Here is a 112,455-nt window from a genome sequence, read left to right as displayed (position 1 = left end):
TAACGATCGCAGGCCAAGAAGTCTACATTCGCACAGGATTAGACATTCCTCTAGCGCTTGATCCGAAAGATTGGGACGCGATTGCCATACAGCCGCATCCGCTGATGCGACAGGTTTTTGATGCACTCGATTTACTCGGCTTTCAACTGTACAAATCCGACTGCGAGTATCATCCGCGCCTTGGCAAAGGCTACCCGTTTGTGCAAGAGCTAGAGTTCAAATCCTATGGAAAATATCAGCGACAGCTTGATGAGCTAGAAGTAATTTTTGCACTGGAGGCGCGACAGCTTGTCGTTTATCTAGAGATCGATCGCCGCGCCAATAATTTCGCTGGCTGGCTGAATGAAGCATTTGATATGGATGAATCTTACGATCGCCTTTACGTCAATTTGACCGATTTGAATCAGTCTGTTCGTCACCTGGCGAATGAAATTGAAAGGGTGCTGCAAAAGCATTTACGCTAGATCAATTCGATCGAAAAGCAGGTTCGATCGCCCCCCACTGATTGGCAAATCAGCCCACAATAGATTCAGACGCGATCACAAAAACCGCTGTATGGATCACACTGCGATCGAACCGCTCTTAGAAGATTTGAAACACTCGGATGCCGCCGTGCGCGATCGAGCTACCGGGGAACTGTGGCGCATTTGGTTTCAGCAAAAAGGCGCATACGGTTTGGCCTTGCTAGAGCGCAGTCAAACGCTGCTGCAAGCGGGTCACGTGCAGGCGGCTGAAGCACTGTTGACCGAAATTATTACCGACCAGCCGGATTTTGCGGAAGCCTGGAATCGTCGCGCTGTCCTCCACTATGTGCAGGGCAACTATCGGCGATCGCTGCAAGATTGCGAACGAGTCATCGAGCAGATTCCCTACCACTTCGGCGCACTGCACGGGCTGGGCTTGTGTCATGCGGCTTTAGGTGAATATGGAGAAGCAATTCGCGCCTTTCGTCGCGCCCTAGAGGTACAGCCCTATGCGATCGTCAATCAGCGGTTGATTTTAGAATGTACGGCGAAGTTGAGTTAGGGAATCGCAAATTAGGTGTCGGGTGTGGACGGTTCGATCGCAAGCGGATAAATTTTCCAGTGACCATCTGCAAGCGGACGGGCAAGGCTCCAGGTTTCTTCGTCGGTTTGCTGGAGGTAGAGTTCAAAGGGGTTTTGGCGGCGGGTGATGTGCTGCTGAGGAGAATTGATACCGTTCCGGGAGCGCTTCGCGATCGATAGGCTGTAAGTGCCTTCAATGCGGTAGCCTTTGACAGACTCGATCGCCTGCGACTGCTGCTTTTTCACCTTGACACGCTCGACCGTCGCCACCGAATCCACGCTGCGAAACTGCTGGCGAAGCTGCTGCTGCGTTTGATCCACCTGAAGCTGAAGCGCCTGTTCGATCGCGCTTTGGGGAGGACGATCGCCGCCACAGGCCGTCAGCAGTCCGGCCAGCAGCAGAGCGATGATCATGCCGATCGTTTGCCGCCAAGCCTGCCGCCAAGAAAACGCGATCGCCCGCACCATACCCGATTCCTTTCAGCTACAACTTTTTATCTTCTCACCGATCCCCGACCGTGCAAGGATTTCTCAACCTCAACAAACCCGCTGGCTTTACGTCTCATGACTGCGTGGCGCGAGTGCGGCGACTGCTCAAGCTCAAGCGCGTGGGACATGCGGGCACGCTCGATCCTGCCGCCACTGGCGTATTGCCGATCGCCATTGGCAACGCCACGCGCCTGCTTCAGTTTCTCCAGTCGGACAAGGCATATCGCGCCACGATTCGCTTTGGCATCGTCACGACGACTGACGATCTCGAAGGAGAAGTGCTGCATCAAGCCGCCGTGCCCAATCTCGATCGCGCCAGTGTGGAAGCGCTGATCCCGCAGTTTTCAGGGTCGATCGCGCAAATTCCGCCGCGCTACAGCGCGATTCAGGTGCAGGGTAAGCGGCTGTACGATTTGGCGCGATCGGGCTTGGAAGTTGAAGTTCCGGTTCGGACGGTGCGAATTGATGCGATCGAAATCCAAGCTTGGCGTCCCGGTGATTTTCCGGAACTGGAAGTGGATATTGCCTGTGGTGCCGGAACCTACATTCGATCGATCGCCCGCGATCTCGGTGATTTGCTCGGCACGGGCGGAACCTTAGCCGCTCTGATTCGCACTCGCAGCAGCGGCTTTGATTTAGCTGACAGTTTGACGCTAGAAGAATTGAGCGATCGCATTGCGCGAAATATTTGGCAGCCGATTTCGCCTGATGTTGCACTCAATCATTTACCGATCGTGACGCTAGATGCACAAACAGCGAAGCGCTGGTGTCAAGGTCAAAAAACTCCGTATCGTCAAGCGATCGATTTGTGTCGTGTTGAAGATGAAGCGGGTAAATTGCTGGGAATTGCGAAGACGATCGCCACTGAAAATGGCTGGCTGCTGCGTCAACAGGTCGTTTTGAGTGCAGTAGAATGAACACAGAAATAGAAAAAGCACCAGCAATTCTCAGTGAACTGACTGGTGCTGAAATTACAAATCACTTGAGAACAACTGGGCGCTAGCCGATCGCGATTCCGCAAGCTATGCAACATTTCTCAGCTTGCGGGTATTCTCCACCAAGCTTTGCGCGAACTGGTCAAATCGCTGCGAAAGCTTTTGATCCTTGAGCTTGCCATCAGCTTCAAACGCCTGCCAAGCTTGACCAATCGCCACCTGTTCAGGAATTACCCAGGCGTGAACCCATCGCAAAATCACGCGCAAATCATTGAGTGCATTGCTGTTGGACTGTCCGCCCAAAACGCTAATTGCTCCGGCCACTTTACCCGACAGTTCCTCAAAGCTCATCAGGTCGAGCGCATTTTTGAGGACGCCGCTGATGCTGCCGTGATACTCGGGCGTTGCCAAAATTAGGCCGTCTGCTTCGCGCACCGATCGCTGAAGCCGCTCGACATCCGGGTAATCCGAATAATCATCGCCACCATCGCAAAACGGCAGATTCATCGATCGCAAATCTAAAATTTCAACTTCTGCTCCCAACGCTTCTACCCGCTGCGCGGCGGCCTGCAACGCAAGATAGGTGTAGGAATCAGGTCGTAAGCTGCCACCGATCGCCATAAATCTAACCATTGAACGAGCCTCCCATTGAAGTTGTTTAGCCAAGCTAAATCTAAAGACAATCTTTATTTTTCTTTACTATAGCATAATTCATAATCGTTATGACTTCGTTTTCGGCGCTGTGGGCAATCCATCAGACAGCAGGCGAATTCGGAAGTTAAACTAGTGAAAGCAGGGCGAATCAAAATCGCCGTTTTGTGCAGTCATTGATTGGAAAGCTGGAGCGACGAAATGACCAAGCAGTTGAAGAATCATGCGATCCGCCCTGATGCCAAGCCGCGTCGCTTGCCGTTTGTGCAGGCTGCAACAGGCACGGCCACGATCGCCTGGATGATGCTGCAAACCGTGCTAGTTCCGCCTGCTGCCCTGGCGCAACAGCCCAACCAAAATCAAAATACGCTGAGCTACAGCGACTTGATCGAACGAGTCGAAGCAGGCCAAGTCCGCCGCATTCAAGTAGACCCAACGCGCAACGTCGCTCAAGTCCAGCTTGACAATCAGCCCGAATCCGCTCCGCCTAAAGAAGTAACGCTGTTCACGACGAACAACGACGAACTGATCGAAGTGGCGCGGGAAAACAACGTTGAGCTTGAAGTGCAGCGATCGGCAGACACCAGCATTGTCACCTCGCTGCTCACTCACGCGCTTTTGGCCTTCATCTTGATCATGGGCTTGCTGCTGCTGCTGCGGCGATCGACTGCGGGTTCCGGTCAGGCGATGAGCTTTGGTAAATCCCGCGCTCGCTTTTCAATGGAAGCCAAAACGGGCGTGATGTTCGATGACGTAGCCGGAATCGAAGAAGCCAAAGAAGAACTGCAAGAAGTCGTCACGTTCCTCAAAAAACCCGAACGCTTCACCGCTGTCGGCGCCAAGATTCCCAAAGGTGTGCTGCTAGTTGGCCCGCCGGGAACCGGGAAAACCCTGCTCGCCAAAGCGATCGCCGGAGAAGCCGGAGTTCCGTTCTTCTCGATTAGCGGTTCCGAATTTGTCGAAATGTTCGTCGGCGTGGGTGCATCTCGCGTCCGCGACTTGTTCAAGAAGGCGAAAGAGAACGCGCCCTGCATCATCTTCATCGATGAAATTGATGCGGTGGGTCGTCAACGTGGCGCAGGCATCGGCGGCGGCAACGACGAGCGCGAGCAGACGTTGAACCAGCTCTTGACCGAGATGGACGGCTTCGAGGGCAACACGGGCATCATCATCATCGCGGCGACGAACCGCCCGGACGTGCTCGACTCTGCGCTGTTGCGTCCGGGTCGTTTCGATCGCCAAGTGACGGTAGACCTGCCGAGCTACCGGGGACGGTTGGGTATTCTGCAAGTCCACGCCCGCAACAAAAAGATGGCTCCAGAAGTGTCACTCGAAGCGATCGCCCAGCGCACACCGGGATTTTCAGGGGCGGACTTGGCAAATATGCTGAACGAAGCCGCGATTCTGACGGCTCGTCGTCGCAAAGAAGAAGTGACGCCGCTGGAAATCGACGACGCGATCGATCGGATCACGATCGGCCTGAAGCTGACGCCGCTGCTCGACAGCAAGAAAAAGCGCCTGACGGCCTATCACGAGATCGGCCACGCGCTGCTGATGACCGTTTTGCCGCACAGCGACCCGCTGGACAAGGTGACGATTATTCCGCGATCGGGCGGCGTGGGCGGCTTTGCCAAACCTGTGCCGAGCGATGACGACATCAATATTGAAAGTCGATCGGAGATTTTGGACTTCATCACGATCGCCTTGGGCGGTCGCGCCGCTGAAGAGGAAATCTTCGGCCACGATGAGGTGACGCTGGGCGCAATGAGCGACATTCGCACGGTCGCGGATTTGGCGCGGCGAATGGTGACGCGCTACGGCATGTCCGATTTGGGACCTGTCGCCTTGGAAAGCGGCAACAACGAACTGTTTATCGGACGTGACTTTATGCCGCAGGGAGCCGAATACTCGGAAGAAATGGCGACACAAATCGATCGCCAGATTCGCGAAATCGTCTTCCGCTGCTTTGGCGAAGCTCGCCGCATCATTCGCGAAAATCGGGCACTGGTCGATCGACTGGTCGATCTGCTGATTGACCAAGAAACGATCGAGGGCGACCAGTTCCGCAAAATCGTTGCGGAATACACGCAAATCCCTGAGGATCAGCTTGCCGCCAAATAAGGCGTTTTGTTTGGCCTGATGTAAACAGAGCGATCGCCTTTTCTTAAGGGGCGATCGCTCAAACGTAAATGTAAGAATCTTTGGGCGTGTTCGGCAAAACTCGCAACCGCTGATTTTGCAAATCCGGCTCCAATCCAAGCTGCTCCTGCGGAATCACGCCCAACAATGCTTCGACTCCATCCGGCAGTTCAATACAGTCAAACGTACCTTCTCGTCCTTCAACCCGCAAGGTGACACCCTTAAAAATTCGCGCTGTCCCTTTCCCAATGGCTGTCTTTGTTCCAATCACGCCCAACTGCTTCAACCCCAACTGACTGATCACGCTGGCAGGCAAACAAAGCATCGTTGCACCCGTATCCACAATCACGTCTGTCAACGTGAGCGATCGCACTTCTTCCGGCTGAATAAAACCCCGCTCCGCCAGCGTTTCATCCACCAAATTTGTCACCGTAATCGTCGTTACAACTTTGCCCATTTTGTCTCGATCGCGCTTCAACATCGCCAGTATTCCCTCAAGCTCGCTGTTTCTATTGTCGTCTTTGTGAGGAAGGGCGATCGAGTTTTGAAGTGAGGCAATCGAATCAGAAAAGCATTGCTCGTTCTAAATTTAGTTAAAACTAATTATATTTGCCAGAATGAAGATAATGATCCATCACTAATTCATATTCAAGTTCACTAGTATTTGTGTTGTGAGCATTAAGAATTACTGTCTCTGCCAAGTTGTATGCTTCGTCCAATGATATTAGTAGTTCCTTAGACCCGCCCGAAGGATTCTCAACGTTTTCTTCAAAGATTCGCCAAAGCTGATACCAGTGTTTTTTCTCTAATGCTGTTACTTCTAACCGTAAATCTAAATGTCCATATCGTCCTTTGATCTGGCTGAAAACAGACTTAAGCCAATTATCAAACGCCTCTTTTTTACCAGTTGCCATACTCACCTATTTTGGTTGATACGAAATTATACTTGCTCTTAATTGAATTTAACAAGTTCAGTTGATCGAGTCAACTGAGAATAATTCATTAATTATTCTTTAAGTTTATTAGTCAGCAAAAACCCCAGCGAAATCCGATCGATCGCGCTGGGGTTTTGAGTGGGTTCGATCGCTTTATTTAGTACGTTTCCACGTGCCAGCGTTCGCGAATCGATTTCTGGAAGTCTTTCCACACGACGCCATCTTTGGCGGCGGCTTCGGTCATGGCGGCGTCGATGCCGTCTTCCATACCTTTGAGACCGCAGATGTAGGTGTGGGTTTTCTCGTTTTGGACGAGCTTCCAGAGTTCATCAGCGTGTTCGGCCACACGGTCTTGAATGTACATCCGTCCGCCCTTGGCGTTTTGCTGTTCGCGGCTGATCGCATACGTGAGGCGGAAGTTGTCCGGGTATTTGGCCTGGATTTCTTCAAGTTCTTCTTTGTAGAGGATGTTCGGACTGGTTGGGATGCCGAAGATCAGCCACGAGAAGCCTTTGAACTGGTAGTCCGGGTTGGCGGCTCTTTCATTGTCTTTGAACTGCCGCCACAGGTAGGCTCGCATCGGGGCGATTCCGGTTCCAGTTGCCATCATGATCACGTTGGCTTCGGGATCGGCGGGCAGAAGCATTTCCTTACCAACGGGACCCGTGATTTTCACGTCTGCGCCCGGTTCGAGGTGGCAGAGATAGGTGGAGCAAACGCCGTAGACGATTTCTCCGGTTTGCGGATGCTTGTATTCAAGCTGGCGGACGCAGAGCGAAACGGTTTTGTCATCGACGCGATCGCCATGTCGAGTCGAAGCGATCGAATACAATCTCAGCTTGTGCGGCTTGCCTTTGTCGTCGGTTCCTTCGGGAATGATGCCGATACTTTGACCTTCAACGTATGTAAGGTTGCTGCCTTCCAGGTCAAAAATCAAGTGGCGAACCGTTCCGATTCCGCCTTCACCCACGAGTTCCTCGTTGGATAGGCATTTGCCAATAAACGGTGCATTTGGACGGTAAGTATTGACGGGAACGTCAGCTTTTTCTTTCTTTTTCTTCTCAGGCGCGGGGGCTTGAGCTGGCGTTTGTGCTTGTGCGTCTTGTGCTTGAGTCATGGGTGCTGCTGGCTTCGCTTGCTCTGGTTGGGCAGTCGCTGAGCCGTTTCCGTTGGCAATGCTATCAGCCGTCACAGGGCGAATACTGACAATGCGACCGCCCATGCGCGTGATTCGCTGCATTTCCTGATTCATGCGCGAATAAGGCACCGTAATAAACACGCTGCCGCTGCGCCGAATCGAGTAGTCCATTTTGTCGGTTTCTTCGTTTTGCCGGAGACCTTCGATCTCGTAGACGAAAAGCCGACTTTCTGAAATTGGGCTAGCAGCGCCGCCCACAACGCTTGGATTGTCCATTGCTCGTTAATACTTCCTAAACCAATTCACCACTGTCATTGAAGCTTTTTGCTGCGATCGCCCCACCTGCACGAAGGCAAATGATGATGTGCAGCGCAAACTTGTCTGTATTAGCGTAGCATTGCCACGTGATTGATAGCTCATGCGACCAGTGAGGATGGTAAAATCCAGCCTCTTCCTATCACCCTAGCGAGCAATTCCCAAAACGAATGTGCTAAATCCTGCAATTTTCAGGATCTTTTTGATCCCCGATCGCTTTACATTATTAAATACAGACCGCAAATTCACAGGAGACAAGGCTTGTAGAGTCGATCGGCTTCTGGTAGGATGAGCGGATAGTACTAAATACTTACTCGATTCGATCGCAGCGGATCGGGTGTTGACCTTGGTTGGGTTGTTCGAGCAGTTTGCGAGGCGACCTTGTGAAGGTAACTTGTTTGTTTACATCCTTGGGTTAAATCGGTTTATTTCGCAAAAGGAAGCCTTATGACCAGTAAGCCAGATCGTGTGGTTGTGATCGGTGTCGCCGGAGATTCCGGCTGCGGCAAATCAACGTTTTTGCGCCGCCTAGCGGATCTGTTCGGTGAAGAGTTCATGACAGTGATTTGCCTGGACGACTACCACACCCTGGATCGCAAGCAGCGCAAGGAAGTGGGCGTGACTGCCCTCAATCCCAAGGCGAACAATTTTGATTTGATGTACGAGCAAATCAAAGCGCTCAAAGAAGGCAACGTCATCGACAAGCCGATCTACAACCACGAAACGGGCATGATCGACCCACCCGAAAAAGTGTATCCCAATCGCGTGGTCGTGATCGAAGGGCTGCACCCGATGTATGACGAACGAGTGCGATCGCTGCTCGACTTTAGCGTCTATCTCGACATTGACGACGAAGTGAAAATCGCCTGGAAAGTGCAGCGCGACATGGCCGAACGCGGCCACACCTACGAAGACGTTCTCGCCTCGATCAACTCGCGCCGTCCCGACTTTGAGGCGTTCATCGACCCGCAAAAGCAATACGCCGATGTGGTCATTCAAATTCTGCCGACGCAACTGATCCCCGACGACAAAGAGCGCAAAATCCTCCGCGTCCGACTGGTGCAAAAAGACGGCGTGGAAGGCTTCGATCCGGTCTATCTGTTTGATGAAGGCTCGACGATCGATTGGCGTCCCTGTGGCCGCAAGCTCACCTGTTCCTATCCTGGCATCCGCCTGTACTACGGCCCCGACACCTACTACGGCAACAGCGTCTCGATCTTGGAAGTGGACGGACAGTTCGATCGCCTCGAAGAAATGATCTACGTTGAAAGCCATCTGAGCAACACGTCTGCCCGCTATCACGGCGAAATGACCGAACTGCTGCTCAAACACCGCGACTATCCCGGTTCCACGAATGGCAGCGGCTTGTTCCAAGTGCTGGTCGGCCTGAAAATGCGAGCGACTTACGAGCGTTTGGTGGCAAGCGGTGCGAAGCAGGTTGCGAAGGCTGCAAGCAACTAAGGTTCAATTCAACTTGTGAAAAGCGCGATCGCCCAAAGAGCGATCGCGCTTTTTTCGTAGCTAATTGGTTCCTCGCTAAACTGTTGACATCAAGCAGAATCTAGGTGAACAAATGAGCCTCAATTTAGGCAAATCAACCAACAAAGGCACGGCTTTGATGAAGCTTGCTCATCAGTTTCAGCCGGAAATAATTTTGCAAGATGAATTTGTGGGCTGGTTTTTTGATGATGCAGTTGTACAGGCGCTAAAAGAAGATTGCTTGAATCTCAGCGTCGAGCCAACGAACGATGCTGAACGATTTCAGCAGATTGCTTATTGGTACACGATTTTAAGAGAAAAGTATGTTGATGAAGTAATTGAACGAGCGCTCGAATCAAACTGCAAACAGCTTCTTCTGTTGGGATCAGGCTACGATACAAGATTCTTTCGGATTGGTGCTATACGAGAAAAGATCGCGACATTTGAAGTAGATCTGCCAGAAACGATCGCTGATAAACAAAAACATTTACTTGAAAAACTAGGAAATCTTCCTCCACGATTGACGCTCATTCCGCTTGATTTTAATCACGATAATCTTAGCAATTTGTCTAACTTTGGGTTTGATAAAGCGATCGCGACTGCATATGTTTGGCAAGGTGTTAGTTATTATCTTCCAAAAGAAAGTGTTTCCCAAGTTTTGGATTTTATTAGATCCTGCATGACACCTGATTCAGTCTTGGTATTTGACTGCTGTTCGCCTCTGATGACCTTCAAGAATGACCAAGTTCCGGGTATTGCGACGAGCATCGATCGACTGACTGAGATTGGCGAGCCGTTTTTATTTGGGATGTATGCCGATGAAATGCAGGAATGGCTAGAAGCAAAAGGATTTCAAGACATCAGAATTCTGCAACAAAACGATTTGGAAGAAAAATTTTTGCACAGGCGCACGTTGCCCAGCAACATGTGGTACGTGGTGACAGCGAGAGCATTGCCAGAAGACAGCGAAACTGCGGGGAACTCTATCTTTGGCTAGGGGATTGCACTCGATGGGTTCTCGAACATGAAAGCAGGCTGCACAAAAATTAACGATCGCAGCATTAAAACTTTGCTGGAGAATTCATGGAACCAAGTCAACTGAGTCGTGAACTGCGCGAAGGTGAATCGCCCGACCTCGATCGCCGTCGTTGGATTATTGGCCTGTCGATGTTGGGCGCAACGATGGGACAAATCGTCTCGCTCTACCAAACTGGGATCATCAAGGAACTGCCGGATCTGCCGATTCCGTTTGTGGACAGCGATCGCGTCGATGCCTCGGATTACGCTTACAGTCGGTTGAATACGCCGGATGGTCCTCTGATGGCGATCAACTATGGGATTACGGCGTGGTTGGCCTCAACGGGCGGACAAAATCGGGCGCGGGAAAATCCGCTTGTGCCGATCGCAATGGGCGCAAAAATTGCGTTTGATGTCGTCACGGCGCTGGAACTGGCGCGTGAAGAATGGAGCGAAAACAAAGCGCTCTGTGAATATTGTCAGGTGGCAACGCTGGCCTCGATCGTGTCTTTAGGGTTGGCTGTGCCCGAAGTGACAACCGCCGTGAAGACGCTGCTAGGTCAAAAGGATGAGGCCTCGATCGCGCAGGGTTCCATCGATCGACGCAGCGATCGCGCTGCTTGAATACCATCCGCAGATAGATTATCCTTTTGCAAACTCTTTTTAAATGGAAGATGTAACGCTTGATAAAGCAGTTTTCAAGCGCTTGTCAGAAACGCAATCAAATTTTTCAAAACAGGACGATAAAATGCAAACTTTCCAGATGAAGAGACTCTATGAAGTCGAGCGCATTGTGGCATTTGCGCTTGGTGCTTCTTTCCTGCTCGTTGGCATTGCCGGATTCCTTCCCGGATTTGTTTCTCCGATTTCGGCTGATGCGCCTTCGCTCGCTTTCAATGATGGTTATGGTAACGTTTTGGGCTTGTTTCCAACCAACTTTTTGCACAACGCGATTCACATTGTCGTGGGTCTGTTAGGGTTGGCTGCTGCGACGAGTGTTGGTGGTTCGCTGGTGTATAACCAACTGTTTGCGATCGCCTACATTGGCATCGCGCTGATGGGCTTGCTTCCCGGAGCAAACACGACGTTTGGCGTCATGCCGATTTTTGGCAACAACGTTTGGTTCAACGCTTTGACCGGATTAATTGCAGGCTATTACGGCTTTGTTAAGCCTGCGAAAGCGATCGAAGCTTCCAATCCCTAATCTCTCAAGTTGAGTCAATCCTGAGCGGATGCTGTACTCGTGTGGTGCGGCATCCGCTGCGCGATCGAGGCAAAGGTGGAAAAATGAAGGCGGAGTGTCCGAATCGAGAAGCCAGCGTCTAGAATATTGGCAACACCTACCCTCGCAACGTGATATGCCGAGTGAATATCATGCTCACCTGCTAATCATTGAGGACGACAAGGGAAAAACGGAATTTGTTTTAACCGAGCCTGTCTATCGAATCGGGCGCGATCCAGATTCTGATATTCGTTTGGTGTCGCAGTTTGTATCGAAGCAGCACGCTACGTTGGTTTGGCGATCGAATTCGGATGGAGGCGGCAACTATCAAATTGTCGATGGCAACCTCAACGGTGAAGCTAGCACAAATGGAGTCATGATTAACGGCGTGAAGTACAAAAGACGAGACCTTCAGCATGAAGACGAAATTATTTTTGGCCCCTGCGTGAAAGCGGTTTATTTAGTGTTAGCGCGGGAGGCATTTCCGACCGCACCTCCTGATTTACTGGATAACACGGTGAAGATTTCAGTTGACAATCGAAATCAAACTTAAACTTTGGTATAAGTTAGCGCCCCAATTAAACTTGTGGTTTGTCCGAATCGAAATTAATTGCTAAGTTGCAATAAGTTTTTCATCAGTTGATAAAGCGATCGCCCTTCAAATTCAACATTCGGTTTAAGAATATTCACGATTTTCGGACTGTTTCTCATCCTTAAGTTCCACATCGACCCTAAAGCGCAATTCCTACAATCGAAGTAGAGGATTGGAGGGTAGGAAGATGCAAGAACTGCTGCATACAGAAACGCGATCGCAGCGAGAACAAGCGTTTATTTTGTGGTTTGAAGAAGTGGGGATCGCGGATGTTCCCCTGGTTGGCGGCAAAAATGCCTCGCTGGGCGAAATGATTGGGCAGCTTGCGGACAAAGGCGTCAACGTGCCGACAGGCTTCGCCACCACGTCTTATGCCTACCGCTATTTTGTCGAGAAAGCCGGATTAGAAACGAAGCTGCGTCGTTTATTTGCCGACCTGGACGTGAACGACGTGAACAATTTGCGGGAGCGCGGCAGACAGGCTCGATCGCTGATCCTCAACACGCCATTTCCCCCCGAACTGCAAAGCGCGATCGCCTCTGCCTACGAACGCTTGAGCGCTCGCTACAGCTATGACCCCAAACACTGCGACGAAACGCCAAATCCCGAAGAGTGCGAACGCTACAGCCAAGAAACCGATGTCGCCGTGCGATCGAGTGCCACTGCGGAAGATTTGCCCGATGCCAGTTTTGCGGGACAGCAGGAAACCTATCTGAATGTGTCGGGCGTGCGTGGCGTTTTGGAAGCTTGTCATAAATGCTTTGCGTCGCTGTTTACCGATCGAGCCATTTCGTATCGAACGACCAAAGATTTCGATCATTTTGAGGTGGCTTTGTCGGTTGGCGTACAAAAAATGGTGCGATCGGATCTCGCTTCCGCAGGCGTGATGTTTTCGATTCACACCGAAACCGGATTCAAAGATGCCGTTCTCGTTACGGGTGCTTATGGACTCGGTGAAACGGTCGTTCAAGGTGCAGTGAATCCTGATGAATATGTGGTTTTCAAACCGACTTTGAAGCAGGGATTTCGATCGATTCTCTCGAAGCGATTGGGCAGCAAAGAAATCAAAATGGTCTACGACTTGGAAGGCTCCAAGCTGACGAAAAATATGGCCGTTCCCAGGCGCGATCGCAACAAATTTATTCTCTCCGACGACGAAATTCTTAAACTGGCAAACTGGGCTTGCATCATCGAAGATCACTACTCGCAAGTTCACGGCAGCTATGCCCCAATGGATATGGAATGGGCAAAAGATGGCTTGACCGGAGAACTATTCATCGTTCAAGCTCGCCCGGAAACCGTTCAGTCGCAAAAGTCGCGCAACGTCCTCAAAAGCTATCACTTGAAAGAGAAAAGTGAGGTGGTTGCGATCGGTCGCGCCGTCGGTGAAATGATCGGGCAGGGCAACGCCAAAATCATTCTCGATGTCGGTCAGATGGAAGCGTTCCAGGACGGCGAAGTGCTTGTCACCGATCGCACCGATCCCGATTGGGAACCGATTATGAAAAAAGCGAGTGCGATCGTCACGAATCAAGGCGGACGTACTTGTCACGCTGCGATCATCGCTCGCGAACTCGGCATTCCTGCCGTTTTGGGCTGCGGCAACGCCACCGAACTGATTCAGTCCAACCAGCCAATTACTGTTTCTTGCTCGGAAGGCGAAACGGGTCACGTCTATGCCGGACTGCTGCCGTTTGAAGTCGAAGAAATCGTTCTTGACCAGCTACCCCCGACCCAAACCAAAGTGCTGATGAATGTGGGCAATCCGCAAGAGGCGTTTGCGCTGGCGGCGATTCCCAGTGATGGCGTGGGTTTGGCGAGATCGGAATTCATCATCGCCAATCACATTCAGGCACACCCGCTCGCCCTGCTGCACTACGATCAGCTTAAAGACGAGTCGGTGAAAGATCAAGTGGCTCGGCTGACCAGCCAGTATCCTTACAAGCCCGATTTCTTTGTGGACAAACTGGCGCAGGGCATTGGCACGATCGCCGCCGCCTTCTACCCGAATCCCGTCATCGTCCGTATGTCCGACCTTAAGAGCAACGAATACGCCAATCTGCTTGGCGGACGCCAGTTTGAGCCGCACGAAGAAAACCCGATGATCGGCTGGCGCGGTGCCTCTCGCTACTACGATTCCAAATACCGCGAAGCGTTTGGCCTCGAATGCCAAGCCTTCCGGCGTGTCCGCGACGAAATGGGCTTAACGAATGTGATTCCGATGATTCCGTTCTGCCGCACTCCGGACGAAGGCCGCAAGGTGATCGCGGAAATGGCAAAACACGGTCTAGTCCGAGGCGAAAATGGCCTGCAAGTGTACGTGATGTGCGAAGTGCCGAGCAACGTGATTTTGGCAGACGAATTTAGCGAAGTGTTCGACGGATTTTCGATCGGCTCCAACGATCTGACGCAGCTAACTTTGGGACTCGATCGCGACTCCGCCCTCGTCGCCCATCTCTTCGATGAACGCAACGAAGCGATCCGCAAAATGGTCAAGCTCGTGATCGAAAAAGCCAAACGCAACAATAGAAAGATTGGCATCTGCGGCCAAGCCCCCAGCGACTATCCGGATTTCGCTCGCTTCCTCGTTGAAATGGGCATCGATTCAATTAGTTTGAACCCAGATTCAATTGTCAAAACGCGATTGGTGATTGCGGAAGCAGAAAAAGCAGCCTCCAGCGGTAGAAAGTGAGGAGGCTTGATTTGCGGCGATCTCCACTGCGGGCACTGGCATATTTCACTCCAACACCCACAGCGACTTAGGCAGCAGACAGTGTAGGCTGCTTGCTCCTGCCTCCGGTCGTCCGATGCGCGTATCCATCGCCAAACTTGCCAGCGAATAGGCATCAAGGGCGCTGAGTCCTTTCATTTCCTGCAAGCGCTCAATCATGCCGATCGCCGCCAGGTTCATCGCCTGCATCGCATCGGCGTTCACCGAATGCGTCACAAAGCTTTCCATCGTGTCGATAACGGGATTGGGCGCAAGCACGGGACTGGCCTGCTTCGGCAGCATACAGTACACACCCTTGAGCTGATTCACCACTTCGGCCACGCGACAATCGCCATAAGCTGCCATATAGCGCCGCGCTTGGGTGCTGCTCAAGCCTCTGGTGTCTGCCAGGAATTTGAGCGTTTCTTCTTCGAGAATGTCCATTGCAATGTTGAGGTCGCGATCGTACCCCACCGTAATCCAGTGCGTGTCTGACTCGATGCGCGGCCAAGTGAGCGACTGCCCTTTGAGGACTTCGATCGTTAAGTTGAGTTCGTTAAAAGCCGATTCGATCGCCGTCAGGTTAATCTCGCCATTGCCCTGAACGGCATGAGAATCACCAGACCACAGCAACGCCCCTTCGACAAAAACGGGCAAATAGATCGTCGTGCCCTCGACCAGTTCGCGACAGTCCAGGTTGCCGCCAAACGGTCCCGGTGGAACCGTGCTGTATTGTCCACTTTCGGCTCGTGCCACGCCGATGATGCCGGGAAACGGACGCACAGGCAGTTCAATTCCCGGTAAAAACTCGGTGACGCCGCGCTTGAGGTCAAGATAAAAGTGCTTCACCTGCGGTTCAGGGAAGAGGGTCGGAAACTGCCCCAGGTTGAGGCTTCCGGGCAAATTCCAGTTCGCGCCATAGCTGCGCGGCACAATGCGATTGATGCGAACTTTCAGCACGTCACCGGGTTCTGCCCCTTCCACAAAAATTGGGCCTGTAACTGAGTGCGGGCCACGACCGGGGTTATCAACACGCAAGCGGGTGATTTCTTCGATCGACACGCCTGGCAACACCTGATTGAGCGAGGCCATCATTGTTTCCATCACGACCGTATCGCCCGATCGAATGCGAGCGCGAGGCGGTTCGGCATTGTTAAACCAGCCCCACTGCACGGTTTCATCGGTTGCAGGCAAAAGATACACGCCGCCCTGATACTGCCCGACATAGCCTTCTTGCAAAGCAGCCATTTCAGGGCGGGTGGGGGGTGCTTCTTGGGCGATCGCTTTGGGCAACAAAGCAGCAGTCGCAGCAGTGGCCGCACTACCCAGCAGGAAATCACGACGTTTGGGCATAGATATATATTGATGGTGAGCGCTGATAGACGCCGAATGAGTTTAGGTAAAGATGAGCTTTATTATTCAGACTTGGCAAGCCAAGGACTGTAGTTTGCGATACAGGCATTCGTTACAGCGATCGCGCCAACTGCACAGCCGCACATCACTCCTGGAAAGTTGAGGCGCTACCGTGTTTCTAATACGGTTGAATCCGCTCTACCCAGGCTTCAGGAGAATTCAAAATGCAGCCACACCTGGCTCCATTCCAAGCGTTACGCCGCAGCCTGCTGATGGTGATGCAGGCCGCACCGATCGAACTGCGCCATCTCGCCTTGCTTAACTTCCTGACCGGAACAGGCCCCTCCGTCTCGCTGTTTCTCAGCAAGATTGTGATTGATGAAACGGCGCGTCTGATTGGACAAGGCGCAATTTCCAGCGCGATCTCCGTTTTGCTGGCTGAACCGAAACTGCTGTGGAGTTTGGGCGGCGCGATTTTGCTGAATTTGATTGTGGACTCGGTAGACTCGATCGGCACGACGCTGTTTGCTGCCTTGCGCGATCGCGTCCAGGGTCACGTCCAAGGTCAAGTCCTCCACAAAGTTGCCCACTTCGACGACATTGCTCTGTTTGAAACGCCGGAACTGCTGAACCTGCTGGAGCTAAGCGACAAAGGAATGCAGCGACTTCAGCGACTTTCGTTCATCGTGGCGGCGACGCTGGTCGGTGTGTTTATTTTTGTGCCCTCGGTGTTGCTGTCGGCCTCGATCGCCTGGTGGGTTCCGCTCGTTCTGCTGGCCGCTTCGATTCCCTCGATCGTGGTGGAGATGAAGCACCACAAGAAAAGCTGGCGGGTCGAAGAAACGCAGGCGGGCTTGACTCGCGAAATGGACATCTACGCCAAAGTCGTGACGGGAGAAGCTTATGCCAAAGAAGTCCGCTTATTTTCACTGCAAACTGTGCTGCTCGATCGCTGGCGCAATTTGTTCGATCGCATGTTTGGCAGCATGGAGCAGGTACGGCGTGAGGGAGCCGCTGCCGTTGTGATTTGGGCGCTGATCGGCGGCGTGGGCGCAGCGATTCCCTATGTTTACGTCGTACTGGGCGTCTTGCAGGGCAGCTATACGCTGGGCGATCTCGCTTTGTACACAGGCATCATCCTTCAGGTGCGCCGCAGCCTCTACATCCTGATTGGCAACACAGGCGACATTTACGATGTGGCGCTGGCAACCAGCCCGGTCTTTCAGCTTCTCGACCTTCAGCCGCAACTGATCAGCGGTCAGGCGGCGATCAAATCGATCGAGTCGATCGCCCCGCTCGATCGCGGCATCCAGCTTCAAGACCTGACCTTTGCCTATCCGGGCAGCGACAAACCAACGCTCAAGCAAATCAATCTCACCGTTCGCCCCGGTGAAATGGTCGCCCTGGTTGGCGAGAATGGCGCAGGCAAAACCACACTGGCGAAGCTGCTCTGTCGGCTGTATGACCCGACACAAGGATCGATCTATTGGAACGATCAGGACTTGCGATCGCTTGACTTGACCGAGTTGCGATCGCGCATCGGCGTCGTCATGCAGGACTACGCTCGCTTTCCGGCCACGCTGCGCGAAAACGTTGGCTGGGGCTTTTTGCCAAAGCTGACCGAAGGCCAAGCGATTCAAGCGGTTTTGCAGGATGCCGGAATTGACTACGTGGTGGGTGAACTGAGTCAGGGACTCGAAACGCCGCTGGGCAAACAGCTTGAGCAGGGCGTGGATCTGTCGGGCGGACAGTGGCAGCGGTTGGCGATCGCCCGCGCCCTGATCCGTCTTTCACAAGTCGAACTGCTCGTCTTCGATGAGCCGACTGCTGCGCTCGATCCCAAAAATGAACATGAAATCTATCGCATCTTCAAGACGATCGCCCAAGGCCGCATGACGGTTGTGGTCAGCCATCGGCTCGCGCTGGCAAAACTGGCCGATCGCATTGTCGTTTTGGAACACGGCAAAATTGTCGAGCAGGGCAGCCACGAGCAACTGATGGCACAGGGCGATCGCTATCACACCATGTTCACCCGTCAGGCCAGCAGCTATCTTTAAGCGGTGTGAGTGGCGTACTGAGGTGCGATTTGCGTCACTCCACCAAGCTTTATAAAAGGCGCGATCGATTCAGTTAAAAAATGGAGCTGACGGGAGTCGAACCCGTGTCCGCTTTAGGTATTAGCATCTCACTCATTCACAGGCGTAGCTTCTCTAACCCTCGAAGCGGGAACCGTTCCTTATCCCGAACGGTGGGATGCTCTGGTAATGTCTTAGCTAGCAAGCGACCAGAGGCAGATTGCTAAAGCATCCGTTGAGGGTTATCCACAGCTTTTAACGGAGTCAAACTGTGAATGCTCGAACCTGTTAGAGGTGTTTAGGCAACCGCAGCTGCTTTACGAGCGAAAGGTACGATGTTGTTCGCATGTACTGTTTTTTGAGCCTTGATTTACGAGAGTTGACTCACTCTCGGCCTGCATCACAAGATGGCGTTCGCTAAAACGTCGAAACCGTTACAGCCCCGCGTTTGATATTCCCATTATAGCGATCGAATCCTCACAGCAACCACTCCAAAGCAATACCCCAGCGATCGTCTTTGCGCTCTGGCGTGTTTTGCCGCTGATAGTCAGTGGAAAGGCGCAGTCGATCGCTCACCGCATATCCAAACACGACGCGGGTTAATCCAGCTTCCTGACTTGATCCCGGAGCCACCCAGCTTTGCGTCACGGAAATATCCGCCGCGCCACTGCGCGAGAGTGAGAGCATCAGCCGCGCCCCCACGTTGACGCCGTCTGTTTCGTCCAAATGCCGATAGCCGACAACCGGAGCCAGATTCACCGCACTGCCCAAAGGCCGCACGTAGTAATGTAAATCTGCGCCATAGCTCGATCGATCGCCCCCCTGATAGTCGCCGCTGATCGTGAAGTTCGATCGCCCCAAAAATACATCTTCCACGCCCACGCTGACACTTCCTTCTCCAGAATCCCCATATCCAACGCGAATTCGAGTGCGAAAACTCGGATCGTTTTGAATGTCCTGTCGCACATCGGGAATTTCTTCTTGCCAGCGCTGAAGAACCGGACTTTGTTCGATGATTTCGGGTGCAAGATCGATCGAATCAGTAGAAGGGGGCGTCTGGGCAATGGCTGCCCCACCTTCAAACGTGGGCGGGGCGATCGAAGTGATCAGCGCTAGAAAAAACGTCATATCAAAGAGAGGTTTTGCGGATTAGCGGGCATACTGCTGAATGTATTTACACTACTGGCGATCGCAGGAAGGACAAAACGATGGAAGCTGTCACCAATATTGAAGAAGTCATTTTTGAAGAAAGAGACACTCAAATCTTTAGCATACCTGACGTTAAAACCAAACTTTCAACGCTGCAAAACTACTTCTTTCCACGCCTAGAAATTTTGCTTCGCCACACTCTTGACATTGTGGCAGAAGTCTACAACGTCAACCCCTACGATCGAATGACATTTGTGTACTGTCCAAGTCACAGAGAAAAGGCGAAGGAAAACACGGATTACGGCATGGCTCATATTGGTGTTTCTGCTAAAAGAGGGAAGCAACCTCTCGAAATTTTTAGAAGAGACGGACAACCGTTTTTTCATCATCCAACTTATCTAACCTTCAAGGTTTTTCCTTCAGGCACAATTCACGTTGAGCTTTTGCCATTTCGACAAGGCGTGGACGATGCTTACGTGGAAAAAATCTCATCGCTAGTCGAGGCAAACAGCGAGGTATTGATGCCTTTGCTGTCATCGCTCCACATTGGACACAAATCAGATGTTAGCTATTGCGAATTCTTACCTCTACATGAAGCGATTTCGCCTGATGAAATAGGAACCTTGGGGATCAAGCTTGTGTCGCCAATGTACTACTTTCCTGTTGACTCTCAGCGAGGTCTTAGCGAGTTAATCCTTTCATTCGTTCTTTTGTACGCTTTAGCGGAATCATTCATCTGCATTGGAGAAGGCCAAAAACCTGAGCTAGAAAAAATGCTTGAGCAATATAAGGAATGGTACATTAGCTTTGATGATGCTGAAGAACTTGAAGAAGAAATAATAGAAGAGGAAGATTTTCAGCCTGTAGAAATTCCGGAGTTAGACAGCTACTCGTTTGTGAGAGCGGGCAAATGGTGGGCGGTGCTTGCTAGAGATGGTTGGAAATGTTTAGGTTGTGGTAGATCGCCAAGAATTCACGGTATTACATTGGAAGTTGATCACGTTGTTCCGCGATCGAAAGGTGGCTCTGACGATATGAGCAACCTACAAAGCTTATGCAAGAAATGCAATGTTGGCAAAAGCAATAAGGATGATACGAAATTGTTTGTAGAATCTGATGCTTTGCTGTATCGATCGATTAATACCTAACACAAATCGAAACAGCGACTCCGCTTGGAAGCAAAAATTTGAATCAACCAGATGACGCGCAGAAAAGCGCGATCGATCCTCAAAAAATCGATCGCGCCTTCTGCTTATTCAGCCGAATCAATCACAATTCGCTTGGTCAGCATTCGCATGAATTCGCCTTCGTTTGGCGTTCGCAAAAGCGGTGTCCAGTCGGTGTAGTGCGCGACGTTTAGCTGATGCAGTTGATAGACGAATCGATTCACGATCGCACGTCTGCCCACTGCAATCAAACGCAAAATCTCAGGATCATCAAGCGGCGGCAAAAAATCGATCGATTCCTGGGATTCTTTAGATTCAGACGGATCGATCGAATGGTCTTCGGGATTTTCTTGAGACATGATTGACTCCTAATTTGTGGATGAGAAACGCAGAGAACCAGCCGGACAGGACTGGATTCTCTGCAACACACCTCAAACACGAAACCGCCTCGCATGAAACAGCAAGACGGCCAGCAGAGTACAATCAGGCTAGCCTTCTAAGCTGCGGTATCAGTTTGGGAGGTTAGTTCCAAGGGGGTGGTTGCGACACTCCCTTGGAACGTCTAGCTTCGTGAACTGAAAAGTGATATCTGAGGCTACAACGTCTGACGGAATTTTGCAAGAGGGTGGAGCGATCGAGTTTTTTTGTTCTGTGCCATCGTTTTATATTCAAGGAGAATGATTATGGAAACATTGACCATCAAAAAAACCGTGTCGATCCATACTCCGCCAAGCGTTGTGTTTGATGCGCTGACCACTTCAGAAAAGATCGTTCAATATTATCCGCTCAAAGAAGTTACATCAACTTGGAAAGTTGGCGATGAAATTTTTCTGAAAGGAGCGATCGAAGATTTAGATTTCACTGATTATGGCAGAATTGAAATTTTATTGCCGAACGAGAAATTTCAATACAGCTATTGGAGCGATAATCACGGCACAGAAAGAACACCAAAGAATTATTCAACAATTTGCTATACGCTCCATGAGACAGACAGCGGAACAAAGCTAGAAATGGAACACCAAAACTTAAAGACAGAGGAAATGTACCTTAAAATGCTTGATGTTTGGGATTTCTTATTGTCAAGCTTGAAGGATTTTGTTGAGAAGAAGTGACGGGTTTCTGTTGTAGAGCGAGATAAAAAAGGCGCGACCGACCTTCAAGAGAATCGATCGCGCCTTTAATTGAAGCAGCTTGCAAATTACTTGACAGTAACTTTGCCGCCTGCTTCTTCGAGTTCTTTCTTAGCCGCTTCAGCCGCTTCCTTGGCGATACCTTCCTTCACAGGCTTGGGCGTGGCTTCCACCAAATCTTTGGCTTCTTTCAGACCCAATCCGGTCAGGCCGCGCACGACCTTGAGAACGGCGATCTTCTTGTCAGCAGGTACATCTTCGAGAATCACGTCGAATTCGGTCTTCTCTTCGACTTCTTCAGCCGGAGCCGCAGCGCCGCCGCCGCCCGCAGGCATCATCATCATGCCGCCAGCCGGAGCAGCCGCCGTGACGCCAAAGGCTTCTTCGATTTGCTTAACGAGTTCGGCGGCTTCAAGCAGGGTGAGCGATTTGAGTTGTTCGAGAATTTGATCGGTTGTTGCAGACATGGAATTTCTCCGTTAAATAAGTTGAAACAGTTGGACTTAGGCCGCTTCGTCTTGCGGCTTGTCTTTGTCGGCGACGGCTTGCAGGCTGCGAGCCAGCGATGCCGGGACTTCGTTGATGCCAGTGGCGATCTTGGCGGTGACGGCATTGATCGCTCCGGCGATTTGGGCGATAAGCTGCTCTTTCGAGGGCAAATCTCCGATCGCCTTCACGTCCGCCTCAGTCAGTGCCCGACCTTCCATGCAGCCGCCGCGAATCACGGTTTTCTTCGAGACGCGCTGGAATTCTTGATAGGCTTTGATCGCGCCACCGATGTCGTCTTTCATCAGCAAAAAGGCCGAAGACTCTTTGCAAAATTCGGTGATCGGCTGCCAGTTGTCCTGACCGTCAACCGCGATTCGCATCAGCGTGTTTTTGGTGACTTTGCACTCGGTTCCGCTGGGGCGCAGCCGATTTCGCAAGTCGGTGAGTTCGGCCACCGTCAAGCCTTTGTAGTCAATGACGACGGCGAGTTGCGAAGCGTCGAGGGTTTCTTTGAGTTCCGCGACGATCGCCTGTTTATCTTCGAGCGTTCTACCCATTCATTTTCACCTCCTGACAAGTTTGATAACTAACCGCAAAGCAAAACCCCGATCGATTCACAGACCGGGGTTTCACACACATTCGATCGCACCTCAGATGAGGGCGGAAAGTGCATCACCTCGGCAGGCTGTTTAAGCTTTCGCCCCTGCTGTCTGCGGCTTTGCGATTCAGTTGTAGCGGTTGGGCAATCTCAGATTTTGCGTTTGTTGCGACGATCGCCCTGAAATAAATTTCGGGCTAATAGCGCAAGTCCGTTGAAACGGACTCAAACCCCGGTCGATCGCCCTAACCCATTTCAATGGGTTTTCGCTTTGAGCCAGGAAATTGATTTCCTGGCATTCCTGGCATCGATCCCTCGATCGACTCTGATCGAACGTTAAGCAGCGGCATCCGCCTTGAGATCGCGCAGGGCGTTCACATCGACTTCGATCGCAGGCCCCATTGTGGCAGAAACGTAAATGCTGCGCCAGTAGCGGCCTTTCGCGCCCGAAGGACGGTTGCGATCGACGGTTTCTTGCAGCGCTTTGAGGTTGGTGAGCAAGTCTTCGGCTGAGAAGGATGCTTTGCCAAACAAAACGTGAACGATTCCGGTGCGATCGGCACGAAATTCTAGTTTACCAGCTTTAAACTCGTTGATCGCCTGTCCCACGTCAAAAGTCACCGTTCCGCCTTTCGGAGACGGCATCAAACCACGCGGACCCAAAAGGCGACCCAAGCGGGCAACCTGCGGCATCACGTCCGGCGTGGCGATCAAAACATCGAAATCCATCATGCCTTTTTGGATTTCTTCGATCAGTTCTTCTGACCCGACGATATCGGCTCCGCCTGCATTGGCTTCCGCGACTTTTTCACCGCGAGTAATCACGGCCACGCGGATCACCTGACCTGTGCCTTTGGGTAGCGCAACTGTTGTTCTTAGCTGCTGGTCGGTGTACTTGGGATCGATGCCCAGTCGCAGATGTGCTTCTGCGGATTCTGGAAATTTGGCCGTTGCGGTTTCCTTGAGCAGTTGCAGCGCTTCGAGCGGTGCATAGGCGCGGTCTTCAACTTTGGCTTGCAGTTCTCTCAAACGGCGCGAAACTTTTTTAACCATTGGTTTCTCCTTGGGGTGCGATCGAAGCTCTACTTCTCCCCCGAATCACTTCAAATTAACTCGTCACCGTAACGCCCATGTTGCGGGCGGTTCCTTCCACGATCTTCATGGCCGCATCGATGTCGTTGGCGTTGAGGTCGGGAAGTTTGGTTTGCGCGATCTCTTGCAGTTGAGCGCGAGTGATCGAGCCGACTTTCTTCTTGTTCGGTTCGCCTGAACCCTTGTCAATTCCGGCTGCTTTTTGAATCAGCACGGATGCGGGCGGGGTTTTGAGAACGAACGTGAAGCTGCGGTCTTCAAAGACGGAGATTTCAACGGGAATCACCAGTCCTGCTTGATCGGCAGTCCGGGCGTTGTATTCCTTGCAGAACATCATGATGTTGACCCCGTGCTGACCCAACGCGGGGCCGATCGGGGGTGCGGGGTTTGCTTTTCCTGCCGTAATCGCCAGTTTGATGATGGCGACAACTTTCTTTGCCATGTGCTTAGCCTTGTTTTTGAACCTGATTAAACTCCAATTCCACCGGAGTATCGCGTCCGAAGATCGACAGCAGTGCCTTCAGCTTCGATCGCTCTGGGCTAACTTCGATCACTTCGCCTTCAAAGTCCTTAAAGGGACCCGAAAGCACCACGATCTTGTCGCCAGCGGCCATGTCGATTTTGACAACGGCCTTTTGCTCTTGCGCCTGCTTGAAGATGCGATCGACTTCGCCCGCGCCCAGCGGCATTGGCTTGACGTGGCCGCGACCGCGACCATAGCGGCGCTTTTGTTCTGCCCCCACGAAGTTGATCACGTTAGGGGTATTCTTGACGACCTGCCAAGCATCATCATCCATGACCATGCGAATCAGTACATAGCCAGGAAATACTTTTTCGTCGGCATTTTGCCGCGACCCGTCCTTACGCAGCTTCACAGCCGGAGTTTGCGGAATCTCGATCTGAAGGATGCGATTTGCCACATCGAGCGTTTGAATCCGCTGCTCCAAGTTCATCTTGACGCGCTTTTCACAGCCCGACGCGACCTGAACGGCATACCAGCGTGGCGATCCTGTCGGCACATCGTCGGCTGGCTGCGGCTGCGCGGCATCTTCAGATAAAGCAATATTTTCTTCGTCGGATGCAAATGTCATCGAATCTACCTGCCCTGCGGCCTAACTAAATCGGTTGGTCACGAAATATCGTTGCCAAGAGGATTGAAAGCGATCGAACCGATTCGCTGACATGCGAAAACCGCGAGACCTCGCCTCCAAAGTTCTAGCTTACTGCAAATTCGCGCCTTTGGCAGCAGCACGATCATTGGCGCTTCTGGGTGAACAGATTGCATAAAAAAGCCAAACTCGACTGAAGAAACAGCAAAAGCATTCCATAACTTATGAACTAGAAGGGAGGCGAACATGGCCGATTCTCAAATCAACACTTTCACCAATGATGACCAGCGCGATGTCGCGATCGCCCACGATCCGGCGGGTAACTTTGTGGCGGTTTGGCAAAGCCAAGGACAAGACGGCAGCGCCACTGGCATTTATGCTCAGCGATTCAACAGCAGTGGTAATCGCATTGGCGGCGAAATTTTGGTCAACACGTTTACGAATAGCTTTCAGCGCGATCCCGATGTGGCGATCGACGCAGCCGGAAACTTTGTCGTCACCTGGTACGGATCTGGACCCGGAATCGGTACACCTGTTCCAGATTCAGACGGCGTCTATGCTCAGCGCTTTGATAGTAGCGGGGCAAGACTGGGGGCGACGATTTTGGTGGAGTCATTTCCTGATGCAACCAATTTTGGCCCGTCGATCGCAATGGACACCGATGGCGATTTTGTAATTACCTGGAGCGGCTTCAGGACACAAACTGGAGCGCAAACAGGCGTATTTGCTCGTCGGTTTAATTCAGCAGGCACAGCGCAGGGCAGCACCTTTGCGGTCAGCAGCGGCAATTCTTCTAATCCCGATGTGGCAATGGATGCCGATGGCGACTTTGTGATTGCCTGGACGGGCGACGATGGCGGCAGCAACGGCATTAAAGCGCAACGCTTTAGCGCGGCTGGCATCGCCCAAGGCGGCGAGTTTTTGGTCAACACCAAAACGACAAATTCTCAAAATCGAGCGGCGATCGCAATGGATGCGACAGGCAATTTTGCGATCGTCTGGGAAGATTCTGACGCGGGCATTCAGCTTCAGCGCTACAGTCCAGACGGAACGCGGCAGGGCAGCGAATTTCAGGTGCAGTCGATCGATCGCAACTTTGAAACCAGCCCTGACATCGCCATGAGTCCTAGCGGCGAGTTTGTCGTCACCTGGCAAGTGTTTCTCGATGCGATTTACGGTCGCGCCTTTACCGCTGATGGCACTTTCAAAGACTACGATTTCCAGGTCAACACCAATTTAGCGGGCGATCAGTTTACGCCTGCGATCGCGCTCGACGGCAGCGGCAGCTTTGTCACGGCCTGGAGCAGTACGGAACAAGATGGCAGCGGCAGCGGCGTCTTTTTTCGCCAATTTGCCCGCCCCGAACTCAATTTGTCTCTGGTGGGTACGCCAGAGCGCGATCGACTGGCCGGACGCGAAATCGCGGAAAGCATCAGCGGTCTGGCAGGTGACGATCGAATTTTGGGATTGGGCGGCAACGACACCCTGATCGGCGGCAGCGGCAACGACGAACTAGACGGCGGCGCTGGTCGAGACACGCTGAACGGCGGTGCGGGCAGCGACGCGCTGCGCGGTGGAGAAGGCAACGATATTTTGATTGGCGGCGGTGGAAATGATCTGCTCGATGGCGGACAAGGGCGCGATCGACTCCGGGGCAATGGCGGCAGCGATCGATTTGTGCTGACGCGCCGACAGGGGCGCGACATCATCGAGGACTTTCAGAACGGTCGAGACAGTCTGCTGCTGACGGGTGATCTTCAGTTTCGTGACGTAACGATTCGCCAATCGGGTCGCAATACGCTAATTCGCAGCGGCGCAGATCCATTAGCACTGCTCACAGGCGTTTCCGCAAGTCAAATTTCGGCCAGCGACTTCATCACCCTCTAGCCGCACCTGCTGGAGGGGCAACTACTGCGTCTCCAGCGGAACTCACCTGAACTTGTCGCTTGAGCGTGCTATCGAAATACCTGTCCTGCTGCCCAGTTGAACAAGTTATCCACGAAATAAACGGTCGTTGCCGAAAGTGTCACCATCAAAAGCACGGCCAGTGACTCGCTAATTAACTGCTGGCGACTCGGCCACACGACTTTATCCAGTTCTTCTCTGGTTCCCTTGAGAAATTCGCCTGCACCAGAACCGACTTTTTTGTCTTCAGTCGTCTGCTTTTGCTCTTTTTTCTGCTCTTTCGGTTGCTCTTTTTGCTCGTCTTTTGCCACGATCGCCCACCTCCACTAGATTCCACTGCCCGCACGAAAAGCCGCAAGCTTCCGCAGGACATGACCTCCAATCCACTAGCTTACTGCAAACTCTGCCCCGACAGCAGCAAGATCGGCCAGTGACAGAACCAATCCGATCGAGCAAAAAGCTAGTAATCCAGCGCTCTCTTGCAAAATGAAGCAGCGCCACTGCAACGATTTTAGCTGACAATCTGATAAATTGCAGGCCGATATTGTGGTTCAGGAATTGGCTTTCCTTGAGCTTTCGCTGCTTCGATCCAGGCGGCTTTTGCGATCGCCACTTCCCGCACCGCTTCCTCTGGCGTTTCACCAAACGCAGAACAATACTTCAAATCAGGAATATCAGCAATATACCCCTCATCCTCTTTGCTGTAGAAAACATTAATGTGATGATCTTTCATGATTCTTCTCTATTTTCCATTAGAAGGACATGTTGTTCAATTAGCGCTAGAAAATGAGGAGCCAATCGATTGAATCAGCTTCGTTATAATTCTCAGTTCCTCCATCATTGATCTCATCGCTAGTAAATAAGATGAGAAAGATAAGTCGAGTTGAGACTTATAATTTTGTCCTCAAGGCTTGACCAAGGTTCAAGGCTAAGTTCTTGATTCAAAATTTCTATTAGATTAATTTGTTGCTGGTCGAGATAGTCCGCATATTGGTTCGATCGAATCGGTTCAAGTTGTCCATTCGACCATGAAAACTCTTCTAAAACAGAATAACCTGCTCGACAGCCAAGACATAAAAAGTCGTAAAGATTTTCACCAATAATTACATTTTGTTGTCCATGAAAGTTTGTTGGAACAGTCATGATGACGGGTGAATTTGATAGCGGGCGATCATCCATTTCTAAAAAGCTGAAGTGGACACCATCGCAGCCAGTACCTGCAAATGTTTTCACATTCAGCGGTGTGCAGTAATATCCCTTGGGTTTTGTTGGAATCTCAAGTCTTAAGCCAATTGACACAAATGCTTCATTGAATGTTTCGCTAATTGGTTGGGCTTCCCGATTGGCGATCGCCCAAAGCTGCTCAAAATTTACCTTCATACTCATTCTTTTCCTTTGGGTAAACTTGCTCTTTAGCAATCCGAATCTTTTCTCCGATCGGTATTTTTTCTGCATTGGATGCTTGCAGCAGCGGATATTCCTGAACTTCTACAGGCGATAAAACTCTAAATCGAAAATCTCCCACATAAACCCGATCGCCTCCCTCTTCATAAACATCTCCCAAAACGCTCGATCGCGCCGTCAGCCAGTCGCAAAATTCGATCGCATCACTGGCACGAACACCTGTAATAGGTTTGTTGGCATCTCCGGGTGCAAATCGAGCGCTTGTCCAGTGATCGGGCTGGCGATTTTGGCCGATCGATCGCTTTTCATCAATAAACAGTTGATATTCGGCACAGGTGATGTAGCTAGTATCAATTTCGGTTTTGTCATCGATGCGGAGTAGATTTTTGAGACGGCGTGAAAGTTTGACTTCGGCAGCGAGTTTGAAGATTGCCGGATTGGTGGATTCAAGACCTTCTTCGATCGCCACTTCCAAACTTTTGCGAACATTTGAATCGACGCGCAAACCTTCTTCGAGGCAGTCATAAGCGATCGCCAAAGATTGAACCGTATTGCGATCGATCGCAGTTTGAATTAGATAGCTGGCATCCGCTTGAGCGGCGTAAAGACGAATCGTTTCTTCCCACCAGGGATCATCGATGTGGCGAGCTAGCAGCATTTCCTGATTGATGTCTTTAATTTGCTTGGCGGCGAGATATTCCTGTAGGCTTTTGTGGGCGAACTCGTAAACATCTTGTTCGCGCTGAACGAGAAGACCGCTGACCCGTTCGATCGACTGCAAAAACTCGATCGGATCGGCTTCTGCGCCTGCGACTGTTGCTAATCTTTGACGAATTAATAAACAAGCTGTAACCAGTTTGAATTCGCGAGTGTTGCGCTGCATTCCCTTAAGCGCGAGGACTTGCAAAACCGTTTGCTTTTGGGCGGCAGAGAGGCGATCGCTCAAGCCTTTTGCTTCTTGTCGGCGTCCCAACAGCACATCACAAATTTCGGCATACAGTTCGACTCTTCGTCTCGGCAGTGCGCCCCGGTAGCAGTGAACCGTCGCAATCATCGTTAGCAGCAGCGGATTGACGGCCATTGCTGCCAGCGGTGGACTGTTTTGGATGCGGCGCAGGAGATCGGCGGCACTGGAGCGGGCGGCTTGCTCAATGCCCGGATCGATCGCCCGCGCCTGTCGTTTCGATTCGTTTTCGCGATACCAGCGCGTAATGAACTGCTCAACTTCACGCCAGTGAAACGGCTGCACGCCCAGCACCAAATCGATTTGCGGCAGATGCGTTTTTACGCTGTCGTAGCCGAACGGACGTGATGTAAGGATGAATGGCGATCGCCCATAGCGCTGCATCTGCTGATTCACCCACTGTGCCGCCTTCTGCCGCTGAGCCGGATCAGCCACTTCATCGAGTCCATCTAGCATCACGAGGCATTGGCCTTGCGCGAGTCGGGTCACGAACCAATCTGCCGTTCCTTCCAGTGGGCGATCGCTCGGCTGCCTTTGTACCTGCTGTTCGATGAGCTGCACCAAGGTCGGCGGCGAATCAGCGGCGATCGCGTCCCGCCAATCGCGCAGGTAGAGCAAAACGGGGATGCGATCGGGCGCTTTGGGATGCTGTTGGGGATGTCGCCTGCGGGCATAAGTCAGCGCCAGATGCTCTAGTAGCGTACTTTTACCTGATCCCGGTGGCCCAATCAGGGCAATTCGTGCAGCCGGAGCCGCCACGAGAAACGGCCAGATACTCAGCGCATCGATCGATCGCTCCGGCTGAATTAGTGCCCCAGATAGCTGCGGCAAACTGCTGGCCTGAACGCGCAGCGGCACATACACCTGCTCCAAATCCGGCTTGAACGGGGCGAGATCAAAGCCTTGCGTGCGCGTAGTGCGGTAGGCGTAGATCAAGCTTTGACGGTAGCGATCGCCAAATCCCATTCCGCCGACTTGACCCACAATCCAGCGGGCATCTCGTTCGCCGCGCTGCTCAACTGCTTGCTTGAGGATGGCCGTGAATTTGTCGGAATAAGCGGTCAAGAGTGAGAGAAGGGCGGTTCCCGTGAAGGCGATCGCGCCCTGCGTCCACTGTTGCTGCCAAAGCGCGTGCAGCGTAATTGCCGCGCCTGCACTCGAAGGCGACCACTTGAGTAAAGCCTGGAGGATTCTTTGCATGGTGGACGGGACGCCAGTGTGATTCGAGTTTAGCCTGTTGCAACTGAGGCGATCGAATTCAGCAGCGTTGCCGACTCCAGCAGATCTCCATCGCGATCTGACAATTGCCGTGCCCTATTAATCAGTGCACGATCGGCCTAGGATTGCGGTGCGGCCTGTCCTTCCTGCATCGGACTAATTGGAATTCCATCAGAAAGGTTCAGGACGCCTGACGTGACAATGCGATCGCCCGGCTGCAAGCCTTCGAGTACCTGATAGTTGTTGCCTTGAATGCTGCCCAATTCGACGAGGCGCTGACGGGCGACTAGCTGCGGCGGTTGGCCGGGTTGCAGCGGTTGCGATTCCGCCAGGAAGACAAAAGTTTCGCCGCCTAAGCGAGAAATTGCTGCACTGGGAACGAGCAGGCCGCTGCGATCGTCCCAAATGAGGCGAGCGCGGACAAACTGATTGTTGAGCAGTCGCCCGCCAGGATTGGGAAATTGGGTTTTGACCAAGACGGTTTGGGCGGTGGGATTGGCCTGTGGCGAAATGAAGCTGACTTGCCCAACGCCAAGCGCTTTGCCTTGAGCATCGGACAGTTCAACGCGCTGCCCCGTCCGCAAATCCGCTGAGCGCTCGATCGGCACAGCGATCTCTAGCTCCAGTCTGTCATTTTCGGTAATGCTGGTGAGCGTGTCGCTTGAGCTGACAACTTGTCCGACTCGCACCGGAATGTCGCCGACCACACCCGCAAACGGAGCGCGGACGATCGTATCTTGCAGCTCGACGTTTGCGGCACTGGCATTTGCTTGTGCTTGAGCCAGTCCAGCCTGCGCTTCGGCAAGGTTGGCACGAGCCGCTTCGATGCGCTGATCGATCGCCGCCAAAGCCGAAAGTGCCGTGCGGCGATCGCGCTCCACAATGTCAAGCTGCTCTCGCGCCAGCGCACCTGCGGCAACCAGATTGGCAATGCGATTGCGCTGCGTGGTTTGCAGTTCAACTTCGGCAAGGCTAGCGACTCGTTCGGCCTGGAGCGCTTCAATTTGCGAAGCGGCATTGGCGCGAATCGCCCGGGCAGAGTTGACGCTGGCTAAAACGCCCGCCAGTTCTGCCTGTCGTCGATCTGGGCTGAGCAGTACGATCGGTGTTCCCTGCGCGACGCGATCGCCCGCTTGCACAAAAATTCGCGTCACCCGCCCTTCAATTTCTGGACTGAGTTCGACGGCATTGCGCGATGTGAGGTTGCCGACAAATTCCGTCGCCTCTTGCACTCTTCCGGTCTGCACAGCGGCAACTTCAACCGGAGCGGCTCGCCCCTGCATTGCGTTTTCTGGGGGCTGCGATCGCGCTTGCCACCAGCGCCACAGGCCAAAGCTTCCCAACAGCAGCAGCAAAGCGCCGATCACCCAGGGCAACCAGCGGCGCGGGGTGGGCGAAGCGGTAGGTCGATGCGGCTCGACGATCGCCAACTCAGACTCGGAAGAAGGTTCCATTGCTTGCAACTTTGCAGGGCTAGACTTTAATAGTTAGCGCACTCCGTTTTTTTCGTCAATCTGCTGTCATTTTTTGCAATCGCGATTTGGGCGATGTGTAGATTGATGCAGGACATTCTACAAAAACTTCTCTTACAGACGATGCAATGAAAGTGTTATTTATTTGCAGCCGAAATCGCTTGCGGAGTCCAACAGCGGAAGCAATTTTTTCAGCATATGAAGGTTTAGAAGTTGAATCAGCCGGACTCGATCGAGATGCAGAAATGCCGCTTGAAAGTGAAGCGATCGAGCGGGCAGATATCATTTTTGTGATGGAAAAATCACATCGCAAAAAGCTGATGCAACAGTTTCAACCTTGGCTCAAAAGCAAGCGTGTCATCTGCCTGGATATTCCAGACGAATATGATTACATGGAGCCAGCTTTGATTGATCGGCTCAAGAAAAAGGTGTTACCGCTGTTGAAAACCTTTTAGAAGAATTAGCAGAAACGCAGGCGATCGCCGTCAAAACATCGTCTACAACAATTCGCGTCCCAAATAAGGCCGCAGCACATCCGGAATTTTCACCTTGCCGTCTTCTTGCTGATAGTTTTCCAGAATTGCGGCCATCGTCCGACCGATCGCCAATCCCGATCCGTTCAGCGTGTGCAAAAACTGGGTTCCTTTTTTGCCTGCTTCTTTAAAGCGCAAATTTCCCCGTCTCGCCTGAAAATCGTTGCAGTTTGAGCAGCTTGAAATTTCGCGATATTTGCCCGACGAGGGCAGCCAAACTTCGAGATCATAAGTTTTTGCAGCGGAAAATCCCATATCGCCCGTGCAAAGCTGCAAGACGCGATAGGGCAATTTCAACGCCTGCAACACGCCCTCGGCGTCCTGCGTCAGCGATTGCAGTTCCGCTTCCGACTGGTCAGGATGCACGAACTTGAACATCTCCACCTTGTTGAACTGGTGCAGGCGAATCAATCCGCGTGTGTCGCGTCCGTAGCTGCCCGCCTCCCGTCGAAAACACGGCGTATAGGCGCAGTGGTGAATCGGTAGGGCTTCCGCATCGAGGACTTCATCACGGTACAAGCTGGCGATCGGCACTTCCGCCGTTGGCGTCAGCCACAGGTCATCGCGATCGCACTTAAAGCTTTCCTCGGCAAATTTAGGCAGTTGTCCTGAAGCCGTCAGCGACGCGCTGTTCACCAAAATCGGCGGCAGCACTTCCACATAGCCCGCCTGAACGTGGCGATCGAGCATGAACTGAATCAAGGCTCGCTCTAAGGCTGCACCCGCTCCAACCAAGGTTACAAAGCGGCTTTGGGCGATTTTGGTCGATCGCTCGAAGTTGAGAATCCCCAATTTTTCGCCGATTTCCCAGTGCGGCAAAATGTTCGGATTCAGCGGCAAATATTCGTCGCCCCAGCGCCGCACTTCGATATTTTCTGTTTCATCTTTGCCGATCGGCGTGGACGGATCGGGCAAATTCGGCAGCGTCAGCATCACGGCTTCAAGCTGGAATTTCAAGTCGCGCTCTTGCGGTTCCAGTTCGCCAAGCTGCGCGTTGACCTGATTGCCTTCTTCGCGCAGCGCCTTGACAACTGCATCATCCGGCTTTGCGCCACCGCGCATTTTCTCGCCAACGAGTTTGCCAATTTCGTTGCGGCGTGCTTGCAACTGCGATCGCTTCACTTCCAAATCGCGCTGTTGGCGATCGAGGTCGATCACGATTTGCAGGTCATAGTTTCCGCGTGTGTTCAGGCGTTCTTGCACCTGTTCGGGATTTTCGCGAATCAATTTGAGGTCAAGCACGGCGGTTCATGCGAAGAAATTCCATCTACACCAGCATAGCCGTTTGGCGATTCGGAAGAACTGCCGAAACCGCTTTGAACGGACTGCGGACGGCGCAACTACAATTAAATTAGGCGATCGAGGGCAAATCAGGTGATCGAGGGCAACTTCATGAGCGCAACCGTTGAATTTGTTCCGCAACAGCAAATCGTGATCAAGCTTGATCCGATCGTGAAGCTGACGGACGATCAGTTTTTTGAGTTTTGCCAAATCAATTCTGAGCAGCGGTTTGAACGTAGCGCCAGCGGGGAGCTAATTGTTTTGTCACCCACCGGAGCAGAGTCGGGAAATCGCAATGCCAGTTTGATTGTACAAATCGGCGTGTGGGCAGAGCGAGATGGGACAGGATTGATTTTCGACTCTAGCACTGGGTTCACGCTGCCAAATGGCGCAGTTCGATCGCCCGATGTTGCCTGGATTGCTCGATCGCGCTGGAATACCATTCCGCTCGCGCAGCGCAAGAAGTTCGCTCCGATTTGCCCGGAATTTGTGGTGGAGTTGCGATCGGAAACCGACGATCTCTCCACGCTGCAAGCCAAGATGCAGGAATATCTCGATAATGGCGCACGGTTGGGCTGGCTGATTGATGCGATCGAAAAGCAGGTTTACATCTACCAGCCCAATGCTCTAGTCCAACAGCTTAACAATCCAGCCATCCTCAGCGGCGATCCAACGCTTTCCGGCTTTGTGCTGGATTTAAGCAAAATTTGGTAGCGAATCAATTGGGCGTTGTTGCGATCGGCAGTCGTACCGTAAATGTCGTTCCTTGATTGGCTTCACTCTCCACCGCGATCGATCCGCCGTGCAGTTCAACGGCTTGCTTGGCGATCGCCAGTCCCAATCCGGTTCCCGGAGTTGTGCCGACATTTTGCGCTCGAAAGAATGCTTCAAATAAACGTGGCTGGTCTTCGATCGGAATGCCAATGCCGCTGTCGCGGATGCGAAACGCGATCGCTTCGGGTTGTCCCATCAGTTCCAGCGTCACCGTGCTGCCGATCGGCGAATATTTAATCGCGTTGGCGATTAGGTTACTCAAAATCAGACGCAGTAATTTTTCATCCAGTGCAGGCTGGCCGCACTCGCCCTGCACGGTGAAAATCAAGCGGTGTTCGCGGCCTGATCCCAGCTTGAATTCTTCAACAAGCTGATCGCAAAACGCCTCGATCGCTACTGGTGCAGGCGCAAAGTTCAGCTTGCCTGCTTCGGCTCGACTAATCAGCAGCACATCGTCGAGCAGTTCCAGCATCCGAGCGATCGCTGCTTGAATGCGGCGAAAGCAATCCGCTCGTCGTTCCGCTGACCAGTCTGGATATCGCTCTAGCAGTTGCGTCGTTCCCGAAATCACATTGAGCGGATTGCGAAACTCGTGCGTGACCAGCGACACAAACCGCGATCGCAGTGAATTGACTTCCTGGGCTTGCTGAAGCGCTTGCTGGCGCTCGTCCTCGATCCGCTTGCGATCGCTTACGTCTAGAACAAAGCAAATCACAGTTTCCTCAGCCTCACTCAGCAGCGCTCCGCCCGTTTGGATGACGACGCGATCGCCGTTTTTGTGCAGCATTTCTTTTTCATACTCGCGAAAAATGCTGGTCTCGCGCAGTTCTTCAATAATTTGACGATCGCGCTCTTGATATTCTGGCGGTGTCAGCACATCCCAACGGACTTGACCCGATCGCAGTTCCGAGCGTGTGTAGCCAAGCAGGGCGAGAAATGCATCATTGGCATCGAGAATCTGCCCTTGAAAGTTGGCGATCACAAATCCGATCACGCTCGACTCGACCAATCGCTGCAATCCCAAATGATTGCCTTGTAGCGCAGCAAAGACCGATTCATATTCGGCATCCACCCGATCGCGCTCCACTGCTTGAAACGCCTGCAAATACTGCCGCGATTGCAGCAAATTCGTCAGCCGCACCTGTAATTCCAGCCAGTCGATCGGCAGCTTGATCACGTCGTCTACGCCCTGCAAATCGATCGACTCAAGCTGATCACACACTAGCAGCACAGGTAAAAGCTCGAATGCCGACCGCTTCCGATCTAAAATCAAGACACGATCGCGATCGAGGCTGGGGCGATCAATCAGGCACAAATCGAACGAGGCAGAATCGATCGTGCCTTCGACTAATCGATACTCGTGGTTTTGCAGCCATTGGGCGATCGCCTGCCGCAGGTTTGAAGGTTCTAGGCATAGCAGAATTTGCTTCATAAGCTGCCTTCGATCGCCAAGACCATTCGCAAGATAGATGCGAATTGGGTCTCTTCATCCTATCAGGTTAGCGGTAATGGAAGTCAGTTGGCAGCAAAAAACGGGCTGATCTGTGAGATCAGCCCGTCAATTGGGAACGCTTGTAGACGTGGATTACTGAACCACGAGTTTGACGTTGGCGTTTTGCAGGCCAGGACGCTTGACTTCAGCCAAGGTCTTGTTGACTGCATACTTCTGGTTGATCGAGTTGATCAGTTCGGTTTGGTTGTGCTTCTTGGCAACACCCCAAAGGTCTGCGATCAAGTCAAACGAACCATCGGCATTGCGCGACCAGCCCAAATCATATTCGCCTTCCAACACTGCCACGATATCCGAGCGGACGCGCTGACCGTTGTAGCCACGAACATCAGCTTCGGTCTTCACATTGATACCCAGGTCGCGCAGCGAAGCCTTGAGGATTTCGGCATCGGTGATTTTGGTGCGAAGAGTGCTAAAGTGAGACATTTTGGATTTCCTCCGATAGAAGAGATTGAGAGAGACAACGTGTTTACATTTGAACACCGATCGGTTTAGCGGTTGGAAGGCAAACCTGATACGGCCTATTTTGTCAAACTGCTAGCAACTTGCTAGCCTTTCCTCCTGTTGGGAAGCAGGAGTGAAAGCCTGTTAGAACTCCATCCGCTGATACTCAGCGACGGAGGCGGCGGCAGGTCTCGCTCGCTGATTCGCCCAGTCCCGCAGGGCAGTGACCTGTTCGCTCATTGTCTTCGACAGCGGCAAGGTGGCTCGAATTGCGGCGATGATGTCTAGCTGCGTAAATTCGCGGTCTTGCGCGAAAGCCTCATACATCGCGGCCACGAGTGCCTGCTCGATTTCTGCGCCCGAAAAGCCATCGCAGACTTTCACAAGCTGATCGAGGTCAAATCGAGCAATGTCGCGCCGTCGTTTCGACAAATGAATTCTGAAAATCTCTTTGCGCTCTTCCGGGTTCGGCAAATCGACGAAGAACAATTCGTCAAAGCGACCCTTCCGCAAAAACTCACCGGGCAACCGTTCGACTCGGTTCGCCGTTGCCATCACGAAGACCGGAGAAGTTTTCTCCTGCATCCAGGTGAGGAACGACCCGAAGATCCGGCTGGACGTGCCGCCGTCGGAATCGGCTGATCCGCTGCTGCCTGCAAACGCCTTGTCAATTTCGTCAATAAATAGAATCGTCGGTGAAATTGATTCTGCGGTTTTGAGCGCGTTTCGCAGGTTGGCTTCCGATCGACCCACCATCGAGCCGTCATAGACGCGACCCATATCCAGCCGCAAGAGAGGCAGTCCCCACAGGCGCGAAGTCGTCTTGGCAATTAGCGACTTTCCACAACCGGGAACGCCAAGAATCAGCATTCCTTTGGGCTGGGGCAGACCATATTCGCGGGCACGTTCGGTGAAAGCGCCCGATCGCTGCTTCAGCCAGTGCTTGAGTTCTTCCAAGCCGCCGACCGAATCGATCGTTTCATCTTCCTCGATGTATTCGAGGATGCCGTTGCGCCGAATCAGTTGCTTCTTTTCCGAAAGCACCACATCCACTTCAGCTTCGGTCAAACGTCCGGCTGTCACCTGTGCCTTGCGGTAGACTTTTTCCGCTTCATCGCGGGTCAAACCAAGCGCAGCCTTAAGCAGTTTTTCTCGCGTCTCGGTTGCCATGCGGCGATTCGTGCGCGACGCATCAAGTTGATTGGTCAAAACTTGATTGAGTTCGCTCATGTCCGGCAGGGGAAAGTCAAGAACGGCGACTTCCTTTTCGAGTTCGATCGGAACCTGCTGGACAGGCGACATCAGAATAATGGTTTTCTCCGTGCCTTTGAAGCTGGCGATCGCATCTCTGAGCCAGCGGGTGACAGCGGGAGAATCTGCGAACGGATGTAAATCTTTGAAGACAAAAATCGACGGCTCGCGCTGCCGGATTGCCCACTCGATCGCCGCTTCGGGCGAAACGGTGTTGTGCTGTGTTTGAGTGCGGGCTTGGCCGTATTCGACAATGCCGTGCGTCATCGTCCAGATGTAGACGCGGCGCTTGGATTTGGTTTGAGCGATCGTGGCGATCGTCTGCTCTGCTCGTTCTTCCTCGGAAGTGACGAGGTAGATCAGCGGATATTGAGCTTGAACTAGAACGCTGAGTTCTTCTTTCATTGCCATTGACCTACATCAAGAACAGACAGCCGAAGCAGTGAGGAACGAAAACCGAGACTAAACCGAGACGAGAGCTTGCTCGCCGGATTGATCGCCAGCGTGATCAACAGGCAAATCATCATCAAGCAGGCCAGGTTGCTGACCGAGGGCGATCGCTTCTCCGTCGCGAACCACAAGAGAGGTAGAACACTCAGGGCAACTATAGACCTGGTGGGCGCGACCGTGAGCGGCTTCCACTTCGTCCACAATCTCAGAATGATTGAGGTAGAAAATGATGGCTCGCTGGGCGATCGCTGACATCGCCTCCGCATCAACCGCAGCTCGAATTTTTAGCTGACGGTGCAGGTTTGGCGGCAGGTATAGAGTGACTTTGTGCTTCTCTTGCATAACGGATTACATGGTGAATACCCGGGTATGCAGACAAGAGTAATTGGAAGGTTAAGGGGCTGTCAAGACCGTATGCTGCTATGACAGCATTATTGTTACATTACTTTACACAAAGAGTTCAAATGCTTGATTTTTCGTGAGAACAACTGGCCGCACTCAGGCTCGCGCTGTCTTGAGTGCGGCCAAAATGGGCTAGAGGCTGTCTGAAGCGAGGGGAACCAGTTCGCCCGTTGTCGTAAAGCCAAGCAGCATCTTTTCTTGCGATCGAATGGCTTTGCCTGTGAGGGCGCAACGTTCCTCTCGCTGGGCGATCGCTTCCAGGCTGGCTCGAATCTGCTCGCGGGCAATCTGTGGCTGATAGTCGCTCGATCGCTGCTGCACATAGTTCCACAGCACATCTCGAATCAATGCCTGATAGCCCTGATTGCCGGATAACTCTTTCAGCTTTTCCTTTAGCTCGCGTTCCAGCCGGATGCTGGTAACTTCCATTTCGGTTGTGGCGGTGCGACTGAGTGTGTACATCCTGTTTCTCCTTTAGTAATCAAGTGGCAAATGCTGCCATTGCCGTAATACAAGTGTAGTATGTGAACGAGCGATTGCCTATAGCAATGCGTGCGGGCAGCCGAGGCGCTGGATCATCCACGCTTGCTAGTATTAGGCCGTTTCACCAAATGTATTGACCGAATTGCGACTGAGCTGCTCAGGTTTGCCACCGTTTTGCTGACCTTTCCAACGCTGCCTTCAGTGGGCGATCGCATCCGCTTAAGTGCACCATCTTATGAATCCGTTGAGATATCAAGTTCCAGGACTGACGCAACGCTGCTATTCAGAGTGACTTCCATTTGGAGGTTGCTGCAACTGCTGCATGATTAGCGCTTCAAGCTGAGGGGAATTCAGGGAACTCGATCGCAAATGTAGATCGCGCTGGGGAAACGGAATTTGAATGTCTCGCTCTTTCAGCACTTCAAAAATGCGGAAGTACAAATCGCTTTTGAGAATAAATTGTCGATTGGGTTTTGTTGTCCAAACCAGCAAATCGAAATTGAGCGCACTTTCACCAAAGCCTGTAAAAAAAACTTGCGGTGCTGGATTTTTCAGCACCTCAGGATGACTTTGAGCTGCTTCAATTAGGGCAGAGCGAACCGTTTGCGGATCGGCACTGAAGGCAACGCCAACAGGCAAATGCAGCCGTGAAATCGGATTGCGATGGCTCCAGTTAATCACTTCTTCTTCTAAGAAGCGAGAGTTTGGAACGATAATTGAGACATGGTCGAGGGTGCGGATTTCAGTGCTGCGTCCGCCAATTCGCTCTACGGTTCCTTTGAAGTTAGCAATTTCAATAAAATCTCCAATTTGGATTGGACGCTCCACAATGAGCACCAAACCGCTGCCGAAGTTTTTGGCAATATCTTGAAAGCCAAAGCCAATTCCTACACCTAACGCACTCGCTAAGATGGTCAGCGAACTAATATCAAGTCCCCAAATTTGCAGAACAATCAGCGTGCCGATCGTAATTAAACTGTACTTAGTTAAAATTGCAATTACTTCCTGTCCGCCTCGGCTGAGTCCGGCCAGATGCAGCACTCGCGATCGCAACAAGTTCGTCAGCGTTCCGGCTAGTGCGATCAGTCCAGACAATAAACCTGCAAGCAGCAGCAGATCAATGATGGAATAGGCGTTTCTGCCCAAGCTGATGATGGGCGAAGTGAAGCTTGATTTCAGCGCATCCGTCACCTGATAGCTCCAAGCGCGAGTGACGGGAAACAAATTTGTGATGTAGAGTGCGGCGATCGTCCACAGTCCCACGCGGGCGATCGCGACCAGCAGCCTCAACAGTTCTTCGAGCGGACGTGAAGACGACTCTAATTGCGTTTCTGCGGCAGTCGTAAACCGCTGTCGGAGCGATCGCAGCGCTTGATTTCGCATTCTGCCCAGCAGCCAGTGGAGAAACGCAGCAGCAACGACAACTCCAACCGTGAGCAGCGTCATTTGCCGCAAATAAACTGGACTGCGCTCTGCTTGCGCCTGTCGAACCGCATTTTGAATTTGCTGTGCCCAAGTTGCCGCTTGCTCATCCGGCGTGCTGCCAGGAATTGCGTCCTGCTGGGTGACTGTGAGCAAGTAGCGATCGTTAAGCAGCAGAGTTGGCGATTGGTTGCGCTGTTCAATTCGGACGCGAATCGGACGAGCAGATTGGATAGCATCTTGCAGTTGCAGGTTGATCAAATTCGCTCGATCTTGAGCGCTGTACTGTCCAGAACCGCTGACTTCAAAGAGGACTTGTCCGTCCAGAGCAACGGTAGCCTGAGCAGATTGCGCGATCGCAGGAGCCAATCCCAAAGTCAAAATCAGCAAGACCACGATCGCCACCTTGCTAATCGATCGAATCATCCACCGCAAAGATATTAAATTTCGCATTGCGTTTGTTAAAAGACGAGATATCCAAGTTATCAATTGCCGATTCCAACTGCTGATTTCAACAGGCTTAAGGTGGAATTTATCCGATTAATCAAATTTACAGGCAGTATCGATCGAGTTGCGGTCAAACTGCTTGTGGAAGCAATGCGTGACATGCCGCGACCATTCATCTGAAATTCGTCAGTCGGTTTGGTTAAACAAAAAAATGGAGCGATCGCCAGACCGCTCCAAAATTCACCTGTTCTCTCAATTTCTCAATCTCATGGAGGCGAAATCGATCGCCTCCGTCCATGAAACCTACTTGGTTTCGGTGAAGTCAGCGTCGATCACATCATCGCCACCGCTGCTGGTTGTGCCTGCGTCGCCGCCGCCTGCGAAGTCATCGCCTGTGGGGGCTTGGCCGCCGCTTTGCTGATAGAGGTTGCTGCTGATGCTGTAGAAGGCTTGCTGTAGCTCGTTCATGCCGGACTTCATGCGATCGAAGTCTTCTTGAGCGACTGCATCTTTCAGATCTTTGATCAAGCCTTCCACCTTGGTCTTGTCAGCATCGGGAACCTTGTCGCCCAGTTCGCTAAGCTGCTTCTCGGTTTGGTAGGCCAGCGAGTCGGCTTGGTTCTTCAGGTCGATGCGTTCGCGGCGTTCTTTGTCGGCGGAAGCGTTTTGCTCGGCTTCGCGCACCATCCGCTCCACATCGTCCTTCGGCAAAGTCGAAGCACCCGTGATGCTGATCGACTGCTCCTTGCCCGTACCTTTATCCTTGGCGCGGACATTCAAGATACCGTTGGCATCGATGTCAAAGGTGACTTCGATCTGCGGAATACCGCGCGGCGCGGGAGGAATACCGTCGAGGCGGAAGGTTCCCAGGCTCTTGTTGTCGCTCGCCATTTCACGCTCACCTTGCAGGACGTGAATTTCCACGTTCGACTGACCATCGGCAGCGGTCGAGAAGGTTTCCGACTTCTTGGTCGGGATCGTCGTGTTGCGCGGAATGATCTTGGTCATCACACCGCCCAGAGTTTCGACGCCCAGCGAGAGCGGCGACACGTCAAGCAGCAGGATGTCTTTGACTTCGCCTGCCAGCACGCCCGCTTGGATGGCTGCACCGACCGCAACCACTTCATCCGGGTTGACGGTTTGGTTGGGGTCTTTGCCCAAGGTGCGCTTGACGAGTTCTTGCACGGCAGGAATCCGGGTGGAACCACCGACGAGAACGACTTCATCGATCGCACTCTTGTCGAGTTTCGAGTCGCGCAGCGCGGCTTCAACGGGGACGCGGCAGCGATCGATCAAGTCAGCACAAAGCTCTTCAAACTTGGCGCGGGTCAAGGTCGTGTCGAGGTGCTTCGGCCCGTCTTGCGTTGCCGTAATGAAGGGCAAGTTGATTTCCGCTTGCGTCACGCTCGACAGTTCGATTTTGGCTTTTTCAGCCGCTTCCGTCAGACGTTGCAGCGCTTGCTTGTCCTTGCGGAGGTCGATGCCTTCACTGCGGCGGAATTCTTCGGCCAGGAAGTCCACGATTTTCTTGTCGAAGTCGTCACCGCCTAGGTGCGTGTCACCCGACGTTGCCAGCACTTCAAACACGCCGTCACCGACTTCCAGAATCGATACGTCAAACGTACCGCCACCCAAGTCAAATACGAGTACGGTTTCGTTTGTTTTCTTGTCCAAACCGTATGCGAGCGAAGCTGCGGTCGGTTCGTTAATGATCCGCTTGACTTCAATACCCGCGATCTTGCCTGCGTCCTTGGTGGCTTGCCGCTGCGAGTCGTTGAAGTAGGCGGGAACCGTGATCACGGCTTCCGTGACGGTTTCACCCAAATACTTACTGGCATCTTCAACCAGCTTACGCAGCACTTGCGCGGAGATTTCTTCCGGGGCGAACTGCTTGCCCGCTGCCGGACAGTCGATCTTGACGTTGCCGTTGACGTTGAGGACTTTGTAGGAAACTTCCGTTAGCTCGTTGCTGACTTCATCAAAGCGACGACCGATGAACCGCTTCACCGAGTAAAAGGTGTTGTCGGGGTTCATCACGGCTTGACGCTTGGCAATTTGTCCGACCAGTCGATCGCCATTTTTTGCATAAGCAACAACCGAGGGCGTTGTGCGAAAACCCTCAGCGTTGGCGATCACAGTCGGCTTGCCGCCTTCCATTACTGCCACGCATGAATTGGTTGTTCCCAAGTCAATTCCAACTACTTTAGCCATGTTTCTAATTTTGCTCCAGTTCTTTCAGACAAATCTGGCTTCGATGACCGTTAGGCGCACGTCCCTCGGCAAAGACCGAAAAGTGTTGCTGATCGATTTTGTGAATGCAGCACCACTCTATATACTGCTGATTTCCGCTCCACCGCATAAGTGGGATTTACCGAACCAGCGGTAGGACGGTTGCAGCGATCGGCACTGGCATTCAGGGAGGTACATCTCTGCTACCAATGTCCTCAGTGTAAAAATCAGTTCGCTTTTGCACATTGGGGCGAACCGTAAATGCTGGGGCGGGTTGCCGTCTGGCTGTTGTTTTTCCGAGCATCTGCCTGGGAAAGTCGATCGCTTCAGCAACTGATGCATCTTTCAAGCGCGAAAGGAACGATCGTCTTTAATTTCCTTTGAGTAGTGAGGATCGATCGAATCACGAGAAACTCAAATCAAGCTATCTGTTCTGTACTTTTTTGACATCAGATTACCATCCAAACCCAGTATAGGCACAAATAATTAGAACCAATCCTTGCAACTGGTTCTAATTACAGAAAAATTTGAGTTAATTCAGTCATCATCCAGAAATTGTAGATTTAATCTTGGACAGCGCGATCGCGTGAAACCCTTGTGACAGTGAGCGTTTTAGGAATTTTCAGTTTTGCTTTTCAAATCAGAAATATCAAGCTAGAACAGCACCAAATATTTGACACCTGCAATTTGGGTGAGTATAGTGAGGTTCAAGCGAGCGATTTTTCCATTAATTAGAACATGCAGTGATTGAGGCAACGCATTCGTTGACCGATCTTCCGTTTGTGCGATTTCAGTTAGACCTGCATCACAATCACTTGGCGCTCAAATTCATTGCCTGATTGCAATTGCTCTACCCGTTTTCCCCTTAACTTCCTAAGCTGCATCAGCGCCAATTGAAGCCAGATTTGTTCGCCGCATCTATCTTCTACCACTGCTCAAATTCAGACAGAAAACGGCGAATGAGCCGCGCGAAATGCTGTCTTAATGCGCCAAACCAGTGCTGCATTCATGTTCTACAAATTGGAATCGATCGCTTGCCTTACTCAAGACAACGACTGTCAACCGTTGATTGAATTGTCACTCAAGGAGACTTATGGAATTCGATCGCAAAGACCAAACTCAGACCCAAACTACTGCTGCTGATTTGGGAACTGCTAGCACCCCCAATGCCAATTCGCCGCTGTCTGAATCGCAAGGTGCAGCCATTTTAGCCACCGATTTGAACAGCAACCTGAATCAAGCGGTGACGAATTCGCCTGCCAAAGCAGTCGCCTCGCAAAACTCCGGAGTAGACGATTCTAAGCCGATGGGAACTTGCCAGAACGCAGGCACAGCCTTGTGTACTTGCAGTGCCAATCGTCAGAGCGTCGCGCCGCCTAGCGGATCTAATCCGCTTGACGAACACGACCACACGGCCAAGAATTTCGGTCAAATCACGCATGTCTCGATGGAAGCAGCGCAGACAGGTCGCGGTTTGGATGGCAAACAAGTCGGCAAAACTTCGGCGCTCAAGCTTGGTACGCGAGCGATCGCCAGTCGCGGTGACATCCTCGATCCGGGTGGTGGCACGAACACGGTGATTTCCGGTCGCGGCAGCGATGTGATTATGGGTACAGGTCGCGGCTTCAACACGATCACAACCGGAACCGGAAAAGACGCGATCGTGCTGGGGCAAGAAACGACCAACCGCATTTTCGACTTTGATGCTGCCAATGACTTCCTGGTTTTGGGTGAAGGCATCTCCGTCAACGATATCTCGATCCAGCAGGGCACAAACGCCAACCGTGCAGGCGTGAATCAGCCGACCGACAACGTTGCCAACACGCTGATCATCGACAAGCGCAACGGCCACGTCCTCGCCTCGCTGACCTTCACCAAAGCTGACACAATCAGCGAGAAGAACTTCCGTGCGCTCGATCCCGGTCAGTTGCAAGCGCTCAACTCCGACAGTCGAATCACAAATCGCTTCTTTGCCACTCAAAGGGGTGATGGACAATTGAACGGGTCGCGCCGCAGCGATCGCCTGATTAGTGGTGGCGGCAACGACTTCCTCTTCTTGGGCAACGATGGCTTCCGGTTTGAAAAAGCGACGGGCGGCGGCGGAACAGAGTTTCCCTTTGCCACCGACAGTCCGGGAACCAGCGAAGTGCAAACGGAACTGAAGGACGGCGTGATGAAGCTGACAGGTTCTTACAAGAACTTCGACGGTGCTCCGCTGTTTAGCCAGGGCGAAACGACGATCGATCCCAAAGCCCGCATCTTGAACGGTGCCAATCCGCAAGCCCTGGTGAATGGCTTCTTGGCCGTATCTCAAGATTCTGAGGGCAACGCTCGGACGGGAACGCATTTGCACTTTAGTCCAGCAGGCGACGATCGCGGCAACTTTGCGGATGCCACTGTCGTTCGCTTTATCAACAACACCGCGACAGATGCCAAATCGGGCACAATTTCCGGTCAGTTTAAGCTGACGCCCGAAGAACAAGCCGCCTTGCTCTCTGGCAACATGTACGTCAACATTCACAGCAACATGGATGTGGATGGTGATGGTCGAGCAGGCTTCCCGACCGGAGAAAACCGAATCAATCTCAACAAGAACGTGGTGAAGTTCGTTTAAGTCGATCGCGCTGCGTTGAGAGCTTTGCCCTCATCCCCTAACCCCTTCTCCCTTGGGGAGAAGGGGAACCGGATGGAAGTCCCTCTCCCAATGGGAGAGGGATTTAGGGTGAGGGGAAAAACCTATCGGGGAAGCGATCGAATTTCAAATTACGCAGATTCTAAGGCGTGACGTTGAGCCATTAATAATTCGGAAATTCCCGTTTCAGCCAGATCCAGCATTTGATTAAGCTGCTGACGGCTAAAGCTTTCGGCTTCGGCTGTGCCTTGAATTTCAATCAGTTTGAGGTCTTGATTCATCACCACATTCAAGTCCACATCGGCGGCGACATCTTCTAGATAATTCAGGTCGAGAAACGCTTCATTTTCCAGCAGTCCCACCGAGACCGCCGCGATCGAATGGCGAATCGGCGATCGCGCCAGTTCTCCCTGCTCAATCAGCTTGGCGATCGCATCGCTGAGGGCAACAAAGCCTCCGGTAATTGACGTGGTGCGCGTTCCAGCGTCGGCTTGCAGCACATCCGCATCCACCAGCAAGGTGCGTTCGCCCAGCAGCTCGAAATCAAGCGTCGATCGCAAACTGCGGCCAATCAACCGCTGAATTTCCTGAGTGCGGCCAGAAAGCTTCATAAATTCGCGCTCTTGTCGCTGCGGCGTGGCTCCGGGCAGCATTCGATATTCCGCTGTCAGCCAGCCTTTGCCGCTGCCCACCAGAAATCGCGGCACAGAGGGCTGCACCGTCACGGTACACAACACCTGCGTATCGCCGCAGTGCGTCAACACTGATCCTGCCGCAAAGCGCGTGAACTGCCGCTCAAACCGAATCGATCGCAACTGATCGGCGCGACGACGATCGGGACGTGACCAAGCCATGATTTTTGCCTCAATGCCCTTTTCAGAATACAAGGGTGTCGGCAGTCGAGGATCGGGGATCGGCTAAAACGGGTGCAGCACGATCGACGCTGAGGCTGACCCTTGATCTTCATACTGCTTCTAAACGCAAGGCGTTTTCAACGATTTCATCCAATTCTTGTACAGTAGGAAGGATGGCTGATGCGCCAAGGCTGCGATGCTCCGTATTCTTTTGCTCGATGACAATCCGAACGATCGCCTCTTGGTCATTCGCGAACTGCAACAGGCCTTTTCCGACCTTGAAATTTTGGCAGCGATCGATTCCGATTCTTTCTTCGCGCAACTGGCAACCGATCAACTTGATTTAGTCATCACAGACTATCAGTTGCGCTGGAGCAACGGCCTGGAAGTTTTAACAGTGGTCAAAACGCGCTATCCCGATTGTCCGGTGATTATGTTCACCGACAGCGGCAACGAAGAAGTCGCCGTTTTGGGCATGAAGCAAGGCTTGAGCGACTATTTGCCGAAGCGCCAGCCGTTTCACCGTTTGGCGATCGCCGTGCGCGAAGCCATCTTGAAGCAGCAGATGCAGCGCGACTATGCAGCGGCAATGCTGGCGCTGAAAGCATCGGAAGAACAGTTTCGCTTGGCAATGGAAGCCGCCGAACTTGGCTTTTGGGATTGGGATGTTGCGGGCGATCGTGTCACCTGGTCTTACAATCAGGTCGGCTTATTTGGCGCTGAACCCACGCGCGATCGAACCTACGCTGATTTCTTAGCGCAGGTGCATCCGGACGATCAAGCGATGGTGCAATACGCGATCGATCGGGCGATCGAGCAAAACAGCGATTATGACGTGGAATTTCGCGTGGTTTGGCCGGATGACAGCGTTCACTGGCTGGCTAGCAAAGGTCGCGTCTACCGCAACGATCGCGGTGAAGCAATCAGGATGATCGGTGTGGTGCGCGACACGACCGATCGCCGTTTGGCCGAAGAAGCCTTGCGGCATCAAACAAGAGAACTCAGCCGACTCAACCGCATCAAAGATGAATTTCTGGCGGTTTTGTCGCACGAATTGCGATCGCCGCTCAACCCGATTTTGGGCTGGGCAAAACTCTTGCAAACCCGCAAATACGACGAAGTTTCGACCCTCCGCGCCCTCAAAACAATCGAGCGCAACGCCCGCCTGCAAACGCAACTGGTCGAGGATCTGCTGGATGTCTCGCGCATCATGCAGGGCAAACTGTCACTCAACGTTGAATCGGTCAATTTGATCGACTGCATCGCAGCGGCGATCGACACGATGCGCTTTGCTGCCGAAGCCAAATCGATCGTAATTGAAACGAGTTTCGATCGATCGATTCCCGCAATCCCCGGCGATCCCAATCGGCTACAGCAAGTCATGTGGAATCTGCTTTCCAATGCGATCAAGTTCACGCCGAACCGAGGACGAGTGGAAATTCGGCTGGAGGCGATCGAAGATCCTCAAGGCTCGACTCCTCAAGCTCAAATTATCGTTTCTGACACAGGCATCGGCATTCCTGCCGCTTTTCTGCCGCATGTGTTTGAGTATTTTTGTCAGGAAGATGCATCAATCAGTCGATCGCACGGGGGCTTAGGGTTGGGACTGGCGATCGTCCGTCACTTGGTCGAACTGCACGGCGGCACAATTTCCGCTGCCAGTTTGGGAGCAGGCCAGGGCGCAACCTTCACCATTACTCTGTCGCTCAAGTCCAACTTAATTCCGCTGACCTTCCACTCCCAAGCCGAATCTCCGAACCTCCAATTTCTCGCTGGCCGCCGCATCCTGATTGTGGACGACGAACTCGATTCACGAGATTTTCTGCAACTGCTGCTCAAAGGGCATGGAGCCAAAGTGATCGCTGCCGATTCTGCTGCCGCTGCGATCGCCGCACTTGGCGAGTTTCAGCCGGATCTGCTGATTAGCGATGTGGGAATGCCCGAAACTGATGGCTATGCTTTGATGAGGCAAATTCGCGCTCTGCCGAATCGCGATCGGTTGTCTGCGATCGCGCTGACGGCATACGCTCGCGAGGAGGATGCCCAGAAAGCAGTGCAGGCCGGATTTCAGCAGCATTTGCCGAAACCTGTTGATCCCGATCGCCTGATCGCCGCGATCGCGCAGCTTCTCAAGTTGCAGTGAACCCGAATCGCTCGAAGGCGGCGAAGCCATCGCCCCCCTACAATAATTGAGTGTGAAGTGTAGGAGATAGCAATCGTGGCGTTTAAGGTCGGCCTGCTTGGATTGGGAACGGTTGGAACCGGAACCGCACAAATTTTGCTCAATCCCAGCCAGCGTCATCCGCTGCTGCAAGACATCGAACTGCATCGTGTCGGCGTGCAATCGATCGACAAACCCCGCGCGGTTGACTTGCCCGCTGATCGAATCACGACTGACTTGGAATCGATCGTCACCGATCCCGCAGTCGATATTGTCGTTGAGGTGATGGGCGGCTTAGAGCCTGCGAGAACTCTGATGCTTCAGGCGATCGCGCAGGGCAAACATGTTGTGACGGCGAACAAAGCGGCGATCGCTCGATTTGGCGATGAAATTTTCGAGGCCGCGCGTCAGGCAGGCGTTTATGTGCTGCTCGAAGCGGCTGTTGGTGGTGGCATTCCGGTCATTGAGCCGCTGAAGCGATCGCTTTGCGCGAACCGCATCCACACCGTCACAGGCATCATCAACGGCACAACCAACTACATCTTGAGCCGAATGCAGCACGAGGGCGGCGACTTTGCCGAGATTCTTGCAGATGCTCAGCGCTTGGGTTACGCCGAGGCCGATCCAACTGCGGATGTGGATGGACTCGACGCTGCCGATAAAATATCGATTTTGGCTGCGCTGGCGTTTAGCGGGCGGATCAAGCGATCGGAAGTGCACTGCGAAGGCATCCGCCAAGTGACGGCAACGGACATCACGTATGCTGACAAGCTCGGATTTGTGATCAAGCTGCTCGCGATCGCCAAGCGCGACCTGACTAATTCTGCAATGCAGCTTCAGGTTCGCGTTCACCCGACGCTAGTTGATAAAATCCATCCCCTTGCCAGCGTCAACGAAGTCTACAACGCGATTTTGATCGAAGGCGACCCGATCGGACAGGTGATGTTTTTTGGCCCCGGAGCCGGAGCAGGTCCCACCGCCAGCGCGGTTGTCTCGGATATTCTCAACATCGCCGCCATTTTGAAAGTCGATACCGTTCCGGGACACCACGATCGCGGTTCGGCAACTCAACTGGAAAACACGCCAATTCTCGATCCTTTGATGGCGCGATCGCACTCGTCTGCCTACTCGATCGCTCCCTTAACCGAACTTGAAACCCGCTTTTATGCTCGCGTTCTGACGCAAGATTCTCCGGGCGTAATTGGCAAACTGGGAACCTGCTTTGGTCAGCATGACGTGAGCCTTGAATCGATCGTGCAAACCGGAATGCGCGATAATCTAGCAGAAATCGTCGTCGTCACGCACACCGTCCGCGAAGGCAACTTCCGACAGGCGTTAAAAGAAATTGAAGACTTTGAGGCGATCGACAGCATTCCCAGCGTCTTGCGCGTTTTGTAGCAAGGTAACACAAACTGCTAGGTTATCAGGACGATTGATATCAGCAGCCTGACAGTTTGAGAAAATTTCAAATAGGCTATGGAACCAAAGTAAGATGTTAAACTTCATACCGATAGTGACACTAATTAGGACTGTTTGAGAAGTCACGATCGCTTAGTAAAGTCCTCGTTTCTGCTTTGCATAGAGGCTTCTGGCGATCGATTCTGCGCTTTTCAAATCGGTTTTTAACCGTAGCAATCTTGCTAGGTGTCAATCTACTTGAGGAAATTTCAAATGATTAAACGTCAGTCTCGACTACTGCTCGTTCTCAGCGTGTTAGTTGCTGGGCTAATTGGCTGCACTCAATCTGTCAGCCCAACTTCTAACAATACCGTCGCTCAATCCACCACTTCACCTACTCCAACCACCGCTCAAACCACTCCGTCTCAAACTGCTGCTGACGCTGATTTAACGATTCTGTTCAGCAAAATTTGGCGTGTCACGGATGCGTCCTCCAATCCGGCATCCAACACAATTTATGTCTTCTTGCCAAACGGCACACTGCTACAAACTTCTTGTACAGAAACTTATGGCATCTATGGCTGGACAGTGGATAAAGAAACGCCTAGAGTGCTGCAAGTCAGCGAGAATGGCAGCCCTGCTTACACCGCAGAAATTGTAGAACTGACCAACACCTCGCTGCGTTTAAACAGGCGTTTGCTACGCACGAACGAGTCAGAAGAAGTTACGCTGACTCCAGTGGAAGAAGAATTTGTTTGCCCGGATCTGCCCCGATAACTGTGTCAGGTTCGGCTGGCGATCGCTTTTGACAGGCGATCGTGCGAGCAGACAAAAGGATCATTCTAGGATGCGTTTGAAAACTTTCTAATCGTTAGATTGGCTTGGGGAGATCCCCCTGTCCCCTTGAGAAGGGGGACTTTGAGGGGTGGTTTGGTACCCTCCTTATGAAGGAGGGTGGGGAGGATCAATGTCTTTCAAGACACACTTTAGGGCTGCTGGCGATCGCTGACGTAAGTCCACTGATTGCGGAACGAGTGCCCCATCACCTCCATCAGTTCGGTGAGCGATCGTCTGTCGTCGGCCAATCGCAGGAAGCGGATTTCTGCCCAGTCGAGCGGCGTTTGCAGTTCAAGCTGTATCCAGTCGCCTTGAACGGCAGTAATGGCGTAGGCGAGTTTTTGCTTGTGCTGAACGATCGAATTGTCGCGCCGCCGCAGTTCGTTGACGATGATGACTTCATCTTGACCGAAGTAATAGTGTGTGGAGCCGTTGTTGGCAACCCAGTGACCGAGGAGTTGAGCATTATCTTCGGTGGCAGGGCGATCGGGCAAGCTGGCGGCACTCAGTTGGGAACTGGTTTCTTGAGCCAATGCAGGCAGACACAAAACGGACAACAGCGACAGCGCGACAAGGCAGCAGGTTCTTTTCATGCAGGTGACTCCCGATCGTCTCAACAAGCGCGTCGATCGACGTTAACATATCGATTCCGTCGATCGGCTCTTTCAGGTTGAAGCTTTAGACAAGCTTCACAGGCGATCGTTCCACGTCCGGGTAAATCGCCTGTGAAGCTTTTTAAGGACGTAATACCGTACCGGGAGCGCTTAGCGATCGACTCATTGCCAATCCGGTGATTAGCACGATCGCGTAGCTCCACAGCAGCCACGCTGCAAACGCACCAACAGCAGCAGGTGACAGATTCGGAAAAGCCTGAGCGAAGAAATATGTCGTGTCCACATCGAGCAGCATCGAGGGAATGGATAGCCAAAGCAGTGCTTCAAGTTGCTGTTGAGGCTGTACTTTTTGCAGGAAGAAATAAATCAGCGGCGGCAAAAAAGCGATCGAAAACAGAAACATTCCACCCATGCTCAGGCGGCTTTCGGGAATGAAAAAATATTGTCCCCACAAGCGCAGCACCAGCGTTGCACTGAGCCAAACCAAAACGCCCATTGCACAAAAGAATCCGTAGCGGATTTGCTTGGGGCGGCTGATCGCGTCATGCGTTACAGTTGCAGTTTCCATCAGATATGCTCCTGAATGTTCCATCAATTTGAAACGCGAGGTTTACCTCGCATCTTCAAAATACGAGAAAATTCTCGCTTTTGTCAAGCGCTATGACTAAAGCACTGCCGCATCCGCGCTGGCGAATTCCAAAACAGGCCAGAAGTCGCGATCGCTTCGATCGCATCCTTGACGCTGCCGCCGAACTCTTTGCCGATCGCGGTTTCGACTCAGTGACAGCCGACGAGATTGCGGCACAAGCCGATACGTCAGTCGGCGGACTGTATCGCTTTTTTCCAGACAAGCTGGCGGTTTTTGAAGCGCTGGTCGATCGCTACCAAAATCAGCTTCGCGATCTGTTTACCGCGCTGCATTCTGAGGAAATGATGCAGATGTCGATCGAAGCGTATATCGGTGAACTGGTGGACGGGTTCGATCGATTTGTCAGCGCAAATCCGGCCTTTCGCGTTGTCTTTGTGCAGTCGCGCCTTGTTTCACCAGAAGTTTTGGCAATGGAAAATGCCTTTAATCAGGAGATTGCTCAGCAGCTATCGGCGATTTTTGCTGTCAGAAATTCAACGCTCGATCGCGCTCAAGTCGATCTGCTTGCAACCGTCAGCGTTGAAGTGGCAAGTGCGCTGGAAATTCTCTCACTGACTCGCGATCGCCCTTTTCAGCAGCAAGTCCTCAACGCGACCAAAGAACTTTTAGCGGCCTACTTAAAGCCATACTTTCCATAACTTATGGCTGAACTAAATCGTCGGGCGTGTTGCAGTTGAACAGCATGTCTGATTCAGCAAGCGGCAGGGCAAGAACGGTTTGCGTTGTCAGCCAGCCTTGAAACGATCGCCTCCCTTCTGCAATGTACTTTTCGAGCGCAGGAAGGCACGATCGCCTGTAGAATCCGCACAGCGGCTCCCAACCTTTCTTGCTGTGGTGCAGAACGGCAGCGATCGATCGATCTTCCGGTAGGTGAGCCATCCACCCTTGAATCACGTCGGCTTGAAGGCGCGGCAGATCGCAAGCTAGCAGCAGCACCCAATCGGTTTCAACTTGTGCCAGTCCTTGCGCGAAGCCGACGAGGGGACCATGCGGCGTGGTTTCATGCGGCAGCGGCGTTTCGGTCAGCCAGATGCAGCCCAGAGCAAGCGATCGATAGCGCTCCGGCCAAGGCGTAACCACGTAAACGATCGGAGCGCATTTTGCCGCCACCTCGTACACGCGCCGTAAGAGCGGAACGCCGTCCACGTCCAGCAGCGCTTTGTCTTGCCCCATGCGCGAACTTTGGCCGCCTGCCAGCACGATCGCCGCAATTTCTACCTTTGACATTTGCCTTCGGTTCAGTCAATATCAACAGCCAGTCAATATCAACAGCTTAGGGCAAGCGGGAAGAGGCGAAATGGAAATTAATTTGCCGGATGTGGTGGCGGAAGTGCAAGCAGCGTTCGATCGCTACGAGCAGGCTTTAATTCGCAACGATGTTGCCGTTTTGGATGAACTGTTCTGGCAGTCTCCGCACACGATTCGCTATGGCGCAACCGAGAATCTGTATGGCTATGACGAAATCAAGGCGTTTCGGCAGGGACGATTGCCCGTCCATCTCGATCGCACCCTCAAAAACACCGTGATCACCACTTACGGACGAGATTTTGCGACGGCGAATACTGAATTCGATCGCGCTGGAAAACAAGGACGACAAAGCCAAACCTGGATGCGAACTTTGCAAGGTTGGCGGGTCGTGAGCGCTCATGTTTCGCTGCTATTGGAAAAATAATTCGCGGATGCCGCCGCTGCCAATTTCGATCGCCAGTGCCGCCAGCAAAAAGCCGAGTAGCTGCGTAGCAATAATTGCGCCTTCTGCCCCAATTAGCTTATCCACCCGTGAAGACTGCCGCACAATGAACCACGTCACAATCATCGCTGCCACAATGCCGCCTACAACGCTGATGCGAGCCGTTGGTGTGTCAGACATCAGCAGCATCACGGTCGTGAGCGTTCCGGGGCCAGCCAACAGCGGCAGGGCAAGCGGCGTAATCGCCACATCGCGCTCTTGCTCAACGATCGGCGCGTCAAGCTCGCCATTGAGCATATCCAGCGCAATCAGCAGCAGCAGCAAACCGCCTGCAACTTCCAGCGATGCCGTGCTGATGTGCAAATAGTTGAGCAGCGTTTGGCCTGCGAACGCAAAGACGAGCAAAACGCTGGTGGCAACGATCGAGGCGCGATCGACCACGTTGTTGCGCTGATCCTGCTCCATGCCTTTCGTCAGGACAAGAAAGATCGGCGCGTTGCCGAGCGGGTCGGCCAGCACAAACACAGCAATAAACGTTTGAATGAAAACAGAAGTATTCACAGCAAGTTCGGCAAGCTTTCTTCATACAGTAATCGAAAAGCTTGGTTCATGGCGTTGCTGATGCGACCGAAACGCGATCGATTCTGCATTTAAGCGAGGATGAATGGCTGCGATCGGGTGGAGAAACGATCGAGATGATGCTGGCGATCGCCGAGTTTCTGTTAGCAGGCGATCGATTTTGACAAATTAAGCGACTGCAAAGACGCAAATTAAGCTGCACAAAATTGAGCTTAAGGAAAAACAACTTGTTCTTGCAAAGCAGGCTGAACTGGAGCAGGTGAATTTGATTCTGAAGCAGAAGAAACGACCAGCAGCAAAAAGATGAAAAATGCAATGATTGTAACGGCAGAAATCGCTCCGCCTGAATCGGAAACATCGCGATTGAAGTGACACCACAGGCAGTAGAATTTGTCTGCATCTCGCTGAACTAAAGCATATTTCGAGCAGCGCGGGCACTGGTGGAGTGTGTCTTTGGTGTGCTCAAGATCAAGTCTCATCGGTTCGTCTCCAAATCTTCTTGCTAACTAGTGAAACTGGCTGGACAAACGTGACAAAAACGGATCTGAAATATCAAGAACTGCACAAGATTTCGCCCGCAGAGTTTGCAGAAGTTCTGTATGCTGAAGGGGTGAAATGCGATCGCCCTCATGCAGATTCAAGCCGAACCATTCACCGTTCACAAACGCTTTGCCCTCACGATCAGTCGCGGCACAACTGCCGAATCGACAAACATTTGGGTGCGGCTGCGGCATGACGGCATCGAAGGCTGGGGCGAAGCGTCCCCGTTTAGCGTTCGTGACCGCCAAACCCCCGAAATTTTGATTGCCGCGATCGATTCGATCGCCGCCAAACTCACCGACTACACGCCCGACGATCGCCAAGCGATCGAGCCAATTTTGGCAGATTTTCCGTCTGCGGCTCGCTGTGCGATCGATCTCGCTCTGCACGACTGGGTCGGCAAACGGGCAAATCTTCCGCTGTGGAAACTGTGGGGACTCGATCGATCGCGCATTGTGCCAACTTCCGCGACGATCGGAATTAGCACTCCCGAAGCGGCGGTCGATCGACTGCGACACTGGATGGAAATTGCGCCGTTTGCAGCGATCAAGGTAAAGCTTGGCAGTCCTGATGGCGTGGAGGCCGATCGCGCCATGCTCAAGGCAGTGCTGGCCGAAGCGTCTCCAAACGCAAAAATTAGCATCGATGCAAATGGCGGCTGGAGTTTGACAAATGCGATCGCGATGTCGCACTGGCTGGCCGAGGTGGGCGTGACCTATGTTGAGCAGCCGATCGCAGTGGGTCAAGAAGCCGATTTGCTGGAGCTTTATCGCCAGTCGCCTTTGCCAATTTTTGTGGATGAAAGCTGCTTTACCAGCGCAGATATTCCGAAATTGAGCGATCGCGTTCACGGCATCAACATCAAGCTGATGAAGTCGGGTGGCCTGAGCGAGGCTTTGCGAATGGTGCATACGGCTCAGGCTTGCGGGCTGCAAATTATGTTTGGCTGCTATTCGGACAGCGCGATCGCCAACACCGCAGCGGCTCAGCTTGCTCCGTATGCCGACCATCTCGACCTCGACAGCCACCTGAATTTGATTGACGATCCGTTTATCGGTGCAGAATTGGTCGGGGGTTGCTTGCGTCCAATCGATCGCCCCGGTTTGGGCGTGCGTCAAGGAGAAACGAAGTGCTAAAGGCTGAAGATCGAGTGGCGATTTTGCTGCATGACGGCTTGCAAAGTTCCAAAGGTAAAACCGGATTGTCGCTTTTGCGCTACAGCGAACTGGCGATCGTCGCGGTGGTCGATCGCCAGTTTGCCGGACAAGATTTGGAGCAGATAACGGGAATTGCCAGACAAGCTCCGATCGTGGCCTCGGTGGAAGAGGCGATCGCCTATCAGCCAACGGTTTTGAGCATCGGGATTGCTCCTTCTGGAGGCGCACTGCCGGATGAATGGATGCTGGAAATTCGGCAGGCGATCGCATCTGGACTGTCGATCGTCAACGGTCTGCACACCGCCATGTCAACCGATCCCGAACTCGCCAATCTGCTACACGCAGACCGCTGGATTTGGGACGTTCGCCGCGAACCGCAAGGCTTGAGCGTTGGCACAGGTGCGGCTGGCAAGCTGAGCAATCGGCGCGTCCTCACAGTCGGAACAGACATGAGCGTCGGCAAAATGTCGGCCAGTCTGGAACTCAATCAGGCGGCGAAAGCGCGGGGAATGCGATCGACCTTTCTGGCAACGGGACAAACCGGATTGATGCTTGGGCATGACGGCGTTCCCCTAGATGCGGTGCGGGTCGATTTTGCGGCAGGGGCGATCGAACAGCTTGTCATGCGCCACGCCGATGCGGAAATTGTCTGGGTCGAAGGCCAAGGCTCGTTGATGAATCCGGCTTCGACCGCAACCCTGCCTTTGCTGCGGGGCACACAGCCGACTCACCTCGTTTTGGTGCATCGTGCCGGACAGTCACATATTTACAATGTGCCCGACGTGCCGATTCCGCCGCTGCCAAAGGTAATTCAGGTTTATGAAACCATTGCGGCAGCAGGTGGCGCGTTTGCCGAAACGAAAGTCGCAGCGATCGCTCTCAACACGCATCACCTCGATTTGACCGCAGCCAAAGCTGCGATCGAACAAGCCCAAGCTGAAACCGGATTGCCCTGTACCGACGTGATTCGATTTGGAGCAGAAAGCTTGCTCGATGCGATCGTCTCTTAGGATCATGGCTCGATTACAATCAAGTTTCTAATTTTGCAAGAGCAGCCGCCTTTGCAAAATTAAGCCTTGGTGATTGAATCCACAGTCAGAAGAAGTCGGGCATCCAGGGCGGAGCAGCGGTAAAGATGCGATCGGCCTGCATCAGCGTGTCGCGATCGCCTTCCAAAACTCCCATCTGCTGAAGCTGACTGGCGCAAAACAAATTCGTGTAGAGCGGAGCAAGTCCACGAATGTCAAGCTTCAGGTCGCCTCTGCCGCCGCGAGTCACATGGGCACGACCGTTCGAGACGGTGAGACAGAAGCGATCGCAGTTTGCCGTAATCAGATCGTCTTGCACCTCGAAATGAAGTTCAGCGCTGATATCAGACGGATAGCCGCGCAGTTCCAACGCCGACACAACATCCACAATTCGCAGCATCCAGCGATCGACAAATCGCGGATTGGCCGTTTGTTCCGGTAGCCAGAAGGAGAGCGGATCGATCGCCGCACTTGTCCAGCGGATTTTGTCAATTTGCGATCGATGGTCGCTCAAAAAGCTCCAGAAAGTTTGTCCGGCGGCGGCTGTCAGCACCGCCCAGTCCACGATCTTCAGCAGGCTTTGGTCGGCCTCTTGCCGAAAAACGATGTAGCCTTCACCGTCACCAAACTCGTAAGCATACAGCGGTGCATCGGTTTCGGTCAGCAGCAGCTTCCACATGGCCGGATGGCGATCGAGATGACCGTTGTTGACGATCGCCTGCTGGTGCTGCATTTTCATCAGCAAATCGGCTTCAAGCGCAATCGATCGCACCGAAAGCGGACGATGGCGGAGGGCGATCGATCCCGTCTCGATTTCCCAACCGCAGACTGATCCCGCTTGTTCGTATCCAGCACGGCGATACAGCCGTTGGGCAGCAGCATAGAGCGTCGTCAGCGGCACATTTTGCTGGTGCAGTTCGAGGAGCATTTGCTGCATCATCGCCAGCGCGACGCCTGATCCCCGATGCTCTGGGGCAATTCCGACTGAAGCGATCCCGGTCATGGGGACGCGCTGATGGTTCCACCACTGACCCATCGGCAGCAACGCTAATGCGCCTGCAAACCGATCGCCAACCCAAAATCCGCGATACCTGTCGCGTCCCATCAGGTCAAAATACAAGCTCTCGCGATCGCGGGGTGCGTTGAAACACTGCGCTAACAGTGACTTAACCTGCTGGTCTTCTCCAGCCTCGGACAGCGGACGGTAGGTGAACGATCGATCGAGCATCAGCATAAAAGAGGGCAGAATGCGTCCTACAATCATACTACATTTGCGCTACAAGTCGTCAAGCGGAAGTTAGCGTCTTGGGTACCCTGCACCTTGTAGTCACCTTCACCTTGTAGTTAAATGACTCATTGACTTGCAAAATTGAGCAATGAGCGATCGCGTCGTGCATCGATCGACAAGGACAAACCATGAAACTATCGTTCGAGAAGTTCCTGAAAGGAACTTTTGCCCTACTCATTATTTTAGGAATTGCGATCGCTTTGTTGTTCAAGCTGCTTCCAATTTGGCCTGCGATCGCGCTCAGAAATATCCAAGAAACTCAAGTTGGGGCACTGCTTAACAGCACCTTTTTTGCAACACTTGTTGTTGAAAGAAGTCTCGAAGTTTTGCTTACGATTTGGCGTGGCGAAGGCAAAAGCATCTGGGAGAATGAACTGGCTCGATATGAACCTGGAACGCCTGCCTTTCAACGAGTGCAAGATGAACTGAATCGCTATGGTCACGAAACAAAATCGATCGCACTGCGAGCTGGATTTGTGTTGGGAATTGTCGTCAGTTTAGTGGGATTTCGCATTCTTGAACCGCTGATTGTGCTTGAAGCAATTGATTCCAATCAGCGAATTGCGTTTCAAACGCTTGACATTATTTTAACGGGTTTAACCATTTCAGCAGGCAGCAATGTGTTTCACGATGTCATCTCAGTCTTCACCGACTTTTTGAGAGCGACAAGGGGAAGAATTGGCAATCAATCCGCTGATAGTTCACCAGTCAGCAATCCTGGCGTTACCGCACAGTACCGCCCGCCCTTTGATCCCTAAACGTTGTCGCCCTTACTCTCGCACTCGCAAGGGATTCAACCACAGCAAGATTGTTTTCTTCAGTTCGTTGAAGTCGCGCAAAACTTCCTGGCGAAATAGCTGCCCGATCGCATCAAACGGCGTAAAATCTTGACCGCTTTTCCAGTTCACATCTTGCCCCAATGGTGTTAGATGATTGCCCTTCAGCAAGCAAGTTGTTGTCATTTTGGGGAAGCGATCGATCAGCACATCATTGAGCGGACGAGTCTGATCGATATCATCATTTCTAAACTTAATCAGCAGATTTCGCTCGACAGAATATTTCTTTTCGATCAAATCGATCGTTTCTTCTGGTGAAGGCGTGAATTCGGCGGCGAAATTCGGTGCAAACTGATAAAACTGCTCGATAAACGGAATCGATCGTCGCGCCGGATAGTTATTAAACGACATGAAGATATTGCCCGATCGCTCGATCGGATACATACTTCCAATCAGCAAATGCACCTTGCAGCCCATACTGTGACCCATGCCGTAGATCGGCAAATATCGCCGCCCCGCCTGCCGATGCACAAAATCGATCGTCCGCTCAAACGTTTTATGTACGTCTACCGCAATGCCAGAATGATCGAACGTATTCACGAACGGCGTTGCCACGATCGCGTAATTTTCTGCTGCTAAAAATTCCAGCAGGCTGCGGTAAGTCAATTGCGGAGCTGTCGCCACAAATGCCCCGCCTAAAAAGTGAATGATCGCGATCGGGCGCGGCGGAATCAACACCCAGTTGCCAGAAATTTCCTGCCAATTCATGCCAAAGTACAAGCGTTTTTCTCGATCGTAGTCGATTTGCGATCGCTCGGTTTCTACCACAAGGTTTGCTGCGCTCGACTTTCCCAAGCGCGATCGTACTCCGCCCCGCCAACGCGATCGCTCAACGCAGCCAGAATCTGTCCAGGAGTCGGCAGATTTTGAGGATCAACATGAGTTTCAGGATTCCACAAATTCGATCGCACGATCGCCCGCGCACACTGAAAGTAAACCGCCTCTACGTGAATCACAATCACCGATCGCGGCGCTTTCTCCTCAACGGCAAATGAATCGAGCAGGGCGCGATCGATGCTGACCTGAGCGCGACCATTCACCCGCAGCGTATTTCCCAGACCCGGAATCAAAAACAGCAGGGCGACGCGCGGATCGCGAACAATATTTCGCAGCGAATCAATGCGATTGTTGCCCAGTCGATCGGGCAGCAGCAGCGTTTGGTCATCGTGGACGCGAACGAACCCAGGTCGATCGCCACGCGGCGAACAGTCCAGTCCGTCCGGGCTGCCAGTGGCAAGAACAGCAAACGGAGAAGCGGCAATCAAAGCGCGATAGTGCGGCGTCAGGCGATCGATTTCTTTGACGATCGCGGCTTCACCCGGCTGACCGTAGAGAGCTTCGAGTTCTTCAAGCGTAGTAACGATCGACATAAAAATTGATGAACTAGGAATTGATGAAAAAGAGTGCTGAGGGAAAGCGAGTCAGACGAGGACGTGGCGGGAAAGCCAATGTGTCGCACATCAACACCCATGAGTATGCCTCGCGTAGGAGTGTAGGGGGAAGTATCAGGCCAATCAAATCGCAGCGATAGAATAGTCGCATAGCGCGGAACCTCCGCAAAGCGCCGTTTGCGCCATTTCGATCGCTGTCATTGGGAGAAGAAATCATGGTACAAGAACTCACCCCACCCGCAACTACCAGCACCCGTCTGGAACTCGAAGCCTTTTGGATGCCCTTCACGGCCAATCGGCAATTCAAGGCCAAACCCCGCATCATGGTGGCGGCCAAAGACATGTACTACACCACCGAAGACGATCGCCAAGTCCTCGACGGCACAGCCGGATTGTGGTGCGTCAACGCCGGACATTCGCGGACGCGCATTGTCGAAGCCGTGCAAAAGCAAGTGGCGACGCTGGATTTTTCCCCGACCTTTCAGATGGGACATCCGGGGCCGTTTCAGGTGGCCGATCGCCTCGCCAAAACGCTTCCCGGCGACCTGAACCATATTTTCTTCACCAATTCCGGTTCGGAAGCGGTTGATACGGCTTTGAAAATTGCGATCGCCTACCACCGCGCCAAAGGGGACGGCACTCGGCAACGCTTGATCGGACGCGAGCGCGGCTATCATGGCGTCGGCTTTGGCGGCATCTCGGTCGGCGGCATCGGTGCGAACCGCAAATTCTACGGTAGCTTGATTCCCGGCGTCGATCACCTGCCGCACACGCACAACCTGGAACACAACGCCTTTACCAAAGGTCAGCCCCAGTGGGGCGCACACTTAGCCGACGAGCTAGAGCGGATCGTTGCCCTGCATGACGCTTCCAACATCGCCGCCGTGATCGTTGAACCTGTAGCCGGATCGACAGGCGTGTTGATTCCTCCACAGGGCTATTTGCAGCGGTTGCGCCAAATTTGCGACAAGCACGGCATTCTGTTGATTTTTGATGAAGTGATTACGGGATTCGGTCGGCTGGGTGCGCCGTTTGCCGCCGACTATTTTGGCGTTTTGCCGGACATGATCTGCGTCGCCAAAGGCATCACAAACGGAACCGTGCCGATGGGAGCCGTCTTCGTGCGTGACCACATTTTCGACGCCTTTATGCACGGCAGCGAAAGCGCGATCGAACTGTTTCACGGATACACCTACTCCGGCCACCCGCTCGCCTGCGCTGCCGCCCTCGCCACCTTGGATGTTTACGAGGAAGAAGGCTTGTTCGATCGCGCCCGCGACCTGTCAAGCTATTGGGAAAGCGCCGTCCACTCGCTCAAGGATGCGCCCCACGTCATCGACATTCGCAACCTCGGCCTCGTAGCCGGAATCGAACTTGCCCCGATTCCCGGCAAGCCAGGCGCTCGCGCCTACGATCTGTTTGTCCGCTGCTATGAACAAGGCTTGCTGACGCGCACGACGGGAGACATCATTGCCCTGTCCCCGCCGCTGATCATCGAGAAGCACCAGATTGATCGAATTGTGGAGACGATCGCCTCTGTCCTCAAGCAAGTCAATTAGGGGTTAGAGATTGGGAGTTAGGGCGTCCTGCTAATCCCTAACCCCAATTCCCTCACTCTGGATACCAAAACATCCCCTTGATGCCTTCTGGATCAGCCATGAAGCCCAAGCCGCGATAGAAGTTGACGACTTGCGGATCGGCAAACAGGGTAATGTTGCTGATATCTTCGCTGCGGAGCTTTTTGATCATGTGGCGCATCAGCGCTTTCCCCAAGCCTTTGCCCTGAAAATCCGGGTGAACCACGACATCCCAAATCGTGGCGTTGAAGGCGTGGTCAGACGTGGCGCGGGCAAATCCGACCAGTCGGCGCGTGGCTCCACGCTGTTCCCACATCGAGACGACCAAAAAGCTGTGCTGAATCGCCTTCTTGACTTTGCGTAAGGGACGGCGCGACCAGCCCACCGCATCGCAAAGTTCTTCGAGTTCATAGAGATCGATTTCGCGATCGGTGCTGAAGAAGACCCGCGAGTTTTCACTCGCCGCTTCTGACATGCCAAACTCCGACGGGGCTGGCTTGGATGTGGCAGCAGCATCAGAAGCACTAAACAAGCTTTTCCAGAAACCCATGCAGCCGTCGTGGAGGTAGTGAAAATGAAAAGATGGTACTAGTTAGTATATCTCTCCCCTGCTTGCTTCACCCGTGCTTTGCAGGAAAATCCATCGTCTGATGCGTTTGGTAGGGCGATCGCTGTGCAAAGGGTGAAAGATTACCGTAAAGTTAGGGTTTCCTAGAACAGTACGGCGGGCAACCCGTTTCGATCGCGGCGGCACAGTAGCGATCGCCCCGACTCGTCGCCACTGCCTGTTCCCTGCATCGTTCCCTGCAAGGCTGACTCTTTGCACTATGGCTCCGGGTCTCAAGTCCACTACTCTCGAACTGCTCAAGCGCTTCAATCGGGCGTTTCCGCAGTTCTATGAGCAATTTGTCAGCAGCGAAATTCAGCTTCAAAATTTGCGACTGGCCTACCAGCTTTACAAAACTAAACAGGCGGTCATCGAACTCAAGCCCGAAGGCAGCAAAAGCGCACTGCATTTCGCCTACCGCAACCAGTCTTTCTTGCTGAGCGACATTTTTGGCGTCCTAGCCGCCTTTGGCCTGACGATTCACAGCCTCAGTCTGTACGGCCAAATCGAGCCGCCGATGCTCGTATTTATCAAGCTGGTCGTGTCGCGAGGCGGCAAAGCGCTGACGGACAAAACGGCGGAAAACGTTTGCCGAGCGGTGCGCGAAGCTTTGGCGGGACGCTTTGAAGTCGAAGAAATGCTGGCCGTCGAGTTTAATTTGGATGCCGGATTGGAACAGGTCGAAACAGAATTTTATGTCGATCCGGTTTTTCACTTGCCTGCCTTGCTGATCGAAGCGGACAACCAGCCCGGATTGTTTTACAAGGTGATGTACGCGATTTGGCAGGAAGATTTGCTGGTTGTGAATGCAAATTTGCTCGTCTGGCGCGGTCGAACCCGCTTGATTTTGTATTTGTTAGGTCCCAACGAAAATTTGATTCCCGAATATCTGGGTCAAAAAATTGCCGAAGGGGTGCGGCAGCGATTGCTGGGACGACGATTTTAAGTGCCGATCGATTACAGTTCGGCTAGAGCGCATCCGGATCGATGTTGAGTTCGCGCAGTTTGTCGGCCAGTCGATCGACTTTTGCTTGAGCAGCGATCGCAGCTTCAGCAGGAGTGGGCAGCAGTTCGCCTGCGGACGTAAAAAAGCGCAGTTTGCGATCGCGAACGCCCAAAAATAATTCAAGCTGCTGACTCCAAAGCCAGCCATTTTGATTGGGTGAAATCGGCTGATATTGACCGTTCACGAGATAGAAACCTGCGAATTCAAGCGTGTCTGGATCAAACCAGAAATAGTCATAAACCTTGAGCGTATCTTGATAGATCTGCTTCTTCACAGTGCGATCGATCTCTGCCGTACTGTCTGACAAAATCTCAACAATCACATTTGGAGTTTTACCATCTTCACCCCAAACAACCCAGCTTTTGCGAAGTTTTCTCTCGACACCCAGCACCACAAAAAAATCAGGACCGCGAAAATCTCGCGACTTGAGTTGCTTTTCGCTGTAGTAGATCGTGGTGTTGGCACTTGCGTAGAAATCATTGCGATCGCGCCACCACCAGTTTAAGCATTCCAGAAACAAAATGATTTGCTGAAGATGCAGGTCATCCAAGGGCGGTTCGTCACTGTTGAGATCGATTGGAGGTGCGACGATTTCTGCGCTGACTTGATCGATTGAATTTTGGGCGATCGTCATAGCCACGCATCCGTTTCAAGGTTTCTTTCATTGTAGAATTCAAACAAAAAGCCTGTCGCGAGACAGGCTTCCAAATTTATTCAAAGGGTGCGATCGTCTATTCGCCTGCTGTGTTACCAACTAGCTTAACTTTTCGCGCCAGACCGATCGCCTGCAAAAACTGAATCGTCATCCAGGTCATATCAAATTCCCACCATTTCATGCCGTGTCGAGCCGAGTATTGAAAAGCATGGTGATTGTTGTGCCAGCCTTCTCCGTAAGTCAATAAAGCGACCCACCAGCAGTTTGTGGAGCGATCGCCACTGTCATACGTGCGGTAGCCAAATTTGTGCGTGGCGCTATTCACAAACCAAGTGCAGTGATAAACCAAAACGAGGCGGAGGAAGACGCCCCAAACGACAAACGACCAGCCGCCAATTAGATAAAGCAGGACGGCAAAAGCAACTTGAATGTGGAAAAAGTATTTATCTAAAAATCGGTAGACCGGATCGCTGGAAATGTCCTTTGTGAGGCGAGGAACATCATCTTTTGCCTGAATATCATAGAACATCCAAAGCATATGGCTCCACCAAAAGCCTTTGTTGGAATCGTGCTGATCGAGTTCTTGATCCGAATGAGCGTGGTGATTGCGATGTAGGCCAATCCATTCGATCGGGCTGCCTTCCAGTGACAATGTGCCGCAGAAAACAAAGAAATATTCGAGCCACTTGGGAGTTTGAAAGCTGCGGTGCGTGACGAGACGATGCCAGCCCAACGTGATTCCTAATCCGCCCGTAATCCAGTGGAGAAACAGCATCAAACCTACTGCGCTCCAGCTAAAGTTGCTGGGAAGAAGAACAAAGAGTGCCCCAACGTGAATACTAATCACGTAGAGCAGGATTACCCATTTAATGGAGGATTTGGTCGAAGTTGCAATAGTCATTCAGTGGTCTCAATGGTGTTTGTAGCAGTTCGGATGTCAAGACATTGCATATCAAGACAGTGCGGGTTCAAACAGTGCAAATTTCACGGACGAAAATCGCACTATGTTGGGAGATAAGATGCCATGTCTGCAAGACAAAACGAATCAAAAAGGAACGTGCAGAAATCGAGATTGAAGGTGTGTTTCAGTTCAAACTCGTTTGTGCATCAAGATCGATCGCCAGTATAGAAACAGATTTGCAAAGCAAAAACGTCATTTCAAATTTTTTCTGGAATTGACGCCAAGGTCAAGAAATTAAAGTTCAAGTAATTGCTGTATTACGACATAACTAAATGAGGATTAATCAGTTGACGAATTGCGATCGAGTCAGCCAAGAAAAAGGGCGAAACATGCAACCGGTAACTATCACATTCGCGACAATTGCAACTGAAATGCTTCACCCTTTTGGATGAATTTATTTTTGTTCAACCAGCTTGACTTTTTGGGCAAGACCGATCGCCTGTAAGAAGCGAATCGTCAGCCAAGTCATATCAAATTCCCACCATTTCATGCCGTGACGCGCCGAGTATTGAAAAGCGTGATGATTGTTGTGCCAGCCTTCACCATAGGTCAAAAGGGCGACCCACCAGCAGTTTGTCGATCGATCGCCTGTGTCCTCATACGTGCGATAGCCGAATTTGTGTGTGGCGCTGTTGACCAGCCAAGTCGTGTGATAGACAAAAACGAGACGCACGAAGACGCCCCAGAAGACAAACGGCCAGCCGCCCAGAAAGTAGAGCAGGACGGCAAAAACGACCTGAATCGGAAAGAAATATTTGTCGAGGAACTGGTAGAAGCGATCGTCAGCAATGTCTTTGGTGAAGCGATCGATTTCTGCTTCTGCCGGAACTTCGTGGAACATCCACTGCATGTGGCTCCACCAAAAGCCTTTGCCCGAATCATGGTGATCAACAGCTTGATCCGAGTAGAGATGGTGGTGACGGTGCAGGCCAACCCACCAAATCGGGCCACCCTGAACGGCCAGCGTCCCGCAAAAGACAAGGAAATATTCGAGCCACTTAGGAGTTTGAAAGCTGCGGTGCGTCAGCATTCGATGCCATCCCAACGTGATCCCCAAGCCGCCTGTGACCCAGTGGAGGAACAGGGCAAGGCCGACCGCGCTCCAGCTAAAGTTGCCAGGGAGAAAGGCGAAGATTGCGCCGACGTGGATCACGAGCATAAAACCGATGACGATCCAGTCGTAACCGAGTTTTTGCGAAGATGCGATTGTCATGCAGTAGTCTCAGAAAGTAAATTTTGCGGACTGTTTTGAGAGCGTCGAATCTAGGCGACAATAGACTCCGCCATCGATGACGCTGCGAGGTGAACAGAGGTTCGGGTGAACATAAAGTTCGGGTGAACAAACGTTCGATCGCCCGTCGGATGAAACGGAGTCCTTAAGTCTCCAATCTTAGGAGAAAGATTACAGAAATGAGCAGCTTTGAGCCGCTTCAGCGAGCAGAACAGGCGCTTTCGCAAATTTTTGTTGCGATCGACACCCAAACTAAGCATAACCTGCGGCGCGTCTTGGCGGCGTTTCAGCAGCATCAGGTTGGGGTTCAGCATTTTGCGAGCGTAACGGGCTATGGACACGACGATCTGGGTCGGGAAACGCTCGATCGCGTCTTTGCCAATGTGATGCAAGCAGAAGCGGCGATCGTCCGAGTCCAGTTCACGTCGGGCACACACGCGATCGCCTCTGCCCTGTATGGCGTGTTGCGTCCGGGCGACGAACTGCTGGCCGTTGCGGGTGCGCCCTACGACACATTAGAAGAAGTCATCGGAGTGCGCGGCACAAATCAAGGATCTTTAAAGGAATGGGGCATTTCTTATCGTCAGGTGGATTTGACGCCAGAGGGAGCGCCGGACTGGAATGCGATCGCCCAATCAATCAGACCAGAAACGCGGCTGGTGACAATTCAGCGATCGTGCGGCTATTCGTGGCGTCTGAGTTTGTCGATCGCGGATATCGAGAAAATCATTCGACTGGTGAAGCAGCAAAATCCCGATGTGGTGTGCTTTGTCGATAACTGCTACGGCGAATTCGTCGAGAGCCGCGAACCAACCGCAGTCGGGGCGGATTTGATCGCGGGATCGCTGATCAAAAATCCGGGCGGAACGATCGTGCCCGCAGGTGGCTATGTGGCGGGTCGAGCCGATCTGGTCGAGATGGCAGCTTGTCGCCTGACCGCACCGGGAATCGGCAGCTTTGGCGGCGCGACGTTCGATCAAAATCGCCTGTTGTTTCAAGGCTTGTTTCTGGCTCCGCAAATGGTCGGGGAAGCGCTGAAGGGCAATCATCTGACGGCGCATGTGTTTGAGCAGTTGGGCTATCGAGTGAATCCGCGTCCCGGTGCAGCCCGAACCGATGTGATTCAGGCGATCGAACTCGGTTCCCCGGAAAAAATCATCGCCTTTTGCACCGCGATTCAGCAGCATTCCCCGATCGGGTCGTATCTTAGTCCGGTTCCTGCCGAAATGCACGGCTATGAAAGTCAGCTTGTGATGGCGGGCGGCACGTTCATCGACGGCAGCACGTCAGAATTCTCCGCTGATGGCCCGCTGCGTGCGCCCTATGTCGTGTTTTGTCAGGGCGGGACGCACTGGACACACGTGGCGATCGCACTGGAGGCGGCGATCGAGGCGATCGGCGCAAAAAGTTAGGAGTTTTGGCGCAAGGGAATCCTAAAGGCATGTACTGATTTCGGAGTTTCTGAAATGTCAATTTCCCCAATTAGTGCGACGTTGAGCCATGCTGACCGACTGGCCGTCATGGATGCGATCGCCACGATTAAACAAAAGCTGCCGTTTTTGATCGATTTGAGTGCAGAGGAGCGAAAAGCACTGCCGAAGATGGGCGATAAGAGTCGGGCGTTTGTCAGCAAGGCGATGGAGGTGGCGATACAGAATCCCGATTTCTTACCTCGATCGTTCGACGTGGAAGAAATGCGGAAAGACGTGCAGCTAGCCGAAGCCCTGTATCCGATCGTGGTGGCGCTCAGTCAGCTACAGGAATTGCTGGACGATACAACTTTGGCAGTGGGCAGTGAAGCGATGGCGGCGGCGTTGCAGGTGTATAGCTACGCAAAGGTGAGCGGACAGGGCGCAGGATTAGAAGGACTGGTGGAGGAAATGGGTCAGCGCTTCGCCCGCAAACCGCGCAAGAAGCCGTCTTCTGCTGCGTCAACCGAGCCTAAAGTGGGATAGTTGCACCTTTAAGGTTCGATATTCAAGCTCTGGACTCGATCGATGCACTAAAAAGCTCGACAATTTGAGTTCAGAGCTTTGTTTTTGGAGTAAAAAACTTGGCGTTTCGAGTTCAAAGGTCAAAATGTCGAGTAAAAGGGTACATATTTCGAGGTTAAAGCTTGACGTTCCGAGTTCCGAGGTCGAAGTGTCGAGTAAAAAGGTGGAAACTCCCGATCGATCCTGTGAAAAGCGAAGATGTAAGCGGGAATACTGGCGTCAATTCTGACAGCCGCCCATTTTTTTGCCTGACCCATGCCCTCCACACCCGATCGCCTCCAGAAATTTGTTCAGTATTGCCAGCAGCACATTAAAGGCGACGAGAAAGGAGAGTCGCAAAACTTTCTCGATCGCTTTTTTCAGGCATTTGGGCATGAAGGGGCGATCGAGGCGGGTGCAACTTTTGAGCAGCGAGTGAAGAAGGGCAGCAAAAAAGGCAATCTGGGCTATGCCGATCTTGCCTGGAAGCCGCATTTGCTGATTGAGATGAAGAAGCGCGGCGAAGACCTCAATAAGCACTATGCTCAGGCGGTGACTTATTGGATGCAGTTGCAGTGTCCGAGCTATGTAATGCTATGCAACTTTGATGAGTTTTGGATTTATGACTTTCGCAAACAGTCGGAAGAACCAATCGAAAAAATTCCTCTAGAGCGCCTACCCGATCGAGCGGGAGCGTTCAACTTCATGAATCCGGAGCAGGATCGTCCGCCTGTCTTTAACAACAATTTGGTTTCGGTGACGGAAAAGGCGGCGGGGCGGATGGGTGAATTGCTGACAATGCTGATCGATCGCAAGCGGAATCCGGTTGATCCCACAATTGCTCAGCGGTTTGTGTTGCAGTGTGTGCTGGCGATGTTTGCAGAAGACCGAAAATTATTGCCGGACGATTTGTTTATTAGCTTGGTACGCGAATGTCTCGATCGCACTCGGCAGGGAAAACCGTCGAACACCTACGATATATTGGGGAATTTGTTTCAGGAGATGAATCGACCGGGGACGACTCCTGCGGGACGCTATCAGGGCGTGGAATATTTCAACGGCGGTTTGTTTCGTGAAGTGCATCCGCTGGAACTAACCGAGAAGGAACTGGAACTGCTGGAAGCCGCAGCCGCGCAAGACTGGAAAGCAGTGCGACCGTCAATTTTTGGAAACATCTTCGAGTCGGCAATTGGCAAAAGCAACAAGCGCGATCGCCATGCACACGGCATTCATTTCACCTCTGAAGAAGACATTCTCAAGATTGTTCGCCCCACGATCACGCGCTATTGGGAAGAAAAAATCGCCAATGCCACAACGCTCTTGGAACTTTCTGCGCTACAGGCGGAACTGCGCGAATATAGAGTGCTTGATCCGGCTTGCGGATCGGGCAATTTCCTTTACATGGCCTATCTTGAGCTAAAGCGACTGGAGCGGGTGCTGCAAGACAAGATCGATGCGCGGCGGCGATCGGAATCTGCCCGCGATCAGATGAGCATCGGCTTTGTGACCCCGCAGCAGTTCTATGGCATGGACACGAATGCGTTTGCGGTTGAGCTTGCCCGCGTGACGCTAATGATTGCTCGCAAGGTGGCGATCGACATTTGCAACATCCACGACCAGCCCGCTCTCCCGCTTGACACGCTCGATGAAAATATCGTCTGCAAAGATGCCCTGTTCACCGACTGGGTAAAAGCCGACGCAATCATCGGCAATCCCCCTTTCTTGGGTGGAAAACATTTGCGGCTGAATTTGGGGGATGAGTATATCAATCGTGTTTTCGATCGGTTTCCTGACGTTAAAGATTCGGTTGATTTCTGTGCATATTGGTTTCGATTAGCTCATAACCAAATTCGAGAAACAAACGGTCGGGCTGGTTTGGTTGGAACCAATTCAATTAGTCAAGGCAAAAGCAGAATCGCCGCATTGGACTATGTAATTCAGAATGATGGATTGATTTATGATGCTGTTTCTACTCAGGTTTGGTCAGGCGAGGCAAATGTTCACGTTAGTCTTGTGAATTGGCTGTGTTTGCCCTCACCCCTAGCCCCTCTCCCTCAGGGAGAGGGGGACAAGAAGGTTGGCGATGCTTCCTCACGAGTAGCCAATCAAGACAAGGATTTGCCCCCTTCTCCCCCAGGGAGAAGGGCTGGGGATGAGGGCAAGCCAATCGCAAACTCCACATGACGAAATCTCTGCTGTCACAGGTCGATCGCGCCAAGTTCCAACCGCACTTCTACAACGCGCAAAAGAACTGCGAAAACAACAGACGAGCGCTGAAAAAATTTTATGGGAATGTGTGCGCGATCGACGCTTGCTAAATGCAAAATTTCGCAGACAGCATAACTTGGGACAGTTTATTGCTGACTTTTACTGTCATGCTGCGCGTTTAGTGATTGAGCTAGATGGTGAAATTCATCAGTCTCGCAAGATGGAAGATGGCGATCGCGATCAGTGGATGCAGTCGCATGGATTAACCGTTTTGCGATTCACAAACGATCGAGTTTTTGAGGATTTGGAGGGGGTTTTGGGTGAGGTTGCGCGGGTTCTTTTGCCCTCACCCCTAGCCCCTCTCCCTCAGGGAGAGGGGGACAAGAAGGTTGAGCAAGTTAATTCATTGGAGGCAGAGGAAGACGCACCACTCCGGCTCCCTTCTCCATCAGGGAGAAGGGCTGGGGATGAGGGCAAAGGCATGAACAACACACCCAAAATCATCTGCTACCTCGACAATCAAATCGTCCCGCAAATTAACTCCTCCCTCAAATCAGAAATCGATGTTTCTCAAGCTGTTCGCCTCAAAGCAAACCTCAACAAATGCTTTCAAGGCGTAATTCCAGTTGGCAAAGGATTTATCGTTACTGAACAACAAGTTAATCAATGGATCAAAGCCGATCCTAAAAATATAGATGTTCTAAAACTCTTCTCAATGGGAGCAAATCTTGCAGGTAATCCAAATGGGTTGCCCGATCGATGGATTATCGACTTCAATGATATGCCGATCGAAGACGCAAGCGAATACAAACTTCCTTTTGCTCATGTCAAAGCTAACGTTAAACCAGAGCGGGATACAAATCGTCGGGATGTTAGAAGAATAAATTGGTGGAAGTTTGGCGAAAATGCTCCCAAGATGAAAAGAGCATTGGCTTTGTTGTCTTGTTACTTTGCAGTTCCAGAGGTTTCAAAATGGGCGATCTTTGTTCCTTGTCCTCCTGAATGGTTGCCAGGGAATAAAACAAAGGCAGTTGCATCAAACGACTTCTACGTTTTCGGTGTTCTAACATCAAATGTTCATCGAACCTGGATGCACGCGCAAAAATCCACTCTTGAAGATCGAACAGCCTACACTCACAACACCTGTTTTGAAACCTTTCCTTTTCCGCAAATCTTGCCCTCACCCCTAGCCCCTCTCCCTCAGGGAGAGGGGGACAAGAGGATGGTTCGGCTCCCTTCTCCCTGAGGGAGAAGGATTGGGGATGAGGGCATTGTTGACGCTATCCGCTCGATCGCCCTCGACCTCCATCACTACCGCAGCGAACAGATGGAGAAAAAACAGTGGGGCATCACCAAACTGTATAACGAATACTTTGCCGAATCGACCAGCCAGCTATTTAAGCTACACGCTCGGCTCGATCGCCTCGTCCTGCAAGCCTACGGCTTCAGCGCCAGCGACGACATTCTCGAAAAGCTGCTGACGCTAAACTTAGAGTTAGCTGAAAAGGAAAAAGCTGGAGAAGCGATCGTGGGTTGCCGAGATCCTTATCGGAAATGAAGTGCCATTAAGCGATCGCACTGGAGGCGGCGCTCGAGGCGATCGGACAGGCTACGAAATCAGACGCTTGAGTTTCGGCAAGCGGGCAATCACCAGAAAGTCGAGCATCAACACAATCACCAGCGAAAAGCCGACAAGAGGAAACAGCAAGCCCATCACAGCGACGATCGCCAAAGGAACCTTCCACGCGGCTTGATGCGGAGGCAAACTTGGAGCGCCCAAACGTCCTTTCGGTCGGCGCATCCACCACAGCACGATCCCCGTGAAGCTGAGCAACACGATCGCGATGCAGGTTGTCAGCATAATCAGTTGATTGGCAAGGCCATATTTGCCCATGTGAATCGCCACGCCCATCTCGACCGACTTGGAAACTAAGTTGTAATCCGCCCAGCCGACATCGGCCAGCACTTCGCCGCTGTACTGGTCGAGGTGAATTGTGCGCTCTCGGTAGACGTTGTTGGGAACGGATGCGATCGTGTAAACGCCTCTGAGATCAGTCGGCAAACTGACGCTGTATTCGGCAGACAATTCCGATTGGGCAAACGCGATTACTCTGTCGAGATCGATCGCAGGCTGCGCGGGTGCATCGGCGGGCGCAGCTTCGTGCGAATGCTGAACCAGAATCGATCGGGGCATGGGCATTTGCTCGACTGCCCAAGGCACTGATTGAGAGCCTTTTTGATTCAGCGAACCTGTCAGCGGCGTGGATTCGGGCGCACCGTCGTAAACATACTGCGGAAAGTGGTTCCACGCCTTGGCAAACTGCTCGCCCCAAAAGCCCGACCAGGGTAGACCTGTGAGAATCAAAAAGCCGATCAGCAGCAGAGCATAAAAGCCGGGAACCGAATGCAGATCGCGCCAAAATGTCCGGCGACCACTGTTGAAGCGCGGCAGCAGCGTTCCCCAGATCGAATTTCGATCGCGAGGCCACCACAAATACAGCCCCGACAACAGCAGCACCAACGCCCAACAGGATGCCAGTTCAACCAGTCGATCGCCCACCGTTCCGAGCATCAGTTCGCCGTGAATTTTGCGGACGATCGCCTGAAAATTGTTATCCTCGTCGCGATTTCCCAACACTTGCGCCGTATAGGGATTGACGAAAACGGTGAGGGTGCGATCATCCTCAGTGGTAACTTCGACTTCCGCAGAGCGATCGGGCGCAACAGCGGGCGTAAATTTGCTCGCAATTGCATCGGGAAAAGCTTGCTGGGCGGCGGCCAATTGCTGATTGTAAGACAAGGCGGCAGTTTCAGGCGGCACAAACATCAAGTCGCGATACATCACCGCATCAAGCTGAGGCTTGAACAGGTAAATGCTGCCCGTAATCGCCAACATCACCATGAAGGGAATCACAAACAGTCCGGCATAAAAATGCCAGCGCCAAATTGATCGATAGAAGCGGCTACTCGATTCGGTATTTGCAGGATTGATCGTTGTCATGAAGCAAAAAAGGTTCGATGGCGCTTCACTTTCGATCGAATTTTTGGGAAAGTCAAAAGACAGCTTGTCGTAGAAAGCTAGCTAGTTGACAGCGATTCCCCGTTCCGCTTGACGAGTGCGAATTCGATCGATCGATCCTGACGGAATTGCCGCGATCAAATGCTGCGTGTAGGACTGTTTGGGATGGCGATAAATTTGTTCGGCGGCTCCAAGTTCTTCGATTTTGCCTTTGTTCATCACCATAATGCGATCGCTCATGAATTTCACCACGCCCAAATCATGCGAAATGAAAATATAGGTGAGGTTAAATTCTTCTTGCAGCGCTTTCAACAAGTTCAGAACTTGTGCTTGAACCGAGACATCCAAAGCCGAAACCGATTCATCGCAAATGATAAATTTCGGGTTCAAAGCTAGAGCGCGGGCGATGCAAATTCGCTGTCGCTGACCGCCAGAAAATTCATGGGGAAAGCGATCGATCCACTTCGGATCAAGGCCGACGCGATCGAGCAAATAAGAGACGCGATCGCGCTGCTGCTTGCGGTTGCCGCTAACTTTGTGGATACGGAGCGGTTCAAGAATCGCTTCCCCAATGCTGATGCGGGGATCAAGCGAACCGTAGGGATCTTGAAAGATAATTTGCATGTCGCGGCGCAGTTGCCGCAGTTGGCGCGAACCGAGTTTGAAAATATCTTGACCTTCAAATAATGCCTGTCCGCCTGTGGGTTTGACCAGTCGCAACAGCGATCGCGCCAGCGTAGTTTTGCCGCAGCCGGATTCACCGACCAAGCCTAATGTTTCACCCGGATAAACATCAAATGAAACATTATTGACGGCCATGATGTAGCGATCGGTTGCCCCAAATACGCCGCGAATCGGAAAGCCAACTTGCAGATTTTGCACGGACAACAGAGGCGATCGCGTTTGCAGTTGAACAAGTCGCTGATGCAGTTCCGCGTCGCTGACTTCGCTGTTGGCGCGGAGGGCTTGATTGACATCGAGCGCTTTTTCACGAATCACGGGTTCGCCGCGATCGTTCCGCGTCACTTCCATAAAATCAGCCACAGTCGGCAAAAAGCGCAGGCGGCGATTCGGCGTGGGGCGACAGGTGATCAAACCTTTGGTGTAGGGATGTTGGGGATTCGAGAAGATTTCGAGAACCGAATTGTATTCGACAATTTTGCCTTGATACATCACGGCTACGCTGTCGGCAATTTCGGCCACGAGTCCCAAATCGTGCGTGATGAAAATGATCGACATGCCGCGTCGATCGCGCAGTTCGCGCAGCAAATCGAGAATCGTCGCCTGCACCGTCACATCGAGCGCGGTTGTCGGCTCGTCCGCAATCAGCAGCGAAGGATTGCACGAAATCGCCATCGCGATCATGACGCGCTGAATCTGCCCGCCCGACAGTTCGTGCGGATAGCGATCGAGCATCGCGTGTTTTTGGCGGTTGACTTCTTCGCGAATGTCGCGATCGGATGGCTGAGCAACTCCGCTTAGCTCTTCGCGGACGCGCTGTTCCAGTTCTTCATCGCTGGGCAGCAATCGCACTTCTTGCAGCAGATTGATCGCTCGTCGTCTCGCCTCAGGCTGCGGAATATCTTGATGCAGCCGAATTGCCTCGGTCAGTTGAAAGCCGCAGGTGTAGACCGGGTTGAGCGAACTCATCGGCTCTTGGAAAATCATCGAGATTTCGCCACCGCGAAAGCGCTGCATCTGCGTTTCTGACAGCGAAAGCAGATTGACGGGTTCGGCGGCTTCTCCTTCCTCGTTCACACTTTGAAACCAAATTTCACCTGCGCTAATCCGTCCCGGTAGCGGAACCAAGCCCATCGTCGCCAGTGCCGTCACGGATTTTCCTGACCCTGATTCGCCCACAATTCCCAAGGTTTGGCCGCGCTGGAGGCGAAACGAAATGCCGTCTACGGCTTTGACGGGGCGATCGCCCGCTTGAAATTCAACTTGAAGGTTGCGGACATCGAGAACGGTGTTCATTGCGGCGGAGTCAAGCTAAACACACTAGGTAGAAGCATCTTAGCAGCGGATGTTCGGAATCTGCTGTTAGCGGTGGGCAGTTTTGCAATTTGCAGGGTTGATCAAATTTGATTAAAGATGAGGCGATCGCTTCACAAACCTGACAATTTTTTGCCGGACAGACGGAGATTCAGGAACATCGATCGCCTTGTTTGAAGTCGAATTGACCGAGGTTTGTTAGGAGTGTGAGATGATGCAGCGTTGGATTAGTGCGTTGACCTTAACGATGATGCTCGCAGGTGTTGCCGTCGCACAAACACCCGCTCAAAATCCGATCGATCGTGTCGTCGAAGCGGGCTACATGAGCCGCACGACGGGCGGTGATTTTCGCGAAAGTGAATTTCTCAGTCGCGCAGAACTGGCAAGTATTTTGGTGCGATCGTTTCAACTGAGCGATCGGACGCCACCCAATCCCAACAGGATTCAAGTCCGTGATGTGCCGTCGAATCATTGGGCATACAGCGACATTCAAACCGTGCTGCGAACTGGAGTGATGACGGGCTATCGCGACAATTTGTTTTTCCCAGAACAGCGCGTTTCTCGTGCCGAAGCCTTTTCGATTTTCGCGCAAGCGTATGGCGTGTTTCAGTTTCCCGAACAGACGATCGCGGAAGTCCTCAGCCAGTACCCCGACTCCGCCCAAATCCCGACTTGGGCACAAAAGTCAATGGCAACCGCGCTCTATGAAGGCTTTGTCAATACCGATGCCGAAAACCGCATTAACCCTAGCCTGCCGATGACGCGAGGCGATATGGCGTTTGCGCTCAGTCGCTATCTCGATCGCCTGGAACAACCCCGCTAAACCAGATGGCAGAAGGCGGTTTGCCGACATCCGACACCCGACACCTTTCTGCCATCAACCGTTACAGTTTCGCGCTTCCAGCTTCGGTAGAATACGAGCGTGAGTCGAGGTGCATCATGCACAGCTTTATTCCGCCCGATCGATTTTTTCCGTATCTGAGTTGGACTGACGTGGAGGCGATGCCCGACAAGGCGAACGTCGTGGTCATTCAGCCTGTCGGCGCGATCGAGCAGCACGGCCCCCACCTGCCAATTGTGGTGGATGCCGCGATCGCCACCGCCGTCCTCGGTCAAGCTTTGGAGAAACTGGAAGCCGACATTCCCGCCTTTGCGCTGCCAACTCTGTGCTACGGCAAATCAAACGAACACTGGCACTTTCCCGGCACGATCACGCTGTCTGCCACGACGCTGATGACCACGCTGATCGAAGTGGCGGAAAGCTTATATCGATCGGGCTTTCGCAAGCTGGTTTTGATGAACGCACATGGCGGTCAGCCGCAGGTGATGGAAATTGTCGCCCGCGATCTACATCAGAAATATGAGGATTTTTGCGTGTTTCCGCTGTTTACCTGGCGTGTGCCGCACAATGCAGGTGAATTGCTGACGGACAAAGAAAAGGAACTGGGCATTCATGCCGGAGATGCAGAAACCAGCGTTTTGCTGTCGATTTTGCCAGATCAGGTGAATATGGACGCGGCGGTGTGCGAATATCCGCAGCAGCTACCGGAAGCCAGCTTGCTGAGCATGGAGGACAAGTTGCCGTTTGCCTGGACGACTCGCGATCTATCTCGCAGCGGCGTGATGGGCGATGCCACTGTTGCGACCCGCGAAAAAGGCGATCGCATCATGGCCTCAGTTTCCGATGGCTGGGTGAAGGTGATTCGCGATATTTATCGTTTTCAGCAGCCGCAGGTGTGGCGATCGAGGGGTGAATCATGGAACGGCTAATTTCGCTGTTGGGACTGTTGGTGTTCACAGGAATTGCTTATCTGCTGTCGATCGATCGGCGGGCGATTCGCTGGCGTCCCGTCTTGTGGGGGATTGCCATTCAGCTTGTGTTTGCGCTGTTGATTTTGCGGACGCCGTTTGGCTTTGCCGTGTTTAGCTGGCTGGGCGGTCTGGTCGGGCGGTTTTTGGACTTCACGGATGCAGGCGCGTCCTTTGTGTTTGGCGAAAACTTCAGAGATTTCTTTTTCGCCTTCAAAGTGCTGCCAACGATCATCTTTTTCTCGTCATTCATCACCGTGCTGTATCACTACGGGATTTTGCAGCGCATCGTCGGCGCGATCGCTTTTGTGATGATTCGCACCCTCAGAACGTCCGGATCAGAATCGCTTTCGGCGGCAGGCAACATCTTTGTGGGACAAACGGAAGCTCCGCTGCTGATCAAGCCGTATGTACCGACAATGACGCAATCCGAGCTTCATGCCGTCATGACCGGAGGCTTTGCCACGATTTCCGGCGGCGTCATGGCGGCTTACATTTCGTTTGGCATTCCGGCTGAACACCTGATCGCCGCCTCGGTGATGTCCGCTCCGGCAGCTTTGGCGATCTCCAAGCTGATGTATCCCGAAACCGAAGCGTCTCCCACCGCAGGCGAAGTCACGATCAAAGTGGAGCGGACTTCGGCCAATGCGATCGATGCTGCCGCCAGTGGTGCGCTAGACGGGCTGCGCTTGGCGCTGAATGTCGGCGCGATCATCATTGCGTTTTTGGCACTGCTGGCGATGTTTAACGCGCTCTTGGGCTGGATTGGCGGTCTGTTTGGCTTGCCCACCCTGTCGCTGGAGTTGATCTTGTCGTTTCTGCTTGCGCCCCTCGCGTGGCTAATGGGCATTCCCTGGGCGGATGCGGGCGAAGTCGGAACGCTGCTGGGGACGCGCACCATTCTCAACGAGTTCATCGCCTACACGCAACTCCAAGGACTGATCGAAAGTCGCGCCATCTCAGAACGAGCGATCGTAATCGCCACCTATGCCCTGTGTGGCTTTGCGAACCTCGGCTCGATTGGTATTCAAATCGGCGGCATCGGTGGTCTTGCGCCCAATCGCCAATCAGACTTGGCAAGACTGGGTGTGCGAGCGATGATCGGCGGAACGCTGGCCTGCTTCATGACGGCAACGATCGCTGGAATGTTGCTGTAGCGTAATCTTCCTTTGCGTCAACATTGCAAAAAATTACAGCTTGCCTGTCTTGGCGATAAATCCAGTGCAATAGGCAATAGAGAATTCCAATTGCACCATGTCACTTGAAAACCTCACGCTGAATTTTACGCCGATCGCCACAGATCTAACGCAGCCCGTCGCCATTGCCCAGACGGGCAGTGACGATCGCCTGTTTGTTGTGGAGCAGACAGGCCAAATTCAGATTTTGCAAAACGGCCAAAAGCTCAGTCAGCCGTTTCTCGACATCAGCAGTCGAGTCCGCAACAATGGCGAACAGGGCTTGCTGGGTTTGGCCTTCTCGCCCGACTATGCCAATGATGGCGAATTCTACGTCAACTACATTAATCGATCGGGCGACACGGTGATCGCTCGCTATCGCCGCAACGCAACCAATTCCAATTTGGCCGATGCCAGCAGCGAAGAAATTGTCCTGACGATCGATCAGCCCAATAACCTCACCAATCACAAAGGCGGTCAGTTGGCCTTTGGGCGCGATGGCTTTCTCTACATTGCGACGGGCGACGGTGGCGGCAGCGGCGACCCGAACAACAACGCCCAAAATCCCAATTCGCTGCTGGGAAAAATTCTTCGCATCGATGTTTCTGGGCAAACCTATACAAATCCGCAATCCAATCCGTTTGTTGGCAGTCGCGACCCGAACGATCAAACTCGCGATGAAATTTGGGCGTCTGGCCTGCGTAATCCCTGGCGATTTTCGTTCGATCGCCTCACCGGAGATTTGTACATTGGTGATGTCGGCCAGGGCGCACGGGAAGAAATCAACTTTCAGCCCGCCAACAGTCCGGGTGGCGAAAATTACGGCTGGCGCTTGTTTGAAGGCACGCAGGAGTTCAACAATCCCACTGATCAAACCGCAGGTCTGACGCTGCCGATCACCGAATATCCCCGCACTGTGGGCCAATCGGTCACGGGTGGATATGTCTATCGCGGTGCGTCTCGCGCCATGCAAGGCATTTACATTTACGGCGATTTCCTCACAGGAGCCATTCTCGGCTTGCAGCGCAATGGCTCCGCTGCACAAACTCGTCTGATCACCAACACGGATTTCAACATCTCGACGTTTGGGGAAGACCGCGCAGGCAACCTCTACCTCGCCGACTACAACAATGGTACGATCTATCGAATTTCTACACCGATTCCTGATCCGCCACCCGACCCGGAACCGAATCCAGACCCCAACCCGGAACCCAACCCGGAACCGAATCCGCAACCCAATCGCATCGTGGGAACGGCAAGACGCGATCGCCTGATTGGAACAGTGGGCGATGACATTTTGACTGGACTGGGCAACAGCGATCGCTTGCTTGGCAAGGCAGGCAGCGATCAACTGTTTGGCAATGGAGGGGGCGACACTTTGCAGGGCGATGAAGGGCGCGATCTGCTAGTGGGCGGCGGCGGCAGCGATCGCCTGATCGGAGGAAAAGGCCGCGACCTGTTTCGCTTTGAGCAGATTGCCGGACGCGATCGAATCACAGATTTTCAGGTCAATCAAGACCAGATTCAACTGGGGAGCGGCGTGCGCTTCCAAGATCTCGATATCCTTCAGCAGAGAAATGGCACACTGATTCGATCAGGCAACTTTTCACTGCTGCTCGATCGCGTCAGAGCTTCGACACTCGATCGCAAAAACTTCACCACTTGAAGCAACGTCTTTCCTGATTGCGGAAGAGGGCACAATGAGCGCAGCCGAGCTTCAATAAAGATGGTGCTGCTTCTCGGTTTTGGGATGCGTATCGCTGGACGTTGGGCGTGAGGAGCATTCTTTGTGTTCCGCTTTTTTGGCAATACTGCGATCGCGGCGGTTGGGCTGGTGGGTGTGGCTCTGGGGCTAAAGCTGCTGCTTGGCTCACTGATTGCCGTTGCGCCTTTTCTGTGCCTGATTCCTGCGATCGCCCTGAGTGCTTGGTATGGCAACATCAAAACGGGCTTGCTCAGTACCGCGCTGGCAGGCGCAATTGTCTTCTACAGCTTGTTCGATCTTCATTCGATCGAAGCGGTGCAAAACGGCGCTATCAGCAATTCCGGCTGGCTGCTTCCGCCTGCCGATGCGGTAAACCTCAGTTTATTTTTGCTCGAAGGCAGCTTGCTCAGTGCGCTGATCGGGCGGGTCCCGTTTCCAGGGCGATCGTGGCCTCCCGACACACAATCGCCCGCTGCCACAGCAGAAATTCTCCAGACGATCGCCAACAGCAATGATGGATTCTACCTGCTCGATCGCCAGTGGCAGATTTGCTATGTGAATTCGCGGGGTACAGAGCTGCTGCATACTACGTCTGCCGAATTGATTGGGCAGTCGATTTGGAACTGGCTGTCAAAAATGGAAGGCTCGGATTTTGAGCAGGCGTTGCATCGCTCGATCGAAACGGGTCAGACCGCTCAGCTTGAAGCGTTTTGCCCCCAGTACAATGCCTGGCTAGAAATTCAAGCTTATCCAACAGCGCAAGGACTAGCCGTTCTTGCCCATGACATCACGAGTCGCAAGCAGATTGAAGCCGAACGCGACCAGCTTTTGCGACGCGAACAGGCGGTGCGCTCAACCGCAGAACTTGCAGAACAGCGATCAGCTTTTTTGGCCGAGGTGAGCAAAATTCTTCATGCCTCTCTGGAAGAGAGCAGCATCACGCAGGCCGCAGGATCGATCGTGCCGTTTCTCGCCGATGGCTGTTTGATTTTTGCGCTGGAAGCTGGCTGTCTCACGCCGATCGCGATCGCCGCTGCCGATCCTGTCTCTCAGTTGCAGCTTGAAGCCTTGGCCGACCACTATCGGCAGCACAGCTTGCGAACCGATTTGATGCAACTGCTGCCCGCCCGCTTGCTGGAAGAAGGCATTTGTGAAACGCTGTTTGATACAAACGCCGATGCGATCGCCGCCTGTCGATCGATGGCGGCTCAAGCTTGTCTGTTGCTGCCGCTAATCGCTCACGATCGCGCTCTTGGCCTCATGCAGCTTGTGCGATCGGCGGCCTATACGCCCGCAGAAGTCGCCTTGGCCGAAGAACTGGCACGTCGGACGGCGATCGCGATCGACAACGCCCAGCTTTATCGACAGGCGCAAACGCTCAACCGCCTCAAAGACGAATTTCTTTCGACTCTGTCGCACGAACTGCGAACGCCGCTCAACGTCATTTCCGGCTGGGCACAAATTCTGCAAACGCGAGCCTTCGACGACATGACCAACCACGCGATCGAGATGATCGGACGCAACGCCGATCTTCAGGCGCAGATCATCAACGAACTGCTGGATGCTTCTTATGTCATCACCGGACGCATTCAGCTTCAGCCTGCTGCCGCTGATCTCGGTGCGATCGCCTGCGAAGTGATTGCCTCGCTCAAGTTTGCTGCGGATGCCAAATCGGTCGAACTGCACTATGAGGGCGAAGCGATCGAACCGCTGTGGCTTGATGCCCGCTATGTGCATCAGGCAATCTGGAACCTGATTGGCAATGCGATTAAGTTCACGCCATCTGGCGGGCGCGTTGATGTGCGATTGGCAAGGAGGAAGGATGAGGGAGGAAAGATGGAAGCCACTTCGCCTCCTGCATCCCGCATCCTGCGTCCCTTCATTTGTCTTACCATCTCCGACACGGGCATTGGCATTGCTCCCGAATTTCTGCCCTATGTGTTCGATCGCTTCCGACAAGAAGACGGCTCGACGACGCGGACGTATGGCGGTATGGGCTTGGGACTGGCGATCGTGCGACATATCGTTGAACTGCACGGCGGCACAATTCACGCTGAAAGTGCAGGTGTCGGCAAGGGTGCAACGTTTACGATGCTGCTGCCGTGTCGCTAAAGGATTGATTCGATCGGGCTGCTTGCCGCAGTCAACCCCACTGTCCTAACCCACGCAAAACTGCCCATCCAAATGCAAGCGTTCTAACACAGGTCAAATCAACTCAGCGAGTAGAATGCTTGCGAATGCGCCTGAAAATTCTTCACAAACATTCTGTCTGACTCTGGCAGTTGTGTGTGGTCTGGAAACGCTGGAACGGACTCGCATCAGCGCTGGAATAGACTGGCGTTAGTTGCGGTATGCTTCGTCCAAAGCGATACACTGCTAGAAGCGTTTTGGGCGAATGGGAATGATTACGGTTGCGTTGCCGAAGGGTGGATTGTTAGAGGAGAGTATTCGGCTGTTTCAGGCGATCGGTTGGGATTTCAGCGCGTTTCTCGATTCGGCGAACCGTCAGCTTGAGATTTGGGATGCGTCGCACACGGCCAAGGCGATCTTGGTGCGAAATTACGATGTGCCTGTGTATGTTGAGTATGGGCAGGCGCAACTTGGTATTGTCGGATATGACATTTTGCGCGAGAAGCAGCCGCAGGTGGCGCATCTGGTGGATTTGGGGTTTGGTGGCTGTCGGCTGTCGGTGGCGGTGAAGCAGGAAAGCGGGTATAAGTCGGCTTTGGAACTGCCGCCGCACTGCCGCATCGCATCGAAGTTTGTCAATTGCGCTCGCGAATACTTTGACAGTCTCGATCTGCCTGTGGAGATTGTGCCGCTGTATGGCTCGGTGGAGTTGGGGCCAATTACCGGAATGTCTGAGGCGATCGTCGATTTGGTGGCAACGGGACGCACCCTCAAGGAAAACAATCTGGTGGAAATCGATCGCCTGTTCGACAGCACGGCTCGCCTGATTGCCCATCCGCTCAGCTATCGCATCAATCGAGATGATGTGAAGCAGGCGATCGAGCAGATTCGCGATTTGGCGACTGTCGCAAGTTGAGGGGCGATATCGTTTTGGGCGCTAACGCGATCGCTTCATCAAATTTCTATATTCGGCTGTCATTCCTCTACAAACAGGACTGGGGCAAAAGCCGTGAAATCAATTTCCGGCTGAAAGCGCAAACTCATTTCAGTGGGTTGGATTGACAGGCTTAATTCGTTTTGGGACTTGAGCTTCCATTCAGCGCGGTGAAATGTGCTCGATATCATACCTGCACCTGAATCGATCGCGACCTGCGTTTGCAGTAGCAGGATCTTCGCAATTTATGCGTTGCTTGAATTTGAGTCGGAAGCGCTTCGATCGTTGCCAGGTGCGGTGTTCGCTCAAATCCATATTCTCTTGCTGAATTTTGCAATTATTCGGCTAAAGAATGCTGACGCTTGTGGCCTCGCCATGAAGCGAACTGTTGAACCAATTGGAAGAACGAGGCCGCTTTACTAGATTCAAATTACGTTCTGTTAATTTCAGATGGAGGAGTTGATGGGTTGACTTGATAAGAAACAAGTTCAGCTTTATCATCCTTCACCAGCCAAACGAATATTTCTTGAGCAGATGCGTTTGAAAACCGTGTATTGTATCGAGTCAGAATATACTGATCAGCTTGTTGATTGGCAGGTTGTCCCCACCAATCAATTTGCTCAGTTGATTCCACAGATCCAAATTCGCGTTGTACTGTTGCACAGAAACGAACCAATTCTGCTTGACTTTGGCTGCTTTTGAGAATTTCATTGGCTTGTTCATAAATCTCTTCGCATTGTCCTTGACCGAGCTGATTGTGAAACCTTTGAACAGCATTCGCTGCTATTTTTTGCTTGGCTTCTAAATCACTCATATAGTTCATCATGAACCGTTGCTGGTCAACTGGATTGCCCAGAACAAACTGAAACCCAGCAACCCGCATAAGAACTCCACCACCAAAGAAAATTGAACCAAAAAAAGTTAAAATAACCAAGCTTCCTAAACAGCCAAGACAACCCGAACTCCGATTTGCCATAAGAATCTCCACTTGATCCACTTGATTTTATTCGCAATCAATCATCTTGCTTTGGATTGAATTTCAAGCATTAATCTAATCATCGATCGCTGCTTGCAAGGTTATGCCGTTTCCAGTTTGAACTGCTGTCTTTTTGTTAAGACGATCGCGATCTTTTTCTCGTAATAAGCCGCTTCATTGATAAAGACTGGGTAAACTAAATCTTCCCCTTGATATGGAATAGTTTCTCCCGTGAAACTGAGAAACATTGGTGCGCCATTGTGCAGCGGCTCATAGTCTTTGAACTGGAGTTGAGGATGAATCATTGCTTGCAGTTCACCTGCTGAATTGCGAGGATAATCCACCGATGCGATCGCCTGATACAAAGTTAAATCGGAGGGTGCAGGCAATGGCGTTCCCTGATTAATCACATCAAGATAATCCAAAATTGCGTGAATTAATATCTCCGTTTGCTGAAGTGACTGAGCATCCAAAACGCCTTGAGCGATCGCGCCCACTTCAATCGTGCAACCGAAAGGCGAGAGCGATCGCAGCATGGGCGAATCTTGACTGCACTGCACGCCGCAGCACACGCGAACGTCGGGATGCAGGTGACTTAAATAGGCCGCGAGTCGCAAATTGAAGGGATGCTTTGTTGTTGGTAAAATCGTTAATCCCATATTGGCAGTGGTGCTATGCAGGTCAATGATGAAATCAACCTTGGGATGATCTTTTGGTCCCAGTTGGGTCGCAATTTCTTTAGCACGTTGATCTTCATAACTGGTCAGCTTTGCATTCGACAAGTCCGCACTGCCAAAGCAACGATTCAAATCTCGATCGATATAGCGTCGGTTGGCCGCAATTGCTTTTGGATTGGCAAGCAGCGTGATGCACTCAAGCGTTGGCCGTTCGATTGAAGCGGGAAACTGCTCCAACTTCTTGACTAGATAAACTCCCGTCCATTCATTTCCATGCGTTCCACCCACGATCGCCACTCGTCGAATCGATCTAGGCACCATCTCCGAAGGACGCTGATTCATATCGAGTCTTCAATTATTTTCACTGGTTGGTTTCACTCTAGAGAAGCAAATACTATATGTCAAATACTTATTTAATTGCAGTATCATACTCAAAAGATATTATGAACTCATGGAACTTCGCCATTTGCGCTATTTTATTGCGGTTGCTGATGAACTCAGCTTCAGTCGTGCCGCAGCGCGATTGCAGATGGCTCAACCACCTTTGAGTCAGCAAATTCAAGCGTTAGAAGCAGAACTTGGCGTGCAGCTATTCGATCGCAAAAAACGTCCACTCCAATTAACGCTTGCTGGAATAGCATTTCTAGAAGAAGCCAGAGCCATGCTGATTCAGTTAGAACAAGCAGTCCAAAAAACGCAGCGTATTTATCAGGGAGAGTTAGGCTATCTCACGGTTGGCTTTACCAGTTCGATCGCCAATGGTGTCCTGCCAAATATTTTGCGATCGTTTCGCCAGCACTATCCACAAGTGAAGCTGATTTTGCGCGAAGACAATAGCGCGTTTCAGATTCAGGGCTTACGCGATCAGCAGACCGATGTTATTTTCGTCTATCAAGATTCTGTCCTTACAGAAGCGTCTGACCTAATCGTCATGCCGCTCACACAGGAACCACTCATTGTGGTACTTCCCCAAGAACATCGCTTGTCCGGCCAACTCAACATTGCGCTGACTGATTTAGTCAGTGAAGAGTTCATCATGCCATTACGTCAAGCTGTATCGGGTTTATCTGACCAAATTCACTATCTTTGTGCCCAAGCTGGCTTTGTGCCAAAAGTTGCTCAAGAGGCAACATTTATGGTCACTATTTTGGGATTGGTGGCGGGTGAAATGGGCATTAGTCTACTGCCGCTCAGCGTTCAAAATTTGCAGCGCAAAGGAGTCGTTTATCGTCCAATTCAGGAACAAACAGCGATGAAGCAATTAAGCGCAGTTTGGCGGCGGAACGATTCATCCGCCATCTTGCAGCGATTTCTGAATATTGCTCAAGTAATTTCCCTCAACGAATGCCATGATTAAGCATTTGTTGTGCAACTCAAAGCGATCGCTCTGCCATCTGCCCCTTCGAGAGTGATGACCGCAATTCGATCGACATTGAACTGCGCTGAAAGCAGCTAAGTCGGCAACCAAGATGAGTTGTCAGATGCAAAATCCCCTCATCCCCTACTCAACTTCCTGGAGGAGAACAGGAACCAGAAGGGCTGTTGTCCCCCTCTCCCTGAGGGCGAGGGGTGAGGGCAAAGCCAGCATTTTGAATTTAATTGCATCCACCTACTTAGCCGCAGAGAAACGATCAAAAAACCTCCCCATGATTGAAGAGGTTTTGCTTGTTAAAGCCGCGATCGAAACTTGAACTACGGCTTCACAGTCCAGGCTGAAAACAGATCCTCTGCAATTTCGTGATTGTCTTCAAGCTGAACTTTCAAAGTCGTTTCGTAAACGTTATTCAAAATTTGATGACCATAGCCGATTACTCTACCCAAACGCCCCGTTTTTTGGTTTTGAACGAAATCACCGATTGAAATCATGTTGTTATCCTGCGATCGAAAAGCGCGTTTAACACATTTGATTATCAGATTGACCGAGGCAATCACTCATCTTCCCAATGGTGCAGATTTACTACTGTAGATTTTAGTTACAAAAGATACTTAGCAACAACGGAAGAATAATCAACCTGCGTTCACTGCAACCTCATAAATGGGCAAATTTCGTCATTTTTGTTACAAATTTCGGATTCTTCTCGCAGCAGATTCAGAGTTTGTGTAATGGTTGGTAAAGTTTGGAACTGTTTGCACAAAGATTGATGGCTTATCGCATTCTTTCGATCGATGGCGGCGGCGTGCGCGGCTTGGTTGCAGCGATCTGGCTCAATCGGCTGGAAATGCTGCTGCAAGCTCCGCTGCGTGAGCATTTTGATTTGATTGCCGGAACTTCAACGGGCAGTATTATTGCTTGTGCTTTGTCAATGGGCATGTCGGCTGAGGCAATTGTCAATTTTTATCTGACGCAAAGCCGCGAAGTGTTTCCCGGCGGGCCAAGTCAATTTTGGAGTCGGATCGGGCGATCGCTAACCCAAGGACTAGACGCGCCCCGTTACGACGGCAAAGGGTTGGAGCGCGTCCTCAAGCGCGTGTTTGGCACGACTCAGTTTGGCGACTTGTCCACGCGCACGCTCGTGACCAGCTACGACACCCTGAATCGGGAAGCATTGGTGCTGAAGAACGATCGACCCGTTTATCTTCGCCTTCCGGTTTGGGAAGTGTGCAAGGCGTCGTCGTCGGCTCCGGTTTACTTCCCCGCTCATCCGCTGACGCTGGACGGACAAACGATCCCTGTCATTGATGGCGGCGTGGTGGCGAATAATCCGACGGCCTGTGCGATCGCAGAAGCGGTGCGGATCAATCAGGCGCGGGCGATCGACACGCGATCGGGAATTGATCAGTTCCTCGTCGCCTCATTTGGCACAGGCGAAACGATTCGACCGATTACGGCCAAGCAAACGCAGGAATGGGGCGCACTGGAATGGGCAATTCCCCTCATTGACGTGTTGTTTGACGGCTCAGCCGATGCAACCGACTACATTGCCCAGTATTTGCTGACTCCGGGCAATTACTTTCGCTTTCAAACGCCGCTCGACACAGCCTACGATGATCTCGACAATGCTGATGCGACCAATCTCAATGCGCTCGTTGGTGTGGCAGAAACCTATCTGCGGCAGGCAGGAGAAGCACGGCTGAATGAACTGGCAATCCGCTTAAAATCCTAGAAAGGCAGTCGCCTCTCCTTTCGTTTTCGTTCATCCGCAGACGCATCATGGCTGGCTCGAATTCATACGCGATCGACTTTGGTACCACCAACACCGTCATCACCCGCTGGAACGCCGTCACGGGACAGCCCGAAACCGTTTTCCTCCCCAATCTCTCCCAGCAAATCGGCCAAAATCCGCCGCTGATTCCTAGTTTGGTGTACGTGGAAGATGCGGACAGCGGCAAGATTGTCGCAGGTCAAGCGGTGCGCGATCGCGGTTTGGATTTGGCAACCGACGCTCGATTTTTTCGCAACTTTAAGCGCGGCATTGGCGCCAGCGTCCAAGGCTTCATGCCGGAATTGGACGGGCAAGACGTGAGCTTTGAGCAGGTCGGCGCATGGTTTCTCGATACGGTTTTGCGGCAACTGCTGACCCAAGATCCGGAGGTGGGGGCGATCGCCTTTACGGTTCCCGTAGACAGCTTTGAAGCCTATCGCTACTGGCTGGGACGAGTTTGCGACACATTGGCGATCGAGCAAATCCGCATGATCGACGAGCCGACCGCCGCCGCCTTGGGCTATGGACTCGACGCGACCGAAACTCTTTTAGTCATCGACTTTGGCGGCGGCACGCTGGATTTCTCGCTCGTTCGCTTGGACGGCGCATCTGCCAGCCAGCCCAAAAGCAAACCGTTGGGATTTCTGCTCAAGTGGGGACAGCAAAACCTCGCGGAAACCTCGACCCAGCGACCCAAACTGGCACGAGTTTTAGCCAAAGCCGGACAAAACTTAGGCGGAGCCGACATCGACAACTGGCTGATCGATCACTTTGCCACCGCCCAAAATCTTCCGATTTCCCCGATCACACTGCGGCTAGCAGAAAGGCTGAAAGTGCAGCTATCCACCCAAACGGAAGCCAGCGAAGTTTTCTTCAACGACGAAACGTTCGAGAGCTACGAGCTGCAACTCGATCGCTCTGCCTTCGAGCAGATTTTGCAGCAGCACGAGTTTTTCGATCGCCTAGCCGACTCGCTTGCCCAAGTTGAACGCCAAGCCCAGCGGCAAGGATTAGACATCAGCGACGTGAATGCCGTTTTGCTGGTGGGCGGCACGGCGCAAATTCCGAGTGTCCGTGCTTGGGTTGAGCAGCGCTTTGGAGCCGACAAACTCAGAGCCGATCGCCCCTTTGAAGCGATCGCGCAGGGCGCACTGCAACTCAACCAGGGACTCGAAGTCAAAGACTTTCTCTATCACGGCTACGGCATTCGCTACTGGAACCGCCGCCAAAACCGCCACGACTGGCATCCCCTCATTCCCGAAGGCCAACCCTACCCGATGTCCGCTCCGGTCGAACTTGTCCTCGGCGCATCGATGCCCGATCAGCCCAGCATCGAACTGATCATCGGCGAAATGGGCACAGCCAGCAGCGGCACAGAAGTTTACTTTGAGGGCGATCGCCTCGTCACCCGCACAACCGGAGGTCAAACCCAAGTCCAACCCCTCAACGACACTCCGCAAGCCCACAGCCTCGCCACCCTCAACCCCTTGGGATCTCCTGGCAGCGATCGCATCAAAGTTCTATTTTGGGTTGATAGCGATCGCTTCTTGCGCGTCACAGTAGAAGACCTACTGACCCTAGAAACGCTATTAGAAAATCAAGCAGTCGTGCAGCTTCGCTGAGAGAAAAGGAGGCCAGAGGCCAGAGGGCCAGAGGGAAAGCGAGCCACACGAGGGACGCGGCGGGTAAGCAGATGCGAAGCGCCACATTGACACCCACGAGTAAGCCCTTTGGGAGTCCAGAGGGTGGCCTTTGGTCGGGGTTGGAGGTGTGGAGGAGGGGTGGCCCTAGCCTCCACAGGCTCGGAACCCACAAGCAGTTCAACCCTAGCAGAATCCATTTATGTCGATCGATCTCGATCGCCCCGTCCGCATCACGGATTCGCGATCGAGAGCTTAAGAGATAATCAAATTTCTGCCCTCATGCAAAACTGCCCCCCATAATCAAGAAACTGAATGCGTAACCCCAAAATGATCTACCTTTCGGAGCTAGAAGCCAGCAAAACTCCGCTCTAGCTTTGAAGTATGTCAGAGAGATTACAAAATCAGTTTCGCAGCTTTGCTACTGTCCTAGCGTCTGGTTGAGATATCATCTACTAGCAAACGCTATTTCAGGTTGTCGCATTAAGGAAGATTTATGAATCCTGAAGTAAAACCCGCTGAAAGCATCAACGACGCATCCCCTGTGGAAGAAGTCAAAGTTCAAGTCAACAACGACACGATCGCCTCGTTCTCAACAGATGCTGAGACAAACGAGCAATGGCGACAGATTGGCGAGCGCGTCTCCGCCTTTCTGTCTGACCTGCCCGACTACATTGGCGCATTCTTTAGCCAATACAAGCGCCCGCTGACCGTGATCGGGTTGTTCTTCGGTGCAGTCATCTCCGTGAAATTGCTGCTGGCAATCCTCGACTCCATCAACGACATCCCCCTACTGGCTCCCACCTTTGAACTGATCGGCATTGGCTACTCGGCCTGGTTTGTCTACCGCTATTTGTGGCAAGCCTCCAACCGCAAAGAACTCGCCGACAGCTTCAACACCTTTAAAAATCGCGTCCTAGGCAGCACAGGCGTCGATCTCTAAATCCAATCTGCAACACAAAAGCCGGAAGCCAACGCCTCCGGCTTTTTGCATTGAAACATCCACTGCAACTCGATCGCTAAACGCCCACCGCCACCCGCTCATCGACCACTCGTTTTTCAGCCTTCGGCTCGATCGACTCGATCGACTCCGGAAAATGCTTATCCATGATGGCGGCCACCTCTTGCGATCGAATTTGCGTGTAGCGCGTTTTGTCCGGCATGACAAGGTTGGGGCCAGCTTTGCAGCGCTTCATGCAGCCCGTTCCCTTCACCGTTGCGTTCAAGCCGCGATCGCGAATTTCCGCTTCGATCGCGCTGGCAACTTGTTTCGCGCCCTTCTTGCAGCAGTCAGACTTTTGGCAAAACAAAATGCACGCTGGCTTGCCGCTGTCAGCAGGTTTCTCAGGCACAGGCAAATCGGCAGAAGTCGGCAGCGTCGCCGTGCTGCTGGCCGTGCGATAGATGACCTCGGCTTTCCACTTGGTCTTGCTGCCCGATCGCTTCTGATAGCCGCTCACTTGCAGCCAGTCACCCGGAATCAACTGTCGATAAAGCGATTGCCGCTGGTCTTTCGGCATTTTGATCAAATGCGCTCCGATCGGCGTCTCAACGCGCACGTACTTCAGCTTCGCGCCATCGGCAGCAAAGCCAAGAAACCGACCTTCAAAGGCAAACGGCGATCGCTCATCGTGCTGATACATTGACAATTTCTCCTAGATGTGACGTAAAGGTTGGCGGTTTAATTTAGGCGGAGGCTGACCACGATCGCTCCAACAGGCGCACAAGCTGCGATCGCGTTGCACTCAGTTGATGCAGCACGCTCCAAACTTGCAGTTGATCAGTAAAGCTGTGAGTGGCAATTTCTAGACGGCCATCGGCAAGGCAGCGACAGGAAATTTCAAGCTCTTTTAGGCGGTGGAAAATTTGCCAGCGATCGCAGCGCGGCACGGCGATCAGTTGAGAAGCGGGCGAATCAGTATCCGAAGAATTAAACTGCGCGTCCATTTAGAGATTTTGCGAACAGAAGGGTTAGCCGTTGCCATGCTGCAAAGCAGTTGACTCAACAACACCAGCTATTGAGAATCATATGCAACAGTGTTTATAGCGTAAGCGAAAAAATGAATATTTGCAAATCATTTTCAGTAAGCAGGAATTCATGCGAATCGATTTTCGCTCAGTTGTGCAGCACGATCGACCACCGATCGCGCTTTCCAGTGGCCGTGCGACAATCTGTCAGTTGCTTGAGCCTGTCCATTCAACTGTCGCTGCTCACGCCCTAGGCCGTGCTCTAAAACCACATGATCCTCCCCAACCCTCCTTGGCAAGGAGGGAGCCGAACCACTCCTCAAAGTCTTCCTTTCTAAGGGAACAGGGGGATCTCAGTAGAAAAATCCAATCACCAGGAGGTTTGAAAACACACCCTAGCCTCCACTGATTCGGAGACCAGCAGCAATCCCAATTAGAGAAGCATTCTTACTTCAGAAAAATCAGCCCTATAAGCCGCTTTCAGCAAGCCAGAAGATAGAGGCTATTTGTTACAGAAATTTTTAATTTGGAAACACGTCATTTAACAAAAGTTGAACTATGAGCGAATTTAAGAAAGGCGATCGCGTCCGCTGGAACTATTCCGGCAACAAGGTAGAAGGCGTGATCAAAAAGAAACTGACGGAGCCAACTGAGATCAACGGCCACCACGTTGCTGCCTCCAAGGAAAACCCAGAATATCTCGTTGAAAGCAGCAAAACCGGAAAGGAAGCCGCACATAAGCCTGACTCGCTAGAGAAAATTGAGGACTAGGACATCGGAGGACTAAGACGAGGACTCAGACAATGGCTGAAGTGAAAGACGACACCGTTAAGGAATTCAAGCGGGCGGTGAACATGAGCCGCAAGCAGCTCGAAGACTGGCTGAAAACTGAAGAATCACAGTCGGTCGGGCAGAAGAAAGACGGAGATGAAGCGATCGGGCATCAGTCCGGTCGGCACATTGTCGAACTGCTCGATAAAAAAGACTACAGCGAAGACGACATCCACGAAATGAAGCGCGTGATTAGCTACATTCATCGCCATTCTGCCCAGCGACCCGATGGCGATATTGAGCATACCCGCTGGCGATATTCGTTGAAAAACTGGGGTCACGACCCGCTCAAAGATTAAGCATGGCGAGTGAACTTGCAGAGAAATTCATGTCTACCTTGCAGGCGATCGAGTCTTCCAAAGAGGTCGAGCCGCTAGTTGCCCTATTTGCCCCGGATGCGGAAGTCAGCAATTTGATCATGGCTGAGCCGCTGACCGGTCACGAAGGCGCAAGGCAATTCTGGCAAAAGTATCTCTCGGTATTCGACCAAATTCACTCGGAGTTTACCCATGTTGCCGAAGGGGGGCACTCGATCGCCCTCGAATGGACTTCAACCGGAACGCTCACATCCGGCGAACCGATCAAATATCGCGGCGTCAGCCTGATCGAACGCCACTTGGGACAAGTTCAGCGCTTCCGCACCTATTACGACTCAGCCGCCTTTTTGCCTGAAGGATCGAAACACTCATGACCACTACTGCGATCGCTAAACCCTTACCTATCCTGGGACTCGTCTGTATTTCCTCGACCGATCGAGTCCGCTTTAAAGCACTCACCCGCAAGCGACTTCTCTCATTTGAGCCAGAAAAACAGGCTGAAACGCTGCGGACGCTCTACGCCGAAAATACGCGACGGTTGGCACTGGCGATCGACTTTTGCCACGAACAAAATATTCGCCTCTATCGCCTCAGTTCCAATTTGTTTCCGTTTGCGGACGACACGTTAGGCGCGGCGATTCTGCCAGAATTTGCCAGTGAACTGAAGCTGATTGGCGATCGCGCCACTGCTTTAGGAATTCGTCTGGTGATTCACCCAGATCAGTTCGTGGTTTTGAGCAGCGATCGCCCGGATGTCATTCAAAACAGCATCAAGATTTTACAAACTCATGCGTGGATTCTCGATCTGATCGGTCTGCCGCAGTCATCCTGGACGGTGATGAACATTCACGGCGGGAAGGGCGATCGACCCCAAAAGCTAATCGAAACGATTCGATCGCTGCCGTTTAATGTGCGATCGCGCCTGACGTTGGAGAACGACGAACACGCCTACAGTTCAGCGGAAATCCTGGAAGTTTGTCGAGCCGCAGAAGTACCGTTTGTGTTTGACGCGCATCACCACATCGTCCATGAGCAGCTAGACAGCTACGACGATCCGAGCGTGACCGCAATGTTTGAGGCGGCGCGATCGACCTGGCCGCATCCCGAATGGCAGCTTGTCCACATCTCGAACGGTCAAATGGCGTTCAAAGACCCGAAGCACAGCGATTTCATCTACGACATGCCTGCTTCTTATCGTCATGCACCCTGGATTGAGATTGAAGCGAAATTGAAAGAAGAAGCGATCGCCCGCCTTCAGCAAGAATGGATTCCGACTTTAGTTGAGCCTGCGGATCAGCCTGCCGTTGTGCAACTGGTGGAGCAGGCATAATGCCCGAAGGTCCCGAAGTTCGCCGCTATGCCGATTCGATCGCCACCGTCCTAGAAGGTGAAGCGATCGACTCGATCACCGCCCGCACCAAACAGGCGAAAGCTTGGCTGCAAGCAAATCCTGGCGCGCTGATTGGACGGCGAATCGAATCGGTGAAAACGATCGGTAAGCATCTGTTCATCCCGATCGAAGGCGGCTACTATTTCTATTCGCATCTGATGATGTGGGGTCGCTGGTTTGTGCATGAGGTTTCGCCCGATGAAGTCGATCGCCGCGAACGCGCCCGCATCGTCACGGCAAAAGGCGCGGCGATTTTGCATTCCGCACCTGTGTTTGAAATCGGCACGGGCGACCCAATGCAGCATCCGCAACTCAGTTTGCTGGGGGCAGATGTTTTGGCGGTGCCGTTTGATGCGATCGAATTTCAACGCCGCTTGCTGCTGCATCCGACTCGCGAAATTGGGGCGGCTTTGCTGGAGCAGTCGATCGCGGCTGGAATCGGAAACTATTTACGAGCGGAAATTCTATTTCTTTGCAAACTTGATCCCTGGAAACTCGTCAGCGAATTGACGGAAGCGGAACTTACGGATCTGTCTGACAAGATTTCATCAATCTCGCAGCGGGCTTACGCAACAGGTGGCGTGACGGTAACTGAGGTCGATCGTGCCCGGATGCGCGAAGACCCGGACTTAGTTTATCGTGCAGGCAGTGAGTGGGGCGATCGCCACTACGTCTTTCGCCGCACCAATCTTCCCTGCTTGATTTGCGCCACGCCGATTCGCCAAAAGCGCCAGGTGACGCGCCAGCTTGAGGACGAGGAGAAGACGCGAATTATCTATTTCTGTCCGGTCTGTCAGCAGGTGGCGATCGATCTTAAGCCTGCCCGCAAGAAGTCAATCGCTAGGCAAACTGTTCCTTCCTGAAAAATCGCTCATGACTCACGCAGCAGCTACTTCGATCGCCACGATTCCCGGAGCCTTTCAGCAGTTCGCCCATGTTGCAGAACAAGTCGGCGCAACCACCAAACGCCTCGAAAAAGCCGCCATTCTCGGAGATTACTTCACATCCTTGAGCGACGACGATTTGCTGTACGCCGCTCGGTATTTTGCCGGATATGCTTTTCCCTTGCGCGATCAGCGAACGACAAACGTTGGGGGAGCAGGACTACTGGCCGCGCTTGCGGTAATTACCCAAATTGAGCCGAACGATCTGAAAGTTCAGCTTGTCAAACTCGGTGATTTGGGCGATGTGTCGGCACAGGTGTTTCCCGATCGCACCCCCCAACCGCCGCTTACCCTGAGCGATGTGGCGATCGCGCTCGAACAGCTTGCCAATACAAAAGGCTCCAAGCGTAAAGTCGAATGGGTGATTACCCTGCTCAAAAAAGCGACGCGCCTCGAATCGAAATACATCATCAAATTGCTGTCTGGAGATTTACGGATTGGGCTGAAGGAAGGTGCAGTGGAAGATGCGATCGCCCGCCTCGCAGGGGAAACCGTTGGTCGAATCCAGTGGGTGAATATGCTGACGGGCGACATCGGCGAAACGGCTCTGCTTGCCCGCCATCAGCAGCTTGATCAGGCAAAAATGCGCTTGTTTCACCCGATTCGCTTTATGCTGGCGAGTCCGGCAGAAGATTTGGAGGCGATCGCGAAACAGATGCCGAACGAGTTTGCCGTTGAAGACAAATTTGATGGAATTCGCGCTCAGGTTCACGTTGCTCCGGCTGTTGAGGGCGAGGGGAAAATGCACGGGGCGATCGTCCACCACACTCGCGTCGCTCTCTTCTCCCGCACACTCGATGAAATCACGGGCAGCTTTCCCGATTTGGTTGAACCTTTGGCAAACGTCTTCGGTAATTCTGGCGAATTCATTCTTGACGGCGAAATTGTGCCGATGCAGGACGGAAAAATTTTGCCGTTTCAAGAACTGCAAAAGCGATTGGGTCGAAAAACGCTGCCGCCCGAACTGCTGGCCGCCGTGCCGATCGGCTTCATCGCCTATGACATTTTGTATGCAAATGGCGAAGTGCTGATCGAGCTTCCGTATCGTGTCCGTCAGGCAAAACTCGCACAATTGCCGCTTGATACGACTTTTATTCGCCGCGCCGTTTCCCAAGTTTTCACCGATACGGCAGCTTTGGATGCGGAATTTACCGCTGCCCGCGATCGCGGCAATGAAGGCTTGATGGTGAAAAACCTCGATTCCACCTACAAGCCCGGACGACGCGGACGCGACTGGCTCAAAGTCAAACGCGCCCTCGCGACTCTGGATGTCGTGATTACAGCGGCAGAAGTCGGCAGCGGCAGACGCAGCAAATTCCTCTCCGACTACACGTTTGCCGTCCGCACCAGTGAAACCGACCCGACTTTACTCAACGTCGGCAAAGCCTACTCCGGCCTGACGGATGCCGAAATTCAAGAACTTTCCGATTGGTGTCGCGCTCACACTTTGCAGGAATTCGCGCACGGGAAAGTGCGGACGGTCGAGCCAAAAATCGTGCTGGAAGTGACGTTCGATCGCGTCCAAGCCTCGAAGCGACACAAAGGCGGCTATGCGCTGCGTTTCCCGCGCATTCTCCGCATTCGCACCGACAAACCCGTTGAAGAAATTGACACGATCGAAACTGTCCGCCAGCTTGCAGTGGGAGAACCCGAAAGTGAATAAAGCGTCGAGTTAATAAACCGCTGCTTCGATCGACAGCAGTTGATCGATCGAAGCAACGAGCAAATCGTAATCGATCGGTTTTGGAAAAAAAGCTTGCGCTCCTGCTTGGATTGCTCGTTCTTGCGTAGAAAGCCGCGCATCAGCCGACAAAACAATAAACAGCAAAGACGCATCAACGGCTCGAATTGTATTCAATAATTCAAACCCTGTCCCGTCCGGTAGCGAGAGGTCAGACAGACAGAGGTTAAATATGCTGTTTTCTAGGAACACTAGAGCGCTGGAGACTGACTGCGCGATTTCGATTTCATAGCCTGCCTCACTCAAGATGAAGCGGTACAACTCACAATCGTCCCCTGAATCGTCTACGCATAAGATTTTCTTATTAGAGGGTGTAGGCATCGCACTTTTGATGTCAATTCTGCTTCACGAATAAAATCAGCTTAATAAAATCGAGCAGCGATCGTCTGTTCGATGGCGAACTGACGCATCTTAAGAAATTCCAAAAATGGAATCATGCGGCTCTAGAAAGCTTTATTTCTAATTAGATAAAATGCCCTCGCAAAACTTTATTCTCGACGCACTATCGCCAGCAGATTATGAATGGCTTCGCCCCCTGCTCACAGAAGTTCAGCTTCAACAAAGCGAGGTTATTTATGAGTTCGACGAACAAATTACTGCCGTCTATTTTCCAACGACCTGCTTATTCTCTTTAATCACTTTGACCGCACAAGGCGATCGGGTGGAAGTCGGCGTGACAAGTTATGAAGGAATGGTTGGCTTACCGCTATCGCAAGGCGAAGACCGTTCCCCCTTGCGAGTTGAAGTGCAGTTGAGCGGCAAAGCATTGAAGCTTTCATCTAAAGATTTCTTGGCGGCGATCGATCGATCGTCCACGCTGCGGCAGCGAATCGCAAATTTCACGCATCTGAGAATCGTGCAGCTTGCTCAATCTGCCTTGTGCAATCGCTTTCATACGGTCGAAGAAAGGCTTTGTCGCTGGTTGTTGGCCGCCCAAGATCGCGCTGAAACTTCGGAATTCTCGCTCACGCGAGAGATTTTAGCCGAGATGATTGGGGCAGGACGACCCAGCGTCAGCATCGTCAGCGGAACCCTACAAACCGCTGGACTGATTCAGTCCGATCGAGGCAAAATCACCATCTTAAATCGTGAAGAAATGGAAGAAGCGGCGTGTGAATGCTATCGAATTGCAAAAACAGCATTCGATCGATATTTAGCAAAGCAAATTCAACCCTAGCGGGGGCGATCGAATCTTTTCCAAACGCTAATCTCTACTGTTAGAGATGTTTTCATAAGAACCCGATGCAGACGCTTGATACCGTAAATCCCACACCCACCCTCGAAATTGCCCGGAAAGCGTTTCAAGAATTTGTCAACCGCATCCCCAAAACTGCCCGCATCGTTGCCCTTCACGACTCGGATGCGGATGGCGTCACATCCGGCGTTCTGTGGCAAAGAGCCTTTGAGCGGATGGGCTTTACCAACATTTTGCGACTTGCACCCGATCGCGAACGCAACGCTTGGACGGCAGGAAATCGCGCCCGCCTCGAAGCCGCAAATCCCGAATTTCTCTTCGTCATGGACTTGGGCAGTCAGTCCGAATCGGTAATTTCCGGCGTTCCGACCTGCTTCATCGACCACCACCACCCGGAAGGCGTCCCGACGGGCGACACCTTGATCAGCGCGTACTCGTGGGAACCGATTCCGAATACCTCGCTGATCATCTGGGAACTGTGTTCACCCTTAGTCGACATCTCGGATCTCGATTGGATTGCGGCGATCGGTACGGTCAGCGATTTGGGCGATCGCGCCCCCTTCGATCTGCTGACAACGGCCAAGCGCAAATACACGGCCAAGTATCTCAAAGAAGCGACCGCGATGATTAACGCCGTTCGTCGTGCCTCGCACTACGACCCGGAAGCCGCCGCCCAAGCTCTCCTCAATCATACGGACGCAAAATCACTGGTGAACTCGACCGCGTCCGCTGTGGAGCAGTTGCGATCGTCCCGCCTCGAAGTCAAACGCGAACTTGAAGAAGCCCGCAAAGCCGCCCCCGTATTTTCCGGTCAGGTCGCCCTCGTGCGGATGCATTCACCCTGCCAAATTCACCCGCTGATCGCGCAAAGCTGGCGCACTCGTTTACCGAAATATATTGTGATTGCGGCGAATACGGGATATTTACCGAATCGGGTGAATTTTTCGGCGCGATCGAACAGTGCAAACGTCCTCGAATTTCTCCGCGCTCAAGAAATCTCGGAAGGCGAAGGCAATTTTGGGCATGGACATGATCAGGCTTCTGGCGGCAGTTTGCCCATCGATCGATGGAATGAACTATTAGCAAAACTCGGTTTTTCCGAAGACGTGTTTGCGAAGTGAGTAGGCAAGTGCCAAAGTAGGCTGAACTGACTGCTTGTAAAAAACGATAAGCTGAGCGTAGTTCTTCAGTAGATAGGCTTACTCAATCTGTGATATAACCTAGCTTCTAGTGCATTCGTCTTCCGTTCTTAGGAATTTTTTGGGTTGAAATGGATCAAACAGGAACAAGTAGCGATTGGCAAAATCAGATTGTCTTAGGTGATTGCCAAGAAGTTTTGCAGCAAATGCCTTCTAATTCGATCGACCTGATTGTGACATCACCCCCCTATGCCGATAGCAGAAAGAACACATATGGCGGCGTTCATCCCGATCATTACGTTGAGTGGTTTTTACCCTTGTCTCAAGAATTGAAGCGAGTTCTTAAAGATGAGGGAACATTCATCTTAAATATTAAAGAAAAGGTTGTTGAGGGTGAACGCCACACTTATGTTATGGAACTGATTATTGAACTGCGTAAACAAGGATGGCTTTGGACGGAAGAATTTATCTGGCACAAAAAAAACTGCTATCCCGGTAAATGGTCAACTCGATTTCGGGATGCTTGGGAGCGGTGCTTGCAGTTTAACAAGCAAAAAAAATTCAATATGTATCAGGAGAGCGTCATGGTTCCAATGGGTGATTGGGCTAAGTCGCGCTTGAAAAAGTTGAGCGAAACAGACAAAAGGCGAGATGATTCAAAAGTAGAAAGTGGATTTGGCAAGAAAATATCAAATTGGATTGGCAGGGAAATGGCTTATCCAACGAACGTTCTTCACTTTGCGACCGAGTGTTCCAATCGGCAGCATAGTGCAGTCTTTCCGAAAGAGTTACCGTCTTGGTTTATCCGACTCTTCACGCAAGAAGGCGACCTAGTGCTTGATCCCTTCTTGGGATCGGGTACAACAGCGATCGCCGCCAAGGAGCTAGGCAGAAACTACATTGGCATTGAAATTAAAGAGGAGTATTACAATCTAGCTGCCTCAAACATTAAGTTGGACATCACTGAATCAAAACAAAAACAACTGCTGGCATCCGATGCAATCCAGCTAGATTTGCTATGATCGATTCGCCCTACCAAAACTACTACGACTATCTCGCCGAAAATGTTATTACTCTCTTCTACAACAAGCGACTAGAAGGACTAAGAAGCCTTAAACTGGCTGATATTCTTAAGCGTAAAAATCCGTACCTATTTAAGGCTAAGAATATCGAGCTTGCTGGAGATTTGGTGAGAACGATCGTTGATGCGTTTCTTTCTTCACAGGAAGAAACAATGTTCGGCAATCTACTAGAAGAATTTGCAATATTCGTATCTGAAACAAGATATGGTGGATTTAAGTCTAAATTTAAGAGCGTGGATTTAGAGTTTCAAAGAAATGGTATCTACTATATCGTAGGCATCAAATCTGGTACAAACTGGGGAAACGCTGACCAGATTAACCAGATGAAAGAAAACTTCAAGCTCGCAAAACAAGCTTTGCGAAGGCAAGGGATTTCAAGCCAAATTACTGCTGTCAATGGGTGTATGTATGGCAAAGATCGTAATCCATTGAAAGACAAAACGAAGGTTGGAAATAAGCAGATTGTAGACGAGGAGCCTGATAAAGTTTACTACAAGTATGCTGGTCAAGATTTTTGGTATTTCATCTCTGAAGATGACAATTTTTACCAAGAAATAATAGTGCTGATCGATCAAAAAGCTAGGGAGAGAAACGAAGCTTTTAAGGCGATCTACGCGGCTAAGGTGAATGAGATGACTCAAGATTTTATGCACCACTTCATGATAAACAATCAAATTGATTGGATTCGACTGATTGATTATGTTTCTAAACGGGATGAAATCTAGCCTATAGCTACGACTGAGCAAATCAGAGCTTTTTGCGATCGAACAGTGCCAACGTCCTCGAACCTCTCCGCGCTCAAAATATTTCGGAAGGCGAAGGCAATTTTGGACATGGACACGATCAGGCATCTGTTGGCAGTTTACCCGTTGAGCGGTGGAATGAACTGCTGGCAAAACTTGGGTTTTTGGAGGAAGTGTTTGCTCGTTGAAGGATGCTTGATCTTTCTGAACTGCATCTTTCACACCTACTGCAATGCGATCGAACTGAACGCGCTTGTGATATCTGGCAGAGCATGAAGCGCTCGATCGCGCTGCCGAATGCACTTGCTAAGTAAAAAGACCTATCGCCGCAGACAACGAACTGTGCTTTGTGTGACAAAAAGAAAACACAAACCATTGGACTGTTAAAAAAGTCTAATGTAGAAAACTGAGGCATATATCTGGAGGCTGATTGTTCAGCTTTGCAGGACAAGTTTTACATCTGGTTAAAGCTCAGCCTCAACTGCATCAGATTCAGATTATTCTGCTTTCTGAACTGCTGGAGTCATTCAAACTCCGGTCAACAAGTCACACTTTAGAACCTCTTTTCTTGAGCGGAGTGAGTGCAAGCATGTTACGTAAATTTCTTTATCTGCTGCTGGCAGTGTCGATCGCCTTGGGGACGGTCACAGCCTGTAGCGGTTCCGACACAGGCGCGACTGGCGGCGGCGGTGAGCAAACGGCTCAAGCCGAAAGCCGAGTCGATACGATCAAGAGTCGCGGCAATTTGATTTGCGGCGTGGAGGGAACCATTCCCGGCTTCAGCTTTGTCGATCCGAGCGGCAACTATTCCGGTCTGGATGTGGACGTTTGCCGAGCAGTGGCATCAGCCATTTTTGACACCTCCGAAGACATCGACAGCAAGATTGAATATCGCAACCTCGATTCTTCTGCTCGCTTTCCTGCCTTGCAAAACGGCGAAGTCGATATGCTCTCGCGCAACACCACTTGGACAATTAGCCGCGATTCTCCGGGCGGCAACGCCTTCAACTTTGCACCCGTCACGTTTTACGACGGTCAAGGTCTGCTCGCTTCTAGAGCCAGCGGTGTCCAAAACCTGGAAGGCATGAATGGCAAGTCGGTTTGCGTGGAAACCGGAACCACGACCGAGCTAAACTTGGCGAGCCGCACCAAGGAAGCAGGCATTACGGTGAACGAAGTCAAATTCCAAGACTCGAACGCCGGATTTGCGGCGTTTGGTGAAGGTCGCTGCGAAGTGATCACCTCCGATCGATCGCAGTTGGCCGCTAAGAAAACAGGTCTGCAAAATCCCGACAACTTCGTGTTGCTCGAAGATGTGCTGTCGAAGGAACCCTTGGCTCCGGTTGTCAACAACAACGATCCGCGTCTGTATGACATCGTGAAGTGGACGGTCTTCGGCTTAATCCAGGCTGAAGAATTCGGCATTACCCAGGGCAATGTCGCACAAAGAACTCAAGACCCTAACCCGGATATTCAGAACTTCCTGGGCACAACGGGCGAATTGGGTTCGCAGCTAGGCGTCGCCAACGACTTCATGCAGAAAGTGATTACGACGGTGGGCAACTATGGCGAAATCTACGAGCGCAACGTGGGTTCAGGTTCGCCGCTGAACATCGATCGCGGTCTGAACAATCTGTGGACAAATGGTGGGCTGATGTATTCGCCGCCGTTCCGCTAAGGGTCGATCGATTCTGAGTGAGTAAAGACTTTCCCGGCCTGGGAAGGTCTTTACTCGCATTTTGTGACTCCACAACCGCGAAATTTATGGCTGTATCGAGCTATGACTGTATCTAGCGAAGAAAAAATTCCTTTTTGGCGAGACGATCGATTTTGGCGCATCGCCATTCAAGTCATTGTGATTGCCGTTGTGGTGATCATTGCCTTGATTGCGTATGGCAACATGAACCGCAACATGGGGCGCGGACTCAACTTTAATTTCTTGCGCCAGTCGGCAGGGTTCAACATCGGGGAAACGATCGTGCCCTACACCACGAACGATCGCTATGCTTGGGCGCTGACGGTTGGCTTCTTCAACACGCTGCGCTTGGTCTTGGTTGGCTTTGTTGTCGCGACTGTTGTGGGCTTGATTGCAGGCATCGCCAGCTTCTCCGATAACTGGCTCGTCCGCAACATCAGCCGTGTCTATGTCGAAATTATTCGCAACACGCCGCTGCTGCTGCAACTGTTCTTTTGGTATTTCGCCGTTTTCTTTGGACTGGCGGGCAGTGCAGGCTTAGCTCGGCTTCCCGGCTCGATTTTTATTAGTAAAAAAGGCATCTACATTCCGTTTCCGGGCAATACGCTGGCGGCGTGGCTCTCTGCTGCCGTCCTGGTCGCAGGGGGAGTCGTGGCCTATCTCGTTTGGCAGCGACGCACCAAAGTTATGTCCGAAGAAGGCTCGGACGGCAAACGCGAACTGATGATTTTGAGTGCGATCGGTCTGGTCAGTCTCTTGGTCTTCCTGTTCGGCTTGGGCTGGAACTTTCCCCGCCTGACTGCTCCGCCCGACACGATTTCCGGTGGATTGCGGATGTCGCTCGAATACGGCGCGATGCTGTTTGGCTTAGCGTTCTACACGGGTGCATTCATCGCGGAAATTGTCCGAGCGGGAATTCAATCGGTTTCCAAAGGTCAATGGGAAGCGGCGAAAGCGCTCGGTTTGCACAACGGTCTGGCAATGCGGCTGGTTGTGTTTCCGCAAGCGCTGCGCGTCATCATTCCTTCGCTCAACAGTCAGTACATGAACCTGGCGAAAAACTCTAGTTTGGCCTTGGCGATCGGCTATCCCGACATCTTTTCCACTGCCCAAACCACGCTCAACCAAACCGGACGAGCGGTTGAGGTGATTTTGCTCGTCATGAGTACCTATTTGGTGGTGAATTTGATCATTTCGATCGTGATGAACCAGCTTAATCGCGCTGTGCAACTGAAGGAACGGTAAATTGCGATGACCACAACTTTTCCGCCTGCTTCTTCTTCGCCGCCGCCCGCTGCCCAAGTCGGAGCGATCGCCTGGGTACGCAAAAACTTTTTCGGCGGCTGGTTCAACACGCTGCTGACGCTGATCGTCGGATTTATCCTGCTGCGGACGGCGATCGGTTTTGTCACCTGGGCATTCAATGGTGCCCAGTGGCAGGTGATTCCCGTCAACTTGCCACTGTTCTTTGCAGGACGCTATCCCGTCAATCAGCGCTGGCGACTGTGGCTGATCGTGGCTTTGGTTTCGCTTCTGTTCGGCCTGACTTGGGGAATGATTGCGCGAAACTCCTCAAAGCTGTTTAATCGTCCGGTGCTGATCGGCGCAGCAGCGATCGCCGTCCTTGCCGTGATCGAGCCTGCCCCCGTCTTCTACAAAATCTTGATCATTGGGGCGGAAGCCTTGGTCTTCGCAGGCGCGTGGCTCGGTCGCGGCATCGGTCGCGCTAAGCCAAAATTGGCGGGCTGGCTACCGTTGGTGTGGATTGTGCTGTTCTTCATTTCGCTGTGGCTGATGCTGGGCGGCTTGGGACTGCGGCGCGTCCAGACAAATTTGTGGGGTGGCTTGATGCTGACGATCTTTTTGTCAGTGGTCAGCATTGTGCTGTCGTTTCCGTTTGGCGTGCTGCTTGCCTTGGGTCGGCAAAGCAGTCTGCCTGGGATTCGCTGGCTTTCGACGTTCTTTATCGAGGTGATTCGTGGCGTTCCCTTGATTTCGCTGCTGTTCATCGGTGCGTATCTGTTTCCGCTGTTTCTGCCAGGCAATGCCCGACCGGATCTTGTCCTGCGAGCGATCGTCGGCTTAACTCTCTTCACCGCTGCTTACCTTGCCGAAACGGTGCGCGGCGGCTTGCAGTCAATTCCCAGAGGTCAAACCGAAGCGGCAAACGCGCTCGGCCTGAATGCACCTTTGACGCTGGCTTTGGTCGTGCTGCCGCAAGCACTGAAGATTTCGATTCCAGCGATCGTCGGCTTGTTCATCTCGATTTTGCAAGACACAACGCTGGTGTCGATCGTTGGTTTGTTCGATCTGTTGGGGATCAGTCGATCGATTCTCTCCAACCCTGCGTTTATTGGACGCTATGCCGAAGTGTATCTCTTCATCGGAGTGCTGTACTGGGTGCTGTGCTATTCGATGTCGTGGGGCAGTCGCCGCCTTGAGTATGCCTTGAACCAGGGGCAGCGCTAGCGTGTACGGTTTAACAGTCTCTTCCTAAAGGGGGAGTGTATATTGGTTGACATGAAGCGCGATCGCTTTATCAGCAGCCGTAAGCATCTGGAGTCGCTGTGGAGCAGGTTTTCTCATCGCCAAGCTACCCCTCCAGACTCAATCAACTTGGTGACGCTCAATTCTTATCCAAGCGGGAGAAAACGCAAGCAATGACTCAATATCAAACTGAGGCCGAATCGATCGATCAGTCGCGTCCAGAGCCGATGATCATCGCTGAAAACGTTGAAAAATGGTACGACAATAATTTCCACGTTTTGAAGGGCGTGAGCCTGACGGTCAACAAAGGCGAAGTGGTCGTCGTCATGGGGCCATCCGGTTCCGGCAAATCCACGTTTATCCGCACCTTCAACGCGCTGGAGCCGTATCAAAAAGGCAACATTACGATCGACGGCATCAAGCTTTCGCACGATGTGAAGAACGTCGAAGCGATTCGCCGCGAAGTCGGCATGGTGTTTCAGCAGTTCAATTTGTTTCCGCACTTGAGCGTGTTGGACAACGTGACGCTCGCTCCCAAGTGGGTGCGCCGCTGGCCGAAAGCCAAAGCCGAAGAAGTCGCGATGAAGCACCTTGAGCGGGTCGGCATTCTCAATCAGGCGCAAAAATTTCCCGGACAGCTATCGGGTGGCCAGCAGCAGCGCGTCGCGATCGCGCGTGCCCTTGCCATGCAGCCGAAAATTCTGCTGTTTGACGAACCCACTTCTGCGCTTGACCCGGAAATGGTGCGCGAAGTGCTTGACGTAATGCGCGACCTTGCCCGCACCGGGATCACAATGGTTTGCGTTACGCACGAAGTTGGATTTGCCAGGGAAGTGGCCGATCGCGTCGTCCTGATGGCCGATGGTTTACTCGTTGAAGAAGCGACACCGCAAGAGTTTTTCAACAATCCTACGCACGATCGCACCAAGCAGTTCCTCTCCCAGATTCTTTAAGCTCAGCGCGTTGTTTAGCTTGACAAAATCGGTAGAAGATCCGTAAATCTTCTACCGATTTTTGCATTCCTAACTTCCGGGCGAGCGCCCGCTAGCGCGGTGAAGCCGGATCAGCTTCGTATTTTGGCGCGTAGGCTTGCAGCAAAGCGCTGACCTGACTGAGCACTTCATCGCCAGAATTTTTGCCCAAGACTTGCCGTTCGGGGAAGAACGAGGGGCGATCGAGACTGCGAGCAATGCCTTCGCTGACCTGCTGGGCAATCAACGCTTGCAGTTCATCTTTGGCGCGACTGCGCTGATATTCTGCGCCTTCTTCAGTGGTGGCATAGAGCGGCGGCAGGCGGTTGAGCGCGTAGGCGGCGATGTCGCCCAAATCCAGCGTGAAGTCGCTGGTGGCTTCAATTTCGGCAACGCGGGCGATCGCCTCGGTCAAAACGAGTTCTTCCATCACGTTGATGAACTGCTTGCGCGGCACGGCCACCACTTCGCCCGTCAGCAGTGCGCCCATGAGTCGATCGAGTGCCATATATTCTTCGATCGACAGTTCAGCAGCAGTGTCGCAAATGCGCCCAACTTCTGACTCCATTGAGGGCGTTAAATATCCGTCTTGTAGCGCCTGTTCAACGATTTTCTCGATACTCATGGCTGAAAGTGTCGCTCCGCGAGAGCAAAATGAATAGGTCTTGCCAGATGCCCTGCTCTAGTGTGCCCTAAATTGACCGAACGAAGATCGCGATCGATGTGAGAATTCTGTGAAGTCCCATGCAGCAAGCAGTCCGACCGCCTCGATCGGACTGCCTCAACTCAATCAAGCCGACGAATTAGAGAATTTCGCTCAAAAATTCGGTTTGCTGCTGCATGTCCAGTCCGCCGAGCGACTGAATGAACTGTTGCGCTTCTTCCGAAGGCTGGTAGGACGACGGAATCCGATCGCCAAATCGCTGTGCGAACAGATACCAGAACGCCATGCGATCGTGGGCGCTGAGGTCGTTATAGCGCTTCAGAGGCGGCTTGCTGCTGCCGGGAAGCAGTTCAACCATTGCCTTGCTTGGATGTGGATCAAGCGCAACTTCTGCCACGCCATCTTGCTTTTCCATCAGCACATCGTGCAGGAACAAAGCCGGATCGTCAGAATAGGCATCGCCCAGCGCATCAAGCAGCATTTGCACATTCTCAGAATCCGAAGCAGAAACGCTGCTTGATGACAGCGAACTTGAAGCTTGGGAATAAAGTGCACCCAAAGCGGCAATGCGATCGTTCACGCTCAAGCGCTGAAATGCTTGAACCTTTTGTTTCAATTCAGTGTTGGTGGTTGCCATAAGAATTTCCTAATTTCTCAAAAAACTGTGCTGCTAAAAACCAATTGGCAGATTTGTTAGCTGATTTTGACAAAATGCTAGCGCTGCTGAAACTGCCCGATCGCCTGCACACAGACAGACGCTTCATCTTTCGATCGAGAGAGATGCCTAGAGCAGCGCGTAAAAAGCATTGCAAACTGAGGGCTGGAAGAGTGTCCCTTTCCTCAGTCTTCCTTGACCAAATTCGTAGGTGTGGAAAAATCCCATCAACTCACGCCGGATCGACTTTACGCGGAGGCGCTTTTGAGTTCGCTTCGCGCATCAAGGGCGGAGATTCAAGAATCGCAATCATCCCTGTGCGTCCAGTGTCGAGCTTGGCATCGCTGAGAATTTCTTTTACGGTTACGCCCAACACTTCGCCAATCAAATCGCAAAGCTGCGGCTGCAACACGCGATCGAGGTCGTCGCGTACCTGCTCAGCCAGTTCTTCCTGTCCATTTCTGGCGAGAAGCTGCTCTGGCGGCGTCACGGCATCTTCCATCACGATCGCAATTTTTTCGTCAAATAAGTGACAAGTAACTTTCGTTGGGCGATGACCAAGCTGGTTGCGATAGAGCGCTTCAATGCGCTGGGACAAGGTGCGCTCTAGTTGCCCACGAGTAAAGTTCGAGGACTGATCCATAATCAGAATTCAATAATAGAAACACCAAATTTAGAGAATTTTCTATTGGAAACCAAGGATCTTCCAACAAATGCCTTTATCCTACAGTACAGCCTTTGATTTTGCGGGATTCACTCAGAAGGACTAGCCAAGCAATCGATCGTCAAAACCTCTGCTAATCCAGGAGTTTTGTCGTTTTTTAATTGATATACTTCTGCTCTGTCTTTCGACAGAACTTCCAAGCTAAACTGCAAAGATCTATCTTTTGTCATGGGGTTTTTAGAGTTTTCACAGATGAACTTTGTCAAATTTTCTTGAAATTTATTGCTGATTTGAATCGATCGCTATGCCGCTGAAACCGCTGCATCTTCACCTTTGGATTCCAGCTTTGTCTGCTTCAAAAGGCGGCATCCAGATGTATTCGACTAGTCTGCTCGAAGCAATTCGATCGATCGCGCCAACCAGCCAAATTCAAGTGTTTATTAAGCATGATTTGCCTACCTCAGAGCCGCTCTGCTTTGGACACTATCCGCCACGAGTGCGAACAGCGGCGTTTGCACTGCAACTATTGCGATCGAGCCTGCTTGATCCGCCCGATCTGATTATCAGCACGCATGTCAACTTTGCACCGATCGCGCTGGTTGCCCATCAGCTTCGCAACGTTCCCTACTGGGTGGCGGCGCACGGAATCGACGTGTGGAATTTGCGTCACCCGCTCAAGCAAGCCGCACTGCAACGTGCCGATCGCATCCTTGCTGTCAGCCGCACCACTCGCGATCGCCTGCTGTCCCAAGCGCTTGATTCCAATCGTGTCATTGTCCTGCCCTGCACGTTCGCGCCGGATCGCTTCTCGATCGCTTCCAAGCCCGACGATCTGCTGCGGCGATACGGCCTGACAGCGGATCAGCCCGTGATCCTGACGGTGGCTCGTTTGGAGTCGATCGATCGTGCCAAAGGCTACGACCAGATTTTGCACGCCCTGCCGCAAATTCGCTGCGCCATTCCGAACGTCCACTATCTGCTGGTGGGCACAGGTGGCGATCGATTCCGCATTGAGCAACTGATCGATCGATTGCAGGTGCGATCGAGTGTGACGCTGGCGGGATTTGTGCCCGATGCGGAACTGCCAGCCCACTACAATTTGTGCGATTTGTTCGCGATGCCCAGTCAGCAAGAAGGCTTCGGAATTGTTTATCTCGAAGCGATTGCCTCTGGCAAACCCACACTGGGCGGCGATCGTGACGGCGCAGTCGATGCGCTGTGCAGCGGTGAACTCGGCGTTTTGGTGAATCCGACTGACATTGAGACGATCGCCCAGACGATTATTCAAATTTTGCAGCGCACTTTTGTTCATCCGCTTTTGTATCAGCCGGAATTGCTGAGGCAGGCGGCGATCGATCGCTTCGGCTTCCCATCATTTCAACAGCAAATCGCCCATCTCCTGCTAGAAGTAAAAAGTAGACACTAGCCGACAGCCAATGAACTTCTCCGACAAGCTCAGCCGATCGATCGCCCTGCACAACAGCCTTTTGTTTGTCAGTCTTGATCCGAATCCTGAACTGATGCCCGATCGATATGCGAACAGTTTGGACGGGCTACGAAACTGGATGCAAGATGTGATTGCGGCGACGATTGAATCGGTTTGTGCTTACAAGCCGACGATCGGGTTTTATGAAGCGATCGGAGCGGGCGGATTGGAACTGCTGGAGCAAACGTTGAGCCTGATTCCGCCAGAAATCCCAGTTATTTTGGACGCAAAACATAATGATCTCAATACCAGCACATTGCTAGCGCGAACAATATTTGGAAAGTGGAAGATTGATGCAATTACGATTAGCGCTTATGCCGGACAGGATTTAGCCGCGCCGTTTCTGCTATATGCTGGCAAAGCGGTTTTTGTGACCTGCAAAACCTCAAATATGTCCGCGATCGCCATCCAGCAAGACTCGAATCTCTACCTGCAAATTATCAAAGAAGCTCGCAATTGGGGAACGCCTGAACAGGTCGGCCTGGAAGTGGGAACGACTGCGCCCGAAGTAATGGCAAAGGTGCGATCGATCGCGCCAGAACGTTTAATTCTGGCTCGCAGCATTTGGGCAAATCCCGATAGTTTGAATGACATTTTAGCGGCTGGACTGAATAACAATGCTGAAGGGCTGTTGATTCCTATACCGCAAGATTGGCTGGCAAGCAAGCAATTAAATGAGCAGGTGCGATCGCTCAATCAAACGATTAATTTTGTGCGTGAAAGCGTCCGACAAAGCGGCTCAAGCTGCGATCTATGGCTGTCGAATCTGCCAAATTCTGATAGTCATCCGCAGCAAGATTTGATCGTGCAGCTATTTGATATTGGCTGCATTTTGTTTGGCGAATTTGTGCAGGCATCCGGCGCAGTTTTTCCTTACTACATTGATTTGCGAAAGATTATTTCCAATCCGCAAATTTTTCATCAGATTCTCAATGCTTATGCGGATATTTTGCAGAATTTGCAGTTCGATCGCATTGCCGGAATTCCCTATGGCTCACTGCCAACCGCAACCGGACTCGCGCTGCGATTGAATCGTCCGATGATTTTTCCGCGCAAAGAAGTCAAAGCACATGGAACTCGCCGCGTGATTGAAGGAAACTTTGTGCCCGGTGAAACTGTCGTAGTCGTGGATGATATTTTGATTAGCGGCAAGAGTGCGATCGAAGGGGCTGGAAAAATTGAATCGGTTGGCTTAAACGTAGAAGATATTGTTGTGTTTCTTGACCATGAACAAGGCGTGAAAGACCGACTCAAAGCCAGCGGCTATCGAGCGCATTCAGTTTTAACGCTGTCAGAAATTAGCACTACGCTGCATCGGGTCGGACGAATTAGCGAGGAGCAGTATCGATCGATTGCTCAGTCGAATCACTAGCGTCGATCGAGTCGATAAACCAAATCAAATTGCTCACGCCCAAAACGGTCGCAACGATCGACACAATCAGCGCAAGCGTGAACATTACTGGGTCGCGATCGAACATTTGTAAAATCTGTAGAAATCAAACGCTTCTTTTGTTGTAGCCAAGTTGCTTCTACCCTCGACAGAAATTCATCAATCTTGAGGCGATCGCTGCTAGCCTGGAGATCAACCCTTTCTTTTTATGAACTGATGCAAATTCAATTTCGCGAGTGCGATTTTTTTGATTTGTGGATCTGGCTGGAATTCAGCACGGTTCCTTCGGCAATGGAGCGGCAGTACGTCGAGGAAGTGTTTAACTCGTGGTTTTTCTTGGGCAAGCTGGGCGGATTTAATGCCGAAAATCTTCAGGTGCAAGATACCGGATTGGACATTAGCTATTTGCCCTACGACGATGACCAGGCGGACGAAAGCTTGATGTCGCTGATGCACAACATGGGCGAGTTTGAATATGAAGGCAACTGGGGACGCTGCTGGTTTGATTTGGGAACCAGCGATGCACTTGCGCTCGACGTGCTGATCAACGCGCTGCGGCAGTTTAGCAAAGAATTTGTCGAAATCGATCGCCTGATCATCGGCGGCGAAAACGAAAACTGGAAAATTCCCACGCGCAAACGTCCCTCTTTTGCCGACCCAGAGAACAATTAGGCCACAAGTCCACCCAAATAAATGGCCTAATTCATGCAGGGCGCAATCAAAACTGAGTGAATCGATCGCGCCTTGCCGTACCAATTGAATCACGAATCAGATGCACAGTAATTGTCACGACGTACCTAAAACTATCCTCACTGATGGATGAACTAATTTATCAAGCACTCGGTTTCGATCGATGTATTCGTTAATTTTTGCTTAATAATCGGGATACAGCAATCCTAAATAGGAGATGAACAGTAGCCGTACATAAATGCTTTGGCAAAAGCAAAGGTTTGACAATGTGTGACTAATTGAAACAGAAACTTGACCGACCCAAATCTT

At 52.2% G+C, this 112,455-nt stretch carries 113 protein-coding genes, 1 other RNA gene and 1 other annotated feature (1 of these 115 only partly in view); of the genes, 63 read left to right on the top strand and 51 right to left on the bottom strand.

The window, feature by feature from the left end:
* Together H6F67_RS09515 and H6F67_RS09510 are read left to right on the top strand one after the other, a co-directional pair.
* Window positions 1–464 carry the 3' portion of a sporulation protein gene (locus H6F67_RS09515; protein ID WP_190765671.1) on the top strand. 310 nt of this gene lie to the left of the window's left edge, so only the last 464 of its 774 coding nucleotides appear in the window; the start codon falls outside the window, past its left edge; the stop codon is at window positions 462–464.
* A gap of 91 nt (window positions 465–555) precedes the next feature.
* A complete protein-coding gene (locus tag H6F67_RS09510; RefSeq protein WP_190765669.1) occupies window positions 556–1,026 on the top strand; it encodes a tetratricopeptide repeat protein in 471 nt (156 codons plus the stop codon).
* 11 nt (window positions 1,027–1,037) lie between these two features.
* Here H6F67_RS09510 and H6F67_RS09505 read toward each other — a convergent pair whose 3' ends face one another.
* Window positions 1,038–1,514, bottom strand: a complete 477-nt coding sequence (locus H6F67_RS09505) for a hypothetical protein (RefSeq protein ID WP_190765667.1) — start codon at window positions 1,512–1,514, stop codon at window positions 1,038–1,040.
* A 50-nt stretch (window positions 1,515–1,564) separates the two neighbouring features.
* Here H6F67_RS09505 and truB point away from each other — a divergent pair, with 50 nt between their 5' ends.
* A complete protein-coding gene (truB, locus tag H6F67_RS09500) occupies window positions 1,565–2,452 on the top strand; it encodes a tRNA pseudouridine(55) synthase TruB (protein WP_190765665.1) in 888 nt (295 codons plus the stop codon).
* 105 nt (window positions 2,453–2,557) lie between these two features.
* Here the strand turns inward: truB and H6F67_RS09495 are convergent, their stop codons facing one another.
* The gene (locus tag H6F67_RS09495; protein WP_190765663.1) at window positions 2,558–3,103 is read right to left on the bottom strand and encodes an NADPH-dependent FMN reductase; all 546 of its coding nucleotides are present in this window, start codon (window positions 3,101–3,103) and stop codon (window positions 2,558–2,560) included.
* Window positions 3,104–3,421: 318 nt separating this feature from the next.
* Here H6F67_RS09495 and ftsH point away from each other — a divergent pair, with 318 nt between their 5' ends.
* Entirely contained in the window at window positions 3,422–5,242 is a 1,821-nt protein-coding gene (gene ftsH, locus H6F67_RS09490; RefSeq protein WP_396797815.1) for an ATP-dependent zinc metalloprotease FtsH, read from the top strand.
* Window positions 5,243–5,300: 58 nt separating this feature from the next.
* Here the strand turns inward: ftsH and H6F67_RS09485 are convergent, their stop codons facing one another.
* From H6F67_RS09485 to petH, 3 genes are all read right to left on the bottom strand, one after another.
* Complete coding sequence (locus tag H6F67_RS09485) at window positions 5,301–5,741, bottom strand: retroviral-like aspartic protease family protein (RefSeq protein WP_242020572.1); 441 nt, start codon at window positions 5,739–5,741, stop codon at window positions 5,301–5,303.
* Between the two features lie 118 nt (window positions 5,742–5,859).
* Window positions 5,860–6,174 carry a hypothetical protein gene (locus H6F67_RS09480; RefSeq protein ID WP_190765659.1) on the bottom strand — a complete coding sequence of 105 codons (315 nt, stop codon included), beginning with the start codon at window positions 6,172–6,174 and terminating at the stop codon, window positions 5,860–5,862.
* Between the two features lie 178 nt (window positions 6,175–6,352).
* A complete protein-coding gene (gene petH, locus H6F67_RS09475) occupies window positions 6,353–7,609 on the bottom strand; it encodes a ferredoxin--NADP reductase (protein ID WP_190765657.1) in 1,257 nt (418 codons plus the stop codon).
* Window positions 7,610–8,095: 486 nt separating this feature from the next.
* On the opposite strand from petH, the gene H6F67_RS09470 reads away from it, so the two are divergent.
* From H6F67_RS09470 to ppsA, 6 genes are all read left to right on the top strand, one after another.
* Window positions 8,096–9,109 (top strand): phosphoribulokinase, encoded by a 1,014-nt coding sequence (locus H6F67_RS09470; protein WP_190765656.1) that lies wholly within the window; start codon window positions 8,096–8,098, stop codon window positions 9,107–9,109.
* A gap of 112 nt (window positions 9,110–9,221) precedes the next feature.
* A complete protein-coding gene (locus tag H6F67_RS09465; RefSeq protein ID WP_190765654.1) occupies window positions 9,222–10,124 on the top strand; it encodes an SAM-dependent methyltransferase in 903 nt (300 codons plus the stop codon).
* A gap of 86 nt (window positions 10,125–10,210) precedes the next feature.
* Window positions 10,211–10,768: a vitamin K epoxide reductase family protein gene (locus H6F67_RS09460; RefSeq protein ID WP_190765652.1), complete on the top strand. Its 558-nt coding sequence runs from the start codon at window positions 10,211–10,213 to the stop codon at window positions 10,766–10,768.
* A gap of 139 nt (window positions 10,769–10,907) precedes the next feature.
* Window positions 10,908–11,348 (top strand): DUF4383 domain-containing protein, encoded by a 441-nt coding sequence (locus H6F67_RS09455; RefSeq protein WP_242020571.1) that lies wholly within the window; start codon window positions 10,908–10,910, stop codon window positions 11,346–11,348.
* 94 nt (window positions 11,349–11,442) lie between these two features.
* Complete coding sequence (locus H6F67_RS09450; RefSeq protein ID WP_313926793.1) at window positions 11,443–11,919, top strand: FHA domain-containing protein; 477 nt, start codon at window positions 11,443–11,445, stop codon at window positions 11,917–11,919.
* Between the two features lie 226 nt (window positions 11,920–12,145).
* Entirely contained in the window at window positions 12,146–14,650 is a 2,505-nt protein-coding gene (ppsA, locus tag H6F67_RS09445) for a phosphoenolpyruvate synthase (protein ID WP_190765648.1), read from the top strand.
* 45 nt (window positions 14,651–14,695) lie between these two features.
* Here the strand turns inward: ppsA and H6F67_RS09440 are convergent, their stop codons facing one another.
* Entirely contained in the window at window positions 14,696–16,021 is a 1,326-nt protein-coding gene (locus tag H6F67_RS09440; protein ID WP_190765646.1) for an acetamidase/formamidase family protein, read from the bottom strand.
* A gap of 224 nt (window positions 16,022–16,245) precedes the next feature.
* Between H6F67_RS09440 and H6F67_RS09435 the strand changes: the two genes are divergently transcribed.
* A complete protein-coding gene (locus H6F67_RS09435) occupies window positions 16,246–18,078 on the top strand; it encodes an ABC transporter ATP-binding protein (RefSeq protein ID WP_190765644.1) in 1,833 nt (610 codons plus the stop codon).
* A gap of 78 nt (window positions 18,079–18,156) precedes the next feature.
* On the opposite strand, the gene ssrA is transcribed toward H6F67_RS09435, so the two are convergent.
* Together ssrA and H6F67_RS09425 are read right to left on the bottom strand one after the other, a co-directional pair.
* Window positions 18,157–18,540, bottom strand: a transfer-messenger RNA (tmRNA) gene (gene ssrA, locus H6F67_RS09430).
* 33 nt (window positions 18,541–18,573) lie between these two features.
* Entirely contained in the window at window positions 18,574–19,224 is a 651-nt protein-coding gene (locus H6F67_RS09425; RefSeq protein WP_199304327.1) for a hypothetical protein, read from the bottom strand.
* A gap of 80 nt (window positions 19,225–19,304) precedes the next feature.
* Between H6F67_RS09425 and H6F67_RS27325 the strand changes: the two genes are divergently transcribed.
* A complete protein-coding gene (locus H6F67_RS27325) occupies window positions 19,305–20,393 on the top strand; it encodes an HNH endonuclease (RefSeq protein ID WP_199304326.1) in 1,089 nt (362 codons plus the stop codon).
* A gap of 104 nt (window positions 20,394–20,497) precedes the next feature.
* Here H6F67_RS27325 and H6F67_RS09415 read toward each other — a convergent pair whose 3' ends face one another.
* Entirely contained in the window at window positions 20,498–20,770 is a 273-nt protein-coding gene (locus H6F67_RS09415) for a hypothetical protein (protein WP_190765642.1), read from the bottom strand.
* Window positions 20,771–21,094: 324 nt separating this feature from the next.
* Here H6F67_RS09415 and H6F67_RS09410 point away from each other — a divergent pair, with 324 nt between their 5' ends.
* Window positions 21,095–21,523: an SRPBCC family protein gene (locus H6F67_RS09410; protein WP_190765640.1), complete on the top strand. Its 429-nt coding sequence runs from the start codon at window positions 21,095–21,097 to the stop codon at window positions 21,521–21,523.
* Window positions 21,524–21,609: 86 nt separating this feature from the next.
* On the opposite strand, the gene rplL is transcribed toward H6F67_RS09410, so the two are convergent.
* From rplL to nusG, 5 genes are all read right to left on the bottom strand, one after another.
* Window positions 21,610–22,008, bottom strand: coding sequence for a 50S ribosomal protein L7/L12 (rplL, locus tag H6F67_RS09405; protein WP_190765638.1), 399 nt, complete (start codon window positions 22,006–22,008; stop codon window positions 21,610–21,612).
* A gap of 36 nt (window positions 22,009–22,044) precedes the next feature.
* A complete protein-coding gene (gene rplJ / locus H6F67_RS09400) occupies window positions 22,045–22,587 on the bottom strand; it encodes a 50S ribosomal protein L10 (protein WP_190765636.1) in 543 nt (180 codons plus the stop codon).
* A gap of 31 nt (window positions 22,588–22,618) precedes the next feature.
* Window positions 22,619–22,764, bottom strand: a sequence feature (ribosomal protein L10 leader region).
* 200 nt (window positions 22,765–22,964) lie between these two features.
* Window positions 22,965–23,681 carry a 50S ribosomal protein L1 gene (rplA, locus tag H6F67_RS09395; protein WP_190765634.1) on the bottom strand — a complete coding sequence of 239 codons (717 nt, stop codon included), beginning with the start codon at window positions 23,679–23,681 and terminating at the stop codon, window positions 22,965–22,967.
* 55 nt (window positions 23,682–23,736) lie between these two features.
* Window positions 23,737–24,162, bottom strand: coding sequence for a 50S ribosomal protein L11 (gene rplK / locus H6F67_RS09390; RefSeq protein ID WP_190765632.1), 426 nt, complete (start codon window positions 24,160–24,162; stop codon window positions 23,737–23,739).
* 4 nt (window positions 24,163–24,166) lie between these two features.
* Entirely contained in the window at window positions 24,167–24,811 is a 645-nt protein-coding gene (nusG, locus tag H6F67_RS09385; RefSeq protein ID WP_190765630.1) for a transcription termination/antitermination protein NusG, read from the bottom strand.
* A gap of 264 nt (window positions 24,812–25,075) precedes the next feature.
* Between nusG and H6F67_RS09380 the strand changes: the two genes are divergently transcribed.
* Entirely contained in the window at window positions 25,076–26,716 is a 1,641-nt protein-coding gene (locus H6F67_RS09380) for a hypothetical protein (RefSeq protein ID WP_190765628.1), read from the top strand.
* A gap of 68 nt (window positions 26,717–26,784) precedes the next feature.
* On the opposite strand, the gene secE is transcribed toward H6F67_RS09380, so the two are convergent.
* From secE to H6F67_RS09355, 5 genes are all read right to left on the bottom strand, one after another.
* Window positions 26,785–27,045, bottom strand: coding sequence for a preprotein translocase subunit SecE (secE, locus tag H6F67_RS28340; RefSeq protein ID WP_190765626.1), 261 nt, complete (start codon window positions 27,043–27,045; stop codon window positions 26,785–26,787).
* Window positions 27,046–27,245: 200 nt separating this feature from the next.
* Window positions 27,246–27,467 (bottom strand): type II toxin-antitoxin system HicB family antitoxin, encoded by a 222-nt coding sequence (locus H6F67_RS09370; RefSeq protein WP_190765624.1) that lies wholly within the window; start codon window positions 27,465–27,467, stop codon window positions 27,246–27,248.
* A gap of 119 nt (window positions 27,468–27,586) precedes the next feature.
* On the bottom strand, window positions 27,587–28,114 hold the full coding sequence (locus tag H6F67_RS09365; RefSeq protein WP_190765622.1) for a hypothetical protein: 528 nt from the start codon (window positions 28,112–28,114) through the stop codon (window positions 27,587–27,589).
* Window positions 28,098–30,302 carry an NACHT domain-containing NTPase gene (locus H6F67_RS09360; RefSeq protein ID WP_190765620.1) on the bottom strand — a complete coding sequence of 735 codons (2,205 nt, stop codon included), beginning with the start codon at window positions 30,300–30,302 and terminating at the stop codon, window positions 28,098–28,100. Before H6F67_RS09360 ends, H6F67_RS09365 begins: the two co-directional genes overlap by 17 nt.
* A gap of 137 nt (window positions 30,303–30,439) precedes the next feature.
* A complete protein-coding gene (locus H6F67_RS09355) occupies window positions 30,440–31,774 on the bottom strand; it encodes an efflux RND transporter periplasmic adaptor subunit (RefSeq protein ID WP_190765618.1) in 1,335 nt (444 codons plus the stop codon).
* 146 nt (window positions 31,775–31,920) lie between these two features.
* Here H6F67_RS09355 and H6F67_RS09350 point away from each other — a divergent pair, with 146 nt between their 5' ends.
* Window positions 31,921–32,247, top strand: coding sequence for a low molecular weight protein tyrosine phosphatase family protein (locus H6F67_RS09350; protein ID WP_190765616.1), 327 nt, complete (start codon window positions 31,921–31,923; stop codon window positions 32,245–32,247).
* 42 nt (window positions 32,248–32,289) lie between these two features.
* Here the strand turns inward: H6F67_RS09350 and serS are convergent, their stop codons facing one another.
* Window positions 32,290–33,567, bottom strand: a complete 1,278-nt coding sequence (gene serS / locus H6F67_RS09345; RefSeq protein WP_190765614.1) for a serine--tRNA ligase — start codon at window positions 33,565–33,567, stop codon at window positions 32,290–32,292.
* Between the two features lie 150 nt (window positions 33,568–33,717).
* Between serS and H6F67_RS09340 the strand changes: the two genes are divergently transcribed.
* Window positions 33,718–34,320 carry a Uma2 family endonuclease gene (locus H6F67_RS09340; RefSeq protein ID WP_190765612.1) on the top strand — a complete coding sequence of 201 codons (603 nt, stop codon included), beginning with the start codon at window positions 33,718–33,720 and terminating at the stop codon, window positions 34,318–34,320.
* Between the two features lie 4 nt (window positions 34,321–34,324).
* Here H6F67_RS09340 and H6F67_RS09335 read toward each other — a convergent pair whose 3' ends face one another.
* From H6F67_RS09335 to dnaK, 7 genes are all read right to left on the bottom strand, one after another.
* Window positions 34,325–35,812 carry an ATP-binding protein gene (locus H6F67_RS09335; protein WP_190765610.1) on the bottom strand — a complete coding sequence of 496 codons (1,488 nt, stop codon included), beginning with the start codon at window positions 35,810–35,812 and terminating at the stop codon, window positions 34,325–34,327.
* Between the two features lie 153 nt (window positions 35,813–35,965).
* Window positions 35,966–36,316, bottom strand: a complete 351-nt coding sequence (locus H6F67_RS09330) for a DUF1257 domain-containing protein (protein WP_190765608.1) — start codon at window positions 36,314–36,316, stop codon at window positions 35,966–35,968.
* 162 nt (window positions 36,317–36,478) lie between these two features.
* Window positions 36,479–37,990: an AAA family ATPase gene (locus H6F67_RS09325; protein ID WP_190765606.1), complete on the bottom strand. Its 1,512-nt coding sequence runs from the start codon at window positions 37,988–37,990 to the stop codon at window positions 36,479–36,481.
* Between the two features lie 57 nt (window positions 37,991–38,047).
* On the bottom strand, window positions 38,048–38,377 hold the full coding sequence (locus H6F67_RS09320; RefSeq protein ID WP_190765603.1) for a hypothetical protein: 330 nt from the start codon (window positions 38,375–38,377) through the stop codon (window positions 38,048–38,050).
* Between the two features lie 192 nt (window positions 38,378–38,569).
* Window positions 38,570–38,899, bottom strand: a complete 330-nt coding sequence (locus H6F67_RS09315) for a hypothetical protein (RefSeq protein ID WP_190765601.1) — start codon at window positions 38,897–38,899, stop codon at window positions 38,570–38,572.
* A 300-nt stretch (window positions 38,900–39,199) separates the two neighbouring features.
* Window positions 39,200–40,795 (bottom strand): mechanosensitive ion channel family protein, encoded by a 1,596-nt coding sequence (locus H6F67_RS09310; protein ID WP_190765598.1) that lies wholly within the window; start codon window positions 40,793–40,795, stop codon window positions 39,200–39,202.
* A gap of 297 nt (window positions 40,796–41,092) precedes the next feature.
* A complete protein-coding gene (gene dnaK, locus H6F67_RS09305; protein ID WP_190765596.1) occupies window positions 41,093–43,000 on the bottom strand; it encodes a molecular chaperone DnaK in 1,908 nt (635 codons plus the stop codon).
* Between the two features lie 1,111 nt (window positions 43,001–44,111).
* Between dnaK and H6F67_RS09300 the strand changes: the two genes are divergently transcribed.
* Entirely contained in the window at window positions 44,112–45,632 is a 1,521-nt protein-coding gene (locus tag H6F67_RS09300) for a CHRD domain-containing protein (protein ID WP_199304325.1), read from the top strand.
* Between the two features lie 149 nt (window positions 45,633–45,781).
* Here H6F67_RS09300 and rph read toward each other — a convergent pair whose 3' ends face one another.
* A complete protein-coding gene (rph, locus tag H6F67_RS09295) occupies window positions 45,782–46,504 on the bottom strand; it encodes a ribonuclease PH (protein ID WP_190765595.1) in 723 nt (240 codons plus the stop codon).
* A 196-nt stretch (window positions 46,505–46,700) separates the two neighbouring features.
* On the opposite strand from rph, the gene H6F67_RS09290 reads away from it, so the two are divergent.
* From H6F67_RS09290 to H6F67_RS09280, 3 genes are all read left to right on the top strand, one after another.
* Window positions 46,701–48,647: a response regulator gene (locus tag H6F67_RS09290; protein ID WP_190765592.1), complete on the top strand. Its 1,947-nt coding sequence runs from the start codon at window positions 46,701–46,703 to the stop codon at window positions 48,645–48,647.
* Window positions 48,648–48,722: 75 nt separating this feature from the next.
* A complete protein-coding gene (locus tag H6F67_RS09285) occupies window positions 48,723–50,063 on the top strand; it encodes a homoserine dehydrogenase (protein ID WP_190765590.1) in 1,341 nt (446 codons plus the stop codon).
* 273 nt (window positions 50,064–50,336) lie between these two features.
* Window positions 50,337–50,840, top strand: coding sequence for a hypothetical protein (locus H6F67_RS09280; protein ID WP_190765588.1), 504 nt, complete (start codon window positions 50,337–50,339; stop codon window positions 50,838–50,840).
* Window positions 50,841–51,049: 209 nt separating this feature from the next.
* Here the strand turns inward: H6F67_RS09280 and H6F67_RS09275 are convergent, their stop codons facing one another.
* Together H6F67_RS09275 and H6F67_RS09270 are read right to left on the bottom strand one after the other, a co-directional pair.
* Entirely contained in the window at window positions 51,050–51,493 is a 444-nt protein-coding gene (locus tag H6F67_RS09275) for a hypothetical protein (protein ID WP_190765585.1), read from the bottom strand.
* A gap of 142 nt (window positions 51,494–51,635) precedes the next feature.
* Window positions 51,636–52,082, bottom strand: coding sequence for a DUF5367 family protein (locus H6F67_RS09270; RefSeq protein WP_190765583.1), 447 nt, complete (start codon window positions 52,080–52,082; stop codon window positions 51,636–51,638).
* Window positions 52,083–52,174: 92 nt separating this feature from the next.
* On the opposite strand from H6F67_RS09270, the gene H6F67_RS09265 reads away from it, so the two are divergent.
* Window positions 52,175–52,801 (top strand): TetR/AcrR family transcriptional regulator, encoded by a 627-nt coding sequence (locus tag H6F67_RS09265; RefSeq protein WP_190765581.1) that lies wholly within the window; start codon window positions 52,175–52,177, stop codon window positions 52,799–52,801.
* Window position 52,802: 1 nt separating this feature from the next.
* Here the strand turns inward: H6F67_RS09265 and H6F67_RS09260 are convergent, their stop codons facing one another.
* Window positions 52,803–53,390, bottom strand: a complete 588-nt coding sequence (locus H6F67_RS09260; RefSeq protein ID WP_190765579.1) for a molybdenum cofactor guanylyltransferase — start codon at window positions 53,388–53,390, stop codon at window positions 52,803–52,805.
* Between the two features lie 70 nt (window positions 53,391–53,460).
* Between H6F67_RS09260 and hpxZ the strand changes: the two genes are divergently transcribed.
* Complete coding sequence (hpxZ, locus tag H6F67_RS09255; RefSeq protein WP_190765577.1) at window positions 53,461–53,835, top strand: oxalurate catabolism protein HpxZ; 375 nt, start codon at window positions 53,461–53,463, stop codon at window positions 53,833–53,835.
* Here the strand turns inward: hpxZ and H6F67_RS09250 are convergent.
* Window positions 53,821–54,414, bottom strand: coding sequence for a MarC family protein (locus tag H6F67_RS09250; RefSeq protein ID WP_190765575.1), 594 nt, complete (start codon window positions 54,412–54,414; stop codon window positions 53,821–53,823). The two genes, hpxZ and H6F67_RS09250, sit on opposite strands and share 15 nt — an antisense overlap.
* A 41-nt stretch (window positions 54,415–54,455) precedes the next feature.
* Between H6F67_RS09250 and H6F67_RS09245 the strand changes: the two genes are divergently transcribed.
* Complete coding sequence (locus H6F67_RS09245) at window positions 54,456–54,596, top strand: hypothetical protein (protein ID WP_190765573.1); 141 nt, start codon at window positions 54,456–54,458, stop codon at window positions 54,594–54,596.
* A gap of 48 nt (window positions 54,597–54,644) precedes the next feature.
* Here the strand turns inward: H6F67_RS09245 and H6F67_RS09240 are convergent, their stop codons facing one another.
* Window positions 54,645–54,911, bottom strand: coding sequence for a hypothetical protein (locus H6F67_RS09240; RefSeq protein WP_190765571.1), 267 nt, complete (start codon window positions 54,909–54,911; stop codon window positions 54,645–54,647).
* Window positions 54,912–55,061: 150 nt separating this feature from the next.
* On the opposite strand from H6F67_RS09240, the gene H6F67_RS09235 reads away from it, so the two are divergent.
* Together H6F67_RS09235 and H6F67_RS09230 are read left to right on the top strand one after the other, a co-directional pair.
* Entirely contained in the window at window positions 55,062–56,108 is a 1,047-nt protein-coding gene (locus tag H6F67_RS09235; RefSeq protein ID WP_190765569.1) for a dipeptide epimerase, read from the top strand.
* Window positions 56,102–57,139: a DUF1611 domain-containing protein gene (locus H6F67_RS09230; protein ID WP_190765567.1), complete on the top strand. Its 1,038-nt coding sequence runs from the start codon at window positions 56,102–56,104 to the stop codon at window positions 57,137–57,139. The genes H6F67_RS09235 and H6F67_RS09230 overlap by 7 nt, the downstream gene beginning before the upstream one ends.
* Before the next feature lie 85 nt (window positions 57,140–57,224).
* Here the strand turns inward: H6F67_RS09230 and eis are convergent, their stop codons facing one another.
* Window positions 57,225–58,421 carry an enhanced intracellular survival protein Eis gene (gene eis / locus H6F67_RS09225; protein WP_242020570.1) on the bottom strand — a complete coding sequence of 399 codons (1,197 nt, stop codon included), beginning with the start codon at window positions 58,419–58,421 and terminating at the stop codon, window positions 57,225–57,227.
* Window positions 58,422–58,573: 152 nt separating this feature from the next.
* On the opposite strand from eis, the gene H6F67_RS09220 reads away from it, so the two are divergent.
* Window positions 58,574–59,203 carry a hypothetical protein gene (locus tag H6F67_RS09220; RefSeq protein ID WP_190765565.1) on the top strand — a complete coding sequence of 210 codons (630 nt, stop codon included), beginning with the start codon at window positions 58,574–58,576 and terminating at the stop codon, window positions 59,201–59,203.
* Between the two features lie 12 nt (window positions 59,204–59,215).
* Here H6F67_RS09220 and H6F67_RS09215 read toward each other — a convergent pair whose 3' ends face one another.
* Together H6F67_RS09215 and H6F67_RS09210 are read right to left on the bottom strand one after the other, a co-directional pair.
* Window positions 59,216–59,989 (bottom strand): DUF1350 family protein, encoded by a 774-nt coding sequence (locus tag H6F67_RS09215; protein WP_190765832.1) that lies wholly within the window; start codon window positions 59,987–59,989, stop codon window positions 59,216–59,218.
* Window positions 59,990–60,042: 53 nt separating this feature from the next.
* Entirely contained in the window at window positions 60,043–60,651 is a 609-nt protein-coding gene (locus tag H6F67_RS09210; protein WP_190765563.1) for a pyridoxamine 5'-phosphate oxidase family protein, read from the bottom strand.
* Window positions 60,652–60,887: 236 nt separating this feature from the next.
* Here H6F67_RS09210 and H6F67_RS09205 point away from each other — a divergent pair, with 236 nt between their 5' ends.
* The gene (locus tag H6F67_RS09205; RefSeq protein WP_190765561.1) at window positions 60,888–62,231 is read left to right on the top strand and encodes an aspartate aminotransferase family protein; all 1,344 of its coding nucleotides are present in this window, start codon (window positions 60,888–60,890) and stop codon (window positions 62,229–62,231) included.
* Window positions 62,232–62,283: 52 nt separating this feature from the next.
* Here the strand turns inward: H6F67_RS09205 and H6F67_RS09200 are convergent, their stop codons facing one another.
* Window positions 62,284–62,799: a GNAT family N-acetyltransferase gene (locus H6F67_RS09200; RefSeq protein WP_190765560.1), complete on the bottom strand. Its 516-nt coding sequence runs from the start codon at window positions 62,797–62,799 to the stop codon at window positions 62,284–62,286.
* 277 nt (window positions 62,800–63,076) lie between these two features.
* Between H6F67_RS09200 and H6F67_RS09195 the strand changes: the two genes are divergently transcribed.
* Entirely contained in the window at window positions 63,077–63,802 is a 726-nt protein-coding gene (locus tag H6F67_RS09195; RefSeq protein ID WP_190765558.1) for a hypothetical protein, read from the top strand.
* Window positions 63,803–63,824: 22 nt separating this feature from the next.
* Here the strand turns inward: H6F67_RS09195 and H6F67_RS09190 are convergent, their stop codons facing one another.
* The 3 genes from H6F67_RS09190 to H6F67_RS09180 all read right to left on the bottom strand — a co-directional run bounded on the left by H6F67_RS09190 (window position 63,825) and on the right by H6F67_RS09180 (window position 66,691).
* Entirely contained in the window at window positions 63,825–64,496 is a 672-nt protein-coding gene (locus tag H6F67_RS09190) for a Uma2 family endonuclease (RefSeq protein ID WP_190765556.1), read from the bottom strand.
* 97 nt (window positions 64,497–64,593) lie between these two features.
* Window positions 64,594–65,418: an acyl-CoA desaturase gene (locus H6F67_RS09185; protein ID WP_190765554.1), complete on the bottom strand. Its 825-nt coding sequence runs from the start codon at window positions 65,416–65,418 to the stop codon at window positions 64,594–64,596.
* A gap of 454 nt (window positions 65,419–65,872) precedes the next feature.
* Window positions 65,873–66,691, bottom strand: coding sequence for a fatty acid desaturase (locus H6F67_RS09180; RefSeq protein ID WP_190765552.1), 819 nt, complete (start codon window positions 66,689–66,691; stop codon window positions 65,873–65,875).
* Window positions 66,692–66,888: 197 nt separating this feature from the next.
* Between H6F67_RS09180 and H6F67_RS09175 the strand changes: the two genes are divergently transcribed.
* The 6 genes from H6F67_RS09175 (at window position 66,889) to H6F67_RS09155 (ending at window position 72,448) form a co-directional block, all read left to right on the top strand.
* On the top strand, window positions 66,889–68,121 hold the full coding sequence (locus H6F67_RS09175) for a methionine gamma-lyase family protein (protein ID WP_190765550.1): 1,233 nt from the start codon (window positions 66,889–66,891) through the stop codon (window positions 68,119–68,121).
* A 54-nt stretch (window positions 68,122–68,175) separates the two neighbouring features.
* A complete protein-coding gene (locus H6F67_RS09170) occupies window positions 68,176–68,664 on the top strand; it encodes a hypothetical protein (protein ID WP_190765549.1) in 489 nt (162 codons plus the stop codon).
* 294 nt (window positions 68,665–68,958) lie between these two features.
* Entirely contained in the window at window positions 68,959–70,866 is a 1,908-nt protein-coding gene (locus H6F67_RS09165) for a DNA methyltransferase (protein ID WP_190765547.1), read from the top strand.
* Window positions 70,863–71,000 carry a hypothetical protein gene (locus tag H6F67_RS28335; RefSeq protein WP_313926797.1) on the top strand — a complete coding sequence of 46 codons (138 nt, stop codon included), beginning with the start codon at window positions 70,863–70,865 and terminating at the stop codon, window positions 70,998–71,000. The genes H6F67_RS09165 and H6F67_RS28335 overlap by 4 nt, the downstream gene beginning before the upstream one ends.
* The gene (locus tag H6F67_RS27315) at window positions 70,964–72,136 is read left to right on the top strand and encodes an endonuclease domain-containing protein (RefSeq protein WP_313926796.1); all 1,173 of its coding nucleotides are present in this window, start codon (window positions 70,964–70,966) and stop codon (window positions 72,134–72,136) included. The genes H6F67_RS28335 and H6F67_RS27315 overlap by 37 nt, the downstream gene beginning before the upstream one ends.
* A gap of 81 nt (window positions 72,137–72,217) precedes the next feature.
* Window positions 72,218–72,448: a hypothetical protein gene (locus H6F67_RS09155; protein ID WP_190765545.1), complete on the top strand. Its 231-nt coding sequence runs from the start codon at window positions 72,218–72,220 to the stop codon at window positions 72,446–72,448.
* 51 nt (window positions 72,449–72,499) lie between these two features.
* Here H6F67_RS09155 and H6F67_RS09150 read toward each other — a convergent pair whose 3' ends face one another.
* Together H6F67_RS09150 and H6F67_RS09145 are read right to left on the bottom strand one after the other, a co-directional pair.
* Complete coding sequence (locus tag H6F67_RS09150) at window positions 72,500–73,891, bottom strand: PepSY domain-containing protein (protein WP_190765543.1); 1,392 nt, start codon at window positions 73,889–73,891, stop codon at window positions 72,500–72,502.
* A gap of 81 nt (window positions 73,892–73,972) precedes the next feature.
* Window positions 73,973–75,886 (bottom strand): ABC transporter ATP-binding protein, encoded by a 1,914-nt coding sequence (locus tag H6F67_RS09145; protein WP_190765541.1) that lies wholly within the window; start codon window positions 75,884–75,886, stop codon window positions 73,973–73,975.
* A gap of 229 nt (window positions 75,887–76,115) precedes the next feature.
* On the opposite strand from H6F67_RS09145, the gene H6F67_RS09140 reads away from it, so the two are divergent.
* The 6 genes from H6F67_RS09140 (at window position 76,116) to hisG (ending at window position 83,639) form a co-directional block, all read left to right on the top strand.
* Window positions 76,116–76,727, top strand: a complete 612-nt coding sequence (locus H6F67_RS09140) for an S-layer homology domain-containing protein (RefSeq protein WP_313926791.1) — start codon at window positions 76,116–76,118, stop codon at window positions 76,725–76,727.
* Between the two features lie 116 nt (window positions 76,728–76,843).
* The gene (locus tag H6F67_RS09135) at window positions 76,844–77,674 is read left to right on the top strand and encodes a creatininase family protein (RefSeq protein WP_190765539.1); all 831 of its coding nucleotides are present in this window, start codon (window positions 76,844–76,846) and stop codon (window positions 77,672–77,674) included.
* On the top strand, window positions 77,662–78,870 hold the full coding sequence (locus tag H6F67_RS09130; RefSeq protein WP_190765537.1) for a NupC/NupG family nucleoside CNT transporter: 1,209 nt from the start codon (window positions 77,662–77,664) through the stop codon (window positions 78,868–78,870). Before H6F67_RS09135 ends, H6F67_RS09130 begins: the two co-directional genes overlap by 13 nt.
* 97 nt (window positions 78,871–78,967) lie before the next feature.
* A complete protein-coding gene (locus H6F67_RS09125; protein WP_190765535.1) occupies window positions 78,968–80,554 on the top strand; it encodes a PQQ-dependent sugar dehydrogenase in 1,587 nt (528 codons plus the stop codon).
* A 123-nt stretch (window positions 80,555–80,677) separates the two neighbouring features.
* Window positions 80,678–82,705 carry an ATP-binding protein gene (locus H6F67_RS09120; protein ID WP_190765533.1) on the top strand — a complete coding sequence of 676 codons (2,028 nt, stop codon included), beginning with the start codon at window positions 80,678–80,680 and terminating at the stop codon, window positions 82,703–82,705.
* Between the two features lie 289 nt (window positions 82,706–82,994).
* Entirely contained in the window at window positions 82,995–83,639 is a 645-nt protein-coding gene (hisG, locus tag H6F67_RS09115; protein ID WP_190765531.1) for an ATP phosphoribosyltransferase, read from the top strand.
* Between the two features lie 448 nt (window positions 83,640–84,087).
* On the opposite strand, the gene H6F67_RS09110 is transcribed toward hisG, so the two are convergent.
* Both H6F67_RS09110 and H6F67_RS09105 read right to left on the bottom strand, forming a co-directional pair.
* A complete protein-coding gene (locus tag H6F67_RS09110) occupies window positions 84,088–84,633 on the bottom strand; it encodes a hypothetical protein (protein WP_190765529.1) in 546 nt (181 codons plus the stop codon).
* Window positions 84,634–84,734: 101 nt separating this feature from the next.
* Window positions 84,735–85,652: an aspartoacylase gene (locus tag H6F67_RS09105; RefSeq protein ID WP_242020569.1), complete on the bottom strand. Its 918-nt coding sequence runs from the start codon at window positions 85,650–85,652 to the stop codon at window positions 84,735–84,737.
* 109 nt (window positions 85,653–85,761) lie between these two features.
* Here H6F67_RS09105 and H6F67_RS09100 point away from each other — a divergent pair, with 109 nt between their 5' ends.
* Window positions 85,762–86,667, top strand: coding sequence for a LysR family transcriptional regulator (locus tag H6F67_RS09100; protein WP_190765525.1), 906 nt, complete (start codon window positions 85,762–85,764; stop codon window positions 86,665–86,667).
* Between the two features lie 335 nt (window positions 86,668–87,002).
* On the opposite strand, the gene H6F67_RS09095 is transcribed toward H6F67_RS09100, so the two are convergent.
* A complete protein-coding gene (locus H6F67_RS09095) occupies window positions 87,003–87,176 on the bottom strand; it encodes a hypothetical protein (protein WP_190765859.1) in 174 nt (57 codons plus the stop codon).
* Between the two features lie 275 nt (window positions 87,177–87,451).
* On the opposite strand from H6F67_RS09095, the gene H6F67_RS09090 reads away from it, so the two are divergent.
* The 3 genes from H6F67_RS09090 (at window position 87,452) to H6F67_RS09080 (ending at window position 91,036) form a co-directional block, all read left to right on the top strand.
* A complete protein-coding gene (locus H6F67_RS09090) occupies window positions 87,452–88,414 on the top strand; it encodes a patatin-like phospholipase family protein (protein ID WP_190765523.1) in 963 nt (320 codons plus the stop codon).
* Between the two features lie 47 nt (window positions 88,415–88,461).
* Window positions 88,462–90,075 carry an Hsp70 family protein gene (locus H6F67_RS09085; RefSeq protein WP_190765521.1) on the top strand — a complete coding sequence of 538 codons (1,614 nt, stop codon included), beginning with the start codon at window positions 88,462–88,464 and terminating at the stop codon, window positions 90,073–90,075.
* Window positions 90,076–90,589: 514 nt separating this feature from the next.
* Window positions 90,590–91,036: a CAAD domain-containing protein gene (locus H6F67_RS09080; RefSeq protein WP_190765519.1), complete on the top strand. Its 447-nt coding sequence runs from the start codon at window positions 90,590–90,592 to the stop codon at window positions 91,034–91,036.
* A 76-nt stretch (window positions 91,037–91,112) separates the two neighbouring features.
* Here the strand turns inward: H6F67_RS09080 and H6F67_RS09075 are convergent, their stop codons facing one another.
* Both H6F67_RS09075 and H6F67_RS09070 read right to left on the bottom strand, forming a co-directional pair.
* Window positions 91,113–91,736 (bottom strand): ferredoxin, encoded by a 624-nt coding sequence (locus tag H6F67_RS09075; RefSeq protein WP_190765517.1) that lies wholly within the window; start codon window positions 91,734–91,736, stop codon window positions 91,113–91,115.
* Between the two features lie 43 nt (window positions 91,737–91,779).
* Window positions 91,780–92,040 (bottom strand): Asr1405/Asl0597 family protein, encoded by a 261-nt coding sequence (locus H6F67_RS09070; protein WP_190765515.1) that lies wholly within the window; start codon window positions 92,038–92,040, stop codon window positions 91,780–91,782.
* Window positions 92,041–92,619: 579 nt separating this feature from the next.
* Between H6F67_RS09070 and H6F67_RS09065 the strand changes: the two genes are divergently transcribed.
* From H6F67_RS09065 to H6F67_RS09040, 6 genes are read left to right on the top strand one after another with little or no spacing between them, the layout of a single operon-like run.
* Entirely contained in the window at window positions 92,620–92,832 is a 213-nt protein-coding gene (locus tag H6F67_RS09065) for a DUF2945 domain-containing protein (RefSeq protein ID WP_190765513.1), read from the top strand.
* Between the two features lie 32 nt (window positions 92,833–92,864).
* A complete protein-coding gene (locus H6F67_RS09060) occupies window positions 92,865–93,191 on the top strand; it encodes a DUF3140 domain-containing protein (RefSeq protein ID WP_190765511.1) in 327 nt (108 codons plus the stop codon).
* Window positions 93,192–93,220: 29 nt separating this feature from the next.
* On the top strand, window positions 93,221–93,583 hold the full coding sequence (locus H6F67_RS09055) for a nuclear transport factor 2 family protein (RefSeq protein ID WP_206753902.1): 363 nt from the start codon (window positions 93,221–93,223) through the stop codon (window positions 93,581–93,583).
* Window positions 93,580–94,539 (top strand): UV DNA damage repair endonuclease UvsE, encoded by a 960-nt coding sequence (gene uvsE, locus H6F67_RS09050; protein WP_190765507.1) that lies wholly within the window; start codon window positions 93,580–93,582, stop codon window positions 94,537–94,539. Before H6F67_RS09055 ends, uvsE begins: the two co-directional genes overlap by 4 nt.
* Window positions 94,539–95,462 carry an Fpg/Nei family DNA glycosylase gene (locus H6F67_RS09045; protein WP_190765505.1) on the top strand — a complete coding sequence of 308 codons (924 nt, stop codon included), beginning with the start codon at window positions 94,539–94,541 and terminating at the stop codon, window positions 95,460–95,462. The genes uvsE and H6F67_RS09045 overlap by 1 nt, the downstream gene beginning before the upstream one ends.
* Window positions 95,463–95,472: 10 nt before the next feature.
* Complete coding sequence (locus H6F67_RS09040; protein ID WP_190765503.1) at window positions 95,473–97,206, top strand: ATP-dependent DNA ligase; 1,734 nt, start codon at window positions 95,473–95,475, stop codon at window positions 97,204–97,206.
* Between the two features lie 9 nt (window positions 97,207–97,215).
* Here H6F67_RS09040 and H6F67_RS09035 read toward each other — a convergent pair whose 3' ends face one another.
* Window positions 97,216–97,605: a response regulator gene (locus tag H6F67_RS09035; protein ID WP_190765501.1), complete on the bottom strand. Its 390-nt coding sequence runs from the start codon at window positions 97,603–97,605 to the stop codon at window positions 97,216–97,218.
* Window positions 97,606–97,756: 151 nt separating this feature from the next.
* Here H6F67_RS09035 and H6F67_RS09030 point away from each other — a divergent pair, with 151 nt between their 5' ends.
* From H6F67_RS09030 to H6F67_RS08990, 9 genes are all read left to right on the top strand, one after another.
* Window positions 97,757–98,461 carry a Crp/Fnr family transcriptional regulator gene (locus tag H6F67_RS09030; RefSeq protein WP_190765500.1) on the top strand — a complete coding sequence of 235 codons (705 nt, stop codon included), beginning with the start codon at window positions 97,757–97,759 and terminating at the stop codon, window positions 98,459–98,461.
* A 65-nt stretch (window positions 98,462–98,526) separates the two neighbouring features.
* Window positions 98,527–99,600, top strand: a complete 1,074-nt coding sequence (locus H6F67_RS09025) for a DHHA1 domain-containing protein (RefSeq protein ID WP_190765498.1) — start codon at window positions 98,527–98,529, stop codon at window positions 99,598–99,600.
* 149 nt (window positions 99,601–99,749) lie between these two features.
* On the top strand, window positions 99,750–100,640 hold the full coding sequence (locus H6F67_RS09020; protein WP_190765496.1) for a site-specific DNA-methyltransferase: 891 nt from the start codon (window positions 99,750–99,752) through the stop codon (window positions 100,638–100,640).
* Complete coding sequence (locus tag H6F67_RS09015; RefSeq protein WP_190765494.1) at window positions 100,637–101,425, top strand: PmeII family type II restriction endonuclease; 789 nt, start codon at window positions 100,637–100,639, stop codon at window positions 101,423–101,425. The genes H6F67_RS09020 and H6F67_RS09015 overlap by 4 nt, the downstream gene beginning before the upstream one ends.
* A gap of 32 nt (window positions 101,426–101,457) precedes the next feature.
* The gene (locus H6F67_RS09010; protein ID WP_190765492.1) at window positions 101,458–101,631 is read left to right on the top strand and encodes a hypothetical protein; all 174 of its coding nucleotides are present in this window, start codon (window positions 101,458–101,460) and stop codon (window positions 101,629–101,631) included.
* 401 nt (window positions 101,632–102,032) lie between these two features.
* Entirely contained in the window at window positions 102,033–103,121 is a 1,089-nt protein-coding gene (locus H6F67_RS09005) for an amino acid ABC transporter substrate-binding protein (RefSeq protein WP_190765490.1), read from the top strand.
* Window positions 103,122–103,223: 102 nt separating this feature from the next.
* Entirely contained in the window at window positions 103,224–104,384 is a 1,161-nt protein-coding gene (locus tag H6F67_RS09000; RefSeq protein ID WP_190765488.1) for an amino acid ABC transporter permease, read from the top strand.
* 6 nt (window positions 104,385–104,390) lie between these two features.
* Entirely contained in the window at window positions 104,391–105,608 is a 1,218-nt protein-coding gene (locus H6F67_RS08995; RefSeq protein WP_190765486.1) for an amino acid ABC transporter permease, read from the top strand.
* A 191-nt stretch (window positions 105,609–105,799) separates the two neighbouring features.
* Window positions 105,800–106,579, top strand: a complete 780-nt coding sequence (locus tag H6F67_RS08990) for an amino acid ABC transporter ATP-binding protein (RefSeq protein WP_277874573.1) — start codon at window positions 105,800–105,802, stop codon at window positions 106,577–106,579.
* Between the two features lie 91 nt (window positions 106,580–106,670).
* On the opposite strand, the gene H6F67_RS08985 is transcribed toward H6F67_RS08990, so the two are convergent.
* The 3 genes from H6F67_RS08985 to H6F67_RS08975 form a co-directional block, all read right to left on the bottom strand.
* Window positions 106,671–107,222: a late competence development ComFB family protein gene (locus H6F67_RS08985; RefSeq protein WP_190765484.1), complete on the bottom strand. Its 552-nt coding sequence runs from the start codon at window positions 107,220–107,222 to the stop codon at window positions 106,671–106,673.
* Window positions 107,223–107,400: 178 nt separating this feature from the next.
* Complete coding sequence (locus H6F67_RS08980; protein ID WP_190765482.1) at window positions 107,401–107,898, bottom strand: orange carotenoid protein N-terminal domain-containing protein; 498 nt, start codon at window positions 107,896–107,898, stop codon at window positions 107,401–107,403.
* Between the two features lie 250 nt (window positions 107,899–108,148).
* Complete coding sequence (locus H6F67_RS08975) at window positions 108,149–108,559, bottom strand: DUF2294 domain-containing protein (protein ID WP_190765481.1); 411 nt, start codon at window positions 108,557–108,559, stop codon at window positions 108,149–108,151.
* Window positions 108,560–108,884: 325 nt separating this feature from the next.
* Here H6F67_RS08975 and H6F67_RS08970 point away from each other — a divergent pair, with 325 nt between their 5' ends.
* The 4 genes from H6F67_RS08970 (at window position 108,885) to H6F67_RS08960 (ending at window position 112,128) form a co-directional block, all read left to right on the top strand.
* Window positions 108,885–110,006 (top strand): glycosyltransferase, encoded by a 1,122-nt coding sequence (locus H6F67_RS08970; protein ID WP_190765479.1) that lies wholly within the window; start codon window positions 108,885–108,887, stop codon window positions 110,004–110,006.
* A gap of 10 nt (window positions 110,007–110,016) precedes the next feature.
* Window positions 110,017–111,438, top strand: a complete 1,422-nt coding sequence (locus H6F67_RS08965; RefSeq protein ID WP_190765477.1) for a bifunctional orotidine-5'-phosphate decarboxylase/orotate phosphoribosyltransferase — start codon at window positions 110,017–110,019, stop codon at window positions 111,436–111,438.
* Window positions 111,419–111,550 carry a hypothetical protein gene (locus tag H6F67_RS28090; protein ID WP_277874572.1) on the top strand — a complete coding sequence of 44 codons (132 nt, stop codon included), beginning with the start codon at window positions 111,419–111,421 and terminating at the stop codon, window positions 111,548–111,550. Before H6F67_RS08965 ends, H6F67_RS28090 begins: the two co-directional genes overlap by 20 nt.
* A 122-nt stretch (window positions 111,551–111,672) precedes the next feature.
* Window positions 111,673–112,128: a DUF3531 family protein gene (locus H6F67_RS08960; protein WP_190765475.1), complete on the top strand. Its 456-nt coding sequence runs from the start codon at window positions 111,673–111,675 to the stop codon at window positions 112,126–112,128.
* Window positions 112,129–112,455 lie beyond the last annotated feature (327 nt).

This window comes from Microcoleus sp. FACHB-1515, from assembly GCF_014696105.1.
In the GTDB taxonomy this organism is placed as follows: Bacteria; Cyanobacteriota; Cyanobacteriia; order Elainellales; family Elainellaceae; genus JAAUTJ01.
The sequence above is the reverse complement of the archived record's forward strand: the minus strand, read 5'-3'. Positions and strand labels throughout refer to the sequence as shown.

Bases quoted from the DNA above. Each gene is read 5' to 3' on its own strand.
- H6F67_RS09510 (WP_190765669.1), top strand. From the start codon at position 556: ATGGATCACACTGCGATCGAACCGCTCTTAGAAGATTTGAAACACTCG.
- H6F67_RS09505 (WP_190765667.1), bottom strand. From the start codon at position 1,514: ATGGTGCGGGCGATCGCGTTTTCTTGGCGGCAGGCTTGGCGGCAAACG.
- H6F67_RS09495 (WP_190765663.1), bottom strand. From the start codon at position 3,103: ATGGTTAGATTTATGGCGATCGGTGGCAGCTTACGACCTGATTCCTAC.
- ftsH (WP_396797815.1), top strand. From the start codon at position 3,422: ATGATGCTGCAAACCGTGCTAGTTCCGCCTGCTGCCCTGGCGCAACAG.
- H6F67_RS09485 (WP_242020572.1), bottom strand. From the start codon at position 5,741: ATGTTGAAGCGCGATCGAGACAAAATGGGCAAAGTTGTAACGACGATT.
- H6F67_RS09480 (WP_190765659.1), bottom strand. From the start codon at position 6,174: ATGGCAACTGGTAAAAAAGAGGCGTTTGATAATTGGCTTAAGTCTGTT.
- petH (WP_190765657.1), bottom strand. From the start codon at position 7,609: ATGGACAATCCAAGCGTTGTGGGCGGCGCTGCTAGCCCAATTTCAGAA.
- H6F67_RS09470 (WP_190765656.1), top strand. From the start codon at position 8,096: ATGACCAGTAAGCCAGATCGTGTGGTTGTGATCGGTGTCGCCGGAGAT.
- H6F67_RS09465 (WP_190765654.1), top strand. From the start codon at position 9,222: ATGAGCCTCAATTTAGGCAAATCAACCAACAAAGGCACGGCTTTGATG.
- H6F67_RS09460 (WP_190765652.1), top strand. From the start codon at position 10,211: ATGGAACCAAGTCAACTGAGTCGTGAACTGCGCGAAGGTGAATCGCCC.
- H6F67_RS09455 (WP_242020571.1), top strand. From the start codon at position 10,908: ATGAAGAGACTCTATGAAGTCGAGCGCATTGTGGCATTTGCGCTTGGT.
- ppsA (WP_190765648.1), top strand. From the start codon at position 12,146: ATGCAAGAACTGCTGCATACAGAAACGCGATCGCAGCGAGAACAAGCG.
- H6F67_RS09440 (WP_190765646.1), bottom strand. From the start codon at position 16,021: ATGCCCAAACGTCGTGATTTCCTGCTGGGTAGTGCGGCCACTGCTGCG.
- H6F67_RS09435 (WP_190765644.1), top strand. From the start codon at position 16,246: ATGCAGCCACACCTGGCTCCATTCCAAGCGTTACGCCGCAGCCTGCTG.
- H6F67_RS09425 (WP_199304327.1), bottom strand. From the start codon at position 19,224: ATGACGTTTTTTCTAGCGCTGATCACTTCGATCGCCCCGCCCACGTTT.
- H6F67_RS27325 (WP_199304326.1), top strand. From the start codon at position 19,305: ATGGAAGCTGTCACCAATATTGAAGAAGTCATTTTTGAAGAAAGAGAC.
- H6F67_RS09415 (WP_190765642.1), bottom strand. From the start codon at position 20,770: ATGTCTCAAGAAAATCCCGAAGACCATTCGATCGATCCGTCTGAATCT.
- H6F67_RS09410 (WP_190765640.1), top strand. From the start codon at position 21,095: ATGGAAACATTGACCATCAAAAAAACCGTGTCGATCCATACTCCGCCA.
- rplL (WP_190765638.1), bottom strand. From the start codon at position 22,008: ATGTCTGCAACAACCGATCAAATTCTCGAACAACTCAAATCGCTCACC.
- rplJ (WP_190765636.1), bottom strand. From the start codon at position 22,587: ATGGGTAGAACGCTCGAAGATAAACAGGCGATCGTCGCGGAACTCAAA.
- rplA (WP_190765634.1), bottom strand. From the start codon at position 23,681: ATGGTTAAAAAAGTTTCGCGCCGTTTGAGAGAACTGCAAGCCAAAGTT.
- rplK (WP_190765632.1), bottom strand. From the start codon at position 24,162: ATGGCAAAGAAAGTTGTCGCCATCATCAAACTGGCGATTACGGCAGGA.
- nusG (WP_190765630.1), bottom strand. From the start codon at position 24,811: ATGACATTTGCATCCGACGAAGAAAATATTGCTTTATCTGAAGATGCC.
- H6F67_RS09380 (WP_190765628.1), top strand. From the start codon at position 25,076: ATGGCCGATTCTCAAATCAACACTTTCACCAATGATGACCAGCGCGAT.
- H6F67_RS09370 (WP_190765624.1), bottom strand. From the start codon at position 27,467: ATGAAAGATCATCACATTAATGTTTTCTACAGCAAAGAGGATGAGGGG.
- H6F67_RS09365 (WP_190765622.1), bottom strand. From the start codon at position 28,114: ATGAAGGTAAATTTTGAGCAGCTTTGGGCGATCGCCAATCGGGAAGCC.
- H6F67_RS09360 (WP_190765620.1), bottom strand. From the start codon at position 30,302: ATGCAAAGAATCCTCCAGGCTTTACTCAAGTGGTCGCCTTCGAGTGCA.
- H6F67_RS09355 (WP_190765618.1), bottom strand. From the start codon at position 31,774: ATGGAACCTTCTTCCGAGTCTGAGTTGGCGATCGTCGAGCCGCATCGA.
- H6F67_RS09350 (WP_190765616.1), top strand. From the start codon at position 31,921: ATGAAAGTGTTATTTATTTGCAGCCGAAATCGCTTGCGGAGTCCAACA.
- H6F67_RS09340 (WP_190765612.1), top strand. From the start codon at position 33,718: ATGAGCGCAACCGTTGAATTTGTTCCGCAACAGCAAATCGTGATCAAG.
- H6F67_RS09335 (WP_190765610.1), bottom strand. From the start codon at position 35,812: ATGAAGCAAATTCTGCTATGCCTAGAACCTTCAAACCTGCGGCAGGCG.
- H6F67_RS09330 (WP_190765608.1), bottom strand. From the start codon at position 36,316: ATGTCTCACTTTAGCACTCTTCGCACCAAAATCACCGATGCCGAAATC.
- H6F67_RS09325 (WP_190765606.1), bottom strand. From the start codon at position 37,990: ATGAAAGAAGAACTCAGCGTTCTAGTTCAAGCTCAATATCCGCTGATC.
- H6F67_RS09320 (WP_190765603.1), bottom strand. From the start codon at position 38,377: ATGCAAGAGAAGCACAAAGTCACTCTATACCTGCCGCCAAACCTGCAC.
- H6F67_RS09315 (WP_190765601.1), bottom strand. From the start codon at position 38,899: ATGTACACACTCAGTCGCACCGCCACAACCGAAATGGAAGTTACCAGC.
- H6F67_RS09310 (WP_190765598.1), bottom strand. From the start codon at position 40,795: ATGCGAAATTTAATATCTTTGCGGTGGATGATTCGATCGATTAGCAAG.
- dnaK (WP_190765596.1), bottom strand. From the start codon at position 43,000: ATGGCTAAAGTAGTTGGAATTGACTTGGGAACAACCAATTCATGCGTG.
- H6F67_RS09300 (WP_199304325.1), top strand. From the start codon at position 44,112: ATGGAATTCGATCGCAAAGACCAAACTCAGACCCAAACTACTGCTGCT.
- rph (WP_190765595.1), bottom strand. From the start codon at position 46,504: ATGGCTTGGTCACGTCCCGATCGTCGTCGCGCCGATCAGTTGCGATCG.
- H6F67_RS09290 (WP_190765592.1), top strand. From the start codon at position 46,701: ATGCTCCGTATTCTTTTGCTCGATGACAATCCGAACGATCGCCTCTTG.
- H6F67_RS09280 (WP_190765588.1), top strand. From the start codon at position 50,337: ATGATTAAACGTCAGTCTCGACTACTGCTCGTTCTCAGCGTGTTAGTT.
- H6F67_RS09275 (WP_190765585.1), bottom strand. From the start codon at position 51,493: ATGAAAAGAACCTGCTGCCTTGTCGCGCTGTCGCTGTTGTCCGTTTTG.
- H6F67_RS09270 (WP_190765583.1), bottom strand. From the start codon at position 52,082: ATGGAAACTGCAACTGTAACGCATGACGCGATCAGCCGCCCCAAGCAA.
- H6F67_RS09265 (WP_190765581.1), top strand. From the start codon at position 52,175: ATGACTAAAGCACTGCCGCATCCGCGCTGGCGAATTCCAAAACAGGCC.
- H6F67_RS09260 (WP_190765579.1), bottom strand. From the start codon at position 53,390: ATGTCAAAGGTAGAAATTGCGGCGATCGTGCTGGCAGGCGGCCAAAGT.
- hpxZ (WP_190765577.1), top strand. From the start codon at position 53,461: ATGGAAATTAATTTGCCGGATGTGGTGGCGGAAGTGCAAGCAGCGTTC.
- H6F67_RS09240 (WP_190765571.1), bottom strand. From the start codon at position 54,911: ATGAGACTTGATCTTGAGCACACCAAAGACACACTCCACCAGTGCCCG.
- H6F67_RS09235 (WP_190765569.1), top strand. From the start codon at position 55,062: ATGCAGATTCAAGCCGAACCATTCACCGTTCACAAACGCTTTGCCCTC.
- eis (WP_242020570.1), bottom strand. From the start codon at position 58,421: ATGATTGTAGGACGCATTCTGCCCTCTTTTATGCTGATGCTCGATCGA.
- H6F67_RS09220 (WP_190765565.1), top strand. From the start codon at position 58,574: ATGAAACTATCGTTCGAGAAGTTCCTGAAAGGAACTTTTGCCCTACTC.
- H6F67_RS09215 (WP_190765832.1), bottom strand. From the start codon at position 59,989: ATGAATTGGCAGGAAATTTCTGGCAACTGGGTGTTGATTCCGCCGCGC.
- H6F67_RS09210 (WP_190765563.1), bottom strand. From the start codon at position 60,651: ATGTCGATCGTTACTACGCTTGAAGAACTCGAAGCTCTCTACGGTCAG.
- H6F67_RS09205 (WP_190765561.1), top strand. From the start codon at position 60,888: ATGGTACAAGAACTCACCCCACCCGCAACTACCAGCACCCGTCTGGAA.
- H6F67_RS09200 (WP_190765560.1), bottom strand. From the start codon at position 62,799: ATGGGTTTCTGGAAAAGCTTGTTTAGTGCTTCTGATGCTGCTGCCACA.
- H6F67_RS09195 (WP_190765558.1), top strand. From the start codon at position 63,077: ATGGCTCCGGGTCTCAAGTCCACTACTCTCGAACTGCTCAAGCGCTTC.
- H6F67_RS09190 (WP_190765556.1), bottom strand. From the start codon at position 64,496: ATGACGATCGCCCAAAATTCAATCGATCAAGTCAGCGCAGAAATCGTC.
- H6F67_RS09185 (WP_190765554.1), bottom strand. From the start codon at position 65,418: ATGACTATTGCAACTTCGACCAAATCCTCCATTAAATGGGTAATCCTG.
- H6F67_RS09180 (WP_190765552.1), bottom strand. From the start codon at position 66,691: ATGACAATCGCATCTTCGCAAAAACTCGGTTACGACTGGATCGTCATC.
- H6F67_RS09175 (WP_190765550.1), top strand. From the start codon at position 66,889: ATGAGCAGCTTTGAGCCGCTTCAGCGAGCAGAACAGGCGCTTTCGCAA.
- H6F67_RS09170 (WP_190765549.1), top strand. From the start codon at position 68,176: ATGTCAATTTCCCCAATTAGTGCGACGTTGAGCCATGCTGACCGACTG.
- H6F67_RS09165 (WP_190765547.1), top strand. From the start codon at position 68,959: ATGCCCTCCACACCCGATCGCCTCCAGAAATTTGTTCAGTATTGCCAG.
- H6F67_RS28335 (WP_313926797.1), top strand. From the start codon at position 70,863: ATGACGAAATCTCTGCTGTCACAGGTCGATCGCGCCAAGTTCCAACCG.
- H6F67_RS09155 (WP_190765545.1), top strand. From the start codon at position 72,218: ATGGAGAAAAAACAGTGGGGCATCACCAAACTGTATAACGAATACTTT.
- H6F67_RS09150 (WP_190765543.1), bottom strand. From the start codon at position 73,891: ATGACAACGATCAATCCTGCAAATACCGAATCGAGTAGCCGCTTCTAT.
- H6F67_RS09145 (WP_190765541.1), bottom strand. From the start codon at position 75,886: ATGAACACCGTTCTCGATGTCCGCAACCTTCAAGTTGAATTTCAAGCG.
- H6F67_RS09140 (WP_313926791.1), top strand. From the start codon at position 76,116: ATGATGCAGCGTTGGATTAGTGCGTTGACCTTAACGATGATGCTCGCA.
- H6F67_RS09135 (WP_190765539.1), top strand. From the start codon at position 76,844: ATGCACAGCTTTATTCCGCCCGATCGATTTTTTCCGTATCTGAGTTGG.
- H6F67_RS09130 (WP_190765537.1), top strand. From the start codon at position 77,662: ATGGAACGGCTAATTTCGCTGTTGGGACTGTTGGTGTTCACAGGAATT.
- H6F67_RS09125 (WP_190765535.1), top strand. From the start codon at position 78,968: ATGTCACTTGAAAACCTCACGCTGAATTTTACGCCGATCGCCACAGAT.
- hisG (WP_190765531.1), top strand. From the start codon at position 82,995: ATGATTACGGTTGCGTTGCCGAAGGGTGGATTGTTAGAGGAGAGTATT.
- H6F67_RS09110 (WP_190765529.1), bottom strand. From the start codon at position 84,633: ATGGCAAATCGGAGTTCGGGTTGTCTTGGCTGTTTAGGAAGCTTGGTT.
- H6F67_RS09105 (WP_242020569.1), bottom strand. From the start codon at position 85,652: ATGAATCAGCGTCCTTCGGAGATGGTGCCTAGATCGATTCGACGAGTG.
- H6F67_RS09100 (WP_190765525.1), top strand. From the start codon at position 85,762: ATGGAACTTCGCCATTTGCGCTATTTTATTGCGGTTGCTGATGAACTC.
- H6F67_RS09095 (WP_190765859.1), bottom strand. From the start codon at position 87,176: ATGATTTCAATCGGTGATTTCGTTCAAAACCAAAAAACGGGGCGTTTG.
- H6F67_RS09090 (WP_190765523.1), top strand. From the start codon at position 87,452: ATGGCTTATCGCATTCTTTCGATCGATGGCGGCGGCGTGCGCGGCTTG.
- H6F67_RS09085 (WP_190765521.1), top strand. From the start codon at position 88,462: ATGGCTGGCTCGAATTCATACGCGATCGACTTTGGTACCACCAACACC.
- H6F67_RS09080 (WP_190765519.1), top strand. From the start codon at position 90,590: ATGAATCCTGAAGTAAAACCCGCTGAAAGCATCAACGACGCATCCCCT.
- H6F67_RS09075 (WP_190765517.1), bottom strand. From the start codon at position 91,736: ATGTATCAGCACGATGAGCGATCGCCGTTTGCCTTTGAAGGTCGGTTT.
- H6F67_RS09070 (WP_190765515.1), bottom strand. From the start codon at position 92,040: ATGGACGCGCAGTTTAATTCTTCGGATACTGATTCGCCCGCTTCTCAA.
- H6F67_RS09065 (WP_190765513.1), top strand. From the start codon at position 92,620: ATGAGCGAATTTAAGAAAGGCGATCGCGTCCGCTGGAACTATTCCGGC.
- H6F67_RS09060 (WP_190765511.1), top strand. From the start codon at position 92,865: ATGGCTGAAGTGAAAGACGACACCGTTAAGGAATTCAAGCGGGCGGTG.
- H6F67_RS09055 (WP_206753902.1), top strand. From the start codon at position 93,221: ATGTCTACCTTGCAGGCGATCGAGTCTTCCAAAGAGGTCGAGCCGCTA.
- uvsE (WP_190765507.1), top strand. From the start codon at position 93,580: ATGACCACTACTGCGATCGCTAAACCCTTACCTATCCTGGGACTCGTC.
- H6F67_RS09045 (WP_190765505.1), top strand. From the start codon at position 94,539: ATGCCCGAAGGTCCCGAAGTTCGCCGCTATGCCGATTCGATCGCCACC.
- H6F67_RS09040 (WP_190765503.1), top strand. From the start codon at position 95,473: ATGACTCACGCAGCAGCTACTTCGATCGCCACGATTCCCGGAGCCTTT.
- H6F67_RS09035 (WP_190765501.1), bottom strand. From the start codon at position 97,605: ATGCCTACACCCTCTAATAAGAAAATCTTATGCGTAGACGATTCAGGG.
- H6F67_RS09030 (WP_190765500.1), top strand. From the start codon at position 97,757: ATGCCCTCGCAAAACTTTATTCTCGACGCACTATCGCCAGCAGATTAT.
- H6F67_RS09025 (WP_190765498.1), top strand. From the start codon at position 98,527: ATGCAGACGCTTGATACCGTAAATCCCACACCCACCCTCGAAATTGCC.
- H6F67_RS09020 (WP_190765496.1), top strand. From the start codon at position 99,750: ATGGATCAAACAGGAACAAGTAGCGATTGGCAAAATCAGATTGTCTTA.
- H6F67_RS09015 (WP_190765494.1), top strand. From the start codon at position 100,637: ATGATCGATTCGCCCTACCAAAACTACTACGACTATCTCGCCGAAAAT.
- H6F67_RS09005 (WP_190765490.1), top strand. From the start codon at position 102,033: ATGTTACGTAAATTTCTTTATCTGCTGCTGGCAGTGTCGATCGCCTTG.
- H6F67_RS09000 (WP_190765488.1), top strand. From the start codon at position 103,224: ATGACTGTATCTAGCGAAGAAAAAATTCCTTTTTGGCGAGACGATCGA.
- H6F67_RS08995 (WP_190765486.1), top strand. From the start codon at position 104,391: ATGACCACAACTTTTCCGCCTGCTTCTTCTTCGCCGCCGCCCGCTGCC.
- H6F67_RS08990 (WP_277874573.1), top strand. From the start codon at position 105,800: ATGACTCAATATCAAACTGAGGCCGAATCGATCGATCAGTCGCGTCCA.
- H6F67_RS08985 (WP_190765484.1), bottom strand. From the start codon at position 107,222: ATGAGTATCGAGAAAATCGTTGAACAGGCGCTACAAGACGGATATTTA.
- H6F67_RS08980 (WP_190765482.1), bottom strand. From the start codon at position 107,898: ATGGCAACCACCAACACTGAATTGAAACAAAAGGTTCAAGCATTTCAG.
- H6F67_RS08975 (WP_190765481.1), bottom strand. From the start codon at position 108,559: ATGGATCAGTCCTCGAACTTTACTCGTGGGCAACTAGAGCGCACCTTG.
- H6F67_RS08970 (WP_190765479.1), top strand. From the start codon at position 108,885: ATGCCGCTGAAACCGCTGCATCTTCACCTTTGGATTCCAGCTTTGTCT.
- H6F67_RS08965 (WP_190765477.1), top strand. From the start codon at position 110,017: ATGAACTTCTCCGACAAGCTCAGCCGATCGATCGCCCTGCACAACAGC.
- H6F67_RS08960 (WP_190765475.1), top strand. From the start codon at position 111,673: ATGCAAATTCAATTTCGCGAGTGCGATTTTTTTGATTTGTGGATCTGG.